Annotated in this window: 117 protein-coding genes, 1 tRNA gene and 11 pseudogenes (2 of these 129 only partly in view); 29 read left to right on the top strand and 100 right to left on the bottom strand. The window is 46.6% G+C overall.

Annotation, left to right across the window (positions count from 1 at the left end; all coding sequences use genetic code 11):
• The 5 genes in view from DXC57_RS05565 to DXC57_RS05545 are tightly spaced (at most 11 nt apart) and all read right to left on the bottom strand, a layout consistent with a single transcriptional unit that may run on beyond the window.
• Positions 1–925: the 5' portion of an ATP-binding cassette domain-containing protein gene (locus tag DXC57_RS05565; RefSeq protein WP_022359121.1), read on the bottom strand. The gene continues 14 nt to the left of window position 1, outside the view; the window shows 925 of its 939 coding nt (coding positions 1–925); the start codon lies at positions 923–925; its stop codon lies beyond the left edge, outside the window.
• Positions 922–2,001 (bottom strand): ABC transporter ATP-binding protein, encoded by a 1,080-nt coding sequence (locus tag DXC57_RS05560; protein WP_022359122.1) that lies wholly within the window; start codon positions 1,999–2,001, stop codon positions 922–924. Before DXC57_RS05560 ends, DXC57_RS05565 begins: the two co-directional genes overlap by 4 nt.
• Before the next feature lie 11 nt (positions 2,002–2,012).
• On the bottom strand, positions 2,013–3,137 hold the full coding sequence (opp3C, locus tag DXC57_RS05555) for an oligopeptide ABC transporter permease (RefSeq protein ID WP_242995811.1): 1,125 nt from the start codon (positions 3,135–3,137) through the stop codon (positions 2,013–2,015).
• A gap of 11 nt (positions 3,138–3,148) precedes the next feature.
• Positions 3,149–4,186 (bottom strand): ABC transporter permease, encoded by a 1,038-nt coding sequence (locus DXC57_RS05550; RefSeq protein WP_118651503.1) that lies wholly within the window; start codon positions 4,184–4,186, stop codon positions 3,149–3,151.
• Between the two features lie 4 nt (positions 4,187–4,190).
• Positions 4,191–6,134, bottom strand: a complete 1,944-nt coding sequence (locus DXC57_RS05545; RefSeq protein ID WP_118651501.1) for a beta-L-arabinofuranosidase domain-containing protein — start codon at positions 6,132–6,134, stop codon at positions 4,191–4,193.
• A 448-nt stretch (positions 6,135–6,582) separates the two neighbouring features.
• Here DXC57_RS05545 and DXC57_RS05540 point away from each other — a divergent pair, with 448 nt between their 5' ends.
• Positions 6,583–7,500, top strand: a complete 918-nt coding sequence (locus DXC57_RS05540; protein WP_118637604.1) for an AraC family transcriptional regulator — start codon at positions 6,583–6,585, stop codon at positions 7,498–7,500.
• 215 nt (positions 7,501–7,715) lie between these two features.
• Positions 7,716–7,955 carry a helix-turn-helix transcriptional regulator gene (locus DXC57_RS05535; RefSeq protein WP_022359127.1) on the top strand — a complete coding sequence of 80 codons (240 nt, stop codon included), beginning with the start codon at positions 7,716–7,718 and terminating at the stop codon, positions 7,953–7,955.
• 196 nt (positions 7,956–8,151) lie between these two features.
• Here DXC57_RS05535 and DXC57_RS05525 read toward each other — a convergent pair whose 3' ends face one another.
• From DXC57_RS05525 to nrdD, 3 genes are all read right to left on the bottom strand, one after another.
• Complete coding sequence (locus tag DXC57_RS05525; protein ID WP_118651497.1) at positions 8,152–9,126, bottom strand: hypothetical protein; 975 nt, start codon at positions 9,124–9,126, stop codon at positions 8,152–8,154.
• 209 nt (positions 9,127–9,335) lie between these two features.
• Positions 9,336–9,833 carry an anaerobic ribonucleoside-triphosphate reductase activating protein gene (gene nrdG / locus DXC57_RS05520; RefSeq protein WP_118468976.1) on the bottom strand — a complete coding sequence of 166 codons (498 nt, stop codon included), beginning with the start codon at positions 9,831–9,833 and terminating at the stop codon, positions 9,336–9,338.
• Between the two features lie 47 nt (positions 9,834–9,880).
• Positions 9,881–12,070 carry an anaerobic ribonucleoside-triphosphate reductase gene (nrdD, locus tag DXC57_RS05515; RefSeq protein ID WP_118651495.1) on the bottom strand — a complete coding sequence of 730 codons (2,190 nt, stop codon included), beginning with the start codon at positions 12,068–12,070 and terminating at the stop codon, positions 9,881–9,883.
• A 735-nt stretch (positions 12,071–12,805) separates the two neighbouring features.
• Between nrdD and DXC57_RS05510 the strand changes: the two genes are divergently transcribed.
• Positions 12,806–12,878: transfer RNA gene (locus tag DXC57_RS05510), tRNA-Lys, on the top strand.
• A 261-nt stretch (positions 12,879–13,139) separates the two neighbouring features.
• Here DXC57_RS05510 and trxA read toward each other — a convergent pair.
• From trxA to trmB, 3 genes are all read right to left on the bottom strand, one after another.
• Positions 13,140–13,457, bottom strand: a complete 318-nt coding sequence (trxA, locus tag DXC57_RS05505; protein WP_118468980.1) for a thioredoxin — start codon at positions 13,455–13,457, stop codon at positions 13,140–13,142.
• Between the two features lie 61 nt (positions 13,458–13,518).
• The gene (locus tag DXC57_RS15440; protein WP_181357206.1) at positions 13,519–13,662 is read right to left on the bottom strand and encodes a hypothetical protein; all 144 of its coding nucleotides are present in this window, start codon (positions 13,660–13,662) and stop codon (positions 13,519–13,521) included.
• 217 nt (positions 13,663–13,879) lie between these two features.
• A complete protein-coding gene (gene trmB / locus DXC57_RS05500) occupies positions 13,880–14,515 on the bottom strand; it encodes a tRNA (guanosine(46)-N7)-methyltransferase TrmB (protein WP_118651493.1) in 636 nt (211 codons plus the stop codon).
• Positions 14,516–15,091: 576 nt separating this feature from the next.
• On the opposite strand from trmB, the gene DXC57_RS05490 reads away from it, so the two are divergent.
• The gene (locus DXC57_RS05490) at positions 15,092–15,994 is read left to right on the top strand and encodes an SH3 domain-containing protein (protein ID WP_107000921.1); all 903 of its coding nucleotides are present in this window, start codon (positions 15,092–15,094) and stop codon (positions 15,992–15,994) included.
• Between the two features lie 140 nt (positions 15,995–16,134).
• Here DXC57_RS05490 and DXC57_RS05485 read toward each other — a convergent pair whose 3' ends face one another.
• Positions 16,135–16,797 (bottom strand): HAD family phosphatase, encoded by a 663-nt coding sequence (locus DXC57_RS05485; RefSeq protein WP_107000922.1) that lies wholly within the window; start codon positions 16,795–16,797, stop codon positions 16,135–16,137.
• Between the two features lie 440 nt (positions 16,798–17,237).
• Between DXC57_RS05485 and DXC57_RS15680 the strand changes: the two genes are divergently transcribed.
• On the top strand, positions 17,238–19,607 hold the full coding sequence (locus DXC57_RS15680; protein WP_243101294.1) for a TIGR01906 family membrane protein: 2,370 nt from the start codon (positions 17,238–17,240) through the stop codon (positions 19,605–19,607).
• 158 nt (positions 19,608–19,765) lie between these two features.
• Here DXC57_RS15680 and DXC57_RS05470 read toward each other — a convergent pair whose 3' ends face one another.
• Positions 19,766–20,749, bottom strand: coding sequence for a 3'-5' exonuclease (locus DXC57_RS05470; RefSeq protein ID WP_118651489.1), 984 nt, complete (start codon positions 20,747–20,749; stop codon positions 19,766–19,768).
• Between the two features lie 413 nt (positions 20,750–21,162).
• Between DXC57_RS05470 and DXC57_RS05465 the strand changes: the two genes are divergently transcribed.
• Positions 21,163–22,452 (top strand): RelA/SpoT domain-containing protein, encoded by a 1,290-nt coding sequence (locus DXC57_RS05465; RefSeq protein ID WP_118651487.1) that lies wholly within the window; start codon positions 21,163–21,165, stop codon positions 22,450–22,452.
• A gap of 190 nt (positions 22,453–22,642) precedes the next feature.
• Here DXC57_RS05465 and DXC57_RS05460 read toward each other — a convergent pair whose 3' ends face one another.
• Entirely contained in the window at positions 22,643–23,833 is a 1,191-nt protein-coding gene (locus DXC57_RS05460; RefSeq protein WP_022359140.1) for an iron-containing alcohol dehydrogenase, read from the bottom strand.
• Between the two features lie 488 nt (positions 23,834–24,321).
• Here DXC57_RS05460 and DXC57_RS05455 point away from each other — a divergent pair, with 488 nt between their 5' ends.
• Together DXC57_RS05455 and DXC57_RS05450 are read left to right on the top strand one after the other, a co-directional pair.
• Positions 24,322–26,130 carry a phosphatidylglycerol lysyltransferase domain-containing protein gene (locus tag DXC57_RS05455; RefSeq protein WP_118651485.1) on the top strand — a complete coding sequence of 603 codons (1,809 nt, stop codon included), beginning with the start codon at positions 24,322–24,324 and terminating at the stop codon, positions 26,128–26,130.
• A 71-nt stretch (positions 26,131–26,201) separates the two neighbouring features.
• Positions 26,202–27,155, top strand: a complete 954-nt coding sequence (locus DXC57_RS05450; RefSeq protein WP_118651483.1) for an alpha/beta hydrolase — start codon at positions 26,202–26,204, stop codon at positions 27,153–27,155.
• Between the two features lie 130 nt (positions 27,156–27,285).
• Here DXC57_RS05450 and DXC57_RS05445 read toward each other — a convergent pair whose 3' ends face one another.
• From DXC57_RS05445 to hcp, 3 genes are all read right to left on the bottom strand, one after another.
• Positions 27,286–28,122, bottom strand: a complete 837-nt coding sequence (locus DXC57_RS05445) for a Tim44-like domain-containing protein (protein WP_118651481.1) — start codon at positions 28,120–28,122, stop codon at positions 27,286–27,288.
• A gap of 26 nt (positions 28,123–28,148) precedes the next feature.
• Positions 28,149–28,634 (bottom strand): YbaK/EbsC family protein, encoded by a 486-nt coding sequence (locus DXC57_RS05440; protein ID WP_118651479.1) that lies wholly within the window; start codon positions 28,632–28,634, stop codon positions 28,149–28,151.
• A gap of 308 nt (positions 28,635–28,942) precedes the next feature.
• A complete protein-coding gene (gene hcp, locus DXC57_RS05435) occupies positions 28,943–30,583 on the bottom strand; it encodes a hydroxylamine reductase (protein WP_118651477.1) in 1,641 nt (546 codons plus the stop codon).
• A gap of 656 nt (positions 30,584–31,239) precedes the next feature.
• Between hcp and DXC57_RS05430 the strand changes: the two genes are divergently transcribed.
• Positions 31,240–31,602: a hypothetical protein gene (locus tag DXC57_RS05430; protein ID WP_118651475.1), complete on the top strand. Its 363-nt coding sequence runs from the start codon at positions 31,240–31,242 to the stop codon at positions 31,600–31,602.
• 71 nt (positions 31,603–31,673) lie between these two features.
• Here DXC57_RS05430 and DXC57_RS05425 read toward each other — a convergent pair whose 3' ends face one another.
• The 26 genes and pseudogenes from DXC57_RS05425 to DXC57_RS05300 form a co-directional block, all read right to left on the bottom strand.
• Positions 31,674–32,618, bottom strand: coding sequence for a nucleotidyl transferase AbiEii/AbiGii toxin family protein (locus DXC57_RS05425; RefSeq protein ID WP_182457218.1), 945 nt, complete (start codon positions 32,616–32,618; stop codon positions 31,674–31,676).
• Positions 32,599–33,300 carry a DUF6088 family protein gene (locus DXC57_RS05420; protein ID WP_118651471.1) on the bottom strand — a complete coding sequence of 234 codons (702 nt, stop codon included), beginning with the start codon at positions 33,298–33,300 and terminating at the stop codon, positions 32,599–32,601. Before DXC57_RS05420 ends, DXC57_RS05425 begins: the two co-directional genes overlap by 20 nt.
• A 121-nt stretch (positions 33,301–33,421) precedes the next feature.
• Positions 33,422–33,589 (bottom strand): hypothetical protein, encoded by a 168-nt coding sequence (locus tag DXC57_RS15435; RefSeq protein WP_182457216.1) that lies wholly within the window; start codon positions 33,587–33,589, stop codon positions 33,422–33,424.
• 594 nt (positions 33,590–34,183) lie between these two features.
• Positions 34,184–35,272, bottom strand: a complete 1,089-nt coding sequence (locus tag DXC57_RS05415; protein WP_118651469.1) for an FUSC family protein — start codon at positions 35,270–35,272, stop codon at positions 34,184–34,186.
• A gap of 31 nt (positions 35,273–35,303) precedes the next feature.
• Positions 35,304–36,347 carry a HAMP domain-containing sensor histidine kinase gene (locus DXC57_RS05410; RefSeq protein ID WP_118651467.1) on the bottom strand — a complete coding sequence of 348 codons (1,044 nt, stop codon included), beginning with the start codon at positions 36,345–36,347 and terminating at the stop codon, positions 35,304–35,306.
• Positions 36,347–37,018, bottom strand: a complete 672-nt coding sequence (locus DXC57_RS05405) for a response regulator transcription factor (protein ID WP_107000933.1) — start codon at positions 37,016–37,018, stop codon at positions 36,347–36,349. Before DXC57_RS05405 ends, DXC57_RS05410 begins: the two co-directional genes overlap by 1 nt.
• Before the next feature lie 18 nt (positions 37,019–37,036).
• Complete coding sequence (locus tag DXC57_RS05400) at positions 37,037–38,470, bottom strand: phospholipase D family protein (RefSeq protein WP_118651465.1); 1,434 nt, start codon at positions 38,468–38,470, stop codon at positions 37,037–37,039.
• Between the two features lie 116 nt (positions 38,471–38,586).
• Positions 38,587–38,859, bottom strand: a pseudogene (locus DXC57_RS05395) (antirestriction protein ArdA); the annotation flags it as partial.
• Positions 38,860–39,432: 573 nt separating this feature from the next.
• Complete coding sequence (locus DXC57_RS05385) at positions 39,433–39,591, bottom strand: rubredoxin (protein WP_107000935.1); 159 nt, start codon at positions 39,589–39,591, stop codon at positions 39,433–39,435.
• A gap of 90 nt (positions 39,592–39,681) precedes the next feature.
• A complete protein-coding gene (locus DXC57_RS05380; RefSeq protein ID WP_107000936.1) occupies positions 39,682–40,056 on the bottom strand; it encodes a desulfoferrodoxin family protein in 375 nt (124 codons plus the stop codon).
• Between the two features lie 27 nt (positions 40,057–40,083).
• Positions 40,084–40,383 (bottom strand): annotated as a pseudogene (locus DXC57_RS05375) (L-lactate dehydrogenase); the annotation flags it as partial.
• A gap of 16 nt (positions 40,384–40,399) precedes the next feature.
• The gene (gene rbr / locus DXC57_RS15830; RefSeq protein ID WP_107000937.1) at positions 40,400–41,581 is read right to left on the bottom strand and encodes a rubrerythrin; all 1,182 of its coding nucleotides are present in this window, start codon (positions 41,579–41,581) and stop codon (positions 40,400–40,402) included.
• The gene (locus DXC57_RS05365) at positions 41,574–41,981 is read right to left on the bottom strand and encodes a transcriptional repressor (RefSeq protein ID WP_118651463.1); all 408 of its coding nucleotides are present in this window, start codon (positions 41,979–41,981) and stop codon (positions 41,574–41,576) included. The genes rbr and DXC57_RS05365 overlap by 8 nt, the downstream gene beginning before the upstream one ends.
• A 127-nt stretch (positions 41,982–42,108) precedes the next feature.
• Positions 42,109–42,858: a peroxide stress protein YaaA gene (gene yaaA, locus DXC57_RS05360; protein ID WP_118651461.1), complete on the bottom strand. Its 750-nt coding sequence runs from the start codon at positions 42,856–42,858 to the stop codon at positions 42,109–42,111.
• On the bottom strand, positions 42,858–43,313 hold the full coding sequence (bcp, locus tag DXC57_RS05355) for a thioredoxin-dependent thiol peroxidase (RefSeq protein ID WP_118651459.1): 456 nt from the start codon (positions 43,311–43,313) through the stop codon (positions 42,858–42,860). Before bcp ends, yaaA begins: the two co-directional genes overlap by 1 nt.
• 3 nt (positions 43,314–43,316) lie before the next feature.
• Positions 43,317–43,526 carry a DUF6219 family protein gene (locus DXC57_RS05350; RefSeq protein ID WP_015516636.1) on the bottom strand — a complete coding sequence of 70 codons (210 nt, stop codon included), beginning with the start codon at positions 43,524–43,526 and terminating at the stop codon, positions 43,317–43,319.
• 264 nt (positions 43,527–43,790) lie between these two features.
• A pseudogene (locus DXC57_RS05345) lies at positions 43,791–44,093 on the bottom strand (NifB/NifX family molybdenum-iron cluster-binding protein); the annotation flags it as partial.
• A pseudogene (locus DXC57_RS05340) lies at positions 44,087–44,482 on the bottom strand (AAA family ATPase); the annotation flags it as partial. The pseudogenes DXC57_RS05345 and DXC57_RS05340, both read right to left, overlap by 7 nt.
• A gap of 18 nt (positions 44,483–44,500) precedes the next feature.
• Positions 44,501–45,364: a ParB/RepB/Spo0J family partition protein gene (locus tag DXC57_RS05335; protein ID WP_118651457.1), complete on the bottom strand. Its 864-nt coding sequence runs from the start codon at positions 45,362–45,364 to the stop codon at positions 44,501–44,503.
• Between the two features lie 751 nt (positions 45,365–46,115).
• Positions 46,116–46,421 carry a hypothetical protein gene (locus DXC57_RS05330; RefSeq protein WP_002304425.1) on the bottom strand — a complete coding sequence of 102 codons (306 nt, stop codon included), beginning with the start codon at positions 46,419–46,421 and terminating at the stop codon, positions 46,116–46,118.
• An 85-nt stretch (positions 46,422–46,506) separates the two neighbouring features.
• Entirely contained in the window at positions 46,507–47,880 is a 1,374-nt protein-coding gene (locus DXC57_RS05325; RefSeq protein WP_002304423.1) for a site-specific integrase, read from the bottom strand.
• Positions 47,881–47,884: 4 nt separating this feature from the next.
• Positions 47,885–48,508, bottom strand: coding sequence for a helix-turn-helix domain-containing protein (locus DXC57_RS05320; RefSeq protein WP_110437433.1), 624 nt, complete (start codon positions 48,506–48,508; stop codon positions 47,885–47,887).
• Between the two features lie 117 nt (positions 48,509–48,625).
• Positions 48,626–48,862, bottom strand: coding sequence for a helix-turn-helix domain-containing protein (locus DXC57_RS05315; protein ID WP_110437432.1), 237 nt, complete (start codon positions 48,860–48,862; stop codon positions 48,626–48,628).
• 6 nt (positions 48,863–48,868) lie between these two features.
• Positions 48,869–49,276, bottom strand: coding sequence for a type II toxin-antitoxin system PemK/MazF family toxin (locus DXC57_RS05310; RefSeq protein ID WP_110437431.1), 408 nt, complete (start codon positions 49,274–49,276; stop codon positions 48,869–48,871).
• Positions 49,277–49,790: 514 nt separating this feature from the next.
• Complete coding sequence (locus DXC57_RS05305; RefSeq protein ID WP_181966891.1) at positions 49,791–50,096, bottom strand: helix-turn-helix transcriptional regulator; 306 nt, start codon at positions 50,094–50,096, stop codon at positions 49,791–49,793.
• Between the two features lie 261 nt (positions 50,097–50,357).
• Entirely contained in the window at positions 50,358–50,921 is a 564-nt protein-coding gene (locus DXC57_RS05300) for a hypothetical protein (protein WP_110437430.1), read from the bottom strand.
• Between the two features lie 286 nt (positions 50,922–51,207).
• On the opposite strand from DXC57_RS05300, the gene DXC57_RS05295 reads away from it, so the two are divergent.
• Both DXC57_RS05295 and DXC57_RS05290 read left to right on the top strand, forming a co-directional pair.
• Positions 51,208–51,657, top strand: coding sequence for a helix-turn-helix transcriptional regulator (locus DXC57_RS05295; protein ID WP_002304411.1), 450 nt, complete (start codon positions 51,208–51,210; stop codon positions 51,655–51,657).
• A gap of 51 nt (positions 51,658–51,708) precedes the next feature.
• Positions 51,709–52,263, top strand: coding sequence for an ImmA/IrrE family metallo-endopeptidase (locus tag DXC57_RS05290; RefSeq protein ID WP_110437429.1), 555 nt, complete (start codon positions 51,709–51,711; stop codon positions 52,261–52,263).
• A 163-nt stretch (positions 52,264–52,426) separates the two neighbouring features.
• On the opposite strand, the gene DXC57_RS05285 is transcribed toward DXC57_RS05290, so the two are convergent.
• Entirely contained in the window at positions 52,427–52,804 is a 378-nt protein-coding gene (locus tag DXC57_RS05285; RefSeq protein WP_110437428.1) for a helix-turn-helix transcriptional regulator, read from the bottom strand.
• Positions 52,805–53,186: 382 nt separating this feature from the next.
• On the opposite strand from DXC57_RS05285, the gene DXC57_RS05280 reads away from it, so the two are divergent.
• The 12 genes and pseudogenes from DXC57_RS05280 (at position 53,187) to DXC57_RS05215 (ending at position 60,980) form a co-directional block, all read left to right on the top strand.
• Positions 53,187–54,323: a site-specific integrase gene (locus DXC57_RS05280; RefSeq protein WP_110437427.1), complete on the top strand. Its 1,137-nt coding sequence runs from the start codon at positions 53,187–53,189 to the stop codon at positions 54,321–54,323.
• Positions 54,324–54,423: 100 nt separating this feature from the next.
• Positions 54,424–54,768, top strand: a complete 345-nt coding sequence (locus tag DXC57_RS05275) for a helix-turn-helix transcriptional regulator (protein ID WP_198957774.1) — start codon at positions 54,424–54,426, stop codon at positions 54,766–54,768.
• A 4-nt stretch (positions 54,769–54,772) separates the two neighbouring features.
• Positions 54,773–55,540, top strand: coding sequence for a 23S rRNA (adenine(2058)-N(6))-methyltransferase Erm(B) (gene erm(B) / locus DXC57_RS05270; RefSeq protein WP_255420040.1), 768 nt, complete (start codon positions 54,773–54,775; stop codon positions 55,538–55,540).
• Positions 55,541–55,738, top strand: a pseudogene (locus tag DXC57_RS05265) (antitoxin); the annotation flags it as partial.
• Between the two features lies 1 nt (position 55,739).
• Positions 55,740–55,888 (top strand): annotated as a pseudogene (locus DXC57_RS15875) (zeta toxin family protein); the annotation flags it as partial.
• Positions 55,889–55,948: 60 nt separating this feature from the next.
• Complete coding sequence (locus DXC57_RS05255; protein WP_002304402.1) at positions 55,949–56,494, top strand: AAA family ATPase; 546 nt, start codon at positions 55,949–55,951, stop codon at positions 56,492–56,494.
• A gap of 286 nt (positions 56,495–56,780) precedes the next feature.
• Positions 56,781–57,084: pseudogene (locus DXC57_RS15870) on the top strand (toxin zeta); the annotation flags it as partial.
• A gap of 503 nt (positions 57,085–57,587) precedes the next feature.
• Positions 57,588–58,457 carry a hypothetical protein gene (locus DXC57_RS05235; RefSeq protein WP_002578944.1) on the top strand — a complete coding sequence of 290 codons (870 nt, stop codon included), beginning with the start codon at positions 57,588–57,590 and terminating at the stop codon, positions 58,455–58,457.
• 19 nt (positions 58,458–58,476) lie between these two features.
• On the top strand, positions 58,477–59,517 hold the full coding sequence (locus DXC57_RS05230) for a hypothetical protein (protein ID WP_002304399.1): 1,041 nt from the start codon (positions 58,477–58,479) through the stop codon (positions 59,515–59,517).
• Between the two features lie 9 nt (positions 59,518–59,526).
• The gene (locus DXC57_RS05225) at positions 59,527–59,781 is read left to right on the top strand and encodes a hypothetical protein (protein WP_002588965.1); all 255 of its coding nucleotides are present in this window, start codon (positions 59,527–59,529) and stop codon (positions 59,779–59,781) included.
• Positions 59,782–59,797: 16 nt separating this feature from the next.
• Positions 59,798–60,061, top strand: coding sequence for a DUF1292 domain-containing protein (locus DXC57_RS05220; protein ID WP_002304397.1), 264 nt, complete (start codon positions 59,798–59,800; stop codon positions 60,059–60,061).
• 49 nt (positions 60,062–60,110) lie between these two features.
• Positions 60,111–60,980: a zinc metalloprotease HtpX gene (locus tag DXC57_RS05215; protein WP_002588966.1), complete on the top strand. Its 870-nt coding sequence runs from the start codon at positions 60,111–60,113 to the stop codon at positions 60,978–60,980.
• A gap of 278 nt (positions 60,981–61,258) precedes the next feature.
• Here the strand turns inward: DXC57_RS05215 and DXC57_RS05210 are convergent, their stop codons facing one another.
• From DXC57_RS05210 to DXC57_RS15660, 5 genes are all read right to left on the bottom strand, one after another.
• Positions 61,259–62,671: a relaxase/mobilization nuclease domain-containing protein gene (locus DXC57_RS05210; RefSeq protein WP_002578945.1), complete on the bottom strand. Its 1,413-nt coding sequence runs from the start codon at positions 62,669–62,671 to the stop codon at positions 61,259–61,261.
• A gap of 62 nt (positions 62,672–62,733) precedes the next feature.
• Complete coding sequence (locus tag DXC57_RS05205; RefSeq protein ID WP_002578946.1) at positions 62,734–63,018, bottom strand: hypothetical protein; 285 nt, start codon at positions 63,016–63,018, stop codon at positions 62,734–62,736.
• A gap of 116 nt (positions 63,019–63,134) precedes the next feature.
• Complete coding sequence (mobC, locus tag DXC57_RS05200) at positions 63,135–63,467, bottom strand: plasmid mobilization relaxosome protein MobC (protein WP_002578947.1); 333 nt, start codon at positions 63,465–63,467, stop codon at positions 63,135–63,137.
• Positions 63,467–69,169, bottom strand: a complete 5,703-nt coding sequence (locus DXC57_RS05195; protein WP_279221088.1) for an LPD11 domain-containing protein — start codon at positions 69,167–69,169, stop codon at positions 63,467–63,469. The genes mobC and DXC57_RS05195 overlap by 1 nt, the downstream gene beginning before the upstream one ends.
• Positions 69,170–70,671: 1,502 nt before the next feature.
• Positions 70,672–71,010 carry a TnpV protein gene (locus DXC57_RS15660; protein ID WP_118199520.1) on the bottom strand — a complete coding sequence of 113 codons (339 nt, stop codon included), beginning with the start codon at positions 71,008–71,010 and terminating at the stop codon, positions 70,672–70,674.
• A 163-nt stretch (positions 71,011–71,173) separates the two neighbouring features.
• Between DXC57_RS15660 and DXC57_RS15655 the strand changes: the two genes are divergently transcribed.
• Positions 71,174–71,767 (top strand): hypothetical protein, encoded by a 594-nt coding sequence (locus tag DXC57_RS15655; protein WP_021386789.1) that lies wholly within the window; start codon positions 71,174–71,176, stop codon positions 71,765–71,767.
• 48 nt (positions 71,768–71,815) lie between these two features.
• On the opposite strand, the gene DXC57_RS05190 is transcribed toward DXC57_RS15655, so the two are convergent.
• The 13 genes and pseudogenes from DXC57_RS05190 to DXC57_RS05130 all read right to left on the bottom strand — a co-directional run bounded on the left by DXC57_RS05190 (position 71,816) and on the right by DXC57_RS05130 (position 85,277).
• Entirely contained in the window at positions 71,816–72,022 is a 207-nt protein-coding gene (locus DXC57_RS05190; RefSeq protein ID WP_002578948.1) for a transposon-transfer assisting family protein, read from the bottom strand.
• Positions 72,019–72,615 carry a YodL domain-containing protein gene (locus DXC57_RS05185; RefSeq protein WP_002304389.1) on the bottom strand — a complete coding sequence of 199 codons (597 nt, stop codon included), beginning with the start codon at positions 72,613–72,615 and terminating at the stop codon, positions 72,019–72,021. Before DXC57_RS05185 ends, DXC57_RS05190 begins: the two co-directional genes overlap by 4 nt.
• Before the next feature lie 13 nt (positions 72,616–72,628).
• Entirely contained in the window at positions 72,629–73,474 is an 846-nt protein-coding gene (locus tag DXC57_RS05180; protein ID WP_002304387.1) for an LPD16 domain-containing protein, read from the bottom strand.
• On the bottom strand, positions 73,471–75,546 hold the full coding sequence (locus DXC57_RS05175) for a DNA topoisomerase 3 (RefSeq protein ID WP_002578949.1): 2,076 nt from the start codon (positions 75,544–75,546) through the stop codon (positions 73,471–73,473). The genes DXC57_RS05180 and DXC57_RS05175 overlap by 4 nt, the downstream gene beginning before the upstream one ends.
• 177 nt (positions 75,547–75,723) lie before the next feature.
• Positions 75,724–76,956, bottom strand: a complete 1,233-nt coding sequence (locus DXC57_RS05170) for an ATP-binding protein (protein WP_117458726.1) — start codon at positions 76,954–76,956, stop codon at positions 75,724–75,726.
• A gap of 151 nt (positions 76,957–77,107) precedes the next feature.
• Complete coding sequence (locus DXC57_RS05165; protein ID WP_002578950.1) at positions 77,108–77,791, bottom strand: DUF4366 domain-containing protein; 684 nt, start codon at positions 77,789–77,791, stop codon at positions 77,108–77,110.
• Positions 77,781–78,038 (bottom strand): DUF4315 family protein, encoded by a 258-nt coding sequence (locus DXC57_RS05160; RefSeq protein ID WP_002304378.1) that lies wholly within the window; start codon positions 78,036–78,038, stop codon positions 77,781–77,783. The genes DXC57_RS05165 and DXC57_RS05160 overlap by 11 nt, the downstream gene beginning before the upstream one ends.
• A gap of 14 nt (positions 78,039–78,052) precedes the next feature.
• A complete protein-coding gene (locus tag DXC57_RS05155; RefSeq protein ID WP_002304377.1) occupies positions 78,053–79,789 on the bottom strand; it encodes a C40 family peptidase in 1,737 nt (578 codons plus the stop codon).
• Between the two features lie 3 nt (positions 79,790–79,792).
• Positions 79,793–82,180, bottom strand: a complete 2,388-nt coding sequence (locus tag DXC57_RS05150; RefSeq protein ID WP_002588967.1) for a VirB4-like conjugal transfer ATPase, CD1110 family — start codon at positions 82,178–82,180, stop codon at positions 79,793–79,795.
• Positions 82,140–82,574, bottom strand: a complete 435-nt coding sequence (locus tag DXC57_RS05145; protein ID WP_002304375.1) for a PrgI family protein — start codon at positions 82,572–82,574, stop codon at positions 82,140–82,142. The genes DXC57_RS05150 and DXC57_RS05145 overlap by 41 nt, the downstream gene beginning before the upstream one ends.
• A gap of 17 nt (positions 82,575–82,591) precedes the next feature.
• The gene (locus DXC57_RS05140; protein WP_002304374.1) at positions 82,592–83,458 is read right to left on the bottom strand and encodes a VirB6/TrbL-like conjugal transfer protein, CD1112 family; all 867 of its coding nucleotides are present in this window, start codon (positions 83,456–83,458) and stop codon (positions 82,592–82,594) included.
• A 25-nt stretch (positions 83,459–83,483) separates the two neighbouring features.
• A pseudogene (locus DXC57_RS15865) lies at positions 83,484–83,579 on the bottom strand (Maff2 family protein); the annotation flags it as partial.
• A gap of 87 nt (positions 83,580–83,666) precedes the next feature.
• A complete protein-coding gene (locus DXC57_RS05130; protein ID WP_118651451.1) occupies positions 83,667–85,277 on the bottom strand; it encodes a recombinase family protein in 1,611 nt (536 codons plus the stop codon).
• Between the two features lie 237 nt (positions 85,278–85,514).
• Here DXC57_RS05130 and DXC57_RS05125 point away from each other — a divergent pair, with 237 nt between their 5' ends.
• Positions 85,515–85,865 (top strand): helix-turn-helix transcriptional regulator, encoded by a 351-nt coding sequence (locus DXC57_RS05125; RefSeq protein WP_118651449.1) that lies wholly within the window; start codon positions 85,515–85,517, stop codon positions 85,863–85,865.
• A gap of 59 nt (positions 85,866–85,924) precedes the next feature.
• Here the strand turns inward: DXC57_RS05125 and DXC57_RS05120 are convergent, their stop codons facing one another.
• The 6 genes from DXC57_RS05120 to DXC57_RS05090 all read right to left on the bottom strand — a co-directional run bounded on the left by DXC57_RS05120 (position 85,925) and on the right by DXC57_RS05090 (position 90,092).
• Entirely contained in the window at positions 85,925–86,122 is a 198-nt protein-coding gene (locus DXC57_RS05120) for a transposon-encoded TnpW family protein (protein WP_118651447.1), read from the bottom strand.
• Entirely contained in the window at positions 86,119–86,973 is an 855-nt protein-coding gene (locus DXC57_RS05115; RefSeq protein ID WP_118651445.1) for an ATP-binding protein, read from the bottom strand. The genes DXC57_RS05120 and DXC57_RS05115 overlap by 4 nt, the downstream gene beginning before the upstream one ends.
• Entirely contained in the window at positions 86,970–87,713 is a 744-nt protein-coding gene (locus DXC57_RS05110) for a phage replisome organizer N-terminal domain-containing protein (RefSeq protein WP_118651443.1), read from the bottom strand. The genes DXC57_RS05115 and DXC57_RS05110 overlap by 4 nt, the downstream gene beginning before the upstream one ends.
• The gene (locus DXC57_RS05105; RefSeq protein WP_118651441.1) at positions 87,703–87,915 is read right to left on the bottom strand and encodes a hypothetical protein; all 213 of its coding nucleotides are present in this window, start codon (positions 87,913–87,915) and stop codon (positions 87,703–87,705) included. The genes DXC57_RS05110 and DXC57_RS05105 overlap by 11 nt, the downstream gene beginning before the upstream one ends.
• A 184-nt stretch (positions 87,916–88,099) precedes the next feature.
• Positions 88,100–89,722: a relaxase/mobilization nuclease domain-containing protein gene (locus tag DXC57_RS05095; RefSeq protein ID WP_118651439.1), complete on the bottom strand. Its 1,623-nt coding sequence runs from the start codon at positions 89,720–89,722 to the stop codon at positions 88,100–88,102.
• Positions 89,694–90,092, bottom strand: a complete 399-nt coding sequence (locus DXC57_RS05090) for a plasmid mobilization relaxosome protein MobC (RefSeq protein ID WP_118651437.1) — start codon at positions 90,090–90,092, stop codon at positions 89,694–89,696. Before DXC57_RS05090 ends, DXC57_RS05095 begins: the two co-directional genes overlap by 29 nt.
• A 73-nt stretch (positions 90,093–90,165) precedes the next feature.
• On the opposite strand from DXC57_RS05090, the gene DXC57_RS15430 reads away from it, so the two are divergent.
• Positions 90,166–90,519: a hypothetical protein gene (locus DXC57_RS15430; protein WP_182457214.1), complete on the top strand. Its 354-nt coding sequence runs from the start codon at positions 90,166–90,168 to the stop codon at positions 90,517–90,519.
• Positions 90,520–90,621: 102 nt separating this feature from the next.
• Here the strand turns inward: DXC57_RS15430 and DXC57_RS05080 are convergent, their stop codons facing one another.
• From DXC57_RS05080 to DXC57_RS05015, 14 genes and pseudogenes are all read right to left on the bottom strand, one after another.
• A complete protein-coding gene (locus tag DXC57_RS05080; protein ID WP_117823063.1) occupies positions 90,622–91,047 on the bottom strand; it encodes a hypothetical protein in 426 nt (141 codons plus the stop codon).
• Positions 91,048–91,089: 42 nt separating this feature from the next.
• Positions 91,090–91,287, bottom strand: coding sequence for a helix-turn-helix domain-containing protein (locus DXC57_RS05075; protein ID WP_117465429.1), 198 nt, complete (start codon positions 91,285–91,287; stop codon positions 91,090–91,092).
• The gene (locus tag DXC57_RS05070; protein ID WP_003533431.1) at positions 91,265–91,765 is read right to left on the bottom strand and encodes a sigma factor-like helix-turn-helix DNA-binding protein; all 501 of its coding nucleotides are present in this window, start codon (positions 91,763–91,765) and stop codon (positions 91,265–91,267) included. The genes DXC57_RS05075 and DXC57_RS05070 overlap by 23 nt, the downstream gene beginning before the upstream one ends.
• Positions 91,766–91,881: 116 nt before the next feature.
• On the bottom strand, positions 91,882–92,586 hold the full coding sequence (locus tag DXC57_RS05065; protein ID WP_005946129.1) for a zf-HC2 domain-containing protein: 705 nt from the start codon (positions 92,584–92,586) through the stop codon (positions 91,882–91,884).
• Positions 92,579–93,091: an RNA polymerase sigma factor gene (locus tag DXC57_RS05060; protein WP_118564522.1), complete on the bottom strand. Its 513-nt coding sequence runs from the start codon at positions 93,089–93,091 to the stop codon at positions 92,579–92,581. Before DXC57_RS05060 ends, DXC57_RS05065 begins: the two co-directional genes overlap by 8 nt.
• A 257-nt stretch (positions 93,092–93,348) precedes the next feature.
• Positions 93,349–93,477, bottom strand: a pseudogene (locus DXC57_RS05055) (Maff2 family protein); the annotation flags it as partial.
• An 83-nt stretch (positions 93,478–93,560) separates the two neighbouring features.
• Positions 93,561–93,953, bottom strand: a complete 393-nt coding sequence (locus DXC57_RS05050; RefSeq protein ID WP_002304334.1) for a helix-turn-helix transcriptional regulator — start codon at positions 93,951–93,953, stop codon at positions 93,561–93,563.
• A gap of 5 nt (positions 93,954–93,958) precedes the next feature.
• Positions 93,959–94,279: a hypothetical protein gene (locus tag DXC57_RS05045; RefSeq protein ID WP_002304332.1), complete on the bottom strand. Its 321-nt coding sequence runs from the start codon at positions 94,277–94,279 to the stop codon at positions 93,959–93,961.
• A 12-nt stretch (positions 94,280–94,291) separates the two neighbouring features.
• Positions 94,292–95,095 (bottom strand): annotated as a pseudogene (locus DXC57_RS05040) (TraG/TraD/VirD4 family protein); the annotation flags it as partial.
• Positions 95,096–95,179: 84 nt separating this feature from the next.
• Complete coding sequence (locus tag DXC57_RS05035) at positions 95,180–95,545, bottom strand: hypothetical protein (protein WP_097784680.1); 366 nt, start codon at positions 95,543–95,545, stop codon at positions 95,180–95,182.
• A 77-nt stretch (positions 95,546–95,622) separates the two neighbouring features.
• Positions 95,623–95,817: a transposon-encoded TnpW family protein gene (locus tag DXC57_RS05030; RefSeq protein ID WP_097784681.1), complete on the bottom strand. Its 195-nt coding sequence runs from the start codon at positions 95,815–95,817 to the stop codon at positions 95,623–95,625.
• Between the two features lie 43 nt (positions 95,818–95,860).
• On the bottom strand, positions 95,861–96,724 hold the full coding sequence (locus DXC57_RS05025) for an ATP-binding protein (RefSeq protein ID WP_118012924.1): 864 nt from the start codon (positions 96,722–96,724) through the stop codon (positions 95,861–95,863).
• A complete protein-coding gene (locus DXC57_RS05020; protein ID WP_118651435.1) occupies positions 96,721–97,449 on the bottom strand; it encodes a phage replisome organizer N-terminal domain-containing protein in 729 nt (242 codons plus the stop codon). Before DXC57_RS05020 ends, DXC57_RS05025 begins: the two co-directional genes overlap by 4 nt.
• A 113-nt stretch (positions 97,450–97,562) precedes the next feature.
• Positions 97,563–97,961 carry a cysteine-rich VLP domain-containing protein gene (locus DXC57_RS05015; RefSeq protein WP_118651433.1) on the bottom strand — a complete coding sequence of 133 codons (399 nt, stop codon included), beginning with the start codon at positions 97,959–97,961 and terminating at the stop codon, positions 97,563–97,565.
• A 126-nt stretch (positions 97,962–98,087) separates the two neighbouring features.
• On the opposite strand from DXC57_RS05015, the gene DXC57_RS05010 reads away from it, so the two are divergent.
• Positions 98,088–98,366: a type II toxin-antitoxin system RelB/DinJ family antitoxin gene (locus DXC57_RS05010; protein ID WP_005924829.1), complete on the top strand. Its 279-nt coding sequence runs from the start codon at positions 98,088–98,090 to the stop codon at positions 98,364–98,366.
• The gene (locus DXC57_RS05005; RefSeq protein WP_066085058.1) at positions 98,363–98,653 is read left to right on the top strand and encodes a type II toxin-antitoxin system YafQ family toxin; all 291 of its coding nucleotides are present in this window, start codon (positions 98,363–98,365) and stop codon (positions 98,651–98,653) included. The genes DXC57_RS05010 and DXC57_RS05005 overlap by 4 nt, the downstream gene beginning before the upstream one ends.
• Positions 98,654–98,760: 107 nt before the next feature.
• Here DXC57_RS05005 and mobQ read toward each other — a convergent pair whose 3' ends face one another.
• The 10 genes from mobQ to DXC57_RS04955 form a co-directional block, all read right to left on the bottom strand.
• Positions 98,761–100,206: a MobQ family relaxase gene (mobQ, locus tag DXC57_RS05000; protein ID WP_118651431.1), complete on the bottom strand. Its 1,446-nt coding sequence runs from the start codon at positions 100,204–100,206 to the stop codon at positions 98,761–98,763.
• A gap of 187 nt (positions 100,207–100,393) precedes the next feature.
• Positions 100,394–100,684, bottom strand: a complete 291-nt coding sequence (locus tag DXC57_RS04995) for a DUF3847 domain-containing protein (RefSeq protein WP_110102431.1) — start codon at positions 100,682–100,684, stop codon at positions 100,394–100,396.
• 28 nt (positions 100,685–100,712) lie between these two features.
• Complete coding sequence (locus DXC57_RS04990) at positions 100,713–101,174, bottom strand: sigma factor-like helix-turn-helix DNA-binding protein (protein ID WP_118651429.1); 462 nt, start codon at positions 101,172–101,174, stop codon at positions 100,713–100,715.
• 10 nt (positions 101,175–101,184) lie between these two features.
• A complete protein-coding gene (locus DXC57_RS04985) occupies positions 101,185–101,637 on the bottom strand; it encodes an RNA polymerase subunit sigma-24 (protein WP_117949870.1) in 453 nt (150 codons plus the stop codon).
• A gap of 103 nt (positions 101,638–101,740) precedes the next feature.
• The gene (locus tag DXC57_RS04980) at positions 101,741–102,154 is read right to left on the bottom strand and encodes a sigma factor-like helix-turn-helix DNA-binding protein (RefSeq protein ID WP_118651427.1); all 414 of its coding nucleotides are present in this window, start codon (positions 102,152–102,154) and stop codon (positions 101,741–101,743) included.
• A gap of 591 nt (positions 102,155–102,745) precedes the next feature.
• Positions 102,746–105,085 carry an FtsX-like permease family protein gene (locus DXC57_RS04975; protein ID WP_118651425.1) on the bottom strand — a complete coding sequence of 780 codons (2,340 nt, stop codon included), beginning with the start codon at positions 105,083–105,085 and terminating at the stop codon, positions 102,746–102,748.
• Positions 105,082–105,765, bottom strand: a complete 684-nt coding sequence (locus DXC57_RS04970) for an ABC transporter ATP-binding protein (protein WP_118651423.1) — start codon at positions 105,763–105,765, stop codon at positions 105,082–105,084. Before DXC57_RS04970 ends, DXC57_RS04975 begins: the two co-directional genes overlap by 4 nt.
• A gap of 62 nt (positions 105,766–105,827) precedes the next feature.
• The gene (locus DXC57_RS04965) at positions 105,828–107,063 is read right to left on the bottom strand and encodes a HAMP domain-containing sensor histidine kinase (RefSeq protein ID WP_118651421.1); all 1,236 of its coding nucleotides are present in this window, start codon (positions 107,061–107,063) and stop codon (positions 105,828–105,830) included.
• A 9-nt stretch (positions 107,064–107,072) separates the two neighbouring features.
• Positions 107,073–107,756: a response regulator transcription factor gene (locus DXC57_RS04960; protein ID WP_118651419.1), complete on the bottom strand. Its 684-nt coding sequence runs from the start codon at positions 107,754–107,756 to the stop codon at positions 107,073–107,075.
• Positions 107,728–107,937 (bottom strand): helix-turn-helix domain-containing protein, encoded by a 210-nt coding sequence (locus DXC57_RS04955; RefSeq protein WP_118651417.1) that lies wholly within the window; start codon positions 107,935–107,937, stop codon positions 107,728–107,730. The genes DXC57_RS04960 and DXC57_RS04955 overlap by 29 nt, the downstream gene beginning before the upstream one ends.
• A gap of 144 nt (positions 107,938–108,081) precedes the next feature.
• Here DXC57_RS04955 and DXC57_RS04950 point away from each other — a divergent pair, with 144 nt between their 5' ends.
• Positions 108,082–108,450, top strand: coding sequence for a helix-turn-helix transcriptional regulator (locus tag DXC57_RS04950; RefSeq protein WP_055214719.1), 369 nt, complete (start codon positions 108,082–108,084; stop codon positions 108,448–108,450).
• Between the two features lie 27 nt (positions 108,451–108,477).
• Here DXC57_RS04950 and DXC57_RS04945 read toward each other — a convergent pair whose 3' ends face one another.
• From DXC57_RS04945 to DXC57_RS04910, 8 genes and pseudogenes are all read right to left on the bottom strand, one after another.
• Positions 108,478–108,777 carry a hypothetical protein gene (locus DXC57_RS04945; protein WP_118651415.1) on the bottom strand — a complete coding sequence of 100 codons (300 nt, stop codon included), beginning with the start codon at positions 108,775–108,777 and terminating at the stop codon, positions 108,478–108,480.
• A gap of 16 nt (positions 108,778–108,793) precedes the next feature.
• Positions 108,794–109,147, bottom strand: a complete 354-nt coding sequence (locus DXC57_RS04940; RefSeq protein WP_012816186.1) for a TnpV protein — start codon at positions 109,145–109,147, stop codon at positions 108,794–108,796.
• Between the two features lie 26 nt (positions 109,148–109,173).
• The gene (locus DXC57_RS04935) at positions 109,174–111,054 is read right to left on the bottom strand and encodes a recombinase family protein (RefSeq protein ID WP_118651413.1); all 1,881 of its coding nucleotides are present in this window, start codon (positions 111,052–111,054) and stop codon (positions 109,174–109,176) included.
• Positions 111,055–111,144: 90 nt separating this feature from the next.
• Positions 111,145–112,098: pseudogene (locus tag DXC57_RS04930) on the bottom strand (type IV secretory system conjugative DNA transfer family protein); the annotation flags it as partial.
• Positions 112,098–112,580: a PcfB family protein gene (locus tag DXC57_RS04925; protein ID WP_002304320.1), complete on the bottom strand. Its 483-nt coding sequence runs from the start codon at positions 112,578–112,580 to the stop codon at positions 112,098–112,100. The gene DXC57_RS04925 and the pseudogene DXC57_RS04930, both read right to left, overlap by 1 nt.
• A gap of 36 nt (positions 112,581–112,616) precedes the next feature.
• On the bottom strand, positions 112,617–112,928 hold the full coding sequence (locus DXC57_RS04920) for a DUF5720 family protein (RefSeq protein WP_002304317.1): 312 nt from the start codon (positions 112,926–112,928) through the stop codon (positions 112,617–112,619).
• 10 nt (positions 112,929–112,938) lie between these two features.
• Entirely contained in the window at positions 112,939–113,580 is a 642-nt protein-coding gene (locus DXC57_RS04915) for a DUF3846 domain-containing protein (protein WP_002588969.1), read from the bottom strand.
• 54 nt (positions 113,581–113,634) lie between these two features.
• On the bottom strand, positions 113,635–113,898 hold the end of the coding sequence (locus DXC57_RS04910; RefSeq protein ID WP_002304315.1) for a hypothetical protein. Its footprint extends 264 nt past the window's final position; the window shows 264 of its 528 coding nt (coding positions 265–528); the start codon falls outside the window, past its right edge; it ends in the stop codon at positions 113,635–113,637.

The following is a 113,898-nucleotide window of genomic DNA, read 5'->3' as shown; positions in this document are numbered from 1 at the left end:
CCAAATCTGCATCGGTTCCGCGCACAAAATGTGTGCCCTCAATCTGATGCATCGTACCTGCGCCGTAATCCAGGCCGCTCGTCTTATAATCATAGTGCAGTGCAATCCGGCTGCGCTCTACCACCGGGTTCGGGTTCGGGATCGCCGAAATCAGGCTTCGGGTGTACGGATGTACCGGATGGGAGAAGATCTCCTCCGTCGTGCCCGTCTCCAGAAGGTAGCCCAGATGAAGAACGCCGATGCGGTCGGAAATATATTTAACCATCGAGAGGTCGTGGGCGATGAAGAGGTATGCAAGCCCCGTCTCGTCCTGGATGTCCTTCATCAAGTTGACAACCTGCGCCTGAATGGACATATCGAGCGCCGAGATACACTCATCGGCAATGATCAGCTTCGGGTTCATGACAAGCGCCCGGGCGATGCCGACACGCTGCCGCTGACCACCGGAAAACTGATGCGGGTACCGGTTTGCATGTTCCGGCGCCAGACCTACCTTGTGGAGGATGTCTGCCACCATCTCGGTCCGCTCTTTCTGGGAATGGTACCGGTGATGGATATCCAGCCCCTGTGCAATGATATCCGCTACTTTCTGGCGCGGATTTAAACATGCCATCGGATCCTGGAAAATCATCTGCATATCACTTCTGAGTCTCGCCTCTGTCTGGCGGCTCATTTTTCCGGAAATATCCATCCCGTCAAAGGTAATTTGTCCTGCGGTCGGATCGTAGAGGCGGATCAGCGCCCGCCCGATCGTCGTCTTTCCCGATCCAGATTCCCCCACAAGACCATAGGTCTCGCCCGGATTGATATAAAAACTGACATCCTCAACCGCTTTTACGGTAAATTTCCGGCTGACCGGAAAGTATTGCTTGAGTCCTTTTACTTCCAGAAGGGGCTTTTTGTTTGTCTCTGTCACTGTACTCATGCGATTCCCCCCTCTTTCTTCATTCTCTCAATTCGATCCCGAAGCTCCGGCGGCATATCGACCTTCGGCGCCTTCGGATGCAGCAGCCATGTCGCGGCGCTGTGTGTCTCCGATATCTTGAACATCGGCGGCTCCAGACGACTGTCAATGTTTAACGCATATTTATTCCGCGGTGCAAACGCATCGCCCGTTACCTTGTGAAGCAGGTTTGGCGGGCTGCCCGGGATTGTGTAAAGACGTTCGTCGTCCGTTCCCAGATCTGGCATCGCGGAGAGAAGTCCCCATGTGTACGGGTGGCGCGGATCGTAGAATACATCCTCGACCGTGCCGCTCTCGACGATCTTGCCTGCATACATGACGTTGACATAATCGGCAACCTTCGCAACGACGCCCAGATCGTGCGTGATATAGATAACCGACAGCTGCCGTTTTTTCTGAATCTCCTGAATCAGTTCCAGAATCTTCGACTGAATCGTAACGTCCAGCGCCGTCGTCGGCTCGTCGCAGATTAAAAGCTCCGGATCGCACGCCAGTGCGATCGCAATGACAATTCTCTGGCGCATACCACCGGAGAGCTGGTGCGGATAGTTTTTGATTCGCTTCTCCGCGTCGGTGATGCCGACCAGCTTCATCAGCTCCAGCGCCTTCTTATATGCCTCTTCCTTCGGTGTATGGTAATGCCAGATCATGCCTTCCATGATCTGTTTCCCAACCGGCATCAGCGGGTTTAAGGAGGTCATCGGATCCTGGAAGACCATCGCGATCCGTTTTCCGTTGATATGGCGGCGGATTTCCTCTTTTTTCATCTGCAGAATTTCTCTGGTGACCCGTTCCTCCGGGTTACGGTAATATGAAAATGTGATCTGTCCGCGGTCGATTGTTCCGTTCTTTGCCAGGATTCCCATGATCGCCTTCGCAGAAACCGATTTACCGGAACCGGATTCCCCAACGATTGCAACCGTCTCGCCCCGGTTTACCGTCAGGTTGACGCCCCGGACGGCATTGACCACTCCGGCTGTCGTCTCGAAGGAAATGTCCAGATTCCGCACTCGTAAAATTTCTTCTTTTTTCTCCATGCCATTTCCTCCTACATATCCTTCATCTTCGGATCCAATGCATCACGCAGACCATCCGCCAGCATGTTAAAGCACAGCATCAGAAGTCCCATGACAATTAACGGGAACACGATCATGTACGGATGGCTTGTAAAGTTCTGATATCCACTCGAAATCAGGGAACCCAGCGAAGCCATCGGCTCCGGCACACCCAGGCCAATAAAGGCTAAGAATGCCTCGGTAAAGATCGCATGCGGGATCGAGAACATCGTCTGTGTAATCAGAGGACCAAAAATATTTGGTAAAATCTCTTTGAAAATAATGCGGAAACTCTTTGCTCCCAGCGTCCGGGAAGCAAGCACATATTCCTGCTCTTTCAGCTTTAAGACCTCCGCGCGGGCGATTCGGCTCATGCCCAGCCACCCGGAAAACATCAGGGCGAACGTGATGGACATAAGCCCCGGTTTCATGACTAACAAAAGCAGGGTAACCGTGATCAGGTACGGAATACTGTTTAGTATCTCGACGATACGCTGCATGATCATATCGACTTTTCCACCAAAATATCCGGATACAAGTCCATACGTCAGACCAAACGCAAGGTCGATGAATACCGCCAGCACCGCTACATACAGGCTGATCCGCGTTCCGCTCCAGGTTCTGGTCCAGAGGTCGCGTCCCAGCGAATCGGAACCAAACCAGTAGTAGGTATCGGTCAGATCGTTGCTCTCATAATAGTTGATTTCTTTACTTCCGGTGGATGTACGGATCGTCTCAGAACCATCTAAGATACCCATATTTTCCAGTCCCGGCACTCTCGGCGCCATGTTCTGGTTGGTAATAATCTGCTGATCGTAGGTAAACTGGTTCATGTGAGGTCCGACAAGCGCCATCACAATCAGAAACAGAATACAGACAAAGCTGAACATTGCGCCCTTATTTTTCTTAAACCGTGCAATTGCCTCTTTCCAGTAGCTCTGGCTTGCAAAGTTTGTATCGACATGTTCAAAGCCGTCTTTGTGCTGGAATTCAAAATCATCGTCCAGAAATTCGATCTGGCTTAAATATTCTTCGGGTGATAACACATGCTCCCGAACGGAAGCCACATCCCCGCCTGTCATTTTCTCATCTGTCTTTTCGTCACTCCGTTTTTTCATGCCATCACCTCTCAATCCGATTTCTTCGCCAGACGGATTCTCGGGTCGATAATTCCGTACAGGACGTCAACCACCAGCATCAGGACAATGTACATGACACTGTAGATAAATGCCAGCGAAATCGTCACGTTGTAATCGTTGGACTGAATCGCTGCAATCATTAAGCTTCCGATGCCCGGAATCGAGAAGATCTTCTCGATAACCAGGGAACCAATCATCAGATCGACAACCAGCGGCGCCAGTACCGTAATGATCGGGATCAGCGCGTTTCGAAGTGCATGGCGCACCAGAAGCGGGCGTCCCGTGATTCCCTTGCTCTCCGCAAGCAGCATGTAGTCGCTGTCCAGCACCTCCAGAAGGGAGGTTCTCGTAAATCGAGCCACCGTCGCTACCGTAAACATCGACAGCGCCAGCATCGGCATGATCGACGATGCGAAGAACCTCTTGCCGTCAAACAGAAGCGGCAGCCACTGTGCCTTGTAGCCGATGAAATATGCCATAACCAATGCAAAAACATAGGACGGAAGGCTGACGCCCAGAACTGAAATCACAGTACAGATGGTATCAAGCCAGCTATTTTTCTTGAGCGCTGCCAGAATACCTAAAATCAGTCCGACTACCGCACCGAAGGAAACTGCCTCCAGTCCGATTCCAAAGCTGACCGGCACACGGTTCTTTAACAGAACCGAAATGGAGGTATCCTTGGAAATAACATACGATACACCAAAATCGCCCTGCAGCAGGTTCTTCACATACGTGAAAAACTGTACGATCAACGGTTTGTCCAGTCCATATTTCTTCGACATCATCGCAATCTGATCCGCGGTCAGCTTTTCATCGTTGAACGGAGATCCCGGCATCAGCTGCAGCAGCATAAAAAGTACCAGGATGATGATCAGAAGCGTGACAAGAGAAATCATGATACGTTTTCCGATATATTTCTTCATGTCCGTACTCCCTTCTTTCTTAATATAATACGTCTCTCTCCTTCTCTTATAGCCCGGATATTTTTTCAACTCCGAAGTATAAAATAAGACAAACGGTTTTATCTCTCTATTCCTGCATCCACACGCGCATATGCGTCATGCCGCGGTTGCACCATGCATAGTACGGAATTGCCTGCAGGGTTACCACCTCTTCCGGTGCCGCATCTTCTGCATAAAGCGCCGGATTAACCGCCGTTTTCTTCCGGCAGCCCGTCACGCGCAGCGCCACGATACCTTCCAGCAGATCCGCCTGATACGGAAGCACTTCAATCTTCGCCTCCCGCGGAATCCGCAGTGTCTGAAGATCCTCTCCGTTGTCCACGCCCTCAAAGGTGTAGATGATTGGTCCGCGTCTGAGTGCCACGCATCCGGCATCCGCCCGCACCATCGGGTGTGCATAGACCCGCTCCGGCTCCATCTCCATCTCGCAGGAAACAGTATCACCAGGCTGCCAGCTTCTCTGGATCATCCAGTAGCCCTTGTCTGTCTTGACTGCCCCGGAAACCGGTATGCCATTGACCTTCACCTGCATCTGATGGCACCAGCCCGGATAACGGACTGCCAAAGTAAATTCTGCTCCCGCCTGCTCCGGTTCTACCGTGTAGGTAACGGAGCCGTTCCACGGATATTTCGATGTAAGCGCTATCTTCACGCCGCCCGCTGTTTCAAAGGTAGCCGTTCCCCCGACAAACAGGTGGGAATAGATCGTATTTTCACTTGAAGACCATACATAGGAACCAAGTGAGGTCATCAGACGCGCCAGGTTCGGAGGACAGCATGCACAGTCATACCAGCCGATCCGCTCCGGCGTGTACTCTTCCTCGCCGTATGCGTTGGTCGGCATGCCCGGATTGGCTTCAAGCTGATTGATATAAAAGAATTTCGTTCCGTCTAACTGCATGCCGCTGATGGTTCCGTTGTAAATCTCCCGCTCCAGAATATCTGCATACCGCGCGTCCGGATCCGCCTCCAGCATCTGTTTCGCGAAGAAGCAGACCCCCACCGCCGCACACGTTTCCGCGTAAGCGGTATCATTCGGCAAATCATAATCCACGGTAAATGCCTCGCCGTAATAGGTGGAACCGATTCCACCCGTTATGTACATCCGCCGGTCTACCATGTTGTCCCACATCTTCCGGCAGGCTGCCATCAGCGCCTCATCATGATTCTGCGCTGCCAGGTTTGCCGCCGCCGTCAGAAGATACATACAACGGACCGCGTGTCCTTCCACCGTATCCTGCTCACGCACCGGCTTGTGGTTCTGCATGTAGGACGGCGGCTGCTTGTCCATGTAATCGGTGCGGCTCCAGCTTCTAGCCGCCGCTTCTTTATGGAAGAACTCCGGATCCCGTCCGCGCTCATCGATAAAATATGCCGCCAGCTTCCGGTATCTCTCTTCCCCGGTTGCCTGATAAAGCCGCATCAGCGCCAGCTCGATCTCCTCATGTCCCGGAATGCCGGTTACTTTGCCTGCTTCCCGTCCGAACCGCCGATCGATATGATCGCACAGCTTGCAGCAGATATCTAAAAGCTTCGTCTTTCCCGTCGCCTGATAGTACGCGACGCCTGCCTCCGTCATATGTCCGGCACAGTACATCTCATGGCAGTCCGTCAGGTTCTGCCACTTATGTTCCGGCTCCGCCGCAATGAAATAGGTATCCAGGTAGCCGTCCGGCTGCTGCGCCCGCCCGATCAGGTCGATGATCGCATCGGCACGCGCCTCCAGCTCTGGATTTGCCTCGACGGTCAGTGAGTACGCCACCGCCTCCAGCCATTTCGCCAGGTCGCTGTCCTGAAATACACGCCCGTAATACGTTCCTTTCTCATCTCCCGCTGCAATGCGGAAGTTTTTAATCACATGGCTCTTTCGGATTCCGGACACCTCATCGTGAAGCACCCGTTCCTGATACGGAAGCATCGTGTGAATTACCACATTCTGTACCCGCGAAAAGAACGGGTCGTCTATCTTTACCTGTTTCAAATCAATGAAACTTGTCTCCTTTTTTATCATTCACAGAAAACCTCCTGATTTATTATTCACTTATCCGTAAGCGCCTATTAATAATCTGAAAAAGACTTCTTTTTTTGTATGTTTTCTTATAAGTATACCATTCAAATAGTGGAAAAGCGATCTAACACATTTTGCATATTATAGAAAAGAATACGCGTATTTTTATAGAACAAAATCAGCCTGATTTCATTCCTTCTTTTTCTCTGATTTTTCTTTATTTTTCATTCATCCCCTCTTATTTTCCCAAGTATAGTGTTTTTTTCTGCAAATATAAGGGATTTTCCAAACAGATTCTTGCTGTTTTTCTTTCTATTTGATATAATAAAATTGATATTTTAAATTTGTTTAACAACCTGACAAAGTTGTCCTGTTTTTCGTTTGCCTCTCTGCAGTTCAGACAGGATTCCTGTTACGTGGCTGTTTTTATTTAAACGGGAGTACATACATCATGAATTTTATTAATTTAAACTGTCCGCCCCTTCCTTATTTTATCGTTGGAGGCGGATGTGTTTACCGCCCCGGCGATATCCATGAGCGCCGGACGATCCGAAATGTCTTTGATCTTATCTATGTTCACAGCGGAACTTTGTATCTCGAACAGGATCCGTTCCGCATTGAACTGAATGCCGGGCAGTTTTTTATCATTACCCCCGATACCCCGCACCGCGGCAGCCGCGTCTGCCAGGAAAAGACCACGACGAGCTGGGTGCATTTCTATACCAACGGCAAATACAGCCTGTCCGATGAATTTTACCCGGACAACGTAACCCGGCGCGCCGCGCCGAAATTTTACTATTCGCCGCAGAATTTCATTCTCTCTCTGCCGCGCACCGGCACCGTGCCGGAAGCCAACCGGGAGAAGCTGGAAAAGTATCTGCAGCGGATGAACCTGGTTTCTTTCAGCAAATACACACAGAAAAAGAGCTTTCCGTCCTCCGTGCGGACGCCGTTTGAGCTCCAGAATGATTTCATTGAATTTCTCCAGGTTCTCTATGCGCCGTACTGCTACAGCCGCGAGAAGGAAAGCATCGCCCGGACGCTGCGCGACTATCTGGATGCCCACTACACGGAGGAGATCTCCTTAAACGATCTGGCGCGCCAGTATTCCTACAGCCCGTCCCACTTAATCCGCAGTTTCCACCAGGCATACGGCGCCAGCCCGATGCAGTACCTGAAAAAACTACGCATCGAACACGCCTCCCAGCTTCTCCTACACTCCGACGCCACGATCCAGTCGGTCGGTGAGATGGTAGGACTGCGGATCCCATCCTATTTTATCCGCGTATTTAAGCAGGAGATCGGCATCACCCCGGCGCAGTACCGGATGTTTTACGCAGAAGAGAATGGGGGGAGTGAGGCGCCTTAGAGGCGATTCACAGCTGATGTTTTTTACTATCTATTTGTTTTCGTAAGAACTGCCATGAGCGTGGCAGTTCTTTTTTATACACAAACCAGTGAACAGTTTTTTAATGTATCTATCAGTTTCTTTACATCAGCTATTGTTTAAGCCAGTTATCCGCACATTGAAAATCCTTTATATTTAATGTGACACTGTGTGTATACAAAGGAGGAAATTCCGAATTGAAAACTGTCACGATTAAACTTCGCATTCATAAACTTTTGGCTGAAAAGCGTCTGACGAAATACCGTTTTATCGCCATGACCGGGCTTGGCTACAAAAATGCCAGCCGAATTCTGGACAATGAAACTGAATCCATCCGCTTCAGCACCATCGCCCGCATCTGCTCCGCACTGGACTGTACGCCCGGCGATCTATTTGAAGTTCATGAGGAAGAAGATCCTTACGATGGAATGTATTAAACATTCGGAAACAAGTGATTTCATGTGCGGATCGCACGCAAAAAAAAGAGCTGTCAACCGACGGTTTGCACCGGCTTTTGTGACAGCTCTTTTTGGTGATCCTATTTTTAAAAACAGAAGCGGTACCGCCTCTGAAAAGACAGTACCGCTTAACCTATCCGAATATTATATATAAGGTGTCCACCAGCAAGATACCTTACCAGTCATCCCGTCCATACTCTTCCCGCTCATCCAGGGCATCATCTACACCATCGGCATATTCTGAATCCCGGCGGTAGCGATCCCAGTCATAATCATCACCTTCCATAACATCATCATATCCTGCATCATAAGCCGCATAGGGATTCTGGAGATTCTTTTGCACCGGTGGTATTCCCCTCTGCACAGGTGTGTTTTTACGGCTCCGTTGTTTCAGTTCCCACAAGGGATCCTCTTCTATCCGCTTAAGATATTCCTCGTAGCTTCTTGATTCCTCTTCTTCTTTTTTCTTCTGTAATTCTATCAGCTCAGCCCGTTCTCTTTTTTTACGTTCCTCTTCTTCCCGTTTACTTTCTTCTATCTTCTCTGCCCTGTGCTGTTCACAGTATATGCCATCAAAGGCCAGATTGTAACATCCTTCTTCCCAGCACTTATACGGATATAGCAGAACCACGAGAAGTCCACAGCCCATCGCACAGATAAGCAGCGTACAGAGAGTCTGGCGATGCTTTCCAAACCAGTTTTTCATTCCTGCTGCCAGACGGTTTTCTTTTTTCTCTGTTTCCTTCTCAGATTCAGGACTCTCTTCTTTCTTTTTCTTCCGGGACTCCATCCACCAGGTCAGTTCGGCATCCAGCAAAAACAACGGTATCAGACATGTAAAGGTGCCAACAAACAGCATCAAAGCATTGCCCGAATCTCCATGCACGCTTCTCGCATACTGGTAATGGCACTCTTCGTCATACCAACTATACAGACTCCAGGCATATGCCCCCAGAATGCCGATCAGAACTATCCATTTTATCTGCTTTTCTTTCCGCAGGATTCTCATGACGAGAAGTGCTCCTGCCATCGCAAACAGGAAACCTATCTTTAGATACACCGGTGCCGCCACCAGAGAAATCCAGGCTGTATATACCGGATAAAAGACACCAATAACCACTATCACAATCATCAGAATTCCAGACTCCATAGCTATACCCCCTATTAAGTCCATCTTACCACAAATGCGGATGCTTAGGTGGGTTATTTATGCCCCTTGAAGAAAATATCCACTTATGATAGCCTGCCCCGGATTACAAAGGCACGTATATGCTTGCTGTATCTCCCTTGTAATGCAAAAAGCTGCCGCAGATCAGAAAGTTTTTTTCCGATCTGCAGCAGCTTTTTATCTCATTCTTATTATTTTCTTCCTATTCTCTTAAGCTCCAGAATCCTCTGGTTCCGGCTTCCGCGAAACTGCAGGGTCAGATCCTTCTCCGCTTCCACGAACTCTCCGTCCACCAGCACATCCACATAGGACAGCATCTCGTCTGTCACCTCTGTATGGACCACGCCGCCGGCTGCCAGATCCCGATCCCACAGATAGCCGCTGTAGCACCAGATATCCTTCTCCGGATACGTCTCGCGCACCTTCCGGAGTAAATGTACCAGTTCCATCTGGTTTTCTGGCTCAAACGGTTCTCCGCCGAGCAGCGTAAAGCCCTGTATATATCCCGGCTCCAATGCCGCTAAAATCTCTTTCTCCGTCTCTTCTGTATATAACCGTCCATATCGGAAATCCCACGTCTCCGCATTGAAACAGCCCTTGCAGTGATGGCGGCAGCCCGACACAAACAAGCTGACGCGCACGCCAGGACCGTTGGCAATATCATACTTTTTGATGGTTCCGTAATACATATCTTCCTCCCCTAGACCAATGTACTCTCGGAGGCTTTCACCACATCCTACAGATGCAGCACCCGATCCCGGATCTCCTGGGTACGTCCCTGGTTCCAGAACTGGGTTCCGATGTAGCCGCAGGTACGACGTGCGACAAAGAGCTTGTTCTGGTCGCGGTTGCCGCAGTTCGGGCACTCCCACACCAGCTTGCCAGCCTCATCCTCAACAATCTTGATCTCGCCGTCATAGCCACACTTCTCACAGAAATCACTCTTGGTGTTCAGCTCCGCGTACATAATGTTATTGTAGATAAACTGCATTACAGAGAGAACTGCCGGAATATTAGTCTGCATATTCGGCACCTCGATGTAGCTGATCGCACCGCCCGGGGAGAGCTTCTGGAACTCTGCCTCAAATTTCAGCTTACTGAACGCATCAATCTTCTCGGATACGTGTACATGGTAGCTGTTCGTGATATAGTTCTTATCCGTAACGCCCGGAATGATACCGAAGCGCTTCTGCAGGCATTTTGCAAATTTATAAGTCGTAGACTCCATCGGCGTGCCGTATACAGAATAGCTGATGTTCTCCGCCTCTCTCCACTCTTTGCATTTATCATTCAGACGCTGCATAACTTTCAGTGCAAATGGCTTCGCCTCCGGATCGGTGTGGGATTTTCCTAACATCCGCATACACATCTCATACAGACCTGCATATCCCAGAGAAATCGTAGAATAGCCGTTGTACAGGAGTTTGTCGATCGTCTCACCCTTTTTCAGGCGGGCAAGCGCACCATTCTGCCACAGAATCGGCGCCACATCGGAGATCGTGCCGAGCAGCCTCTCATGACGGCAGCGGAGCGCACGATGGCACAGTTCCAGTCTCTCATCAAGAATCTGCCAGAAACGGTCCATATCTCCCTCCGAAGAACAAGCCACATCGACCAGGTTAATCGTGACAACACCCTGGTTGAAACGTCCATAGAATTTATGCCTGCCGTTCGGCAGCATCTGGGAATCCTCTACCGTCAGGAAAGAACGGCAGCCCATGCACGGGTAAACCTCGCCCTTCTTTAATTCTTTCATAATCTTAGCGGAAATGTAGTCCGGAACCATCCGTTTCGCGGTACATTTCGCTGCCAGCTCAGTCAGGTGCCAATATTTCGAACCTTCCGTAATATTGTCCTCATCCAGCACATAGATAAGCTTCGGGAACGCCGGTGTGATCCAGACACCCTTTTCATTCTTGACGCCCTGCATTCTCTGCAGCATCACTTCCTCGATGATCATCGCAAGGTCATCTCTGGTCCGTCCCTCCGGAACTTCGTCCAGATACATAAATACCGTGACAAACGGAGCCTGTCCGTTACAGGTCATCAGGGTGATAAGCTGGTACTGGATCGTCTGGATGCCGCTCTTAACCTCCTCGCGCAGACGTCGTTCGGTCACGCGGTTGATGATATCCTCATCCAGTGCCTCGCCGCACTCGGTGCGCTCTGCAATCACGTTCTTGCGCAGCTTCTGACGGCTGATGTCCACAAACGGTGCCAGATGCGCCAGAGTAAAGGACTGTCCGCCATACTGGTTGCTGGCTACCTGCGCCACGATCTGGGTGGTCACGTTGCAGGCCGTAAAGAAACTGTGCGGCTTCTCGATCATCGTCTCACTGATCACAGTGCCATTCTGCAGCATATCCTCCAGATTGATCAGGTCGCAGTTGTGCTCCTTCTGTGCAAAATAGTCGGTATCATGGAAATGGATGATGCCTTCCTCATGCGCACGGACAATCTCCTCCGGCAGCAGCACACGCTTGGATAAGTCCTTGCTGACCTCGCCCGCCATGTAGTCACGCTGGGTCGAGTTGATGACCGGGTTCTTGTTGGAGTTTTCCTGATTCACTTCTTCATTAATATGGTCCAAAAGTGCCAGGATGCCGTTATCGGTCGTGTTGGACTTGCGTTTTAACTCCCTGCGGTAGCGGTAGCGCACATATTTCTGTGCAACCTCATAACCACGCATCTCCATAATGCTGGTCTCTACCATATCCTGGATGTCTTCCACATTCACCGCGTGCGGCGTCTCCTGTACCTGCTCGGCGATCGTATCTGCAATCGCTTCAATCTGGTACGGGTTCATCTGGTGAATACGCTCCACATTGCCGTTCGCTTTCGTGATCGCATTTACGATCTTCGCCCGGTCAAAATGTACTTCTTCTCCATTTCGTTTGATTACATTGGTTGTTACTGTGTCTTCCATCCCTGTTCCCTCTCCTTACCCTTAAGCCCGTTTTATGACTTGTCTTCTATAATCTATAAATTGACTCGCCGGTTCCTGTTTCTGTGATTTCTCTTTCTACTTTTATGGCATATATCGAACATCCATCTGTATCCATTTCCCGTCCCCCAGCTTACCCTCATTTCCTCATTCATGAGAGAAGCGCCTTCTTCTGACAGGCTATTTTTCATGTCCGGATGCCTTCACTGACAGGATTCTTTTCCGTTCCGACTTGTCTTACGATTGGCTTTATTTTTGATTTGTATTTAGGTAATTTTTAGAATTACACACAAAATATTGAACTCATTTTCTTTCATAACACAATATATAGTGTGTTCGTTGTGACGTATTTAAGCATACACCAATTAGATTAAAAATGGAAGAGGATTCCCCTATATTTTTTCGAATCAGAATTTTGCACAAAAATCATTTTCTCCCTTTACAAACACCCAAATCTGTGATCCCCTTTCCACGACGTTCTTTCCAGACTTATCCACCGTCCCATGTGCAAAACTCACCTCGTCATTTCTCCCATGGCTGCATCCCATATACCCTCTGAGTCTCCTTCGCCCATGCCCTTATCTGTTTTAAAAATACCGAAAATAATGCTTTTTAAAATATTTTTAAAAATATTTAAAAAACTGTTGACATTTTATTCTGGATGGAGTAGAATAATTCATGTCTTACGGATGAGGCATCCGCAAGAAAACAAAATAAGCGCCTTTAGCTCAGTTGGTAGAGCAGTAGACTCTTAATCTATTTGTCCAGGGTTCGAGTCCCTGAAGGCGCACTATCAAGTGCTTGTTTCGCAGACCGAGAGCTGTGGGGCAGGCACTTTGTGTTTATGCAATGAGGCGTGCAAAATAAAAAAGGTATGGCTTCTGAGGCGTTGTGCTCGCACATAAGCATCAGAAGTTATACCTTTTTTGTTTTATAGGGCGAATGCCCTACAGCGAGGAAAAGCGCCAGCTTTTTCGAGCTGCCGCACGCCGGATTTCAAAGATACGACTCTTTTCAAACTGCCCCACGCCGGACTCCAAAGACGCAGCTTTTACAGCGCCCGCCCAATCGCCTTCTCCACTTCCTTCTTTGAACTAGCGCCGACTTCCTTGCTGAACACTTCCCCATTCCGGAAAATAATCATCGTCGGGATCGACATAACCTTATACCGGACTGCAATATCCGGGTTCTCATCGACATTCAGCTTTCCGATCTTCACTCTTCCCTCATACTCGCCCGCCAGCTGCCCGATCACCGGCGCCATCATCTGGCACGGACCGCACCAGTCTGCATAAAAATCAACCAGTACCGGAATCTCCGATTTCAGTACCTCCTCCTCAAAATTCGCGGTCGTAAACTTCATTTCCATCACTCATTTCCTCCTTTCGTTCTATCCATACAGGCAGTCAACAGAAGTGCCCTGTTTCTCTTTACGACGGCTTCTTTTTACCGCCTCCCAGTGCCTTTGCTGCCTCTTCCATCGATTTTTTCCATTTTAACGCCTGTTTATTCAGTTCCACCTTATCGCTGGTCGCCTGAATAAGTTTTCGTGTAAGCTGCTTTTTAATATCCATTCCTGACTTCTGGCAAACGCTCTGCGCGCCTCGTTACCATTCATGTGAGTCCAGGTTTCTCACAAAAAACACCGCCGCGCATCCAGCCATCCTTCTTTATATTATAGTAAATATATGCAGCTTTTATTTTCTTTATTCCGGCTCTGCCAGCTCAGATAACCGTCAAATCCTGCCCGATTTGTTACTGTTCACGCATACGTGCCCAGTAACGATTTTCCTACCGCACTGCCACCAGCTTGCAGATCGGCTTGCCCTGCGCCGAGAACTTTGCCTCGTACTCGGTCATGACGTTGCCCTCTGCCATCTCGCTGTGGTGCAGGTCACGGGTATATTCTGTGATGCGCCAGCCCGCCTCCGGGATGGCTTCCAGGGAATAGGAAAATAAATCCTGGTTGTCCGTCTTGAACTCGACTCTTCCATCCTTCTGGAGAATCCGATCGTACACTGCCATAAATGGCGGCGAGGTCAGTCTCCGTCTCGCATGGCGGTCTTTCGGCCACGGATCCGAAAAATTCAAATAAATCCGCTCTACTTCCCCCGGTCCAAAAATCTCTGCCAGTTCTCTGGCATCCTCACATAAGAAATAGATATTGGACAGTTCCATCTGTTCTCTCTTGCGGATCGCCTTTAAAAGAACCGTCGAATATTTCTCAATACCCACAAAATTCACATCCGGGTTGCGGGACGCCTGCTCCAAAATAAACTGACCTTTACCCATACCCACCTCGATACGGATCGGATGGTCATTTCCAAAAATCTGCTGCCAGGTTCCCTTCTTCTCTTTCGCCCCATGAACCACATGCGGGTTTTCTTCTATCATCTGCTCTGCGCCCGGTATATGGCGTAATCTCATCTTCGTTCCTCCTGCTGTCTACAATCTGCGCCGTCCCGGATGGACTTTCTTCCGTACCGTATCATTCCGTTGAGACGCCCCGGCTTACCCGCCGGATCTATCCTTATCTTACCATTGAAGTCCCCATTTCGCAAGCAAAGGTGCTCTATTTTCACACCATTTTACGATCCCCGTGTTACTGTTCACGCATACGTGCCCAGTAACGGAATTTGCCGTGGCTTCGCATTTAAATACGGCAAATTCCTGCTGCCACCACGTTTTCTTGTGGCACTTTCGGTTCCAAAAATGCCTGCCCATAAACAGCCTCCACTCTCCTCCATGCCGTCCCTTCTAATCCGTCCGACTTTGTGTCCTTTTCTTACAAATTTCATAACTTTTCCAATTTTCATCATTTTATAGATGAATAATTCAACCGATTATATTATAATAATTTTAGAGCAAAACCAAACATACGGTCACGAAATGGCTGCCGTCTTTTCACCCGTTTGCCGGACATTCAAAAGTCAGTATACGTCCGGGAACAGCCGCCGGCGCGCCGGTTTCGGACCTGCATCATATACACAGGAGGATATGCCTATGGGAACAACAGCTAACACAGGTCAGAGCACCTGGGAACAGATCCACGGCGGGGTTCGCGAGACCGAACGCCTGATCGGACAGAAGAATTATAACCTGGCGATGGTGAAAGCCCGCCAGACCCTTGAATACATGGTCAAATGCCTCTGCGAGCGGTATGGCATTCTGGAAACCGGTCTTCTGGAGATGATCGACGCCCTCTACAGCGCCGGAAAAATCAGCAAGACCACCTGCGAACATTACCACAAGATCCGCACGATCGGCAACAAGGCGATCCATGAGGGAGACAACAGCGCCTACAACGCCAATCAGGCGCATCACCTTCTGTCGCAGGAGGTCTACACCTTCGCAAATGACTACAATGACACAAAAAAATCCACCCGGGCTTCCCGAAGTGCAGCTCCAACCCCCGCTTCTTCCCGCCTTCGCGGGAACAGCCGACATTCCTCTGCCAGCTCTGGAAACGGAAAACCTGCCGGCACACGTTCCGGCAGCTCCGAGGGACGCCGTCCGCGCGCCTATGCAGGCGGTCCGTCTTTTGAATTTCGAAGCATTATTAAACCAGTGCTTCTGATTATTATTATCATCCTGCTGCTTTTGATCATCAAGATGATACGCCCTGCGACGGATGCCAAACCGGATTCTACTGCAGCCGTCAGCACCGAATCGCTGGCTCCAGAAACCGAGGCAGAGACCGTTGCCGCAGAATCGACCGTTTACCGGACCACCGACACAGTCAATGTCCGTCCGGAACCATCCACCGACACCGACAGGATTGGTGTTCTAGCACCAGATACCGATGTGGAATATCTCCGTGATTACGACGAAAAATGGGCGGTAATCAGCTACAACGGACAGGAAGCCTACGTTTCCAGAGACTTTATCCGGCAGGTTTCGCAGTAATCAGCCAAAAAAGGAACCATACATGCAGTGATTCTTCTCCCTGACATACATGGTTCCTTTTCATTTTCTTTGTACAATGGTTCATCACTTTCGCAATTATACTTTCCGCAATGAATCCCTGAATTTACTCAACTCAAATTTTACTTCAAATCCCGAATTTTCTCCGCCAGCGGCACAATCTCCTCCAGCGAATTTAACTCATAGTCCGCCAGACTCCGGTCAAAGGAAAAACGGTTATCGATGAGCGCCGCCACTGTCATTCCCGCGCAGTGCCCCGCCGTGATGCCGACCGTCGAATCCTCAATCACAAGGCACTCCTCCGGCTGCAGGCCCATCTGCTCCGCCGTATAGAGGTAAACCGCCGGATCCGGCTTGCTGCGCTTGAACGTACTCGCACTGATCATCCGCTCCAGACGGGACGCCACGCCATTTTCCTTTAAAATGCGCTCCACCTGCTCAATATTCGTCGCGGATGCGACCGCCAGCCGGAAGCCCTCTGCTTTCAGGCGATCCATCACATCCAGAATCTCCGGGCGGAAGATCGAGAGATAATCAATCGAATTAAAAATGTCCGTCCAGCGCCCCAGATACTCGTCATGCAGCTCCTGCCAGGTCTGACCATTGTGGATCGCCTTCTCCACAACCATCCAGCAATCCTGCTTCGTCGTCCCCACCGTCCCGTGCAGACTCTCCAGAGTCACCTCCGGATTTTTCGTTTTTGCATATTCATACAGATAATTCAGATAAATTCCTTCACTGTCAATGATGACCCCATCCATATCAAAGATGACTGCCTTTATCATATTCGTATCCTCTCTCTTTCTGATCCAGATTATAACATCTCCCCCCAGTATACAGGAATCCTCCGCCAGCTGGCAAGCCCCTATTCCACCCTCCCGCCATTCTTTCGAAAAATTTATTACTGTTCACGCATCGTGCCCAGTAACGGAATTTGCCGTGGCTTCGCATTTAAATACGGCAAATTCCTGCTGCCACCATGTTTTCTTACGGCACTTTCGGTTCCAAAAGTGCCTACCCGTAAACAGTAACAAAAATTTCACATATTTTTCCATTTCGCGCCTTTTCATGCTTCCCCGAAACTGTTATACTGGATAACGAAACGGAAACTTTAACATACAGAGCCGTTTCAAGGAAAATAGAACAAACGACCTCTTTACAAATTTATCACATAAAATGAAAGGCTGCAGCTGTACCACAACCTGACAGCCGCGAAAGGTTTTATATGACACAGAAAAAAACATATTTAAGCTGGCTTCTGGGGCTTATCTGTGCTTTCAGTCTGATGATCGTGTTTCTGATCACCTCGGTGGAAGCCGTCGCCTACTGGACGCCGCATTATTATGAAAATGAATATACCCGCTACCAGGTTGCCGATGATGTCCATATGGAGATGAACGACCTGCTTTACGTGACGGACGAGATGATGGCGTATCTGCGCGGCAGCCGCGACGATCTGAACATTGACACCGTCGTAGACGGGACGCCGCGCGAATTTTTCAACGCCAGGGAGAAGGCGCACATGGCGGATGTCCGCAACCTCTTTCTCGGAGGACTGGCGCTGCGCCGCCTCTGCCTGTTTCTGGCAGCGGCATCGGTTGCACTGCTGGCACTTTTCAAGGTTCCGTTAAAACACCTGCTGCCACGGATGCTCTGCGCCGGGACGGTTTTATTTTTGGGCGTGACCGCCCTGCTTGCCGGGATCATTTCCACTGATTTTACGAAATATTTTATTATTTTCCACAAAATCTTCTTTACCAATGATCTCTGGCAGCTCGATCCGCGGACCGATCTTCTGATCAACATCGTGCCGGAACCATTTTTCATGGACACCGCCGCCCGGATCGGCATCACCTTCTGCCTGATGACCGGCGCCCTGTTTCTTCTCTGCCTTGCATGTATCCTGCGGGAACACCGCAGGGGCAAATCAGGGGCAGAAAATTCCGGAAATTCCGGAAGCGGCAGCTCTCCAGGTAGTTCCAGCCACCCGGCTGCTCCGGATTTGAAGACGAAAATAGCTGGCAGCACAGGCAGCAAGTTGTCCTTGTTTTTAATTGGTACACTTTTGCTGTCCCTGCTCGCCGCCCCGATGCAGGCGCTTGCCTCCACTGAATGGCCGTCGGACATTTCGATTGACTCCGATGCCGGGATCGTCATGGACGCCAACACCGGAGTCGTTTTATATGGAAAAAACATCCATGAAACCTACTCTCCCGCCAGTATCACGAAGGTTCTGACCTCCCTCATCGTTCTGGAGCACTGTTCCCTCGATGAGACAGTTACCTTTTCCGAGAGCGCGGTCTACAACGTGGAATCCAACAGCAGCAGCGCCGGATACGATACAGGCGATACTGCCAGCGTCAAGGACTGCCTCTACGCCCTGCTTTTAAAATCAGCCAATGAGGCTGCCAACGCACTCGCCGAGCACGTAGCTGGCTCCGCTGATGCATTTGCTGTTTTGATGAATGAAAAAGCCGCCGAGCTTGGGTGCCAGGATTCGCATTTTGCAAATCCGAGCGGTCTGAATAACGAGGAACACTATGTCAGCGCCTACGACATGGCGCTCATCACGCGGGCGGCATTTGAAAATCCTACGTTTGCCAAGATCGTCGAGACAACCTACTATAAACTGCCGCCGAACCAGAAAAATCCCGAGGGACAGGGCATCTCCCCGGGCAATAAGCTGGTCAAAAAGAACTGGCCGCAGTACTACCGTCCGGACGTCCTCGGCGGCAAAACCGGTTATACCTCCATCGCCCTCAACACACTGGTCAATGGTGCCAGACAGGGCGATACGACACTGATTACCGTCATCCTGCACAGCAACAACACGCAGTATGAGGATACCAGCCGGCTGCTCGACTTTGGATTTAACAATTTCCAGTCAGTCAAAATTGCAGATTATGATCAAACTTTTTCAAATATCGGAAAAGATTTGAAAATTGCAGATGTATCTACCGCCGGGGGCGAATCCCTGTCCATCGACCCAGATAGCCGCGTGGTACTTCCAAAAACAGCGGATTTCTCGGAGACAACGACCTCCTTCGACTATGAGATCCCGGCTGGCGCACCGGACGGCACGATCGCCTGTGTCACTTATTCGCTCGGCGATCACAAGGTTGGCCAGGCATATCTGACCCTCACCGACAGCAGCCAGACAGCGGCAGATATTCCCGAAAAGCTTGTATCCCAGGCGGCAACAGCTGCCGCGCAGGACAGCTCCGACACTGCCCTCTCAAACGGCTCCTCGGAGGTCTTGCCGCTCTCCAATCCGCCCGAATCGGCTGCTAATCAGGAAAATAGTTCCACCGGTAAATCCTTTGGACAGCTGTTTCATATTTCCGTCCGCGTTCCACCGGCATTCATCGCTGCACTGACCGCCATTCTTGTCGTGATCGGCGCGGTCACCGCCGGCATCCGTTTTCTCCAGATGCAGCGCCGCCAGGAGGAGGACGCCCTCGCAGAACGCCGCAGACGGCGCGCAGAACGTCTGCGCGACAGCGGAATGTCCGAAGCAGATTTCGACCTGATGATGCAGGACCGCCGAACGGCGCTGGCGAAAAAAAGGAAGAAACGTTCGCATAAAATCCCATAACTGACACAAAAAGAGTTACCAGATGTGGAAATTCTCTTCTTTTACCTTACTCTAAACAGGCAGGAGAAACATTTCCATATCCAGTAACTCTTTTCTATGAATTTTTTCTTTTCTCTAATTCCTATTTCATACGCTCCATCCGCCCGGCTGCCTTTACCCTACTCGGCTGCTTCTGCCGCCTTTCCAGACTTCTTCGCCTTGTTGCGTTCCGCGCGCTTCTTCTTCGTTTCCTCCTTCTTCTGCTCCACGTAGGCCGCTCCCTCTTCACCAACCAGCTTCGTCGTCTTAACAGCAAAAAACGATCCGTCCTCCGACTTCTTCATCCGGATCTTTCCCTTCATATAACCGTGCTCCGGGCAGACCGCCAGACAGAAGTAAAATTTCTGGTTTGAGGAAAACCAGCGGATCTTTTTCCGCAAGGTCCGGCGGCATTTGTAACAAACCATCTCCGCCACACGCCGTTCCTCCAAAATCTCTTCCTTCGTCTCATGCTCACGCGACACAAATTTCGCATATTCTGGAAATTCCAGGTAGATCTCTTCCTCCTCCGTCAGCGGCGGCTGGTAATAATCCACTGAAACATACTCCATCATGCTGTAAAAGTCCATCTCACTCATGACACGCCCCGTGTAGTACGCATCATCCAGCGCCCGGTGGAACGGGCGGTCTTCCGTGAGGTGCAATTCCTCTACCACGGTATCTAACGACTCCTTTTGCTTGGTGCCGTGGATCAGGGCATAGATTTTCTGCAAATCATAGTAGAGAAGCGGCGACGGAAACTGCAGATCCATCCCGTGATACACCATATTCCGCTGCAATTCGGTCAGATCCATCGAGCCCCACGTACAGAACCGATAATCATCCCCGCACCATTCTAAAAATTCGGTCATCGCACGTACAAAATCCTCGCCTTCTGTGTCAAGCTGCTCGATCGACATATGCGTCACTTCTGATATCTTATAATGCATCTGCCGGTACACCCGCGGGCGGATCAGACGGCGAAATTCCGAAATAATTTGAAGATTTTTATTTAATTTTACCGCGCCTATCTCAATAATCTCAAATGGAAGCCGGTTCATCGAGCCTTCCTTGCCCGCCGGACTCTGGTTCCATTCCAGATCCAATACTATAAACTGTCCCATAATTCTCGTCTCTTTGTAACGGTTCCGTTTTCTCCGCGTTACCTCTTACTTTTCTTTCTTCACGTTGTCACTGTCCATAACTTTACCACAAATCTGTGTATAAGTCCATATTAGGTTACCGGGCACACATGTGGGGACAGTAATATTTTTGTTACTATACACGGGTAGGCACTTTGGGAACCGAAAGTGCCGTAAGAAAACGTGGTGGTAGCAGGAATTTGCCGTATTTAAATGCGAAGCCACGGCAAATTCCGTTACTGGACACGTATGCGTGTACAGTAACATATTTTTTACATAGAACCACTGGCAGAGTGCTTCCATCTTTGCTATACTTCATGATAGAAAGAAGAAGCATTTCTTTTATCAGAATGCTTTCTTCTAAGCTTTATTATGCACCTTGGGAGGGGCTGCTTATGGATTTAATACAACAATTTATCGATACATACAAGATGAAATGGACATTCTACGACGCAGCCGGGCGGCTCGCGGCAGAGAAACTCCAGCTCGCCCTGCAAAATGCCGGTATCCGGGCGATCGTGACCTCTCGCGCCAAGAATCCCGCCAGACTCCGCACAAAAGTGCAGCGGCGCAATTCCAGACGTGAAGAACCATACCAGACACTCGAGGAAATATACGACGACATTGCCGATCTGTCCGGTGTGCGCGTCTCCCTGTATTTCCCCGGTGACCGTGGCAAGGTAGATGCGATCATCTCGGAGCTTTTCAACATTCTGGAATTTAAACAGTTCCCGGAACAGTCGAAACCCCCGACTTACCACAAACGGTTTTCCGGCTATTGGGCGAACCATTACCGCGCGCGGATGCGCGATGAAATTTTGAATGAATCACAGAAAAAATACGGATCGGCGCGCATCGAGATCCAGGTGGCGTCCCTGATCATGCACGCCTGGTCCGAGGTTGAACACGATCTGATTTACAAGCCAATGCAGGGAACTTTATCCGAGGAAGAGCTGTCGATCTTAGATGAGTTAAATGGTCTGGTCCTTGCCGGTGAGATCGCGCTGGAACGCCTACAGGCAGCCGGAAATGAGCGGCTTCGCAGCCGCAATGCCGCGTTTGGAAGCCAGTACGAGCTGGCGTCCTATCTCTATAATTTCCTGAGCAGCCATCTCAAAACCGAGGACATCGAACTTCGAATGGGAAATATTGCCCTGCTCTACCGGCTTTTGCAGCGTTTACAGCTCACCGGTCTCAAAGATATTACCCCGATTCTGCGGTCTGTCAAATTTGAAAAGGATCGGCGCACCATTTCCCAGCAGATCATCGATCAGATTATCTCCGGCAATGAAAAGCGCTACCAGTGCTACCAGGAGCTGCGGACGGAACCGGAGACCGCCTCACCGGAAACCCTGCAGGCAGTCAACCAGTTCCTCGAGGAGTGGGTACCATTAGAGCGCCTGCTCAACAAGACTGCGCGGCGCACCTCGACGCGTTCCCGCGGTGCCTTCAATATCAATACACTCAAGCGGATGGATCTCTTTGACAAAGAAATGATCAACCAGATTGTCCAGCTCCGCAAGCTGCGGAATGTCCTGATCCACGACATCGAGCTGCCGGACCAGGCACAGATTCTCCGCTGTACGGAGGAAGCGAAAGCACTTCTGGCACAGCTGACCGGACAGCATGACGCAATGGCAGACGGAGAAAACTTTGAGAAAAACAGCCACGCAGAAAACGCATAGGACACAAACGCGCCAATCACCAAAAATGCAAAACACCAGATAACAAAAAAACACAACGATAAAAGCCATCCAGTTTTTAGCCGGATGGCTTTTTATTTTACATATTTGATTCTTTTCAGAACCGCTTCCAACATCGAAACACGATGTTTTACATTCTAATTTTGCATTCCAAATTCAGAAGCTTCTTAAATTAGAAATCAACCTCTGTATCATAGAAGCAGCAGGTCAGAAGTTTCGCCATCTGCTCCGGATTGATCGAACGCGGGTTGGAACCGGTACATGCATCGCCAACTGCCAGCTCTGCTACGGTTGCCAGTTTATCATTGAATTCTTTCTCGTCAATGATTCCGCCCTCATAGAGCTTAATGCTCGGAGCGATATTTAACTGCTTGTTCATCTCTTTGATCTCGGCGATCAGAGCGTCAACCAGAGCCTCGTCGCTGTCTCCCTGTAAACCGATGAACTTCGCGATATCTGCATAACGGGAAGCTGCCTCTGGTTCCTTGGAGTTAAATTTAATAACCTTCGGAAGATACATCGCATTCGCTGCACCGTGAACGATATGTCCGCCGGAGTAAGCTGCACCTGTCTTGTGTGCCATGGAATGGACGATACCAAGCAGTGCATTGGAGAATGCCATACCTGCCAGGCATTGTGCGTTGTGCATACGTGCTCTCGCTTCTTTGTCGCCATTGTAAGATTTAACCAGATAGGTATGAATCATCTTGATTGCGTGAAGTGCCAGCGGGTCGGTGTAATCACAATGAAGTGTGGATACATACGCCTCGATCGCATGGGTCATCGCATCCATACCGGTGTTTGCGGTCAGCTTCTGCGGCATGGTCTCAGCCAGCTCCGGATCCACGATCGCTACATCTGGTGTGATATTGAAATCTGCTAACGGATATTTGATACCCTTATGATAATCGGTAATAACGCTGAATGCCGTAACCTCAGTAGCTGTACCAGAAGTAGACGGAATCGCGCAGAATTTTGCTTTTGTACGCAGTGTCGGGAAATTGAACGGAGTGATCAGATCCTCAAACTTGGTATCTGGATACTCGTAGAATGCCCACATCGCTTTCGCTGCATCAATTGGAGAACCACCGCCGATCGCTACGATCCAGTCCGGACCAAATTCCTGCATAAGCTTTGCGCCCTTCATAACGGTCTCAACGCTCGGATCTGGCTCTACTCCCTCAAACAGAGCCACTTCCATGCCAGCTTCTTTCAGATAATCTTCTACTTTCTGAAGGAAACCGAAGCGTTTCATGGAACCACCGCCAACGACAACGACTGCCTTTTTGCCTTTCAGATTTTTCAGTTCCGCTAAAGATCCTTCTCCATGATAGAGATCCCTCGGTAATGTAAATCTAGCCATATTGATACTACCTCCTGTTAATTTTTTAACCACCCTGTACTTAGATTATAGCACGCGTTCTGGTGGATTTCAACCGTTTTGGCTATTCATTTTTGATATATTTGTGTATTTTTCGAAAATTTTACATTTTATTACTTTAATTTCCACAACCCCACCCTATTCGCTTGTCAATCATCCAACAAACTGCTTCTTTTCTCCATTTTGAACCGTTCCTTTTCTGTCTGCATAATCCCCCTGTGCCTTTGCCTCTATCATAAAGAATTCCTGCTTCCACCATGTTTTCTTACGGCACTTTCGGTTCCAAAAGTGCCTACCCGTAAACAGTAACGGAATTTCTCCACTCCTATTTCCATGCAAAATCTTATCTTGACATCCCTGTTTTTCCGTACTATAACAAGGGCAAGCATAAGCCGCCTGTGCGCTTATGCCCGTTTCATAGCACCTTACAGATTATATCTGTACAAGACTGACACGGAGGACATTATAATATGAAACAGAACTCACGAATCCAACTGGAAAACGCCTTGATAGGCGCACTTGGCCTTCTTTCCCTTGTACTTTTTATTCTCAGCTTCCTGCCGGGGCTGGGACTGGCAAACCGCGTCGGTATCCTTCTGGAAATGGGGCACATGGTACAGCGTGCCTTTTCTGTCGTGCTCTTCATCCTTGCCTTCCAGCTTTGGAAACGCAAGCGCGCCGCCTGGAACATTGCTGTTATCCTGCTGTTTTTAAGCTTTTTACGCGGGCTGACGGCACTTTCTTCGCCCTTGTATCTTCCGTTCCACCTGGCAGAAGCCGTACTATTTCTGCTTCTCCTGTGTTTTCGAAAGGACTTCTGCTGCCCGTCTGACCGGCGCAGCCTTGGACATTCTCTCCTGTTTCTGCTGCTGGCACTGGCAGGTATCATCGTCAATGCCGGTATCAGCTACCATTTTTCGGTAAAACCTCTGGGAGAAACCTCACTTGACTCGCTGATGGATAGTCTCATTCAGGGAACTGCCATGATTTTCGGCATGGGAAATCCAATCAATGTTTCACGTGAAACACATGTAGTCGAGCTGGTTACATTCTGGTTCAGCTGGGGCTGCATCCTCGCCTCCATTCTGTATGCGGTCCGCCCATGGCTGCTGCGTCCAGTCAGCCATGCTTCGGATTTGATGCATGCCCGCACCCTCGTCAACCTGTACAGCCAGAATCCCAGCGCCTACCTGACGCTGGAGGATGACAAGCTCCTATATTTCGGTCAGAAGGTGGACGGCGTCATCCCCTACGGAGTCGTTGGCAGCACCATCGTTATCAACGGCGATCCCATCTGCGCGGACAGCGATTTTCCGGTTCTCCTGGCAGAATTTAAAGAATTTTGCCAGCGCAGCGCTCACAACCTGTTTTTTATCAGCGTCACTGACCATTTTCTGGAAGAATATAAGAAGCAGGGCTTTGGATGGGTCAAAAACGGGGAGGAAGCCCGTTTCCACCTTGCGGACTATGAAATCTCTGGCAAAAAAGGCGCCAAGATGCGGATGAACATCAACCACGCCCGGAAAGCCGGGGTCGTCGTCCATGAATACTGCCCGCTGAAGCAGCGGGATGCACAGATTGAGACAGATCTGAACCGCATCACGAACGAATGGCTGCAACAGAAAAAGAGTTCGATGCTGACTTTCGTTATGGGAACTGTCGGGCTGGAAAATCCGATGGACAAGCGATATTTCTACGCCACCGACGCCGACGGAAAAATCGTGGCATTCATCGTGTTTGTCCCATTTCTCGGCAAAAGAGGCTACATGGCGGACGTCACCCGCCACGGAACCGGCGCACCGAGCGGCGTGATGGAGACGATTCTTTACGACGCATTTCAGGTTTTCAAAGACGAGGGCATTGAGTATGGCAGCCTCGGTGTTGCCCCGCTCGCTGGCTTGGAAAATGACAGCTCTAATCCGGTCGAAAAGCTGCTCTGCTTCGCTTACAACCACCTGAACGACTGTTATGGATTCCGCGACCTCTACCGTGCCAAGGAAAAATACAGCCCGACCGAATGGGTTCCTTCTTATTATATTTACCTGCCGAAGATTCCAACACCAGACATGTTTTATGCCCTTGTGACGATTCAGAATCCGCATCAGATCCGCGAGGCAGCGGAGGATCTGGTAAAAGGATGGGCGCAGCGGCTGAGAAACAAGAGGACTTCCCCGACACATCAGAGTAAACCATCTCGCCAGGTAAGTTGGGCTGCTTCTTCCAGCACGAAGCAGCCCGACACAAGAAAGCAGACAGATGCAGATAAAAAGGCAGACTAAACTCAGCTTTTATCATGCTGGATGCAGCCTGATAAATTTCATTTTTTTACCAGAAAAGAGGCGCTCTTACGATGAAACATTCCGGCTATCTCACCACCTCCGGCGCAGAAATCTACTATGAACAGTACGGCAGCGGCACACCGCTCCTTATCCTGCATGGAAACAGCCAGTCCCTTGCCGTCTTTTACCCATTTCTGCGCACGTTTCTGCCCGATTTTCAGGTGATTCTGATGGACAGCCGGGGACATGGGCGTTCCCGGCTGTCTGTCCACACAGCGCTCCACGGGTTCTCTACAGAGGATATGGCAGACGACGTTATCGCCCTGCTTAACCACTTACATTTTTCCTCCGTCCACCTGCTGGGATTCAGCGATGGTGCCAATATCGGGCTGGAGATCGCATGCAAATACCCGGAGCGGCTGAAAAAGCTCATCTGTATCAGCGCCAACGCCTCACCGGACGGGCTGCTCACGCCGCTGCACCTTGCCGCCCAAATGCTGCACAGCATTTTAAATCTCCTGGGGAATCTCCTGCTGCCTGTTTTAAAATGCAGCTTCTCTTCTGCCTCTGCATCCTCCGGGTCCTCTGTGGTCTCTGCACTGTCCACCCCGAAAGTTTCCCTGCCATTTCAGAAGAATTTCTCTGTTTCCGCCACATCCGCAGTTTGTGCCGACAAAGAAAGGCAATGCCATTTCGGGTCAATTTTCCCCCGGATTCCGGCAGAACAAAAAAAGAAGCCTGACTTTCTTACCCGGCTGACGCACCGCGTCCTCCGCCGCCGAAATCTGACTTCTCTTTTACTTCACTCGCCCCGTTTAAGTGCCCGGAAATTGCAAACCATCTCCGTTCCTGTGCTGCTGATCGCCGGAACCCGGGATCTCATTAAGCCCTCACACTCCCGCTGGTTAGCAAGGCAGATTCCAACCAGTCGGCTTCTTTTAATGACCGGGGGACGGCATACTTCCATATTCCGTACACCGGCACCTTATCTGCGCGCAATTCTGGCATTTCTGCGCCGCAGTTAAAGTCTCCTCACTCTTCCTGCTGCTCCGCTTTCCTTGCTCCATTCACTTTTAGGTTCTATACTTTTCCTCTTCAAACATCTCTACCGGACAGCATCCGCAGCTGCCGTGTTTCGAGCACTCAAAGCACCTCTCAGCACAACTTCCGCCCATTATCCACTTCTTCCTTCTGGCAGATCTCATCCAGCACCCAGTTTCCATCTTCCAGAACAAACCTCCAATATTCAAAGAAATCTTCCATTTTCCGGGATCCCTTCAAAAGTTCTCCGGTTTCTTCGTGATACACATAGTCGATCATCTTTCCATGGATCAAATACCAGATATAGTCGCGGTCGTCGCCGTCCTCATTCTCCGCTTCCACCAAAATCGCATCCAGAAGCTGGATCCCTTCCATGACAAACACCTCATGGCGCATCCTGCTCCACTCAAATTTCGTCTGAAACTCCTGCTGCATCTTCTGGCTCAGGTAAGGATGCCCTTTTTCCAGATCTCGATCCCGCCAGCATTCCTGAATCCGGTAATATGATTCCCGCACCCGCTCCTGTATCTCACTCCGATCCCAATGATCTTCTCCAATGGAAAATTCTTTCAATTTTTCACGGGCTGCCGCCTGTTTCTTTTTTGCCCGGTGCAGGTATGTAATAGTTCCGGCACTTCCCAGAATCACAAAGGTTCCCGTAAGCAAAAGCGCCTGAAACGCACCCGCCCGTCCGCCTTGTCCCCGGCTGCTGCTTGTATGATGATGGGAAGAACCACCTCCGCCACCTCCGCCGCCTCCGCCGCCGGAAGCACCTCCCGCTCTGGCAAAGGCGGTAAAAGATCCAAGAACCATCATGGCTGCTGTCAGGCAAAGCAGGCGGACGAACGTTTTCCGGCACAGGCGACCTTTCTTTCCCAATCTGGAACCCACCCTGATTCCGCCGTTTTCATTTTCTCCCCTGCTTCTCCCCGTTGCTTTCACATCTCTCATATGAATTCTCCTAAAATCTCCCACACCTACTCGTGCTGCTGATCCTCCGGCTCCCTGCAGACATCCACCCAGCCTTTCGCTCCGGACACTTCTTCCAACTCTGGGATCGTGAGACGTACCGCACTGTGGTCGTCTCCCGCTGCCGGATAAACCGTCTCAAAACGCTTCAGGCTCTCATCCAGATACACTTCAATTCCACCCTTGATACCAAACGGGCAGACCCCACCCGGCGCATGACCGGTAACCTCCTCCACCTGCTCAAACGGGATCATCTTTGCTTTCACGTGAAACGTATCTTTATATTTCCGGTTATCCACTTTCGCAGTACCTTCTGTCAAAATCAATACCGGCTGTTCTCCCTGTAAAAAGGACATCGTTTTCGCAATCATCCCCGGCTCCACGCCTAATGCCTCCGCTGCCAGCGCAACCGTCGCTGTGGACTCTTTTAACTCAATAACATGATCCAAAAATCCGGCTTCCTTTAAGTAACTTTCTGCTTTTTCCAGTGACATGGCTGTTTTCCTCCCGCATCCTCTATCGATTGATCTGCCGTATCAATTTCTTTTATATTTCAAAACTCATTCATCTTTCCCATCATATCACACTTTCATTTTCCATATCAATATTTCTATAGACGAAAAAAGACGGTTCCCTGCATTTGCCAGAGAACCGCCCCCTATTTCATTAATTCCTATTTTCAAGATCGTTCCGACCGCTTTTTGTAAAACCAACACAGATTTTTTGCAAATCTATCTCCAGATTTCAGATCCAAATTCCGACTTTGTTCGATTCCCTCTTATCCAGTTCCGTCCTGTATTTATCACTTCTCCCCGAAAAATAATTCCACATCGCTCTCCACGCTGTCAATTCCCGCGATTCCAAACTTTTCCACCAATACATTTACCACGTTCGGACTTAAAAATGCCGGAAGCGTCGGTCCAAGATGGATATTCTTGATACCGAGTGAGAGAAGCGCCAGAAGAACAATGACCGCCTTCTGCTCATACCAGGCAATGTTGTAAATAATCGGCAGGTCGTTGATGTCATCCAGCCCAAAAATCTCCTGCAGCTTCATCGCAATGACCGCCAGGGAATATGAATCATTGCACTGCCCCGCATCCAGGACACGCGGAATTCCTTCAATATCGCCCAGATTCAGCTTATTGTAGCGGTATTTCGCACAGCCAGCCGTCAGAATTACCGTGTCCTCCGGCAGCGCCTTTGCAAAATCGGTGTAGTAAATGCGGCTCTTAGCACGCCCATCACACCCCGCCATGACGACAAACTTTCGGATTTTTCCCGATTTGACCGCATCCACTACCTTATCTGCCAGTGCCAGCACCTGTGCATGGGCGAAGCCTCCGACAATCTGCCCCTGCTCAATCCCGGTCGGCGGCTCACAGCGCTTCGCATGCTGGATGATCACTGAAAAATCCTTCTTTCCTCCGATTCCACCGTTGATATACGTGCAGCCCGGATATCCCGCCGCACCGGTTGTGTAGAGACGATCCTTGTAGCTATCCTTCGGCGGCACGATGCAGTTCGTCGTCATCAGGATCGGTCCATTGAACATCTCAAATTCCTCTTTCTGACGCCACCATGCATTGCCGTAATTACCCTTAAAATTCGGATATTTCTTAAATGCCGGATAATACTGCGCCGGAAGCATCTCTGAGTGCGTATATACATCGACGCCGGTTCCCTGCGTCTGCTCCAGAAGCATTTCCATATCGCGCAGATCATGTCCCGAAACAAGAATGCCCGGATTACTTCCGACACCGATATCAACCGTAGTAATCTCCGGATTTCCATAAGTCTCGGTGTTTGCCCGATCCAAAAGCGCCATTCCCCGGACACCATATTTGCCAGTTTCCAGCGTCAGGTGAATCAAATCATCCACACTCAGACCGTCATCCAGCGTCGCCGCAAGCGCCCGCTGTAAAAATGCATCCGCCTCCCGGTCCTCCTGCAGCAGGACGTTCGCATGCCGGGTATAGGCAGACAAACCTTTCAAGCCATACGTAATCAAGCTGCGAAGGGAAATAATATCCTCGTTCTGCCCGATCAGAACGCCCGCTTCCGACGCTTTTTTTATAAATTCAGACGGCTCACCTGTCCAGCCAGCCGCCTCCGGCAGATTGTCCCGACGTTCCAGCTGCTCCCACAGTGCCGTCTTCATTTCCAGCGTCTTTTCAATTCTTTTTTCAATCGCCGCCTTATCAAAATTGGCATTCGTGATCGTCGTAAACAGATTTTCGGTAACCAGATGGTTGACCTCATCTGCCACCGCACGTCCCTCCTCGCGAAGCCGTGTCGTCACCGCGCTGATACCCTTCGTCACCCACACAAGCAAATCCTGCATTGCCGCCACATCCGGCTGCTTACCGCAGACACCGACCACCGTACAGCCCTTGCATCCGGCCGTTTCCTGACATTGATAACAAAACATTTTCTGGTCCATTGTTCACTCCTCCTATCGCATCTATCATGTCTTATATAATCTGCATTTCTCGTGATTTATATTCTTGATAGAGATAGATAACGAAGCTGCCTTCCATGGTGGTTTTTAACTGTATAAAGGTGGTTTTTTTGCTGTCAAAAAGCCATTATTGGCAAGTGTTTTTGCAGCCGTAAGTATTAAAACCTGCTAAAATCACGTAACGACCCACATTAATATTCACGTTGGAACAAAGCTGTCCATCTATTTGTAACTCTTTACTTTTCATATGTAACTTTTTTATTCCCGATCTCCTTGCACGGTAAACTGACATTTTGCAAGATGGTAATTTTTTAGTGTATAAAGGTGGTTTTTAACTGTACAAAGGTGGTTTTTCTGGATTCCTTTATCTTTTATCTAAGAAACTGTACAAAGGTGGTTTTTAAGAAGTTATCCACATTTTAAAAAAGTGTACAAAGGTGGTCTTTAAGCTGTATAAAGGTGGTTTTTGGCTGTCAAAAAGCCATTACTGGCAAGCGTTTCGGAAACCGTAAGTATTAAGTAATATAATAGAGGATGAAACTTATTATTTTGATGATGCTTCATTTATAGTCAATGGCATACAGCTGACCGTGAATAATATAATACTTCACAGAGAATATAAGCCAGAAGGATATAGCTTGGAAGTAGAATATTCCTTACTGAATCAAAATGACACAGATGCTACATTTGAATTTTCATCTCAATCCGGAAATAATTTCGTTCTGAACGGTCAAAAGGCAAAGATGACAAAACAAGCATCTCATTCCCAAAACCATTGTACTGAGTATCACCTGAATTCTAAAGAAGAAACAGAAGCATTTATCGGTGATTTTTATGCACTTTCAAGTTCTGCCGGGAAAATGATCGACGGTGAAAATTTTGAAGCAGTTGATATATCAAATCTTTATTCCGGTCAGCAGCTAACAATCAATTTTCAGATCAATGGTATATGCAACGATCAAACCGAAACTATGACAATCTCATTTGACATTGATCTATGATAATCTCAAAAAGCTGAGGTGGAAATTTAAAAATTTCAGTATCTGGCTTTTTATTGTAGATTTTTAATAACCTATTCACCTATGGAAGCAAACAGATGATTGATAAATTCAAATGTCTGAATTGCTTTTTCAAAGCACTGCGGATTGGATGTGTAGAGCAGATCTTCATGAAGAGTTTCATATCTTCCACGAATTTCATCGTTGAAATACTGTTTCCAGTTTTCAAAGGCATATGCCCCCAACGGATCATAATCTTCAGAAATATTACGTTTCTGAAGATAGAAGCTGTCCGTTTCTTTTGTGAGCTTTAGAAGCTGCTTCAGCCGTTCGGTATCATTCAAGAAATCCTGAATGTCACTGCGATCCAAAAGTACCGTAACATCATATATGTGACGCACTTTTCTTGGAAGAGTTCCGCAAATTGCATGCCTCTTGACTGACATTACCTTATCCAGGAACGTTCGTGTGATATCAAGTGTATTTACCTTGACTTCCTGCAGATCAAATTCGGTCACAACATCCTGCATGCCTTTCTCTTCGAGATATTCCTGAATATAAGTTTTCATGCTTCTCTTTGAAAAAGGATCCGGTCTTACACTGGAACCAATCTCCAGTTTTACCCGGCAGGTTTCCTTGCTTTCATTTTCAGGCCAAACAAATGCACTTTTGTTTCGGTCATTACGCTCAGCTTCAATTTTCTCCATCAAAAAACCGGCTGAGATAGTATCTTCAACTCGTTTCAAGGTCTTGCTGTATTTCTTATTAGTCATATCTTCTACAGGTATGAATGTCAGATCAATATCTTCAGAAAAACGATTGATAGATCCCGGATAACATTTGCTGAGAGAAGTTCCTCCCTTAAACACACAGACTTCGGTGTATTCACTGTTTTGAAGGTTTTGCATCATTTGAACAATATAGTAATCCCTGCGAACCGCATCAGCAGGAACTCCTATATAATCTGCTACAATGGCAACCAGTTCTTCAAATTCTTCTTTATGCTCGTGCAGGTTCATAGAATTCCTCCATTTCTGGAATTGCATACGATGAGAGGGCTGATAAAAACTGGTGCAATGTGTTTTCAACACCAAGATAATTCAGAAAGCGTTCCAGAAATGCAATCGTAGATTTCTTATACTTCCGATTTTTCAGGACAAACACCGCCGCAGTATCAGAGTATTCCGTCGCAAATTCTCTCATATATGCTGCTAATGCAGATTTTCTGATATCTTCAATGGACTTATAGTTCTGAAGAATCTCCATAGTTTCAATTACCGGAATCGTCTCCTGCGTCAAATCAATCCCACTGTTTGTCACACAAACATTTTGGATATTTTTCTTTTGTTCTGTAACAGCAGAAGAAAGAACCTCAACCCGTTTGCTTATTTGTGTTGTTAAGCCCTTTTGATTGTAAAGTCTGTAGCCAATTACAATTCCCCGGCCATTGTTCGTATAGTGACCAATAATCTCTTTTTCACTGATTGGAATTGTTCCAAAGCGAGATTTCTTTGGTCTGTAATACAGACCCTTGGTAAGATGTACAAGGGAACCTTGTTTGCTCATTCTTTCCAATGTTTTATAGTAGGTCATTTCAGGAACAGTGCCGAACGATTTTTGATATAAAATGCTTGCTTCCAAAAGCTTGTTCTCAGGCTCCTGTTCGATCACAGTTTCAATATATTTTGCATAGCTATTCATACGACACCTCCTCAATCTCATTATATGTCAACTTCCCGATATGTCAAGTAGAATTCAATTTTACTTGAATGTTAGCAACTGTAATAATATCTTACCCAGTTGATAGCTAATTTATACAGCATCATGATCCCGCCACTAATGCAGAATCGAATCTCTGACCTGTCTTTAATTCAAGCTCTTCGCCAGACTCGTCAGCAAAGCCGCCATCTCCGGATTTCTCAGAACCTTCATCAAAAGTTCCGCATCCCCCCTTCCGGAACAGCCACCGTGTTTGCTGTCTGATCAACATCTGCACCCTTCTCCGTTCGGTGCCAGGATTGAATTATTGCATTGGTACCCGTTAAGAAATTTCGGTGCTCGATATCTGCGTTTAAGTATTCTTCAGGTGCTCATGAGCACCTGAAAAAAGAAAAAGCAGCAATGAGCTTTTACGATCATTGCTGCAAAAAATGCACGTTCCCAGGGGGAATCGAACCCTCAACTAGTGCTTAGGAGTTCATCCTGGTACAGAAAACAGCTTGCATTCTATGTCAATCAAAGTCATTCAAAGCCTTGATTTTACTGCTTTTTCTGTCAATTTCAGAAAAGATAAGAAAACCTGTTTTCATCTGAGGAATTACAGTTTGGGTGGAAAAATTTAAAAATCCACCTTGGCTTTTTCCTTGCCTCTATTTCAGAGACTTATTTTTTGTTTCGGTTTATCGCTCATCCAAGCAAATTATAAAAATGGCCGCACACATCTCCAATACCATACTCAATTACATTCCATTGTCTGTGGGTGAATTATCTCTTATCGTAATATACTTCTGACCGGTTCAATGTAGTTCTGTTTTACAGTTATCATCTTTATGCAAATACATCATCCAAAGCTGCCATCTCCGGATTAACCTTTTTTCTTTCTAACCCACGTTATTTTGCAGCCACGGTTACCACTGTTTCCTTTTTTCGACATAAGCCAATAAAACATAGAACAAAATATTAATGCAAATACAACGCCAAAAACATTCTGAATCACTCTAAGACCAACTGCTCCTTTTAGTCCATAACTCTCTGTAGCAATGGTCAAAGCACCAAATGTGTTAAATACTGCCTGCCAGCCATATTTTGCAGAAAGTCCTACACCAATTCCGCCAAGGATTCCTATGTATGTATAGATGGATGACGGAAGCAGAAAATATAGTACTGTAAAGCATATTACACCTGCAATATTTCCGACAATCCTTTTGCGGACTCTGTATTGCATGTCCTCCATAAATGGTAAGATTGCTGACATTGCCGCAATTCCAGCCCACATTGCCCGTGGCATATTGCAGAGTTCCGCAATGCAGAGTACTGCCGGTACGCATATGATCTGACATAACTGCCACTTTGTTCTGGAAGAAGATATATCAAATTCCTGTACCAAATCATTCAAATTTCTTTTATACGTTCTGTTTTTATGATTTCGATAAAATACGAAACAGGTAAGTGCTGCACCTAATGCCATTCCGGTTAATCGCATCTGATAACTTTTTCCTGTTACATCATATCCATACAATAACAGATAACCAAGAACTAATGTGGATTGGTTAAACATGAATGGGTTATGACATCCGAACAGAATCAGCACTGCCAGTGCAGCAATGTTTAACAGCATTCCAAGTACCGGTGAAAGCTGGTTTGCTAAATGCGGACATACAGTCATAATTACAAAGAACAAAGCCAAAAGCATCGTAGATTGTCCGATGTGGATCCCCAGATCCGCATTCCGAAATACCATAAGGCATAATAAAACTACTACACCCACAATACTATTCTCATTTCCAAATAAGATACTGAAAATAGTAACAAATAAAAAACAAAATGCCATTGTAACAGCTATCTTCACCAGATATACCCACATATGATATAATTTTTCTTTCACTGTTTCACTCTTTTTCAACAGATTTTTAGAACCTGCCTGATTTAACTGCAATTCCTGATAAAATGTCATGTAATTCCTCCTCTATCTGTTTTTCTTAAACTTATATGGCCTCATCTTTCTGTATTGGAAGCTCTACAACAAATCTGCATCCACCATATTCCCGGGTTTCTGCCTTGATTGTCCCGCCAGCACTATCTACGATCCGTTTCACAAGTGCAAGGCCGAGACCATTTCCTTCTGCTTTGTGAGAACCGTCTGCCTGATAAAATTTATCAAATATTCTGGTTTTCACATCATCCTCTATTCCCGGTCCTTCATCTTCCAGAATAAACATTACAGAATCCTTTTCCTGCTTCAGAAACATCATAATTGTCCCCTTTGCAGGACTGAACTTAATCGCATTATCTAAAAGATTCATCCATATATGCATAAAAAGTCCTTCATTCCCAGTATATTTAACTTCCTCCAGCTCTACCTGGAAACCAATTTCTTTTTCTGTCCATTTTGTCTCCAGGGAAAGAAATGCCTGACGGATCTGTTCATCCAAACGATATTCTGTTTTTTTCATTGGTATGTTCTGATTCTCTAACTTGGATAACAGCAAAATATTTCCAACCAATTCGGAAAGCCTTTGGGTATTAAACAGGATTTTTTCTACATATTCCTCTTGCTCCTGAGACAATTCTTCTCCCTGAAGAAGCATTGTATACCCTTCAATGGCATTGATCGGGGTCTTAAACTCATGAGAAACATTGGAGACAAAATCCATCTGCAGTACTTCTGTTGCACGAAGCTCTTTTGTCATCACATTAAAACTCTGGTAAGATTCTCCAACTTCTGCGATACGGCTGTTCGTTTCCAAGTGCTGTTCAAAATCTCCCTGCGAAACTTCCTTCATTGCTTTACTAAGTCTGGTAATTGGTTCCAGTAACTTGGCATTGATAAAGGAAGTGATCAGCCCTGCAATCAATGTATTGAAAATCAAAAGCCAGCCAAGCACAGGTATGCTACCAGGCAGATTAAAAAAATGATTCAAAAAAGCAAATAATAACGCAGATATGACTGTTGAAAATACAAGTGCCAGCCAGATTGCACCAGTCAGACAAGATCGGATCCGCAATCCTTTTTCTTTCTTTTGTTCCATTATTTTTTCACCACCTTGTATCCAATTCCACGCATTGTTACGATTTCAAAATCAGGGTTATCTTTCAAACGCTCCCTGATTCTTCCTATATGTACCTCTATCGTATGTGGGTCTGCCTCCGTCTCGTATCCCCATACTTCATCCATCAACTGTTGTTTTGTAAATGTTCTGCCTGGCGAAGCTGCAAGCTTATATAAAAGCAGGAATTCTTTTTTAGGCAAAACAAGACTTTCCTTATCAGTTGTAACCGTCATTGCATCATAATCAAACTCTGTTGAACCGATCACAATTTTGTGTTCATTCAGTATCTGTGCACGGCGAAGCAGTGCCCCGACTCTTAAAACCATTTCATTCACATTTACCGGTTTTACCATATAATCGTCACTTCCCGAAAGAAATCCCTGGCGCATATCATCAAAGGAACCTTTCGCAGTGATCATAAGTACCGGTATCTGATATCCTGCTGAACGGAGTTTCGACACCAGTTCATAACCATCCATAACCGGCATCATAATATCGGAAATGATCAGATCAATATACTCTTTATCCAATATTTCTAATGCCAGTGCTCCATCCGATGCACTTTTGACCTGATATCCATTCTTCTCAAGCACTTTTTGGAATAGCTGGCTTAATTCTTTATCATCTTCTACAATTAATATTTGAAACACGATCTTCTTCCTCCTTTATCAGAACAGATATCTTGCCCATCCAAGCAGATGCTGTACCAAAAGTACGTTTCTCTGACGCTTCTTTGTCAATTCAATTGGCTCTACATGATACGGATCACGATAGGTTCCATCTTCCAATACTTGTCGGGACACTCTTTCATATTCCATCATGCCCTCTTCCAACTGTTTATTAATCTCTTTGCTACGTATTACAAGCATCAGTTCCGTATCCAGATACGTGCTTCTCATATCCATGTTAAAGGAACCGATTACGGATAGATCATCATCGATCAGGATACTTTTTCCGTGGTAAGAATAGCCGCCTTCATACTCCCAGATATCAATTCCTGTATTTAAAATTCTGTTTCTGTTTCTCGCATAATCAGCAGAACCAAACGGATTTCCATTGTTGGCAACCGAATTGGTCATGATAGAAAAATCCGGAACTCTCTCCGCAATCTCTTTCCATGTATTATACATCATATCATTGCAGATAATATATGGTGTATGAATTTTCACGCGCTCTTTTGCATTTTTCATTAGTTCTCCCAGTTGATACCAGACTACTGGTTCCTTGGGACCTGTGTGGATAGGATTTGACACTAATGCAATCTTTTCTGTCTCAAAAATTTCGTCCGTGTAATCGGTATCGCAGATTCTTTCCTTATTCTCTTCAAAATATTTCTGATAGCCGTTCTGCAGCTCTAAAACTGCGTTCTTTACAGATTTTCTATTTGCCAGTTTTTTATTGTCATGAAAATAACCACTGTCTTCTTGTTCCCATATCGTTTCAAAATACTCTAACAACTGGTTAACTGAATTTTCTTTCTCAGGTTCATCGCAAACCACTAACACATCTCTGTCATAGTTCTTATTTCCCAGAAAATCACCCAGGAAATAATTGTATGTATTTCTTCCACCAAGAATATATGTCTTACCATCTGCAATCAAATATTTATCATGCATTCTACCCATCATCTTCCATGGTTTCAACGGATTGGCCTTATTATACAGTTTAATTTCAACATTCTCATGGGAAGATAATCCATAGAAATACGGATTGCCTTCCATATCAACCCAGCTCTCCATTCCATCTACTAACAGACGAACATGCACACCTCTGTCTGCCGCATCATGCAGTGCTCCTAAAATCAATTTTCCACTTTCATCGGATTGAAATGCAAAAGTAGAAAGAATAATGTCTTCTTTTGCATTTCGGATCAAACGCACTCTTTGTAAAAGTGCTTCTGGATTTTTTTCTATGATCACTGCTCGTTCCATATTCTCGCTGCGTTCGTTCCACGAATCATTTTGTGTTTCTTTTTTGATGGTATTAGACACTTCCGGCTGCTTTTTATATGCAACGCAGATTCCGAGCAATTCATAAAAAGCCACACATAAAAAAATTGCCAGTATAACAAGAAGGATTTTACATATCTTATGCTTTTTCATTGTACAGCACCTGATTCCTTTTTATTTCATACTTATACAATACAAAGTCAATCTCAATTTAACCTCAACAAAATTTATTTTTCATAAAAAAATATGACCGGCTTCTTTTTAAAGAAAGCCAGATAATTGAGTTCATCCAGACTTTCGTATTCTCCCAGCATTTCATACAGCCCATCGACATAACAGTCATAATCACTTATGAACCATTCTTCATAAGGATTACCAAAGTCATCTTTTGAACCGATTCCAATTCGTTCAAATACTTTTTTCAGATCTTCTGATGTGGTAGGAAACTTTACCCATTCGCCTACCAACTCCCCTTCGTTATATTTTCCGAGATTCGTGATGTAAGCTTCAAATGGGCAATCGTGGCCATATTCATATGCCATGCTATTTCCTCCTGTTTCATTTTTCAGGTCATCACCCGGTTTTCGGCATCAAAAAAAGCGCCATACTCATCACCATTCCGGCAATGAGCAGACGCTTTATATTTTGTCCGTATTCTTTTGCAAAAGAGAAACAAATGAAATGTAAGTTTGTAGCTCATGTCTCATTTGTCTATGATAATATTAGCACAGGTCAATTCTGAAAAAAAGAGGTAGAATGGTAGCAAAAGGATAGCAATTGGTAACAACATGGGAGTAATACGGAAACATGCTGCACATTCCCCTATCCTCTATCCGCAGACTCTACACATATAACCATAATCTGTTCATCTTGATCTTCTATCTCATCATTATGATGTTCTATAAATTCATCAAGTTTGTGTATAAATTTCAGATGTTGAACTTTCTGTGTAAATAACTTCTTATAATTAATAGATTCCATATACTGCTCTTCATCAGTAAAGTGTTTTACTGTATAATCACGAAGATTTTCCAATATTATGTCAATTCTATCATATTTATTCCATTATAATATTCTGGTTTCATTTCATACATCCATTAGTCCTGCTTTCATTTTTATTCAGCCTTTGAAAACTGGTCTTTGCCTACAAAACATAACGGACATTCAAAATCTTCCGGAATATCCTCCCACTTTGTACCAGGTGCAATACCACCTTCTGGATATCCCTTCTCCTCATCGTATTCCCATCCGCAAACATCACATACATATTTCATTTGTTGTTCCTCCTTGTAAATACATTAATACACAGCCTATATTACGGTTATATTTGTGTTGTTCTTAAATCTTAATATGTATAAATGCTTTTAGCATTTCCATAATCCATGCAGGTTACAATATGCATATACTTCTTCTACCTGTTCACCATCGCAAAGACAAAAATCTGCTATCGGCTCCTGCCCTGGATTTAACTGTTTTCTGTATATTCCCTGATTGGTATTTAATGTAATCCACTCAATGAAATGTTCTTCAAGCATTGGATGTTTTGTCTCTCCGACCACGACATGAACATAATTGCCTTCCACTGTATATACAGGCACGTGCTTCTCAACAGCCGCATCTGTCACTCCGGCTTTTAATTCCTGCATAGGTTCTCCGCAACAAATTACAGGAACACCTTTATCCTTTACCTTTTCAACAATGTTTCCACAATGCTTACATATATAATACTTTACTTCCATGCTTTTATCTCCTTCCATGTGTATAATTTATAGTTCAATTGTCTCTATAATCTTTTTCAAAGAATCTGCAGATTTCTTAAGCTTTAATGCTTCCTCACCACTTAAATTAATAGGTATATTAGACTCAATACCATCAACACCTACAATAACTGGCATACTTAACGATACTCCGTCAATATCATATACGCCATGAATTATGTGCGATACCGGAAGTATTGATTTTTCATTTCTCATAATTACTTCACAGATTCTTTTTACAGACATTGCCATTCCATAATATGTAGCGTGCTTTTTATTTATTATTTCATAAGCACTGTTCTTGACTGCTAATAATCTTATCTCCTTAATAATTCTCTTCATGTACTTCAAAATAGCTTTGTGGATGGTTACATACCGGACATACCTCAGGAGCCTTTGTTCCTACCACAATATGTCCGCAGTTACGGCATTCCCATACCTTAACTTCACTCTTTTCAAATACCTGTGCAGTTTCAATATTCTTAAGAAGTGCACGATATCTTTCCTCATGGTGCTTCTCAATCTCACCTACTGCCCTGAATTTTGCTGCAAGCTCAGGGAATCCTTCTTCCTCAGCTGTTTTAGCAAAGCCGTCATACATATCTGTCCACTCATAATTTTCGCCTTCTGCCGCTGCCGCCAGGTTTTCCTTTGTATCACCAATTCCTGCTAATTCCTTGAACCACATCTTTGCATGTTCTTTCTCATTATCTGCAGTCTTTAAAAACAATGCTGACATCTGCTCGTAACCTTCCTTTTTCGCTACAGAAGCAAAATAGGTATACTTATTTCTTGCCTGTGATTCCCCCGCAAATGCCTCCTGTAAATTCTTCTCTGTCTGTGTTCCTACATATTTGTTTTCTGCCATCTCTTTTACCTCCGTTTTCTTTACTACTTTTTCAAAATCTGATGCCGGGTGCTTGCACAAAGGACATATAAAGTCATCCGGTAATTCCTCGCCTACATATTCATATCCGCAAATTCTGCAACGCCATATTGTCTGACTGTCCTCTGTTTTTCCAACCTCCTGTGGCTTAGGCTTAATGTTATTCTGATAATAATCATATGTTACTGAAGGAACATTGCTTAAAACTTCCATATCGGTTATCTCACCGATAAACATCGTATGTGAACCTAAGTCCTCTGTTTTAGTAACTGTCACAGAAATGTATGCATTTGTACCTTCTGTAATATAATAAATACCATTCGTGCCCCTGGCACACTGCTCAAATGCTTCAAACTTATTGGTATCTCTTCCTGATTGAAAGCCAAAATGTTTGAACAATTCAAATTGTGCCTTCTGACTTAAGACTGATACAGTAAATTTTCCGGTTCTTTGAATCATATCATGCGTATAATTTGCCTTATTTACACAGATACTTAACTGGTTTGGTTCCGAAGCTGCCTGAATGGCTGTATTAATGATGCATCCGTTATCTTTTTCTGCTTCTTTAGCGGTCAATATAAACAGTCCATAACTCAACTTATACATTGCTTTCCTATCCATGCTGTTCCTCCTTTACCTTCTCCCTGCATTTCGGGCAAATGCCTTTAAATGAAATATCGTAATCCACAAATTCAATTCCATGAGTGTTATGAATTCTTTCCAGCAAATCCGGTATTTGATCCATATCCACATCAAAAATTTCACCGCACTTTATACATCTTACATGGTAATGATTTTTCAATGTAAAATCAAATCGGTTCGGTCCATTCGGAACTTCAACCTTTCTTAATGCACCTTCCTCTACCAATATATCAAGATTTCTATATACAGTTCCCTTTCCAATTGCTGGATATGCTTCTTTTATAAATTCATACACTTCATTTGCCGTAACGTGTCTTCTCATTTCGTATACGGTATTTCTTACGAGATCTTTTTGAATGGTATTTCTCCTACTTGTCATTCGTTCTCCTTATTAGGATTAATTCTTAATAAGGATTATATACCACTATCATCCTGTTGTCAATAAAAATAGTAATAATTCTCATTATTGTAAAAGGTGCCAAACTGAGCATCTTTTACCTGAATAACTATTTTATTTTGCGTTCAAATACATATTCTGAATCTGAAGATAAATCAGACCTAAACGAATATCCGAGTCTGTCAAATTTCTGAATCTCCACCGGATTTTCAATATTATTTTCCGCTATGAATCTGACCATTTCACCACGAGCCATCTTGGCATAGGTACCTTTTGTTACCAATTTATCTCCGGATAACTCACAAAATACAATCGTAATATATCTGTCCTGTGGTGTCAGATACTTTTCTATACATTTCGAGTATTCTTTTGATGCAAGATTAATGATAATCCTGCTGTCATCAATTACTGAATGATATAACCGGTCCCCCCAGTAATCATATAGATTTGTTGTTTCTTCAATCTCAGCTTTTGCCTGCATTTCAAGGCGATAAGGAGTCACACCATCCAGTGGTTTTAAAATGCCATAAAACGCAGACAGGATTCTTAAATGATTTTGCAGATACTCAAACTGCTGGATTTCAAACACAGATGGTGCCATATATTGAAATGCAATCCCTTCATATGCTAAAACAGCCGGAGTAAGTCTGTTATAAAGATCCATATTTTCCAATCTGTTAACGTTCTGCTCTGCAATCTTGTCATTACATTTCCAGATAGCTTTCAGTTCCTCTTTTGATTTGCTTTTCATCCAGCTCAATATCTCTGCTGTCTTATCAATAAAGGCAGGCAGTTCAACCGGTGCTATGTTATCTGTATCTACAATCATCTTTTTTGCAGGTGACAATATAATCTTCATCAATTTAATTCCTTAAGCATATTTTCAGGATCATCTGCCGCCTTGACTTTATCATTTGCCTTTCTAATGATTCCCTGCTCGTCAATAAGATATGTGGTTCTTACCACACCCATAGAAACCTTGCCATAGTTTTTCTTTTCTTTCCAGACATCATATGCTTCGATCACCTTACGCTCCGGATCTGCCAAAAGTGTAAATGCCAATCCATATTTTTCCTCAAATTTCTTGTGAGAGGCTACAGAATCCTTACTGACTCCAAGGATCACCGCACCTTTCTCGGTGAATTGTGGATAACGCTCAGAAAAGCCACATGCCTGCTTCGTACATCCTGGTGTATTATCCTTTGGATAAAAATATAAAATTATTTTTTTACCTAAATAATCACTTAATTTATGCACTTCTCCGTTCTGATCCGGCAATTCAAAATCCGGTGCTTTTGTTCCTATCTCTAACATTTACTATTCCTCCGCTTTTGTATTTTCCACCTGTTTTCTTGTTCTTTTATTACCTGAAATCATTTTATGACCAGAATAGACTGCCATAATCATGCATATCAGAGAGCCAAATGCAAAGTATTTGTGTGCTGCTTTTAATCCTTTATATCCTGTATAAAAAGTTCCAACCATTGTAACTATTGCTCCGATTGACCAATATTTATGTGCTTTCATTTTATACCTCCAAATTGATTAAGCTGTTTCCAAAATAAATATCTCTGGATCATTAACAATATTATACCTTCCATTCATCACTTTCTACAAGTAAGAAAAGAAAAATACTCAATCCATGTAGAGATCGATGTAGCATTCACAGTTTTTAACCGCCTTATTGAAAATGTAATCTGCCATCTTATCAAATAATACAAAAGGATGTATCACGATAATTCTCCCATTACCTTGACGCATCCTTTCGTATTGTATTTTTTGCTATTCTTCTTAATGACAGCTATGGTTTCCACATCCATGTTCACCACATGTATGTCCCTCTCCGTGGCTGTGCTCATGGTGAGAACACTTAACATCTGGATTATAATCAAGTGTATCATTGATAAAAGCTTCTACTGCTTTATCTGCATCTCCTGAAACTCCGCCAAAAAGTTTAATGCCTGCTGCCGCTAACGCAGTCTGGGCACCTCCTCCGATTCCGCCGCAGATCAAAACATCGGCATTTAATGCATTAAGAACTCCTGCCAATGCACCATGTCCGCTTCCATTCGTATCTACTACTTCTGAATACAATCTATAATGATAAAATCATAAAATTCCCTTAATCTCTCAATAAGTGACCTCATAATCAGTTCCCTGCTCATTGCGTTTACCAAAGATACCTCAATCGCTGATAATTCTATATTGGCCGGTATCAGATCCACACCTTCCTTATGATGAAGGATTGTTTTTTTCATGTTCAGTTTTTCATCATTCACAATATTTAGCATCAGCGTTGCAAGAGAATACTCCATTTCATCCGGTTCCTCATACCCTAAACTAATTGTGAGACTGCCCTGCGGATCTGCATCTATCAGAAGAACCTTTTTCCCTTCCTGTGCCAGTCCGATTCCTAAATTCACGCACGATACCGTCTTTCCAACTCCACCTTTTTGATTTGATACTGCTATGACCTTACACATATTCTGTTCCTCCTTTCCTTAAATCCAGTTACTGTTTCTCCATGATTTCAATATTTCTAATATCTCTCTTCGCATCTGTTCTGATGTATAAGTTGATGGGAAGAAACGGTATAACTGCTCATTTTTAAATATCACCCTATCAGTTTCTTTCTGCTTAACCTCTCCAAGAATCCCTTCTATTTCTGCTTCTGTCAGCCATCCGGATTCACTCAGTTTTTTCATCCGGATGGCTTGTGAAAGTGATGGTGTGCATTGGGTAGAATCAATTGCATTCATTATTTCCTGCTGTTCTTTCTTTTTTAAGTAGGACAACTGTACTGCTGGGGTAAATCCCATTGTTCCATCATCCACTTTATCCAACAATGCCGGTATCAATTCTGTTATTTTGATATAACGCTGCACCTGCTTCGCACTGTCACCACAAAGTTCTCCGATTACGTCAATACTCCTCTTTCCTGTATTGTGGTCAACTTGACTACAATTCTTTCTGCCTGCCTTTTTTTTGATGGCATCATATTTCATCTTATAGGCATAGGCCTTTTCACTTGGTGTAATTTGCTCTCTCTGCAAATTGGAATCGACCATGATCACTACTGCTTCATCATCCTGCAACATACGAATGATTACCGGAATTTTCTTATATCCCAGCTTCTCAGCCGCATATTTTCTTCTGTGGCCAGAAATAATTTCGTAGTAGCCTTCAATCTTTGGACGAACAATCAATGGATTCAGTACACCATACTTTTTTATGCTGTCCTGCAGCTCAATCATCTGACTGTCTCCGATCACTTTAAATGGATGATTTGGAAATGCTCTTAACCGTTCCATTTCAATCTCAACAACTTTTTCATCCGGATCTCTTACATCCTTTTTTTTATCCATAAGCTATCCTCCTCTAAAATATCTGTAACGAAAAAATCCGCCCAGAATAGATTCTTAATCTAATCTGAGCGGATAGATCCGTCAGGCCTGTTTTGTTCAGGCAAGAAAACCATATTTACATTCATTGATACCCCAATCCTTATCCTACGCTGTAGTTATCTCCGTTCGGTGCCAGGATTGAATTATTGCATTGGTGCCCGTTAAGAAATTTCGGTGCTCAATATCTGCGTTTAAGCGTTCTCTCGGTGCTCACGAGCACCGGAAAAAAGAAAAAGCAGCAATGAACTTTTACGATCATTGCTGCAAAAAAAGCACGTTCCCAGGGGGAATCGAACCCTCAACTAGTGCTTAGGAGTAGACCCGATACGATGAAACCAAGTGCAACACAGTGCAAGAAAATCCTTGGAAATACAAGGCTTTTCACAGTTTCAAATCCTATCTGGTATTACGCTTCATAAGCATTTTCATAGGGATTTTACACCGTCCAATTGGCTCGAAATTAGCAAGGCTTTCGATTTTCGGTGGACGTTGCAAGTGCAAGCAAATTCCTCTATGTAACTTCTCGTGATACGAAATGATAGGAAATCCTATTCATTCTCGTGCGGAGGCGCTGATGTCTTTAGACACCATCTTAGTCTGTTTAATATATCATTTCAAAATAGATTTTTCAACCAGCATTATTAAGAATTTCAAAGGTTTTTTCAGACTCAATGATTCTATGTAATTTAGACCCGCCGAAGCAGGTCTTTTTTTATTTCAGCATAATCTCTCTATCCTCAGCGCCGAGCATATAAGCACCCTTGGCAAAAGCATCCCTTGCCAGAAGCTCTGCTACATCAACCCTATCGAACAGCATCCATATTTCTTTCTCTTTCGGAGTCAGTTCATGGCTATGGTCAAACAAATGCTCAAGTCCCAATCCTTCAAGCAATGCCGACTTTGCTGCTTTGTATTCCTCAGCTCTGCCAACATATTCGTCGTTCCTTTCCTTGGAAAATGCCTCGATATTGTCAGCTCTCAGATGCTCGTAATACTCGTCCATAAAGATTCTATCCATACTCGTTGACCTCCATAACAAAAAAATAAGGGCAGACCCTTTTACAGCTATTGTAGCTATGTAAAAGGATCTGCCCTTGCAGTTACTATAATGTTTTTGCCAGCGACTTCAGGAGTGCTGCCATTTCCGGATTTTGCAGAAGCTTCAGAAGAAGTTCTTTATCATCAGCGGAGCTTTCCGTTGCGGCTGGTTGAACCGGCTCAGGCGTTGCCTGTCTGCCTGAGTAGAACGCAGCTTCCATTCTTTCAGCGTTCAGTCTGCGGTCATCGTCGATGATATGAGAGTAAACATCCGCTACCATCTTGACCTGTGCATGACCGGAATCGCCTTGAACGGATTTCATATCGCCGCCGTTCAGCTTCAGCTTGTAAGTGATACTGGAATGTCGGAGACTATGGAAAACCACTTTCGGCAGTCCCTTCTCCTCAATCAGCTTATTGAAAGCACGGTTGATAACCTGCCCCTCAATCGGCTTGCCATTGGAAGAACAGAAAACCAGATTGAAGTCTACGAACTCGTCACCGAAAAGGTCTTTCAGTTCTTCGATGTCAGCCTTTCGCTGTACCAACATTTCCGCTACGGTTTTCGGTAAGAACACCTTGCGGACACTTGTTTTGGTCTTAGGAGTTTTGAGAACCAATGCGGTATGCGTACTGGCGAAGGTCGGCGGGAACTTGAACATGATGTCCTTACCGTCCAGATCTGCCATCGCTTCACGATTTACTCTCTGCAACTCCTTTTCAACGAAGATGCTTGCCTGACCAAGTTCAATACTGGTGGGGGAAATGTCAATACAGTCCCAAGTAAGCCCCAGAAGCTCGCCCATTCGCAAGGAACAGGAGAAGGCAAGGTTAATGGCCAGACGAAGAATATCATCGTCACAGGCTTCCAGAGCCTTCTGGAGCACTTCTGCTGTCCAGATGTCCCTGGTCTTGTGTTCTTCCTTCGGCAGTGTAGCGTGCTCCACAGGGTTTCTGGTCATCAATTCCCACTTGACCGCCTGATTGAAAGCATTTCGCAATGTCTTGTGAACCTCTCGGACAGTATGCGGAGTCAGATATTCTGTACGGGCTTTTACATACTTAGAAGAAACCGCTTTGACAGAAAGCAAATCTCGGTAATACTTGTCCATGATTCTCGGCGTGACATCCTCCAGCTTCATATCACCGATGAGGGGACGAATATAGTTTGCAATCAGGCTCTTTCTGCTTTCATAGGTAGACATCGCCCAGGTGTTCACACCATAGATTGACATATACTCATCCAAAAGATCGTTGACGGTTTTAGCAGAAGGGGGAATAAAGGTTCCGGACTCCTGCTCATATTCAACCTGCAACTTCCTTTTCTTTGCTTCAGCATTCGTTTCAAAGGTTTCCCACTTCTGACGCTTGTTGCCGTTCTCATCGGTGTATGTATAAACCACAGAATACTTCTTTTTTCTCTTAACGATAGATGCCATGTAATCATCTCCTTTCCTGTCTATCTTCCGCTAACTGGTAGCGGGTCTGATTCTGATACCACTTCATAAAGCTCTCTTTTGTAGCTCGGTTATGCCTGCCCACTCGAATCAGCTCGAAGCTTCCCTTGGCGGCAATGCTGTAGATATTCTGGCGATTGGTGTCAAGCATTCTTGCAATCTCTGGCAGACCGTAGGTGGATGCCATAATATCTGCATCAAGTTCCTGATCCTCTACCGTGCGGTAATCGGTTTGAGAAGCATACCATCTTTCAAAGCTCTCCTTGGTCACTCTGCGCTTGCCCAGGACATCGACCACATCAAAATGCCCTTTGGCAACCAGTTCGTAAGCAGTCGCTTCTTTCAGCCCAAGGCGCTGTCCAAGCTCCTCCATTGAATATGTAGTTTTCTTCAGTTCCTCACCGGGAGGGGTTCCATCGACCTTCTGGTATTTGAACTGATTGGCATACCATTCTTCAAAGCTGTCGATCATCACCCTCATGGTGTTGCCGACAAGAATGGTTTTGAAGTAATTCTTCTTAATGAGCCAGTATGACTCCGTTTTTCCAAGACCAAGCATCCTGCCCATTTCCGGAACAGACATACTCGTGCGTTTTCTCATTTCCGCCATCGTACAACCTCCTATGTAAAAAATGTAGCCATGTGTTTCTTGTCATGGCTACATTTTATCGAACTCTCAATATGTTTTGAAGTTTGTCGCCGGGTTGTACGACACCCTTGACAAATCTTACATTTGATGATCCAACCACTCATCAAAACTCTTTTTGGAGATTCTGATGCTGCCGCCAATGCGGACACTATGAAAAACCTTCTTTTTCACAAGGTTGTATGCACTGGTTCTGCTGATGCCCAGAATATCCTGAATCTCATCAACCGTATAGGTTCTCTTATCAAACTGAACTGTGTTAGCAGCTATCGCTTCTTCGGTGCGCTGATTCATGGCAGCGATTCTTTCTTCAAACATTTATGTTCACTCCTTCGTTTTCTTTGCTTTATGTTTTGTGGAACGCTTTTTCAGCTGCTCCATTGCCAGGCTGACGGATAAGGCTTTCTCAATCGCTACCATTTCACGGGGCGTTACCTTACCTAAGTAATTATCAATCCTGCTCTTATCAATGGTGCGAATCTGTTCCAGCTGAACAACGGACGCTTCTTTGAATGCAGGATTGTCGTAAATAACAAAGTGCGTCGGCATATTCGCTTTCTTATGGATTCTGGTGGTGACCGTTGCCACAATCAATGTGGGAGCGTGTTTATTACCGGTATCGTTCTGAATGACGATAACCGGACGGATGCCGCCTTGTTCCGACCCAACTACCGGGTCCAGATTGGCGCAATAAATATCACCACGGCAATATACCCAATTTTCTTTCATCATTTGCCATGACCTCCTTTCGTTGGGTATGTAATAACTGACTGCCTGAAATGAATCAGGCAGTCAGTCCAAAAGTCTATGTGTCCCATATTTGCCACGCACCCCTGAGAAAGAGGGCTTACGCCCTCAGGGAATCACCGAACGACTGATTGCGAATCAGTTCCATAGGAATCTAACCTCTGCCGGGTTCTCCGCCAGCTCCGTAGAGAAGTATCTTTAATCCTGTTGCTTTCATGGCCGTATTGGGAGCAACCCAATATTTACAAGCCAGTATTGATCGCTGGCATCGGGAGAGAGACAACTGCTTAATTTATAGAAGAAAGTCGTTCTGTTTCTCTGTCCGATACGTCACGGCGTACCGCTGATGTGGCTGATGCTCTCGCACCGGCAACAGGAACGTATTCGATGACTGTGTATTCAGTTTTCAAGGATCAAGCAGCCGATTTTCTTTGGCTGTATCTAAATTGTACCTGTTCCTCATGCAAGTTTTTATTGCCTCGTAGGTATAGTTTTGAGGTTATTCACGACCTAAAAATATGTAATCAAGGGTTGTATCAAAGCGCACGACCAATTCGATTGCCAAATCAATAGAGATGCCTCTGTTGCCGGTTTCAATTCGTGCAATGGTGTTTGCGGCAACGCCCAACTGCTCCGCAAGCTGTTCCTGTGTAAGCCCATGTTTCTTTCTCAATGCTTTAATTCTTTTTCCGCTTTCAACCAAGTCGTAATACATTTTCGTTCCTCCGTGTTTTTGAATTTGTGAAGTTGCAAAATCAAAAACGGAGGGAGGAGATCGTGACTGGTTCTCAATGCCCTTTGCCATCTGCCTGTCCTCCTTGCAGGCATAAAAAAAGAGCCGGAGTACATTACTCCAAGCTCTCGTTCATGCCTTTGTGTTAAAATGAAGGAAGATAGGCTGGTATAAAAAAAGCCCCGTACCCATTACAGGCACGAGGCGTAACTCTCTCTATTCAATTTTATGCCGCTATCTCCCAGCATAGCCATTCTAACACTGGACAAGTCGGACTTTCAGTATGGAAACCGTCGTATTTTCATCGGATTTTAGTCGGACTAAAATCCTGTCTTAGCACTCACAATAACACAATGCTTCTTCCTCCCTGGCACTTTCCAGGAAATCTTTCAATTTAGGAATGGCTGTTCCCCAAAGTGACAGACCAAATAACAGTATCGCTTCTTTCTTTCGGTCATAATAGCTGCTGCGTTCCATATTCAGAACCTCCAGCATTTCTGATTCTTTGTACTTGAAGCGATTGAGATATGCCTTTGAGATAATCTCACAGTACAGAGCGCCTTTATCCGGATATTCTCTGATTTTCAGCATCGCCATATCTACCAGTTCAATGATCCACTTTGTCTCGAATAAGCTTCGAATACGTTCTTCAAATCGTTCTCTCGCTTCATCCGGAGCAAAGTTCTCCAGATAAATCAATGCTCCATCTAAGCTGTCACCGTAAGTACAAATAAGGGTATCACATACATCATTCGCACGATCAATAGTAGACCAGCACACCTCTCGATATATGGATAAAATCAGCTTTGCTCTTTCATACAGAACCTTTTCGTCAATGTTCTGCATCCGGCAAAGCATTCGAATATTGCTTAATACCTGTGTATTATATCTGCTCATTCAGAATCTCCTTTCAGCCTAATCCATAAAATAAGAATTCCTTTCTAACTCCTGTCACTTGGCTAAAGGGAAACAAATACCATGGGACAAGAATGACTATAACTTCCGATATTTGATTAAAATAACAGAAGCAAAATCGGAAGTTCTTGACTTTATAAAAGTTCCGATATATAATTAAGTGGAACTAATACTTCTGTTCTGATTCTCATTATAGCATTTTCCAGAAGTTTGTCAACAAATAATCGGAAGTTACGAATAAATATTTTTTGAAAGGAAGGACAGTACCATGACATTTGGAGAAAAAATTAAAGAAGCTCGTTTGGCTATGAACCTATCTCAAACGGAGCTTGCCCAGATGACCGGCATTTCCGAAAGATCCCTTTACACCTATGAGCAGCTCGGAACACTCCCCAGAAAAAGCAACATCAGAAAACTTGCTGAAGCGCTGCATATCTCTGTGTCCTATCTTTTGGATGAATCTGAAACGGACAGCCAGAGCCATATAGATCAGGATATGTTTATTTTAGAGGCAAAGGAAAACTTCGGTTCAAAGGGAGCAAAAGAAGCTCAGGAAGTGCTGGGTCGTGTAAATTCTCTGTTTGCCGGTGGAGAATTGGACGAGGACGCAAAAGATGTATTCTTCCAGGCGATTATGTCAGTTTATATGGACTCTAAGAAAACAGCACGGGAAAAGTACACTCCGAAGAAATACAGAAAGCATAAAGATAAAGAGTAAAATCCTCAAGCACAGAATATGTTTTCTGTGTGCGATTCGGAGGTGAAGCAAATGAAAACGGCAGAGCATATCATTGAAACTGTCGATAAGCTTGTGCGAAAATATCACACCAGAGACCCTTACGAACTATGTCAGCTGTTAGGTATCAAAATCCACTATTACGATTTACAGAAGAAATTGAAGGGCTTCTTCTATTACCAGTCCAGACAGAAGAATATCGTGATAGATCACAATGTGAACGGCATCCTGGAACGTATCTTAGTCGCACATGAATTAGGACACGCTGTCCTGCATACAAAAATCGCCATGATGCACGGCTTTCAAGAAATGGAAGTTTTTGATGATAGATCAATCGAAGAAAATGAAGCAAACTTTTTTGCGGCGGAGCTTCTGTTAGAAGATGGGGAAGTTCTGGAATGCCTTTCGGAACACACATTTTTTGAAACGGCTAAAATGCTCTATGTACCGGCAGCATTATTAGACTACAAATTCAGCCTGCTCCACGAAAAAGGAGAGCTGGTAAATTCGATGTATATTCGTAAAGCAGATTTCCTGAAAGAAGATCTTCATGCCTACGATAACGACATTAGTTATGGCGATATATGAATATCTATTTTTATATCTTTACAGAAAAAGTCCACCAGTACGATGCGCAGTGCATCATGACTGGTGGACTTTTTGTTTCTTAAAGGATCAGTATATTGTATTGCAACAAAAGAAACCCACAGCAGTTCACTCAGAACCGTCAATGGGCTTCTTTTTCATTATATCAATCAAGCTCCGCTTTTTTTATCATCTCTTGCTGGTCAATCAAGACATCAATCATCTTTCCTACGGTTATCAATGTTGTTACATTACACTTTTTCAGTTTTGCAGCAATCTCATCATCGATGATGCTGTCGCATTTTGCATATGGGGTATCCAGCAAAAAATAGTCAAAGTTCTTTTCCAAGACGAATGCCAGTTTTAGAAGCATTGCCAAAGAAACTTTCGTCTGTCCAACTTCAACATGGCTCATATGATTGTTCGAGCAACCAACCAACGCACCCAAGTCTGCTTGGCTGTATCCCTTCTCCTGGCGAGCAGCTTTAATGCGCTGACCGATTTTTATATAGTCAACTTCCGGTTGCATTTCAATCACCTCCATGCTGTGTATGATTCTGCTATACATTATAAAATGTACCAAAAATCTCAACAACCAACATTGGGTGCAAGTTGCATTTATAAATGCAATATGATAAAATTTTATAGGCAGATTGCATTAAATGATAGAATGAAAAGAACCCCAAGACGACAATATGAGCTATCTTGAGGTTCTTTAAAATAAAAAATTCGTAGAGTACATTACTCCACGAATCGCATTCTTCTCTGTTTTTTTTAATTTACATCTCTATTTTACAAGTTGTCGCACTGTTTGTCAATATGTTAGGGACATAAAACACGAGGTTTTGCGCAAAAATCCGTCTTAGGAAGTTCCAAAGTCACAATTTGCCGTCAGAATTATAGTCATATTGAAGGAGGTGTACCTTATGGCACGAAAAGGAGAAAATATTTACAAAAGGAAAGACGGCAGATGGGAAGGAAGATACATTAAGTCCCGATCTTCTACAGGCAAAGCCAATTACGGTTATGTTTATGCAAAATCATATCGAGAAGTCAAAGCAAAACTTATCAGTCAAAGTTCGTGCACGAGTAATTCTGTCACTGTCGATCCAGAAATTAGCTCAGATCAATTTGAACAGGTTGCTATGGAATGGTTTCAAGCTATATGTCCTAAAGTGAAAGAATCTACAAGCAACAAATATAGGAATCTTCTCAACTCGTATATACTTCCTGTGTTCGGAAGCAAACAATTGCGTGATATAACACACGAGTTTATTGAAACGCAGTGTAATTTTTTCCTTGTTTCTGGTGGATTAAAGGAGAATGGACTTTCCTCTAAAACTGTTTCAGATATTTTATCTCTAATTCGAAATATCTTACAATTTGCCACCCGAAACGGGAAAGCCATTTCTTGTGACGCACGATCTATACAGATAAAACGTCAAACGAAGGAAATGAGAGTTTTGAGTCGTGCTGAACAGGAAAAATTATGCCAATACTTGTATTCTAATCTTGATTCCTGCAATATTGGTATATTAGTATGTTTATTCACTGGTCTCAGAGTAGGTGAAATTTGTGCGTTGCGATGGGAAGATGTTTCATTCTCAGATTACACAATCCATGTGCATCAAACGCTCCAGAGAATCCAAGATAGAACCAACAGTGAATGCAAGACAAGGATTGTTGTTACCACACCCAAAAGTGCTTGCTCCATCCGTACTATTCCAGTACCCCATGGCTTAATGACTATTCTTACAGCACACAAAGCTTCTTCTACTGGCTACATTCTAACCAATAGCGATCAGAATCCATTAGAACCAAGAACCATGCAAAATCATTTCAAGAAGGTATTGAAAAACAGCGGAATCAACTCCGCAAATTATCACTCGTTACGTCATACATTTGCTACAAGGTGCATAGAGCTTGGATTCGATGTAAAAAGTCTCAGCGAGATATTGGGTCATGCCAGCGTGAATATTACAATGAATCGCTATGTACACCCATCCATGGATTTAAAAAAAGAAAATATGCAACGGCTTTCTGATTTATTAGCCGTCAAATAAATTGTCAACACCGTCAAATAATGCTGAGTTTTCAGTGTTTGGCGGTGTTTTTTCGTGGAGTAATGTACTCTACGAAAGAGTATACCCAGAAGGAGATTTATTGATTCAATTTGTAGGGCGAGATGCTTATAAGCAGTTTTGGAATTTTAGTAAAGATGAGAAAGAGAACTTGGCCACTCAATTGGCGATTGAGTTACCCGCACTCAGAGGAAAAGTTGGTGCATCACAAGAAGAAATTGCTTCGGCTGTTGGTATTTCACGACAAACTTATAGTGCCTACGAAAATCGGACACGCCCAATTCCATGGAGTTTATATCTAGCACTATTGTTTTATTTTGATTACATTCCAAGTACACATTATATGATTCGCCAGCTTGAATTATTCCCAAATGAATTAGACGAATGTTGGTTAGCTGGTAGAGTTTTTATTGAGGAAGAAAAATGAGCGAATATTCACAGCAAATAAAAAGGGATATTACATGAACAAAAATATAAAATATTCTCAAAACTTTTTAACGAGTGAAAAAGTACTCAACCAAATAATAAAACAATTGAATTTAAAAGAAACCGATACCGTTTACGAAATTGGAACAGGTAAAGGGCATTTAACGACGAAACTGGCTAAAATAAGTAAACAGGTAACGTCTATTGAATTAGACAGTCATCTATTCAACTTATCGTCAGAAAAATTAAAACTGAATACTCGTGTCACTTTAATTCACCAAGATATTCTACAGTTTCAATTCCCTAACAAACAGAGGTATAAAATTGTTGGGAGTATTCCTTACCATTTAAGCACACAAATTATTAAAAAAGTGGTTTTTGAAAGCCATGCGTCTGACATCTATCTGATTGTTGAAGAAGGATTCTACAAGCGTACCTTGGATATTCACCGAACACTAGGGTTGCTCTTGCACACTCAAGTCTCGATTCAGCAATTGCTTAAGCTGCCAGCGGAATGCTTTCATCCTAAACCAAAAGTAAACAGTGTCTTAATAAAACTTACCCGCCATACCACAGATGTTCCAGATAAATATTGGAAGCTATATACGTACTTTGTTTCAAAATGGGTCAATCGAGAATATCGTCAACTGTTTACTAAAAATCAGTTTCATCAAGCAATGAAACACGCCAAAGTAAACAATTTAAGTACCGTTACTTATGAGCAAGTATTGTCTATTTTTAATAGTTATCTATTATTTAACGGGAGGAAATAATTAAACTATGTTTTGAACCATGAATTAAATAAAAATGACTCTCAATTATTGGAAGTCAATTTATTAAACCAATTAAAGCTTGCAAAACGTGTAAATCTTTTTGATTATTCTTTAGAAGAATTACAAGCCGTTCATGAGTATTGGCGGTCAATGAATCGTTACTCAAAACAAGTTTTGAATAAAGAGAAAGTGGCTTAATATGGCAAATATAGTCAATTTTACTGACAAACAGTTTGAGAATCGCTTAAATGATAATTTAGAAGAATTGGTTCAAGTAAAAAAGCGGTTGAATCGCCAACCGCTTTTTTACTTGGTGGGCAATCAGGGTCAGGGAAAACCAGTTTGCGAAGAAGATGATTGAGCAGGCAGGAACAAAGTGATAAATTCAAATTGTGAGGGAAAATACAGATGAATCAAGGAAGAATTATTGTGATTACAGGCTCACCGGGGACAGGAAAAACAACAACTGCGTCAATTGTCGCAAAGGAATCAGATATGGATAAATCAGTGCATATGCACACCGATGACTTTTTTCATTACTTAAGCAAAGGCGCAATACCACCACATTTGCCAGAATCCAACAAGCAAAATCTGGTTGTCATTGAAGCCTTTTTAGAAGCTGCAAAGCGATATGCTCGTGGCGGATATGATGTAATTGTAGATGGGATTGTCGGGCCATGGTTTTTGGAGCCATGGAAAGCTCTTGCCCAAGAAGATTACGAGGTACACTATATTGTATTAAGAGCGAGTAAAAAAGAAACTATGAAGCGAGCTGTGGAACGCTCAAAATTAGATAGAAAAACAAATATTGAATTAGTGGAAACAATGTGGGAGCAATTTTCCGGTTTGGGGATATATGAATCAAATGTCATAGACACAACTACATTCACAATTAAAGATACGGTTTCCGCAATAAAAGAAAGAGTTGCATGTGGGACGTCTTTACTATCTTAGACATTCCCATTTGTCAGGAAGATAGCAAAGCCAGCCGAGCCAGTCAACGGTCAAGATGAACGGCGCATTTCATGCGCCGCCGTTGACAGTCACGCCCGTCTTTGCTAAAAAGTAATCAAGGCGGGAAAGCCCTAAAATGGCTTCCCGCCCATTTCAATTTTTAGAAAAGAAACGCTCCAAAATCAGAAAGAGAGCGTCCAAGCACTTTGAGGGATTGGCCGCCTTGTCCACCCATTCAGCGGGACAGCGGGCGGAGGTCAAGGCCGGGTGTAAACCCGTTCATTTCAGCTTAGAAACCCTTCATAAAACGGGCTTATTTAGCGATATAAGGCTTTATAATAGAGAAGGAGTGAAACTTCTATTCAAGTTTAGAAACGCCTTCCATTAGTCCGAAAGAGACCTTAGAAAGAGAATTAAATCGTAAAGTATCAGGGAAAGAAATTCAACCGACTTTGGAGAGAATAGAGCAAAAAATGGTTCAAAATCAACACCAAGAAACCCCTGAATTTAAAGCAATTCAACAAAAATTGGAAAGCTTGCAGCTACCTACACCACCAATACCCAAAACACCTAAACTTCCAGGACTTTAAACCTTAAAAAAGGAAAAGAGTAGTTACCAAAAAACGGTAACTACTCTTTTTTTATAAAAACCTTTCCTCATGTTTGAAAAGCTGATCGAGAAATAAAGCACACAACGGTATTCTTTCTTTTTTCAGTTGGTACATTTTGCAGTCTGTAACGTGTCATTTACTGTTTGTTACCTTAACATATCCAGTCGAAAACACAAGGGTATATAAACGAGCAAGCTCGCCCTTGTGTTTTCTTTGTGTCTATGTTGCGTTCTCGTCACAGCAAACGACACGAACACACTGGCGAAAATGAACCAACAAAACGAAAAAAGAAAGGAGCGTATACTTCACAGACGGTGTTAAGGATACTTACCAGATGAAACCGTACATTGCACCGACCGCTGCTGAGTTGGAACAATTTCTTTCCTCTCTAAATTAAATCTTGCCGAAGCAGTGATGTGTCAGACTTTCCTGACACATCGCCGCTTTGCACTTCACAAAATCCGCTGCCAGGAGGTGATGAAATGAGTATGGTAAATGCTGACTCCGTTCAGCTATTCGCAATGCTGAAAAAAATGCAGGATTCCATTTCCTCCATCGAAACTACCAAAAAATCTGTAAAGATGAAATATGAACAGTTAGGTGCTGGATGGCAAGATAAAAAATACAACGAGTTGGGCGTGGTTGTAAGAGACTGCAACAAGGCTCTCAATGACATATTGGTAATTATGCTTCAAGCAGAAAAATATGTGGCTTTACTCGCCAAGAGCCTTAGTGAATACGAAAGTGTTCAACTAGGATCTACAAATGGAATATCTGCAAGCACACCTCAGACCAGTAGTTTTGCTGTTACACCATCAAGTGCAGATACAACCACCTTTGAGTCAAATACCTTTGGTTCTAATCTTGCATTTGTTCAAGACAGACTATCAGCTGAACGATATTTTTCCCGTGGAAATCACTATGAAGAATATCGAGATTATTGGGAGAACGGGAACTATACCTTTTCTCGAAATGAAAATCCAGAACTCGTATACGTTAGAGCAAGGGATATTGAAGGAGTTTATCTCAGTGACCGAGAACTTGGGAACCCGGAAGGATTTTGGACACGGAATGGTCGAGAGGGATGGTCGAGAGAAAACATTCTAAGGCGAGCTTCGCACATCCAAGATGTTCGTCAAAATACTGAGTCAGGAATGTCTTTGGATGAGCTTTCACAAAACCCAGTGTTAGATGATACCATTCGTAGCTATTACAATAATCCTGTCCAGGTTGCGCAGGTAGGTTCTTATTATGTATTTCAGAGTGATGGGCGACATCGAACACTTGCAGCTCAATCGCTTGATACATATATCCCGGTTTTAGTAACAGGTAGCTACACTCGAAATGATTAACAAATGAGGAGGTGAGTGTTTGAGCAACGTAAATGCTGATGCAACTCAATTACTGACAATACTGAAAAATATGCGGACCTCCATTTCTTCTATCGAAACTACAAGAAGTTCTGTGAAGATGAAATATCAGCAATTGGGAATTGGATGGAATGACAAGAAGTACGATGAGCTGGGAACTATCGTAAAAGATTGCAACAAAGCCCTGAATGATATTTTACAGATTATGCTTCAGGCCGAAAAATACGTTGCTTCACTTGCCAAAAGTGTACAAGAATATGATAATGTTAATTTGGACACTCCTTCTGCACGAAATTCTTTCCTCCAGGGTCTGCAAACACCTAATGTTGGTAATTCGTCTTATCAGTATTGCCTTGGCGTGCTAACCCAAGGTAGCACACCAGACGGATATATCGCTGTTATATCACAACGCCATGAAAATGCAGAGCAGAATGTCAGAGAAGTGTTTGACCATTTCGCTGGTAAACTGATGATACAAGATTCTGAATATCCACCGGATCAGACAGCACATTACTCACCGGGAAATTATATAGGGCATTCACGAGGAGTCTACTACAATGCAGCTTCTGATATGACAAATCCAAGAGGTGCAGGAACAACTTATTTCCACGAGCTTGCTCACATGATCGACCATGCTTCGTGCAACTATCGGAGCAATCTATCCAATACTCCAGAATTTGCTGAGGCACTGGTTGAGGACGGACAAAGAATCCTGAGCTTATATAACAATCTTCCAGTGGAAAAGCAAACTGCTTTTCTGACCCGTATTAGGCAGGATTCAGCTCACTCCTTCTCGGACTTAATTGATGCGACAACAAATGGTCAATTGCACGGAAATTATGGTCACTCAAGGAACTATTGGACGAGACCGGGCAATCTACAAGCAGAAGCCTTTGCCCACTTTTTTGAAGCGTCTATGGGAGACCAAGGCAAATTAGAGCTATTAGCAAATTTCTTTCCTACAGCGTTTGGTATTTTTTCTTCAATGATTGATTCTATTAGACCAGATAATCATGTTAGGGTCTTGAGCAGAGAAAGGTAGGTGCATACAATGGACAAAAACAAGAGCGTTGCAGATTTTATGAATAGCTTCCTTAATACACCTGAACCGAAAATTGATAATGAGTATTATGAAATCGAAGAACAGTATTTTCGGCAATTCGGTCATGGTGTCCCAAGGGAAATGTTGCCTGATAGCATTTCAACGGAACAAATTAAACAAGCCATGAAAAAATGCATTCTTTCCAAAAAGGATAATCTCTTTGAACTATTAGGCATCATTATCAACGATAATTATTTATATTAAGAAAAGGAACGACGACATGGATGAAGACAACATTATAACTTTGAATGATGAGAATGGGAACGAAGTTGAATTTGAATTTCTTGACTTAATACCGTATCGCCAGAACGAATATGTTGTCCTGCTTCCTATTGGAGATTCGGATGGGCAAGTTGTTATTTTGCAGCTGAAAGAAATTGACGATGAAACAGAAGAATATGTTGGTGTTGAAAACGAATTTGTGTTAGAGACTGTCTTTGCTCTGTTCAAAGAGCGAAACAAAGATTTCTTTACATTTGAGTAATTAAACAATGCAAGCTCAAACCAACAACACGATAAAAGGGGGGTGCATTATGGATATTTGGCATCGTGTAGGCAGAATTGTTCGCTTCTCAAACTTAGGAACTCTTCTGTTCTTTACTCTTAATATTCTGCTGATTGTTGCTGTGTTCGGTTCGTCAGGAAGCATTGTTGAACTGATTTGTATTTACTTTTTCACAGTAGCTATCAGCTTATCCCCATTAGGCGAAATGTGCCTGGCTGCCTTCGCAGGAGCAAGCGATATAAAAAGAGTAGATATAAAACTTCGAGTTGTCCCGCTGGTTCAATATGTTTTAGATAAAGCAAAAGAGAACACATCATACTGTCCTAAAAAAGTGAAAGTGAAGATTATCCATGATCCTGCTCCAAATGCATTTGCTCTAGGTAGGCAAACACTATGCATAACTGACGGATTGCTTTTACTCTCCGATGATATGATACTTGGAATTCTCGCCCATGAGATCGGACATCTCTCATACGGACATACTGTTATCCAATTATTGATTGGCGGGGGCAATATATTTATATCCGGGTGCCTCCTGTTAATCAAAATATCCTACTGGATTTTTTCTGCAATCATGGGGCTGTTCGCAATATGCTCTCGTAGTGGTGTAATGGGTATAATTACCGCAGTTTTCGCAGGAATATCAACAGCACTTTCTTGGTTATGGGTAAAGTTCTGTATGCTTTTTCTGATGTGGTCTATGAGACAAAATGAGTATCTGGCTGATGAATTTGCTTATAAAATTGGTTTTGGTCTTGAATTAGCGACGGTATTAGACCAACATATCTCAGATGTTCCGCATGATGGTTTTCTCAGTGCAATATACTCAACTCATCCATGCAACGATGATAGGGTTGCAGCATTGCAAAATTTAGGTGTACCCTATTCTCGATACTAAATTCATAATCTCACAAATTGGCAAGCAGTGTAAACCTGTACAGGTTCACTCATTTTCTCGATTTTCCCTTCGGTGCAATCTTCGCAAATTTGCTTGTTGGGGAAGCATCCCCAATCCCCTTTGAACATCATCTGCCGATGATGGCTACACGATTTTCAATCGTTTCTCAAAGAACAGTAGAATAAAAATTTGCCCATGGTTGAAAGCACCGAAATCGAAAAGCAAAAAAGCAGCCACGATCCGCACCCTTTGGGGAGTGCAGACCGTGGCTTTTTGCTTTAACGGAAGTTCTTCTTTTCCTCTTTCTCTTTCTCTTTTTCCTGCTCTTTCTGCCTGTCGATATTCAAAATCGTTTCAACCGTCCGTTTGGCAATCAGCAGTTCTTCTTTCTCTTTTCTGATCTGACGGTACTCAGCGTAGTCCTGCTTTTTCTGGACTGCCAGCTGATGAAACTCCTCATACAATGATTGCATGGACGGGAGCTTTGTAATCTGCAATTCATCAAAGGCTTGCTTCGCCGCTTTATGAATTGTGATTTCCTGACGGTGTTCTTCAAAGAATTTTTTGCTATATCCAGACTTGCGGTACTCGATATAAATTTGCCTTGTGTTGCGATAATTTTTGATGTGCTGCTGCAACGCCTGAACCTCAACCATACGTTTCTCTGCGACCTTGATAGAATCAGAAAGCGCATCGAACCGGGCAGACAGATTTTCAATATGAGCAGTCAGATCGTCGTAGTTGCCCAAGCCTTTTTCTTTCAGTAGGATTACCGTTCGGGCAGCTTCTTTTCGGTTGAACTTCTTCGCCCACTTTTCATAACCGACCGTCTTGCCCTCGGCCATCTTTGCCTGAATATCAATCAGCATCTGGAACTGCTTCGGGGCAGGAGCCTTGGCAGAGCCGCCTTTTGATTTGTGCAGGTTCTTGCCGGAGATAACCGCTTGAATTTCCTCTTTGCTATATCCTTCGCCCAGGGAACGCAGCCGAATGAAACGCTTCTGATTCTCGCCCTTGAACGCAGGCTGCTTTCCATCCTTGAACTCAAATCCCATGTCAGCCAGAGCCTGAACAAAGCCATCAAAGCTCTTTGGTTTCTGCTTCAGCACCGCATCAATCGCATCACATAATTCGTCACGCTGGGTACGCTTCTTGGGATAAACAGTTCTTTTCTGGCGCTCCCGATACGGCTTCGGTGTAATAATGGACAGCCCGTGTTCCAGGCAAACCATATCACTGAGTCTTTGCACCGCCAGACCGGAAAGAAAGAAGTTTTTGAATTTCCGTGTGGCATCCAGCGAGGTCGAATTATAAATGATATGATTGTGAATGTGGGATTTGTCGATGTGGGTCGCAACGATGAAAGCGTGTTTTCCCTTTGTCCATCGCATCGCTGTTTCATAGCCGACTTGGTTCGCTTCTTCCGGGGTGATTTCTCCCGGCTTAAAGGACTGGCGTATCTGGTATGCGATGATATTGTTCTTCTGCTGTCTGCCGGTAATATGCTGATACTGCCGTTTGGAAAGCAGAAATTCCTCATCTGCTGTCTTTGGATCACACTCATAGGAACTGATAAATTCGCCATCATTGGTTTTTGCGGCATTTTGTGAGTAGTCGGTTCTGTCTGCCAAACATTGAGCGACCGTCTTTCCCTTATTCACATGGAGTGCAATCAATCTTGTCGCTGCCATTCCCATCACTTCCTTCCCAAAAAGAAAAAGCCACCGGTCGGTGACTTTTCTCTGATATTATCTTATGACCTGATAAATGCTCCCAGACTTTCTCCAATATTCTCGACTTTCATAACAGCCCAGACGAGCAAGAACACCGCTGCTATTGTCGCAATTCCAAGAACCACAAGAATAAGCAGGGACTGCCACAAAGCCTTTACAATGCAGTAAATCGCAGATCCGCCAATGACCAAGAGCAATAAACCAATTACATAGGACACAACATTTGTAAGCAGATTTCCAAGAATGCAAATCACTTTTACAACGAACAGCACCGGCAGTGCCAATATCTTCAATACCAGCTTCATAGGCTCAACCCCTTTCTTTTAATTATATTGTACAAGGGTATCTGCCATAACGCAATGATGTCAACCCTTATGTAAAAGCCGCAGCCGAAACTGCGACTTCCCAACAAGTTGTCGGATTACTGGATTGAGGACAGGCGAACAAGAACTTCTCTCATGTCCGTCCAGATCTCCTCCAGCCGTTTTTGCAAATCCTCAATGTCAGCACGATAGATGCTGCCTGTTTCGTTCGCTCGCTTTGCGTACTGGTTCAGGTTGTTGGAGCAGATTCGCAGGAGCGAAACCAGGGCTTTCACATCCTGCAAATCCAGTCTGATACAGTAACCATCCAGAGCCATTTTCCGCAGATAGGCTCCCATGCTGCGGATGCCAAGCTCGTCCATCTTCTCATGGATTCGCTCGACCTCCTCCTTGGATGCAAGGAAATGAACATCCTGATCTCGCTTTGCCATTACAACACCTCCTCACGGGTTTCAGAGTATTTTGCAGGCGGGATATGCTCCGCTTTGGATTTCAGATCATCCAACACAGAAGGACGCTCTGACTCGCTTCTTTCGTCACGATTTTCCACAGAGTCCTCCATATTCAGGGCTGCATCCAGTTCTGCCAGTCGCTGACTTTTGGCTGTCAGCTCTGCTTCCTGCGGGAACGGTTTTCCAACCTCCGCCTTGGCTGCTTCCTGCTGATTGTAGAGATTATTCAACTGCTCATTGGCTCGTTCTAAGCGCTCAAGGATGCCTGCAAGGGCATTGTCCAGTCGGGTGATATTTCCTCGTGCGTCCGTTCCAAGGGCTACTCTGTGGCTCACAGCGCCCTTCAGGGTCACATCGAACTCGTTCCGGAAACTGTCAAACGAAAGCTCCATCTGAAAGCCACGGTAACTGCCAAGAGGAACCGGATCGGCACTTTTCGTGTCCTTACAAGCCGCAAGGAGGATTTCACCGGCATCTGCCTTTTCGGTGTAGGCTTTGCCCATGATTTCCATGCCGCAAAAGCCATCGGCAATCTGCGGGTGTGCTTCCACGGTTTTAATATCAGCTTCAAAGCCATGAATATAGCCTGTCTGCTTTTCAATCTCAGCCGGGAAGTATTTCAGAAGCTTATCTTCCATACGGTACTGCTGGCTCTGGTGGTCAGCTTTCAGCACCTTCAGCCTTGCCACATCAATGTCCAAGTCCATCTTTTCCTTGATAAGCGGATTGCCGGCACACAGCGCCTTGATCTCCGCATAGGACAGCGCCTGCTCATCCACATCGTCACAGGAGCGAACCGGTGATTTGGAGGTCATAATCTGAGAAATAAACTTCTGCTTGTTTTCCAAGGTCTGATACAGGTAGGCATCGAAGGTTCCCTCGGTCACATACTGATACACCTGAACCTCTTTGTTCCGGTTGCCCTGACGGATGATACGACCGTTTCTCTGGGTCATATCAGACGGACGCCAACCCACATCCAAGTGGTGAACTGCCACCAATTTGTCCTGGACGTTGGTTCCTGCACCCATCTTTTGCGTACTGCCAAGAAGCACTCGCACCTGCCCGGTACGAACCTTGGCAAAGAGGTCTTTTTTCTTTGCCTCGGTATCTGCATCATGGATAAAGGCAACTTCTTCCGCAGGCACACCGTTTGCAATCAGCTTGGTTTTGACATCATCATAGACATTGAAGGTTCCATCATTTTTCGGTGTGCTAAGGTCGCAGAACACCAACTGGGTCAATTTGTCAGCCTGACCGTCCTGCCAGATACGCAGGATATTTCCCACGCAGGCATTGAGCTTGCTGTCAGGGTCATCGGGTAACAGGGTGTTCATTAGCCGCTGATCCAGTCCCAATTTTCGTCCGTCGCTGGTAATCTTGAGCATATTATCGACGGACGGGTCTACAATACCGGCATGAACATCTGCTGCTCTCTCTGAAAGGGAAGCCACCATATCCTTCTGGTACTCAGAGGGCTGAACCACAACCGTTTCAAACTTTGCTTCGGGAACAGGGAGATGCAACTGGTCAGAGGTCTTGATGTCGGCAACCTCCTTGAACATATTCATCAGTTCAGGCAGGTTGAAGAACTTCGCAAATCGGGTTCTGGCACGATAGCCGGTTCCCTCCGGTGCAAGCTCAATCGCAGTTGTTGTTTCTCCGAAGGTCGATGCCCAGGAATCAAAATGGGTCAGGTTCTTTTGCTGGAGCGTACTGTACTGGAGATAGCGCATGACCGTATAAAGCTCGGTCATCGAGTTACTTACTGGAGTACCGGTTGCAAAGATCACACCACGCCCGCCGGTCAGCTCATCCATATAGCGGCACTTCATAAACATATCCGAAGATTTCTGGGCTTCGGAGGTGGACAGACCTGCCACATTTCGCATTTTTGTGTAGAGGAACAAATTCTTGAACGCATGGCTTTCGTCCACAAACAGCCGGTCTACACCCAACTGCTCAAAGGTAATGACATCATCTTTCTTGTCAGCGGCAAGGAGCTTGTCCAGTCTGGCTTCCAATGATTTTCGTGTTTTCTCCATCTGCTTGATCGTGAAGTTTTCGCCACGCTGCCATTTCAGCTCCGCAATCGCACCCTCGATCTCATCAATCTGCTCCCGCAGCTGCCGTTCCTGTCGTTCGGCAGAAAGCGGGATTTTTTCAAACTGGCTGTGACCGATGATGACTGCATCATAGTCACCCGTTGCGATACGAGCGCAGAACTTCTTACGGTTTGCTGTTTCAAAATCCTTCTTGGTGGCAACAAGGAGCTTGGCACTCGGATAGAGGTGCAGGAACTCGTTTGCCCACTGTAAGGTCAAGTGATTCGGCACAACGAACAGGGATTTCTGGCTCAATCCAAGCCGTTTACTCTCCATAGCCGATGCAGCCATCTCGAAGGTCTTGCCCGCACCAACTTCGTGTGCAAGCAGCGTATTTCCACCATATAGCACATGAGCGATAGCATTTCTCTGGTGTTCACGGAGGGTAATATCCGGGTTCATGCCGCCGAAACGGATATGAGAGCCATCATACTCACGAGGTCTGGTGGAGTTAAAAAGTTCGTTGTACTTGGTGGAAAGGGTTTCTCGTCTGTGCGGATCTCTCCAAATCCAATCTCGGAACGCATCCTTGATTGCCTGCTGTTTCTGCTGTGCCAGGGTAGTTTCTTTTTTATTGAGGACACGCTTCTGCTTACCATCTGCATCTTCAATCGTATCATAGATACGAATATCCTTCAGATTCAGCGTTTCCTCCAGAATCCGATATGCGTTGGCTCGCTCTGTACCGTAGGTGACATACGCCGCCACATCGTTGTAGTTGGGAGAACTCTTACCGTTGATGCGCCACTCTGCGGTCAGCTCGGAGAACTTGACCTCAATGGAACGGCGCAAGTAATACGGCGTTTCAAAGGTTTCCTCCATGAACTGCTGAATATAATCGGCATCAATCCATGTTGCACCCAAACGCACATCAATCTCGGACGCATCCAAGTCCTTCGGCTGTGCTTTCTGCAAGGCTTCCACATTGATGTGGAAGGAAGAATCCCTGTCTGCCGCCATCTGTGCGACACGCAGCTTGCTTCTTACATCACCGGAAAGGTAATCATCGGCAGTCTGCCATCCAACTTCCACAGCATCGGGAGCCATCGGGTCTTTGAAGATCACCCCTCGAAGCTCTGCCTGAATCGCATCGTATTCTCCAGGTGTTCCAAGCAGCTGTGCCATAAACGGCAAATCCACCTTGCCACGCTCACCGATAGAGATTGCCAGAGCTTCGGACGGCGTATCCACGCTCGTCACTCTGCGTTCCGGCTTGATGGTTCGCTTGGTGAACATATCCGCCTTGCTTTTCAGATTGCCGTCCTCATCCACATTTTCCAGAGAACACAGGAGATAGTAGGAGGAATCGTCAGCAAATGCCTGACCATTGGCTCGATTATTGATAAGCCCGTTCTTTGCGGCAAACGCATCGTAGGCATCATTCAGTTCTGCCTGTTTCTGAGTAATCATTTCATCCGGGTAATCCTCAAGCTGATATTCGATCAGCTCGTTGACGATACCACGAAGTTCCACCATGCCCATCACACGGTCTTTTGCTTTCTCATTCAGGTCTACACGGCGCATCAGGGAGTTTTCACGGAAGTACACATTGCCATCCACCACGGTATAAGAGAAATTCTTTACATCCGGGGTTGCAGGAATGGTTTCGATTTCCTTACCCTTGTCAGCTTCGGGAAGCTCCACAGCCTGATAGGTTCCTTGGATGTGGGAAACTGCTTCTTTCAGAAGTTCGGACAGTTCCATGCCCTCAATGGGACGCACTGTAATGTCCATGCCGTAGGCGGTACTTTCTTCCACCGTATCGCCCAGAACCATTTCAGGATGAGCGACAAAGTAGCTGTTCATGGTGTGTCCTTCTTCGGTGCGGTCAAGGTTTACCCATTCCGGTACAATGTCAATCGGATGGTCACGCTTTTGCAGGAACAGGATGTCGGACACGACTTCCGTGCCTGCGTTTTTCTTAAAGGCATCGTTTGGCAGACGGATTGCACCAAGCAGTTCCGCCCTCTGCGCCATATATCGCCTTGCGTCAGAGTTCTTGGAATCCATGGTGTAACGGCTTGTCACAAAAGCGACCACACCACCGGGACGAACCTGATCCAAAGCCTTGGCAAAGAAATAGTTGTGAATGGAGAATCCCAGCTTGTCATACGGCTTGTCGGACACTTTGTAGTTGCCGAAAGGGACATTACCCACAGCCAGATCGTAAAAGTCTCGGCGGTCTGTCGTTTCAAAACCGGCTACTTTGATTTCTGCGTTGGGATAGAGCTTCTGAGCAATTCTGCCGGTGATGGAATCCAGTTCCACACCATACAAACGGCTGCTCTGCATTTCAGGAGGGAGCATACCAAAGAAGTTGCCGATACCCATAGCAGGCTCCAGAATATTTCCTGTTTCAAAGCCCATCTGTCCGACCGCATCGTAGATGGAGCGAATGACCGTAGGGCTGGTGTAATGTGCGTTCAGGGTGGAAGCTCTTGCCGCAGCATATTCATCTTCGGAAAGCAGGTTTTTCAGTGTCTGATACTCCTTCGCCCAATTTCCCTTGTCCGGGTCAAAGGCATCTGCCAGACCGCCCCAACCGACATAATTCGACAAAATCTCCTGTTCTTCGGTAGTGGCGTTCCTGTTCTCGCTTTCCAGTTTGAACAGAGTTTCAATGGCTGCGATGTTTCTTGCGAATTTCTGCTTCGGTCCACCTTCACCGATGTTGTCATCCGTGATGTGGAAGTTCACCGCAGGAACAGGTGGGATTTCTCTGGTGGTGATGGACTGCTCAAGCTGAGCGATAATGTCCATGACTTCGGCATTCTGCCATCCGTCCACCTGGGCATAATCCTGAATGATGGTGTCCTTTCCATCTACGCACTGTACGAAGTCCAGACTACCCGGCAGATCTCTGGTATTCATTGCACCCAGGGCTTTTCTCTGCGTGTCAGGAAGTGCATAGTAGGCTCGCAGGGCATCATCAAAGGAACTGTATTCCTTGATGTCCAGCGCACCCCGCTTCTGAATGTCCTCGGCAACATAAAAATGATCGATGAAGTGTTCCGGTTCCTGCTGTTCGGGTTCCGCACTGGCTCTGACCTGTGCGTGTGCCTTTTCGTCAGGGTAGTCCCCATAGATACGGATGCACTTATGCTCCTGCTGATCGTAAACGGCAGCACCATCGTACTTGAATCCGTCATCCTCCATGGTTCCGTCCACATAGCCCTGGGCAGCTTTTTCCGCTTCTTCCAGAGTGTAGTAGTCCAGTTTATCATCGAAGCCGTTTTCAAAGTGATGGTAGGCGGCAACCAGATAGCGGGGAGCCATGCGCTCCTCGTAGCTGTTAATCATCTCAGGTGTCAGCCATTCTGGTTTGTCGGGAATCATTTCATACAGCTCACGCATCTTGGCAATCTGTGCATGGCGGTTGCCTGCCCACAGATGCTTTTCGCTGTGCTGTCCTGCACCAAGGAAGTATTCGCAGTCCATACGCAGACGGTCTAACAGCTGATACTCAGGGGTGTAGTCCCTCGGTTCGGTTTTGCCCAGAAAATCCTCTGTAACGGGCTTTTCTTCGGTTTGGGCATCAACCCTTACCGCATGGTTTCTTTCGTCCTGAGAGAGCATACGCTCGAAATTCTCACGATTCTCGGCACGGAAGATGGGATAAGCAAGCGTAGGGTCACGCAGCTGAACTTCTCTGTCCGTGATCTGCTCCACACGGAAAGCTGTATCGTCCAGATATACCGTGTCACCGACCTGATAATTCCATTTCGGTTCCTCGGAAGCAGATGCTTCCACAACTTCGGCAGGCTCTGCCACAGGCGCTTCTGGCTGAACCGACTCCATCGCAGCTACGGACTGACGAACTTCCTCCAAATAGTCATTGGCAAGCCATTCGTCCGTGAAGTATTCCGTAACGCCTTCCGGGTCTACATAGTAGTCATCGGTCTGATTATCCCAGATCGCATACTCGCCATCCTCGGTATCAATCACTGCGAAACGGTCATAAACATCTTCCAACGGATCAGTTTTAGCTTCTTCGATAGCCTGTCGTTCCGCTTCTTCCTCCGGGCTGAGGTAGCGTCCCTTTCGTATCAGACCGTCGATTCTCTGCACCACCTGCGCCCAGGACATCTGCAATTTATCGCAACCGCTCTTGGTGTAAGCAACACCCTTGGCATCGTGATCCTGACCGCTGTGCGTTGCACCAGAGCAGGCATGGGAATGACCACCGGTTCCGTATTCATGCTTCAGGAAGTCCATCTTTTCCTTGGCAGAATGATTCTCCTGCCAGTAGTTATAAATACGGGCTTTACCACCGGAAAAGCCGCTTCCACGGGTCAAGTCTGCATTGACTTCATCATCCGTAATGAACTGGCGGACAAGGGGCATCTGCATCATATCGGTCTGATACTCACGCAAAGGCATATTCAACTCATACAGCTGTTTCTGAATGAGATTCAGCTTGTGATAGTGAAAACGAAGCAGATCGGGATTTTCCGCAAGGGTTTTTCTAAATTCCGAATACTGCTGTACCAAGGTTGCGTGGAAACGAGGGTCATCCAACTTTTCAGCCAAGTCTGCGGTTTCGTCAGGGAAACCACGAAACGGTTCCTGATGAAGAATTGCCAGATAGTTGCTGGAACGGGCTTCTTCACTCAAATCGTGATAAAGATGCCACAGGGATTCTGCCAACTTCTGACGCTCATATCCGGATGCTTCTACCAGTTCCACATTAGTTGCGAACCGACCATTTTCAAGCAGTTCTCCAATGCGCTCGGCAACCGTTTCCCAAGAAACGATCTGCGCTCTGGGGCTGTCAATGGCAGAGGAACCTTTGGCAAGGTGGATACCGTCCTCGGCATACCACGCACAGATATTCCCGCTATCTTCTTTCAGACCATAGCCGCCGTGATAGACCTGCTTTAAGGTCTGAACGATTTCTTCCAACGGCTTCTGCTTCATATATTCCAGCGCTACGACTTTTCGGGCTTCATCGGTATTGCTACCAAGCAGAAGGAAGTGGTCGATTTCTTCCTGGGCAAAAGAAAAAGCAGAGGGCGTAAAGCTCTCTGCTCGGTCGATAAAACTGATTTGTTCATTTTCGGAGAGGAAAAGGTTCAGACTCAGCTGTTGATAAGCTCCGTCATCACGACTTCCTCCGCCTGTGCTTTCAGGCTGTTCATGTGCTGCACCCACGCCATCTGCTGCGTTTCCTTGTCCGGTGCGGGGCTGTCCTTCAGGTACTGCTCCATCAGAAACTCCACTCTGGCTTTCGCTGTTTCCTCGATCTCCCACAGGTGCGGGAACAGGCTCTCCGTCAGAATCATGTCGTTCAGGAGCATCGGATTGTTCTGTTCCAAAAATGCTCGACGCATCCTGCCGTACTTGCCCAGAGGTTTCTCTCCCTCGTTCTCCAACTGAAGGTTCGGAATCTGATAATCTCCGGCCTGTCTGTAAGTCATCTCGCTCATAATCTGTACTCCTTTCGGTAGCTTTAATCTGCTCATGTTCTCCAATCGCTTTTTCGATTTCCTGAAACATCCTTGTGCTGATGGCATTCACCGCAGTACCAAGGGCATTTACCGTCTGTCTGGTGTTAAAATCAAACACCTTCTGGAAATCCTCATGCTCGAAGTAGTTGTCGGGACTTTCCACGAACCGGCAATACATCGTATAGGATACGCTGTTTGCCACCGCATTTTTGAAAGCTACTTCGATGTTGAGTTCATCATACTCCTCAAGGAAGCTGTTGGCAACGATGTCGAGGAACTGCTTTTTGTAATCGTCCCAATACTCAGCCGCCAGTGCGGATGCAATATCTTCAAGCTGTGCTTCCAGTACCCCGTCAGCGGCAACACCGAAGGTACGCTCCATCGCTTCCATGACATAGGAGCGGTTTTCAGGCGTCACCTCCCACGGTTTCAGTTCCGGGGAAGAACGGCGAACGCCGGTATCCGCCACATCAAACACATAGCGCAGATACGGTTTATCCCTGTTCATCACAAACAGAGCAATGCCGGTAGAGCCACGCTTTACATATCTGCGGTAATTTTCAGCGTTCCAGTCCTCATAGGGCTTGCAAAAGGTCGCATTGGGGCGCTGAGCATAAATCATCACCTGTTCCGGATAGGTGAACTCATAGTTGCGGGACATCGTTCTCAAAAACGAAGTCCAGTTATCTGTGTTCGAGGTGATTTTCCCAATCGTTTCTTTTGCTAATCCGGAATAAAATCGCTCTTTTGCGTTCATTGTATCCCTCCAATCCTATCAATCCGGATAAAGGTTCAGCTTCTCAAAGGCGGCATCGTCCATGGCTGAAACTTTACGGAGAACCGAGTCTGCCAAAGCAAAAAGCTCTGACTCGTCCTCCGAAAGCTGTTCCTTCATCAGTGTCAGTGCTTCACACAGCCCTGACCTTGTGCCAGGGCTGTAAAGCATCATCATGTTCCGCTCATCCTGTGTGAAATCCATCATTCAATCTCCCTTTCCGGGTGGCTCTTGGGCGGCTTATGGGAAACATCCGGCACGGGCTTTTCCTTTAACTGCTCCAACACCGAAGGACGTTCCTCTAATCCGGACGCTTTTCCGTTATTGATGATACCGTCAATCATCCCATAATCATCTTCCATTGCCATCTCTGCGTTTTTCAGGTAGTTTTCGGACTTCATAAAGTTTTCCAGCTTCTGAAACCCAACAGAATCTACATAGTGAAAGGATACCTCACCGACTACCTTTAAGGCTACGATGTCGCTGACCGACATACTGTGACCACGGAAATCATCCGGGTGGTCAATATTGAACTTTACATACAAATCTTCCAGCTGCCGATTCACATCCTCGGACATAGAAATGGAGCCATGATAGACCACCTCGTAACGGTCAATCTCAGGCTCCATTTCTTTCTTCTGAAGGTAGCTGTAATTTGCAAACATGAGCGGGATATTATCGTCTACATCTTCCCGCAGCTGAAGAATCGCATAGGAATCCGTGGGGCTTTCCAGAAAAGCAACCATTCTGTCATCCGGGGTGGTATTTCCGTGAACATCATCCCATTTTTCGTTTTTCATATCCGTGTCCTCCTTATCGTTCAGGCTCTTTGCGTTTGGGAGAGGGACTGGCAGGCGCAGCTTTTTCTGCGGCCTGTGCCAGTTTTTCCATGACCGACTCACGCTTCGGAGAGTCGAGCTTATCCAGCTGACTTTTCAGCACTTTGGCAACCTCAACCGCAGTTTCCTCACGGGCTTCTTCAATGGCTGTATTCAGGAACTCACGATACGGAGCCGTATTACCAGCGGCAAGATCTGCCTTGATTTCTTGGATATGCGCCTGCACATCATCGACCTGATCCATATATTCATAGGGGTCGAAGTTCTCTGCAAAACGGTCGAGCTTAAAAGCAAGCTCAGCGATAGGGTCATTGACCACCACCGCCTGTCTGCCGACTTCAAAAGCCTGCTCCATGACATCCTCATAGAACATTGCCCGCAGTTCCCGGCGCTCCAGCCCGAAGGATTCCAGAATATCCCGGCGGACTTCGAGCATGGACAGTTCAGGGTTATCAACCTGACCGCCATCAATCTCGTTGTAGTTTTCATCCAACAGGGTGTAGTCGTAACCATCTTCGCAGGTCTGCACCGCAAGGATTCTATCCTTTCCGACCTTCCATGCGGCTTCATCGCCCATAATCTCAGGCTCCGGCATATAGCTTGCGCCGTTGCGCTCCATAATTTCTGCAAACTGGCAGATATGAAACACATTGTATCCGATCTGCGTATGATACTCGTCAATGAAGGTGCAGGGCTTCACAACCATTTCATCCGGGTAGTGAATCTGCACACAGCTGCCATCGGGGATATGAAACAAATCCTTATAATGGCTGTCGATAAATCGGATTTCCTTACCATCCGGGTTGTACTCATTTGTCATTTGCGCTTTCCTCCATTTTCAAATTCCATACTGAACTTCGTTTTGCCATCATCTGATACCTCCATAAAGACGGTGGCATCAAAGGTGTTGCCCGTTCTTTCGGACTTGCAATTCTTGAGCTTTACCTTGCCGGAACCAAGCAATTTCTGCGCCGTGGCAGAAGTCATGCTCTTGCCGATGCTCGCAAAGTAGCGATTGTTTTTCCAGAGGGCAAATTTGCAAGCTCTGTTGGAACAGAAAAATGCCTTGGCTTTGTCCTCTACAGCACTGCCGCAGAGCGGGCATTTGCCGATAGAATTGGCTTCTTTCGACATCATAACCTCGGAATCACGGATTACTTCATAGTTCTGAATCAGACCGGCAATCACATCTTTGATCTCGTCCATAAAGTCCTCGCTGGCATATTCGCCTTTCTCAATGAGCAACAATTTTTCTTCCCAATCCGCCGTCATGGATGGGGACTGAATCTGTTCCGGCATGACTGTTACCAGAGCCGTACCCTTGTGGGTCGGAATCAGGTGTTTGGTTTTCTTATCACCCTTACGCTCCAGAAAACCGATGCGAACCAGCTTCTCAATGATACCGGCACGGGTCGCAGGCGTTCCCAAACCTTTGCGCTCCACCTCATCAGGCATTTCGTCCGCACCGGCAGTTTCCATAGCAGAAAGCAGAGTATCCTCGGTAAAGTGTTTAGGGGGAGATGTTTTCCCTTCCTTGATTTCCGTGCCGCTGACGGTCATTTCGTCACCAACGGAAACAGAAGGGAGTGTCTGCACGTTTTCGTCGGATTTTGTCGAATCATTTTTCTGAACCAGAGCTTTCCATCCATCCTGCACAACAGTTTTGCCTTTGGTGGAAAACACGGTACCGCCACAGTCCAGCTCAATAACTGTCTCTGCGTATCGGTGCGGATCGCCAACAGCTACGCACAACCGATTCGAGATCAGTTGCAAAATTGCAAGTTCACCCTTGGGAAGTTCGCTCAGATTGCATTTCTGCAATTCTCTGGTCGGAATGATGGCATGGTGATCTGTGACCTTTTTGTTATTCACAACCTGCTCTGCATGAACTGGTATGTTATCCACATCCTCCACGGGGAATGTGTGGAAAGCCAGCTTTACGAGGTCGGTCAGGCTATGTGCCATATCTTCCGTCAGAAACCTGCTGTCGGTACGGGGATAAGTGACCAGTTTCTTTTCATAGAGGTTCTGCGTGTAGTCCAAGGTCTGCTGTGCCGTGTAGCCAAGCACACGGTTGGCTTCTCTCTGTAAACTGGTCAGGTCATAGAGCGCAGGCGGCTTTTCTGTTTTCTCCTTACATTCAGCTTTCTGAACGATTGCCACCGAACAGCTTTGTTTGACAGCTTCGGCTGCTGCCTTGGTTTTGAAGCGTTCGCTTGCAGCCGTAAAACCATCCAATCCAATCTGAACTGTGTAGAACAGTTCAGGCTTGAATGCGGAAATGGCAGCTTCTCGCATAACAGCCATAGCAAGGGTAGGGGTCATAACACGACCAACATTCAGGGTCTGCCCGTAAAGGGTCGAAAAAAGTCGAGTAGCGTTAATACCAACAATCCAGTCGGCTCGTTCTCGACACAGTGCTGCTTCATACAAAGCATCATATTCCGTTCCAGACCTGAGATTTTCAAAGCCCTCCTTGATTGCTACATCTTCCATCGAGGAAATCCAAAGCCGCTCAAACGGCTTTCTGCACCCGGCTTTGTGGTACACCAACCGAAAGATCAGCTCGCCCTCACGACCGGCATCTGTTGCACACACAAGACTCGCAACATCTTCTCTGGCCATGAGCTTTTTCAGAATCCCAAACTGTTTTTTCGTACCGGCAGAAACCTCATACTGCCAGTCCATCGGGAAGATAGGAAGGTCTGCATAAGCCCATTTGCTGTACTTCGCATCATAGACTTCCGGCTGTGCCAGCTCCACCAAATGCCCTACACACCAGCTGACCACATATCCGTTTCCCTCTAAGTAGCCATCCTCACGCTTGGCAGCACCTAACACTTTGGCAATACTCTGTGCAACCGAAGGCTTTTCAGCCAAAACTAATTTCATTTGCATCTGCTCCTTTCACAAAAAAATAAGCAGCCACACACCGTAGTGCATGACTGCTATGTAAAAAGTTCGGAAAGGATTTTTGCAACCTGATACAATTTTCTGTTCTACAATCTCCGTCATAATAAAAATATCTCCATCATTTCAAAAGAGAATGACGGAGATATTTCACCTTGCTTATTCTTGTAGCAACCAATCGGCTATATCGTGAATTTCGATTCCTTCATAGCTATATTGGGGATGTTTGGTTCTGGCAATAATCATTTTCGGATAAGCGTCTCGAATCTGAAGCAGAGGAGAGCATTCTCTCTCAAATGTTTCCTGCCCGGAAATGTTGTCGCTGACCTGAATATAAATCTTTTCGCTACCTCTCTGAGCAACAAAGTCGATTTCCTTTTGATAGAGCTTGCCGACATAGACATCATATCCACGGCGAAGAAGCTCGATACAAACAACGTTTTCATATACTCTGCCATAGTCTATATTTCTGCTTCCCAGTATTGCATATCGAATACCGCTGTCACACAAATAGAACTTTTCAGAGCTTTCAAGGTATTTCTTACCTCGGATGTCATATCTCTTAATATCATAAAATACAAAAGCATTGCACAAATACTTAATGTACTTGCCGACGGTTACATGATTGGTTGGAGTCTCATTTGCTGTCAGTAGCTGACTGACCTTATTCGGAGAAGTCAGGTTGCTGATATTATCCATAAGGAACTCGCTCAGACGTTGTAAAACCAAAGTGTCCGGGAGAGTATATTTCTGTACCAAATCCCTTGTAACAATCGTTTCGTAGACCTCTTTGATATAGTTTGTTCTGTCTTTTTCGGTTCTATAAGCATAGGAACCTGCTAAACCGCCCTTGATAGCGTACTCATCAAAGAGCTTATCTTTGTCACTAATATCATCATAATACTGGCAATATTCCTGGAAGCTGAAAGGAAACACATGAATTTCAATATAGCGTCCGGTAAACAGAGTTGCCAGATCTGCACTCAACAGGAAAGCATTAGAGCCTGTTACATAGATGTCGTATTTTCCCTTAGAGTACAGGCTATTGATTGCCAACTCAAACTTGGGACACATCTGAACCTCGTCTACAAACAGGTAGTTCGTTTTTCCTTCCTGATAATGTTCTTCCACATAGGCGTGTAAGGCATGGTATTCCTTGATTTCTTCATACGCCAAATCCATGAAGTCGATGAAGATAATATTGATGTTTTCAAAATTGCTTTTCAGATACGCAATATACGCCTGCATCAATTTGGACTTACCAGATCGACGAATGCCCGTGATGATCTTGATGTCAGGAGTACCATTCAGTTCAATGATTCTATCGAGATATTTTGCTCTCGTGATTGTTTTCATATAGTCACCCGCTTTCAAAAATTGAAATTTTTTCATTTCTCGAAACCGCTTCGCTGTACTTATTATACTGTCTGCTAATAGTATATGCAAGATGTCACTTTCAAAAACGCAAATTTTTTTATTTTTTGAAAGCGGAAACTATGTAAAGGCAACCCGAAGGCTGCCCCAGGCATCAAGCCTATCCTGTTTACACAGGTTCATTATCATCTTCATCGACGGAGCTATCTTCATCGTCGTCCTCAAACTCCGGATCGTACCCATAGTCCTCGTCATCGTCCACATAATCAGCATCTGGGTCAGGCTTTGCCGCTTCCTGTGCCTTCTTCTTTTCCTGGACTTTCTTAAATACGAAGAATCCACCACCACAGGCAAGCACAATCAGAGTAAGAATCGCCGGGAGCATATTTGTGGATTTCGGCTTTTCCTCCGGTGTCGGTTCTGTAATTTCAGGAACTGTTTCAACTACTTCCGGCTTTGTTTCCTCAACCGGCTTGGTGAACTCTGCAACTTCTTCCTCGTCCATCAGCTTGAGCAGGTCGGCTTCATCCACCTGATTCAGAAAATGCACGGTTTCCTCGCCCTTATCATCACGGTCAATGATGATATAGAAGTAGTTTCCGTTTTTGGTTACAGCGGTAATGAACTGCTTTCCGCTTTTCGTAGGCGAGCCAGCGTCATCAACCAAAGTCAGATTGCCGTCGGGAGTAAGCGGTAGCATCGGCTCCTCCGGCTCTGTTTCGGGAACTTTTTCTTCGACCGCAGGTTCTTCAGTCGCTACGCTTTCATCTACATAGGCAAATGCCGTTGTAGAAAACACGCCAAAACACATTGCACACGCCAGCAATGCGGCTCCAATTTTCTTAAATCTCATTCTGCGTTTCCTCCTCATTCATAGTATTGATCGTATCAGGCTTCGGAGCCATATCCGCAGCAAACATACGGAGCAGCTCGGAAAGCTGTTCGGGATTCAGGTTCGCAGCATGAACCATCTCATGGATTTCGGAATTTTCCTCCTCACGGTATCTGCGTTCCAGGTCTTTCACCTTAGCATCCCATTCTGCCCGTTTCTTACGGGCTTTTTCAAGGTCTGCACCTATTCTGTCTAACTTGGCACTCAATCGCCATCCCTCCTTTAGTTTCTGATTCTGCCGAAGCAGTAAAAATGCTGTTGCCAGTAATTCGATTCGATAGAAGCGTAGGAAATGGGGTTTCCGCAGTGGATCATCATACCATTGCCAACATAGATACCAACGTGTGATGCACCGGAGGTATCATAAGTGCCTTGGAAGAAAATCAAATCTCCCGGTTTGGCAGAGCTTTTCGGGATAATGTCGCATACGCCCATCAAACCGTTTGCGGTCAAACGACCAACACTCCAACCGTTTCCGCAGTGATTGATTACATAGGAAACAAATCCGGAGCAGTCAAAGGAGGTAGACGGGCTGCTGCCGCCCCACACATACGGGTATCCCAGATATTTTTCAGCTTCCCGAATCATATTGGCAAATCTTGTGTCTGTCAGCGCTTCGCCCGGAATATCATAATCGGTGTACTCGCCGCCAGGGGTGGCGTAAATGTCATTTCCGAAAATATCCGGTCTGTTGCCCCTTGTCTGAAGCAAAATTCTATATCGCTCCATATCATCTTCCGACAAGCCGGAATTTGAAATCACACTGTTCAAGCCCTTATTTCTGAGCTTCACATTCAGAATATAATATTCGTAATCTTCTTCCTCTGTTGTTGTCTCTCCCGTTTCGGGATCAGTAGAAGATGTTGTTCGTGTACGAATCTCTACTACTTCCGTCAGGGTCAGCTCATATTGTTGCTCAAATAGCCATTGCAGGGTAGCCTGCACCTCATCTCTGGTGTAATCCTCAAACTTCACCGTCAAATACGCCGCCAGCTCATAAGGATTGTGGTTGATTTCATCAAGGTCATACCGGTACTCGTCATATCCGCTATGAGTACGCTCGATATTATTGATTTTATTGCGGAGCGCAGCTTCCAAAGCCTTGTAATCATTGTCCGCACCAATAATATCTTCCTCTTTTGCAGTAAAAGAAGTTCCCAGAATGATCTGTGTGCCGCCTTGGAACATAGCCGAACAAGACGAGAACATCCCTGAGAGTATCATAAAAAGCAGTCCGGCAATCAAAACAAACAGAATCGTTTTAGAGTGTGTGGTGCAGAACTCCGTTACTCTTTCTGTGATGTTCTTGGCTCCCTGAGCTGCTTTGCCCGTTGCCTTGCCTGCACCCTTAGATGCAGAAGCCGTTGTCGAAGCGGTATTCTTACCGGCTTTGGCGGCAGCATATTCTTTCTTGATTGCCCTTTTCTGTTGCCAACGGGAAAAGGGATTGGAACCGGCATCGGGGTTGTCCTTTTTGAACTTCTCATACAGGGCATTTACATTTGCTTTATCTGACTTCTCAACCAGCTTTTCCGCCTTGTCGTAGGCTTTCAGCTTGTGACTGTAAACGGCATGATCGACGGTATAGACAGTGGATTCAACAGCCTTGGTCGTTTCCTGCACAGCCTGAACGCCGATATTATCATCCTCATATTCTGACACCGCCCGATGTGCTTTGGATGTGAGCGTGACTGCGGCACCACGGCTTGCCATGTGCTTTGCCACAGATGGGCGCTCGATTTCCGTAAACTCCGCTTTTTCAAAACGGAGCTTTGCTTTACGGGAACCGGCTGCATCTGTTTCCAGCTTTAGCTTCGGCTTTGCCTTTTTAGAAGCCAATTTGTCTGCCGCTTTTTCAGCCCTATCAACCGCCTTATCTGCACGGTCGGCAGCTTTCTTCACATGAGAATCTGCAAGGTCATCTTCGGTAAAACGGAGTCGTGTAGGTCTTTTCGCCATACATTACGCCTCCTTTTCCTGTGCCACCTCGTTTAACTTCGTGGTCATAATGCGATACAGTTCCAGATCTGTCGGGAATCGGTCAATGAACGGCAGAATCACATTGCCATAGAACAGAAGTCCTTCGCCCTCACCGGAGTTGGTTACATAGGACAGCTGATGCGGCGAAATGTTCAACCGCTGTGCCAGAATACTTCGGTCATCGCTTGCCTGATTCAGCATATAGATGAAATCAGAGTTTTCGAGGATGTTGGCAATCTCCGGGGAACGAAGCAGGTCTTTGACATTCTGAGTAATACCGGTCGGCAAGCCGCCCCATTTACGGAATCGCTTCCAGATTTCTACGGAATAGGTTGCCGTCTGTTCTTCCTTCAGAAGCAGATGGAACTCGTCAATATAATATCTGGTCGATTTACCGGCAGAACGGTTGGCAGTTACACGCCCCCAGACCTGATCCTGAACGATCAGCATACCGATTTTTTTCAGCTGATTGCCCAGCTCCTTAATGTCGAAGCACACCAGACGATTCTGAATATCCACATTGGTTCTGTTGTTAAACAGTTTCAGAGAACCCTTAACATAGATTTCCAAGGCGGTCGCTACATGGTGGGCTTCCTTTTCGTCCTGTTTCAGAAGGGCATCATACAAATCCTCAAGGATCGGCATATTCTCAGGGGCAGGATTGTCGAAATATCTCTGGTAAATCTGATGCACACAACGGTCGATAACCGTCTTTTCGATAGGCTGCAAGCCATCCTTACTGCCCATAATCAACTCACAGAGGGACAGGATAAAATCAGCTTTCAGTGCTACCGGGTTGTCATCCTCAGAGTAGTTCAGGTTGATGTCCATAGGGTTGATATAGTTGGTACTGGAGGAGCTGATTTTTACCACCTGACCATTGAACTTGTGAACCAGAGCCGCATATTCCGCTTCGGGGTCGCAGATGATAATATCGTCATCCGTAACCAGGAACGCATTGGTGATTTCACGCTTTGCGGAAAAGGATTTACCGGAACCGGGAGTACCCAGAATCAGTCCGTTGGGGTTCTTGAGCTTCTTTCTGTCCACCATGATAAGGTTGTTCGACAGAGCATTCAGCCCGTAATAGAGCGTTTCTCCACCATTCTGGAACAGCTCCTGCGTGGTGAAAGGCACAAAAATAGCCGTGGAACTGGTAGTCAGGCCACGACGAATCTCAATCAGGTTTTGTGCCAAAGGCAGGCTGCTCATCAGTCCGGATTCCTGCTGAAAATCCAAACGACGCAGATTGCAGTTATGCTTCTGGGCGATGCTCTGTGCCTGGAACACATTGTTCTCCAGTTCCTGCTCGGTGCGCCCGGTGTTCAGCACCAGAAATGTCACCATGAACATTCGCTCATTCTGGCTCTGCAATTCTTTCAGAAGTGACTTCGCATCTTTACCATAGGTAGCAAGGTCAGATGGGATAATGTCCATGTCATAGCCAGAACGCACAGCCTTTTTCTGTTCCTCGATTTTGGAACGGTCAAGCTCGGTGATGATTCTCTTGATGGTCTTAATCGCCGCAGTCTGGTCAACCGACTGGATGTGCATGGTCACGATCTGCGTGGATTCCATATCCAGAAAATCCGCCAGCATACGATCAGACAGGTCTGATGCCGTAATTGCCAGATAAGACATCGAACCGAAGATACTGCCCATCTGGAAGGTGCGGTTGGTCTTAAAGGCAAACGCCGTCGGAGCAATGAAGTCCTTTACGGACAGCCCGGATTCCACAAGATACTTCCAATCGAAGAAGAACTTATCATTATCACCCATGTGGAACATAGAGTGCATCAGATGCAGCCGCTCTTTGCCGTTCATGGTAGTGGCAATGACACCCAAACGCCGAAAGTTATTGAGCAGATCGTTTTCGATATGGTTGAGTCTCGGCTTTGCCTGCCGCATGGATTCGGCTTCAATGCCGAATGTCAGGTACTTGGTTTTGGTCAAGCCGTTGTTGCCCTGCGCCAACTGCTTTTTCAGCATCTGGCTATACTCGGCACGGACGGGATTGAAGCTGTCCTTCTTGAACGGGATACGGATACTCTTTTCAAAGCTTTCAGCATCGGTACTCAGGTTCATAAAGGAAAGCTCAAAGTGAATGGAGCTGTCAAAGAAATTCAGGAAACTGCACCACTCATCGAAGATGGCAGTCTTATCTTCCTGCTGTGCCAGCTGATAGTTGATGTCCTGAAACTGAATGGTCTTGGTGTAATAACTGTCAGTGACACGGCAGATGCCATCCGGGAACATTCTCTGAAAGGGAATGGACTGCTGTGCAGTCTGCGGAATACCGTTGTCCTTCTTTGCCCGTTCCACAACAGCTTTAATTTCTCGCTGCTGCTTCCGATTCAGATTTGCAGGCATTTTGATGTTTCTTGCCTGTGGCTTCTTTTTGAAAAACAATTCGTTCAACCTCCTTTTCCAGTTTGTACTGACGCATCAAAGCGTCATAATAGTTGTCCGTCTGATAAGGGCGAACCTTGGGACGAACGAATTTGGTCTGAATGAAGTGTTCTACAACCACTTCCAACGGCTGACTATCCTTTTCATACATTGCCAGAAAGAACAACGGTAACATGACGATCATCATGGACAGTGCTGCAAGGCTCACATTTCCGGTTGCTTTGACCAGAAAGAAAATCGGCACTCCGATGAGCGCCGCCGCACCAAAGCAAAGTAACTGCCGTTTCGTCAGATTGAAGAACACTTTTGTTTTTACCCTCGTCAGGTCACGAGGTACGGGAATATACGCTGCCAAACAATTTCCTCCTTCCCTTAGTGAGCGCTGAATACACCCTTCGCAAGCGAACCAGTCTTAAACAGGGTGAAGCACAAAAGGACGGTGTAGCCCATAACACCCCAGATAGAACCGATGATGTCATCACTGAATGCGATAGACTGAATCAGCACCGCATAAATGCCCACGCAGATCATAATCAGGAATCCCTGGAATCCGATTGCAAACAGCGAACGCAGATAATTCTGTCCGATATTGCTCTGTTCTCTGTTTCCAAAAGTGGAAAGCGGAATCGGGGCAAGGCTGACCATCAGATAAATTTCAATCATTCGACCGTAGACGATCACAAAGATGATGATTGCCAAAGCGGACATCGTGACCTGCACGATAAAGGATTGCAGGAACAAGCCGAGCAAAGGACCCAAATCCATTGCCATCAGCGTTTCTTCCATTGTTTCCAATGCCGAAGCATCTATGGCAGTATTTCCGGATATGATACCGGCGCTTGCGTTTATAACGTGCTGTGTCACATCAAACACAGCCATCGTGATATTGAATGTGTTTGTGATTAACATGACCGCAACAAAAGTCTTGAACACCCATTTGAAGAAGATCCAGGTTTCAAAATTTGCCAGATTGTTGTGGTCAATAATCATCTGAATTAGCTCATAACAGGCAATGAAGGTCAGAATCAAGCCTGCGATTGGGATAATCACTGACTCGGAGATGTTTCGTACCATGGCAAAGACACCCGGCGAAAAATTCGCCGGGGTCATGCCAACGGAGGTTGCTATCTCGCCAACCTGGTTGTTGACGGACTCAAACATCCCCGACAGATTTCCCATAATAGCTGAAACGAGCATTTCTTTCAGCCAGTCTGTGATCTGTTGGAGTATGCTGTCCAAAGGCGATTACCTCCTTGTTTTGTGATTAACCGAACAGTCCGGAGAGCAGAGGTACAAGGGTGGTGCCGATGAGGGCAACACCGCCGCCAGCCATGAGCTGCTTCATGCCCTGGGACTTTGCAGATGTGTGATAAAGAAGTAATAGAAGTGTAAAAAATTTTGCCGTTCCTATCCGGCACTTGCGCATTGTGTCGGATAGGTCGGGCGGTTATTCGGGCAAGTCCACCTTGCCAACAAAAGAATAATAAATCTCAATGTCCTGTCTGCGGGTCTTGTTTTCGTCATAGCTGCACTCATGCACAACGATTTTCTCTACAAACTCCCGCAGCAGAGTAGGGGTAAGTTCTTCAAAGCTGGTATGCCGCCGGACAACATTCATAAACTTTTCAGCGTTCACGGTGGCTTCCTGCGCTTTGGAAAGCTCCGCTTGGAGAGCGGCAACTCTTTCTTTCAGTTCTTTCTGCTCGGCTTCATAGTCTGCCGACAGTTCTGTGAAACGCTCGTCCGATATGCGCCCGGTCACGCTGTCCTCATACAGCCGCTTGAAGATAGCGGATAACTCGGCTATGCGTTTCTCGGCGGCTTCCAGCTCCTTTTTCTTGGCGGCGTTCCTGCGCTTGCCCCCGTCCTCGTTCTGCTCAATCAAGAGCTTCATAAACCGGGCTTCATGCTTTGCCGCATAGCTGGTCACTTTCCGCAGATTGGAGAGTACCCCGGCAGTCAAAAGGTCTGTACGGATAAAGTGCGCCGTACAGTCATGGGTACGCTTCTTGTAGCTGCCGCAGATATAACAGTCCTGCTTGCGCTTGTCCGTCTGGTATCGCTGCTGATACATCACGCTGCCGCAGTCGGCACAGAACAGCATGCCAGAGAACAAGCCCACTTCATCATAGCGGTTTGGGCGTTTACGCTGTTTGCGTAATTCCTGCACCCGTTCCCATGTCTGGGTGTCTATGATAGGCTCATGGTGGTTCTCAAAGACCGCCTGCTTATCCTCGTCATTGTAAATGATTTTGCTGCACTTGTAGGATTGCGTGGTAGTCTTGAAGTTTACCAGACAGCCCGTGTATTCCCGGTTTTCAAGGATATGCACAACGGTATTGGTCGCCCACTTGCACTCATAGCCGGGGTGGTAACGGTGGGTGTGTCCCGTCCTGCGGTATTCCAGCGTCCCCGGCGTGGGGATTTGCTGCTCCGTGAGCATACGGGCTATCTTGGTCGGACCGTTCCCGGCAAGGCAGAGATTGTATATCTGCCTGACTACGGGTGCGGCTTCCTCGTCAATGATGAAATTTTCGTCCTCGTCCATGAGGTAGCCATACACGGGCTTGCTCGTGATCGGCTTGCCGCTCATGCCTTTTGAGCGTTTTACCGCCCGTATTTTCTTACTCGTATCTCTCACCAGCCATTCGTTAAAAATATTCCGCAGAGGGGCAAAATCATTGTCGCCCTGTGCACTGTCCACTCCGTCGTTGATAGCGATGAAGCGGACGCCTTTCTGTGGGAAAATCATTTCCGTGTACATTCCCACTTGCAGGTAGTTTCGCCCTAACCTCGACATATCCTTTACGATAACTGTCCCGACTTTCCCGGCTTCAATGTCCGCAAGCATGGCTTGAAAACCGGGTCTTTGAAAGTTCGCACCAGAATAACCGTCGTCCGTGTACCAGCGCAGATTGGAAAAGCCGTTCTGCTTTGCATAGGTTTCAAGGATACGCTTCTGATTGGAAATGGAATTGCTCTCGCCTTGCAGCTCGTCCTCATGGGAAAGTCTTGGGTAAAGGGCGGTAATTGGTTGTTGGTTGGTCTGTCTTAACATAAAATCCTCCGTTTCCGACAGCCAGCCCCACTATTCCGTACCTTGATTGTACCACATGGGGCGGCTGTCTGTATAGCGGCAAAAGCGTCAAATCTGCTTCTTTATGGTCGGTAAAAAGACGATTTTCTGTGTGTGGCTTGTCGTGCAACCTGTTTGCAACTTATTTTTGCGCAATAGTTGGTAGAAGCAACCTATTCTTTTTGCTAAAATATAGCCATAAGAAAGGAGATGGTGTATATGAAGATTTCAGCAATTACAAGCACTATCGCAATATTTTTTTCACTTCTCATTCTCGTAGCCTTTGTAACGCTGATTGTTCTTATTATCCGGGCACTTTTGAAATACTTAAAATCAAAAGAAGTCCGAGATGAGAAAAAGGTTATTAAAAGGTCATTAGGTGAAGCTCTAAAATTTCATCGTACCCGGTGCAAAATGACGCAAGAGTTTGTCGCTGAAACGATTGGTGTTAGTCGTCAAGCTGTGTCAAAGTGGGAGAAAGGAGATTCTGACCCCAGCACATCTAATCTATTTGCACTCGCAAAATTATACGGGATTTCTGTTGAAGAACTTTTAAAGGAAGTAGAGTAATCACTACTTTTGGAAAAGCGGTCATGCTTCCCGGCGTGACCGCTTTTCCATGTCATCACTTATGCGCTGAATGGTGGCGTATGTCCGGCAGCAGCTTCCGCTTCCAGCACTTTCATCATCTTGTCGGCTGCGGTGTCGGTTGCGCCCTGCTTGAAGAAGCCGGAAACGGTAAGGACGGAGTTGCCCATGCGGATTTCCGTCACACAGTCCGGGCGGCGGTCTGTTTTGATAGTGCTTGTCTGTTTGGTTTCTGTCATAGGCTCTCCTTTCGCTGCTTCATCAGTTGCTTTAATCGTTCCAGCTTTTCCTGTGCGGTTTCCTTTCGGAAGTTGCTGCCCGTGAAGCGGACAGGGGCACACATGGAAGTCAGCCTGTCATAGATGCGGGCGTGGGGCGTGTCCTGCGGGTGCTGCAATTCCTCCAGCGTGAGGTTGGTCGTGGCGATCAGCGGCTTGCCGCTTCGGTAACGGCTGTCAATCACGCTGTAAACCTGTTCCAGCCCGTATTCTGTCCCTCGCTCCATACCGAAATCATCAAGTATCAGCAGGGGGTAGCTGCAAAGGCGGGAAATATATTCGTTCCTGCCCTCAAAGCTGGCGGCAAGGTCATTGAGTATCGTTGCAAAGTTTGTCATGCGAACGGCAACCTCTTTTTCCATAAGGGCGTTGGCGATACAGGCGGCAAGGTAGCTTTTTCCTGTCCCCACACCGCCCCAGAACAGGTAGCCGATATTTTCAGCCTGCATGGTTTCCCAGCTATCCACATAAAAGCGGGCGGTTTCGGTCTGTGGGTTTCTGCCGTTGTCATGCTCAAATGTCCAGTTCCGCATAGCGGGGTCGGTAAAGCCCCGGCGTTTCAAGTCCTCCACTGTTTCAAGGTGCTGCTGTCGGCTTTCGGCGGCTTGCTGCTTTTCACGGGCTGCCCGCTGGCAGTCGCAGTCTGTTGGGTGGCGGTCACGCCCGAAACAAATCTTTCCCTCTGCAAAGTAGGCTTCTTTGGGCGTATGGCACTTGCCGCAGTATAAAAGCCCGTCCTCGCCTGTGTAGTCCTCCGCTTCGGCGGTAGTGGTTGTAATGTCCGTAATCATAGCTTCAATCTCGTTTTTCATAAGCTCTCGCCCTCCTTGCATGAATAATCGGGTATGCCCTGTTTCGGGGCAGCCTTGCCTTTGGCAGCGTCCTCCTGCGCCCACTTGTAAATGGTGGCTGCATGGCTGTGGTACTGCTTCCCGGTAGAAGCGATATGGCAGGAAAGCCTGTCAATATAATACTCCCACTTGTCGGGCAGCTCTGTTTTCAGCCCGGAAAGCTCTGTATCGGTCAGTGTCACATTGTTGTATCTGCCATAAGCAGCGGGGGCGGGGTGTCCCGTTTCTCCCTCTCTCTCTTTTTCTATCTCTTTCTCTAACTCTATCTCTATCTCTGGTGGACGAATGTCGGACAAATGTCCGCCTTTTGTCCGGGGCGGTAAAAGTGCCTTGTTTTCCAGCCTTGCAGCCCGTTTCCTCTCGGCTTCGGTAGAGGACTGTCCTATCATCAGCTCAATGTCGGTCATATAGAAAGCCCCGCTGTCAAGCTGCTCCACAAGCCCCAACTGCCGGAAAATCTCTAAAGCCCTCTCAACCGTCCCTATCTGGTGGCGGGTCAGTGTCGCTATCATCTGTGCTGTGTAGGGGATATGCTCGTCAAGCTGCAACTTCCCGCCGTTTTTCAGCGATTTTAAGTACAGCTTCAAGAGGATATTGGAATATAAAATCCCGTCTTTCATATCTTCCAGCAGCACAATGGAGTCGCTGTCAAAAAAGTTCTCTTTCAGCTTGAGGTAGTAATACTTGCGGTTATCTGCCATTGTCCCTGTCCTCCTTTTTCCGGCGTTTGGAGTAGTAGCGGGGGCAGAGTATGATAACCGCCCGGAAGCTCTGCTTGCAGCTATGTGTACAGCCCCGGCAGAGGTCGTTGTATGTGATACGGTTGCAGGTGGTATTCCCGACTTTCACTTGCCGCAGGAAAAAAGACCATTCCAGCCGCCGTTTCTTGCTCATTCTTGGCATGGGTGCGCTCCTTTCTGCCGTTTCCGCTGGTGTGGCGGTATCGGCGGTAATTCTGTATCATCTCGGTATCATTTTCGGGGTTTTTCTGCCCTGTAAGCCCGTTAAAAAATCCTTTGGTATTGCGGATAGGGTACGGGGTAGCCCCCTTGTTCTGTATGGGTTCGGGTACATTTTGGGGTGGTTTTTATCGCTCCTGTTCCTGCCTTTTCACAGGCTTGCGCTCCCGGCGTAAAATCTGGTCGATATTGCCCTTGACAGTCTGTAAGCGGCGGTATTCCTCCCGTTTTGCCCGGTAATCGTTGTAGCCGCTGTTTTTCTCTTTGATAAGGGCTTCAATCTCTGCTTGCAGGGCTTTATAGCTTGGCAGCTTGGAAATACCGTTCTCTTTGAAATAATGGGCGGCTGCGTCTGCTATGATAAAGTCGCTTTCATGCTTCTGTCGGTAGGCTGCTTTTGCTTTGGCGTTTTTCTGCTGTTTCAGCCCGTCCCGGACAGGGCGGGTCTTGGAATAGACAAGCACCTGCCGTTGCAGCTCCTTTTTCCCGTTCAGCGTCTTTTCCACCTGCTTCAGCTCCGTGAGGCTTTCCTGCATGGAGGTATAGGCGGCAGAACAGGCTTCGTCCAGTTCCTCCGGGGAAGAAAAGCCGTACTGCTGATAGGCGGTAACGGTAGCCGCCATTTGCTTTAGGTTGTGCTTTGCCGCCCAGCGGTCATAGCCCACGCCCTTGCCCTCGGCTCGCTTGGCTTCCCGGTCAACCATGCGCTGCAAGGTGTTGTCTGCCGGGGTGGTTTTTGCGGCTTTTTCCTCCCGCAAGCGTCCCTTTTGGGTGTGGGGGTATTCGGGTATGGCTTTGGTCTGCTCGGCGGCTTTGTGGGCGTTCTGCGTGAGCAGGGCAAGGACAGCAGCCTTGTCAAAATCGTCCCCCAGCTTTCGGGCTGTGATAGGCTTTGTCCTGTCCGGCGTGAGGTAGGAAAGCCGCCCCCGGCTCTCCTTGACGGTCACACCCTCCCGCAGCAAAAGGGAAGAAAACTCGTCAAAGCTGCCAGCTTGGGAAAGTGCCTGCCGTATCGTCCGGCGCAGCTTCGCCTTGTCCGTTTCAAACTTGGTGGGCTTAGTCGGCTGTCCTGCGGCTTCTCTGACAGCGTTCTCTTTATCAAGGGCAAGCTGCCCTTTCTTTGCCGCCCAGTATTCCCGTTCGGTTATCCGTTCCTTGCTGCCGTTCAAGAGGTCAATTTGGTAAAGTCCCTCCCGGTGGCACATCTCCATGACTTCACTCTTGAAATATTCCATAGCGGCGTTGGTGCAACGGTGCTTGCAGCCCTCCCGTGTGTCGGCTGGTCTGTCCATGTAGGGCAGAAGCGGGACTTCATAAATCCGCAGGGAGTTGATGACGATATGCACATGGATATTGCCGCTGTGGTTATGCCCGTCCGGGTGGGTGCAGACTAAGGCTTGGTGTCCGGGGAAATGCTCTTTGCAGAACTGCTCGCCCAGCTCCTGCGCCCGGTCTACGGTCAAGCCGTTGTCTGTCCCGTCCCGTGGGTCAAAGCTGATGATATAGTGGTGGCTTTTCACATCTTCCCGTTTTTGGTTTTTCTCATAGCGGAGATTGGCTCGCATACAGGCAACAGCGAAATCCTCGCCCCCGCAGTTGAGGGAAGAAATGCGGTAATCCTCCCTCGGTATCAGCCGCCCGTTTTCATCAAGGGTGGGCTTCATGGTAAACTCGTCATGCTCAAATGTGAGGTAGGCTTCTGCTGCGCCATAGTCGGCATTTTTAGAGCTGATATGTTTGAATGTTGCCAACAGCGTCACCCACTTTCTGCAAGACTTCAAACTTTAGGGCAGCAAGGTCGGAAACCGCCGCCCGTACCTCCCCGGCAAGCTGCGGGTAGGGGCTGTGCCACTCGTTCAGCGTCCGGGCTATCTGGTTTAAGTTGCCGCCGATCCTGCCGTATTCGGCGGTCAGCTTCCCGACAGCGGCAAGCAGCTCGTCGTTGACGGGGGAAACGGTTATGATAGGGCGTATGGCTGCCCCGGTTATGGCTTGCCGGATAAACTCGGCTTGGCTCATGTTGCAGGCAGAAAGCCTTTCCGCAAACTCGGCGTATTCTTCCTCGGTCATGCGTGTCTTGACTACCCGGTTGCGGTGCGGCGTGTTGTATCGTTTTCGCATGGTAAAACCTCCTTTCTGTGCGTGGTGTCCTCTCACTAATAGGAGAAAAACGGGGTGTGAAGCGGAACTGTTTTTGAAAAATCCGAAAAAATATTTTGATGGATTTTTAAGCGGCGCAAGCCGCATAAGCAGGGTTTGGGGAAGGCACTCCCCAACAAGATTCCCGCAGGGGCAAAATGAGCGAAAAGCGAATTTTGGTACTGCGGTAGAATCTTGCTCTAAAAAACTACCGCTTTCCTCGGCGGCTCTGGTTTGCGGATATACTGGCTTGCTCCACCAATATAGCGATTGCGGCGGCGTGTTCTGCCCGCTGTTCACCACTACAACGGTGAAAAGGGGGCGTTTTGGCAAACGCACGGAAATTTTTTTGTTTTCCCTATCTGCTCCCTACAACAATCCGGTGGTGTGGTTTGCCAAAGATTTTTGAAAATGGGCGCAAAAAAAGCAGTAAACCTTTTCAAGATTTACTGCTTATCTGCCGCTGTGATGGGCGGCGGTATTAAATTGTCAGCCGTTTTTCAAATGGAATTTATCTGCAATCGCTTTCTTTCCGCTTTCCAATTCCTTTTCTGTAATCTTCCATAATCCTAACGCAATGATCTGCTATCTTTTGCATTCCGAGATCTTCAAAAAAGGCAATTTGTATTTTCATCAGTTCTTCACAAACAGTCAACTTCTGCTCATCCATATTGCTAATAGCAAGCCATGGGAACGCTTTATATTTCTTAGTGTCCCCAATGAGAAAATTGTACCCTATCAACTCATTTTCACGGAAAACGAAATAGAATTGTGGGCCTGAACCTGGAACTGACTTTTCCATAATTTGCTGCATTGTTCTCACGCCGCCGTATGCCGGAAAAAAACCTATTCGCTCAAGAGCATTTAATATGTCAATCCTTTTATCTGTGGGTATGTCTCTATAATTGATAATCTGTTCCATTTGCTCTACCCTCATTGAAGTTTAATTTGTCAGGCTCTAATTATACAACTTTTCTGTTTAGCGGTCAAAGCGGAACTTCAACAGGCTTTCTATCAGTTGCCTGACGATATGCTCCTGCACATCCGTGTTAATCTGTCCGTCCATTTTCGCACAAGAGCGGACATATCCCGCATAATGGGATAGGACGGCGGCAACAGCTTCCGGGTCGCCCTCGCTTGCCTTAACGATTGTCTCATAGGGAAGTATCTGGCTCATAGGACAAACCCTCCAACTCTGCCCGTAGCCGCCGTAAAATCATCTGAATACGCCGCCCGGTTGTGTTGCCAGCCCGTCCATATCTCCGTCCAATCTCCCTATGCGTCAATCGTTGGAAGTAGTACAAGAAAATGATTTCCTGTTCCATCTGTGATAGTGCGGACAGGGCTGCGGCAAGCTCTGGACTTTCCAAAAGCACCATCTGACCACAGACGAAAAGCGGATAGCTGGTCATGCCGGATTGCTCCGCAAAGTATTTATCTGTGGTACTGAATGGATAGTGTTTTTCTTCTATCAGATATTCAAGCGAGATTTCCCGCTTGCGGCGGCTCCGTATGCTCCGGGCTGCGTCTATGGCAGCGTGGCGAATAACAGTCTTGCAAAAGGCATCGTGTGTATGCCGGATATGTTCTTGATACTTTTCGTGTTCGGTCATGGAAAATCCCCCTTTCTGAATAATGGCAGAGGGCGGCAGCATCTTGTGCTGTCGCCCTCTTGATTACCGAACAGCAAAGACGGGCGGGGCTGTCAACGGCGGCGCATTTGCGCCGTTCATCTTGACCGTTGACAGGCTCGGCTGGGTTTGCTATCTGCTCACGGCAATTCACTCTCATTGATAGGAATTGCCTCAAGTTCCGTATTCAAATTGTTCCAATAAGAGCCGATATCCGCACTTGTGAAATACTTAAAACCGCCTGCTGCTGACTTCAATTCGCCGTTTTTAACCCCATAGCAGGCGTAAATCAAATCGTAGCTTGTTCCATCTGAGAGGTTAAATCTAAAGCTGGTCACATCTGCTCCGGCAGTTTCCTCAGTCGTTTTGTCTTTTAGGGATAAGCCCTTGAACTTATCATACAGGGTCTTTATATCATTTTCAGCAACAACTACTTTCTTTTCTGCTGATGCAGGCACTCCGTCATAGTGGTACATTTCAACGTTTTCGACATCTTCAACCTCAAATGGGAAGTCGATTTTGACAGGCTCATAAGCAATGTTTATAGGTAACAGAAAGAGAGCTGTAAAAATTGCAATGATACAAAGAGCGATGGAAACGAGAACAGCAATCGTTATCTTTTTTCTGCCTCTCTGCTTTTCTTTTGCCTCATGGCGCATAATAACGCTTTCGCTTTCTTCGTGAAGAACATCTTCGCTCGTGTGAGAAAGCAATTTCTGATAAATTGCGTTACAGTCAGCACAGGCGTTCAAATGCTCTTTTACCATCTCTGCGCTTGCTTCGCTGCAAGCACCGTCAACATACAGCGGAAGAATATCTCGAACAATATCGCATTGTTTACTCATGCTTTTCATCCATCCTTTCTTGAATTTTTAGCTTTGCACGATGATAAGTAACTCTCGCCCATGATTCTGTTTTTCCAAAAATTGCAGCGATTTGTGAAAAAGATAGTTCCCCGAATACGCGAAGCTGAAAGACTTCTTTGTATGGTTCTTCGAAACGGTGAAGAACGAGGTGTATGCGGAACGCCATGTCAGAATCTGCAACTGAGTTCTCAACATTTTCATTTGATGGCAAGTCATTGATTTCACTCACATCAGCTACTCGCTGACGGCTTCGCATTTCATCATGGTAAAGGTTTTTTGCTATGGAGCAGAGCCATGTCAATTCATCTGACTTACCTTTGAATTGTGATGTTGTAGAAACAGCCTTATAGAATGTGTTCTGCGTGATTTCCTCTGCTATCTCACGATTTTTGGCAAGAGAAATAGTATACGAGTATACCTGTAAATAGTAGGCTTTATAGAGCTTTTCATAGTCCATACTTGTCATCACCTCCTTCAGCTTCATAGGTTAGACGGAGAAATCGGAATTTCGTTACAAAGAAGTTTGAAATTTTTATACCTTTACGCTACTCTTGCTTTGTGCGGACTATTGGTAGACGCGCATTAACGGCAAGTAAAGAGATTGCTGTGTCAGCTTGATATGTTCAAATGCTAATTAAGTATAGCATACAGCTATAAATTTTTCTATTGCGTTCCCCTGACTTCGGAATAGTGGCAGGGCTGGCTATCCTTGTTTTGCTTTGTGCTTCTCTACCGTACATGAGCATTTGCGCCGGGGTTATCGTTGCCGTAGCCCTCAAGCAGATTGATTGCACCCCAGATGCCAAGACCTGCGCCCAGAGCGATAACGAGAGTCTGAAGAACGGTTACTGCGCTATTGAAAAATGCCATAATATTTTCCTCCTAAAATTTGAAATTGTTTTGAGAATAGAAAAAGCCCTCCGTACTACCGGCATCAAAACCGGACGGAAGGCTTAGTTTACGAGAATCTTTTCAAGGAACTCCTCGACGGTTATCACGCCAAGTTTCTGTTCCATTCTGCTTCTTGCATATTCAGTTTCACAATCATATATATCACCACCACCTTTCATAAGAAACAGCCAATACATTGACTGCAACAAATCTTCACGAGAAGCACAGATTGTCGGTGAAAAAACGACAGGTGAAACCTTCAGAACCTCTGCGAGTTTCGCTGTGGTTTCTGCATTAGGGGTTCGAGCGTTTTTCTCATACTGAGCAATACGGACATCCGCTGTTTTCTCGGAATACCCCATCAGGAGTCCAAGCTCTTTCTGGGTAAGGCGGCGAAATCGTCTAACGAACTTCAATCGCTGCCCAATAGAGGTATCCGTGATCCACCAAGTCATTTTTTTTACACCTCGCTTTCTGCAAATTCTCGATATACAACCTCATTTTTTGCTCTGCGCTTGCCTACGGCTTCACTGGGAGCAAGGTCAGGGTAGGTTGCCTGCACTTTCTGTCTGCTTCTGCGGACAGTTTCAAACCCCGGAAAGCTGCGTCTATCCAGTTCCTTCAAAAACACAGGAACCGTCATGGCATGAATGTCGATGCCACGCAGACCGGAATAGTGTTCCAGTACCATCAGGTACAAATGATTGTCGGTATTTCTTGCCTTGTGGTCGTGTTCCAAGATGTTCTTAACCAGGGCAGATACCGTTTTCAGATTTTCCAAACAGAAACCTCCTTAATCCGCATCGACTACCACAAACTCATCACCTGCCTTGAGCTTCAACCTTCGACTCAGAAACTGCTCAATGTTGAACTCATTTCTCTTATCAAAGTCTGATGTGTACTTATAATTGGGGTGCTGCGTCAGATCGTACTTGTCAGAAAGAAACGGTCTGACACCACGCAACTGCAAAATACACTTGCTGCCATCCAGAACCGCAAGCTCATCTACGCTCGCAAGGTCTTTGCCTAACTTCTGATAATTCAAGCCGTAAGACGGGCTGTTACCTCTGGTGTTGGAGGTGTTGTAGGTGTCGATAGTTTCTTTTCCCAATGCCTGATTCAGTTCTTTGAGCGTGGTTGGCTCAGAACCACCCAGGAAAATTCGGGAATCCATGTTGCCGATGATGGTATCGGCATTGTCTTTATAAATGGCTTTCAGCTGTGATTGTGCCTGGAGAACAAGGCAAGCCGATATTTCACGGCTTCGGATTGTCGCTACCAGTTTTTCCAGATTGGGAATCTGACCGATGTTTGCCATCTCATCAATCAAGCAGCGCACATGAACCGGCAGTCTGCCGCCGTACACATCATCTGCTTTCTCGCACAACAAGTTGAACAGCTGTGTGTAAATCATGGAGATCAAAAAATTAAACGTCGCATCCGTATCTGACATAATCAGAAAGAGCGCCGTTTTCTTATCTCCGAGAGTATCCAACTGCAACTCGTCATAGGCAGTCACATCTCTGACCTCCTGAATATCAAAAGGAGCCAGACGAGCGCCGCAGGAAATCAAAATCGACTTAGCGGTCTTGCCAGAGACAAATTGTCAAGGACTTTTTAATCAAATTCACAAAAAAGGTGCCAGAAGCACCGTATGGCTCCTGACACCTCGTTTGATAGATTACATTTTTCTGTTCAGCAGGTCTTTGCAGAGATACGCATAGTCTGGCAGCTGGTTGATATATGGCTCCCAGCGCCGCTTGATTTCGGCCAATTCCAGCGGATCGGCTGCTTCCAGTGCATGATCGTTGCCCGTCATATACAAAACATCCGTAGCAACATCATCCAAACACCTGCTGCAAAGATCGGCGGCTGATTCGATTCTGATACCGGTATCCACATAGACTGGATTGACGCCAATCGTCAGCCAGACATAGCCTACCTTGTCCGACCAGAGCAGTTCAAAATCAGGGCTTTGCCGCAGATGTTCCGCAAAGACCTCCTTTACTCGTTCAATTTCATGCTTCTCTTTTTCTGTGTAAAGCATTTTCGTGTCCTCCTTGACAAAAATTTTGGTGCGTACCATCATCAGTTTAGCACAAGGCGGCTTCGTTTATCAGTCTGTCACATTTGCTGAATTTCATTTTTGAGCATACGCTTGATTTTATCGCTCATGGTTTCTGTGCTGGTATTGCTGAAATGGACATGAACCTTGTAGGTTGTCTTTCCGATTTTCTTTACCATCGCCGGCGTGTTTTCCGGCGCTCTGGACGCAGTAGCGGCGTCTGACACCTGCATAGTACAGGGTTCTTTGTTCATGGCGCTCCTTTCTCCGAACGGGTCTGTGCCGCCCGGTAAAAAATCAATCGTGCTTACTGTTTACAATGTCTTTTGCTGCCTGTCGGGTAGCACCGGCATTTTCTTCCCGGAAATTCTTCCCGTCAAAGAGAATCGGCGCACACCGTTCCAGAATACGGTCATAGATACGGGCGTGAGCCAGATCAGGCGGGTTTTTCAACTCGGACAGTTTCAAGTTTGTTGTGATAATCATGGGTCTGCGGCTGCGATAGCGGCTGTCGATGACGAAAAACATCTGCTCCATAGCATATTCTGTACTGCGCTCTACACCCAGATCGTCAATGATAAGCAGGTCATATTCGTCAAAGCTGGCGATAAAGTCGGCCCTGTCCTCGGAAAACATGCCCGTCAGACGGTTCAGGATGGTGGGAAAGTTCGTCATCAGCACCGGCACATCCCGGTCAAGCAGGGCGTTGGCGATACAACCGGCGAAAAAGGACTTGCCGGTTCCCACATCCCCAAACAGAAGCAGGCCGGTGTTGTTCCTGTATGCCTCCTTCCAGTTCTCCACGTAGGCGCGGGCCTTGTCCATCAGAGGATTTTGGCCGTTGTCGTTGGCAAAGGTGTAGTCGTACAGATAACGGTCTTGCAAACCCTGTGCCTTTCGGCGTTTGATACGCTCCATGCGGCGCTGCCGTTCTTCAGCAGCCTTGCGCTGCTCCTCAGCCTCCCGCTGGCACTGGCAGATGCAGCGCGGCATAAAGTAGCCGGATTTCCCGAAGCATGGCACAACAGTCTGCCTCTGGCCGCCGCATTTCTTACAGTGGATGAGACCGTCTGCCGGGTCTATGTACTCGTCCCCGGCCAGTTCCACACCGGCGGCTGCCTTGTCGATCAGCGCCCGGATTTCTGCGGTAATCTCAATCATACGGTTTCATCCTCCTTTACGCTGTAATCCCGGTTGCGAGAGGGCGGGGCTGCTTTCTTCGCGTCCTCACCGGCCCAGCGCCGGATGGTCGCTGCATGGCTCTGATAACGCTTGCCGGTAGAAGCCATGTACTCGGACAGTTTTTCGATGTACTGGCCCCATACAGTGGGAAGGCTGGCCTGCAAGTCTGCCATTTCCTCGTCCGTCAGGAAAACATTCTGGTAACGGCCATAGGCGCGGGCGGAGCGTCCCTTCTCTATCTCTCTCTTTATCTCTATCTCTTTCTCTAACTCTATCTCTGGTGGACGAATGTCGGACAAATGTCCGCCGTTTGTCCGGGGCGCAGAAAGAGCCTTATTTTGAAGCCTTGCAGCCCGCTTTCGCTCGGCCTCGGTAGAGGACTGGCCTATTAAAAGTTCGATGTTGCTCATGTAGAATGTGCCGCTCTCCAGCACTTCCACAAGACCCAGCTTCAAAAAGATCTGCAAGGCTCTCTCCACAGTGCCGATCTGCTGGCGGGTAATGGTGGCGATCATCTGCGCCGTGTAAGGAATGTCCTCGTCAAGCTGGAGCCGCCCGCCATGTTTCAGCGATTTCAGATACAGCTTGAGCAGAATGTTGGAATACAGCACACCATCCTGCATACTTTCCAGCAGCACGATGGAATCATCGTCAAAATAGTTTTCTTTGAGTTTCAGGTAATAATATTTTCGATTGTCTGACATAGGGTTCCTCCTTGGGGTTTCTCTTGGGATTCTGTACGCATTTTAAGGCCGTTTTATGGGTCTGAGGATAAATCTATCAGCCTGCCTTTGACACCCGCGAAAAAAGCCTTGATTTACAAGGGTTTTTCAGCCCCTAAAGCGTGACATTTCTCCCGTTGTTTTCGCTTGCGCTTTGCGGCGTTGATTCGCTTCATGCGTGCGGCACATTCCGGGCAGTATTTGGCCCGGTTAGAACCGGGGGTAAACAGCGCCCCACATACGGCGCATTTCTTAGCATTCAGCCGGTGGAACAGCGCCGTTTCCAGTTCCTTATCCTGCGGCAATACCGCCGCCCGAAACCACCTGCACAACAGGGAGTAGGAAATAGACTGGACACAGACACATTCCTCCCCATCGTCCAGGGCGATACAGTTGCCGCCGATGTAGTTACAGCACTCATGCACCAGCCTCCGCACTCTGCGGTACTGGCGGTAATCCATGACGGGGATAGGTTCAGTCTTGTTGTTCTTCATAAATGATTTCTTTCATAAAGCAGGTATCCTCCTTGAATGAATTTATTATTAAATATTCGTGCAAAGTATTGTTTTCTTCGTGCAAATGGCATATACTATAATTGCCAGCAGAAAGGGGTTGATCGTATGGCTGGAAATACCACAAACATCAGTATCCGCATGGACGCAGATTTGAAAGCGCAAGCGGACGCACTGTTTACTGAACTTGGCATGAACCTGACTACGGCGTTTAACATCTTTGTGCGCCAGTCGCTTCGTGAAGGCGGCATTCCCTTTGAAGTAAGGCTGGAACAGCCGAACAAAGAAACGGTTGCTGCCATGCTGGAAGCGGAAAGGATTGCAAAAGACCCGTCTGTAAAGGGCTACAATGACCTTGACGAGTTGTTTGCTGACCTGAAAAGATGAAAGAAACCAAATATACCGTCAAGTACACGACCAGTTTCAAAAAGGACTACAAACGAGCCATCAAGCGTGGCTTGAAAATCGAGGTGCTGGAGCAGGTCGTAGCGTTGCTGGCGATGGGCGAGCCGCTGCCGGATAAGAACCGTGACCATGACCTGTCCGGCGATTGGGCAGGCCATCGGGAATGTCACATTCTCCCGGACTGGCTACTTGTCTACCGCATAGAAGATGATGTTCTGGTGCTGACGCTGGCCCGCACCGGCACACACAGCGACTTGTTCGGCAAATAAACAGTCTGCCGCCGTATGGGGAAACCTGTACGGCGGTTTTTCTGTATGCAAAGGTATGTCGTGAAACGCGACGCACTTGACAAGGGTACGCCAAAACGCGATAGCCTTTACCGCTCCGGCCCACGGTCGTGAGACTTGTCCCTTTCCTGTCGGGACAGATGCTCGGCGGTTTTGCGGAGCCGTTCCACTGCTTTCAAATCCTCCCGCATGGATTTCATGGCAAGCGTGTCCGTCTGCTTTCCAGCGGCCAGCTGGTCAATTTCCCGCTGCCATGCCTTCGGGGTGATTGCCTCGCCGCTGTCTTTCAGTTCTTTCAGATACCGGGCCGCTGCGTCATACAGAATCAGTTCCCGACTGTGGCGCTGTTCAAACTGTTCCCGTTTTTCCGGCTTTACTTTGGCAAGCTGCTTGTGGATGGACTTGTACTGGTTGTACTGTTCCCACATCTCCCCGCGCTCGGTAAGGGTGGCGATCCGGCGCTCGGCCTTGACGATTTTTCCCCGCAGGTCATAGTAGCGGGTGTTCATATCTGCTATTTTTTCATGGAGCTGCTGCATGGACTGGATGCCGTTTGCCTGCAAAAAGCTGAACAGGGCGGCGCTCTCCTGCAAAGCTCGGATTTTGCCGGTGCGGGTGTCAGGCTGCTTGAGCTGCTGTTGGGCCTCCCACAAGTCAATCATGCTGGGCTGCTGGCCCTCCGGCTTTTCGGCTTCGGCCTTAGACCAGTTGTAAAGGCGGGTAATGCGGGCCTTGATTTCCTTGAGCAGCTTGTTGTCGGCGGCGATCTGCCGGTTTACTTCGCTCTTGTCGGTGCGGATGCCGCGCTTTTCCATTTGGCTGGCGGCTGGCCCCAGATGGACAGAGGGAATCTTATCAATGCCCTGCCGCTTGTAGCTGCGATGGTCAATGCGTTCCGGTCTGTCGGCAGATTCCAGCGCCCGATTGGTGTAGGCCGCCCACGCTGCCCGCCAAATCTCCACATTTCCTTTATCGTTCCAATCGGTTGTATCCTCACGATGATTTTTCCAGCCGCCTTTCCCATCCGGGATACGCTGTCCATTCTCGTCCAGATCGTATGCCTTGCGGCACTTTGCGCCCCACTGCCCATTTTCTTTCAGAGGCCGGAGCGTCAGCATGATATGGACATGAGGGTTGCCGGTTCCCTTGTCATGGATAGCAAAGTCGGCGCACATTCCTTTGTCTACAAAGTTGTCCTTCACATAGGCGCGCACAAGGGCAAGCTGCTGTTCACCGGACAGTTCACGGGGCAGGGCTGCTTCGATCTCGCGGGCAAGCTGGCTGTCCCTGGCTTTCTCGATCTGCTCCACACTGTTCCAAATGGTGGAGCGGTCTGCAAATTCCGGCGGGGCGTGGGCGGGCAGCATGATCTCCGCATGGACAACGCCGCCCTTGCGGGTGTAATCGTGGGTAAGGCCGTCCCATTCATTCGTCAGCTTTGTTCCGCTGCGGTAGGCGGCTGCGGCAACAGCGGAACGGCCTGCGCTGCGCTTGATAATACTGACGGGGATATGACAGAAATCTATGGGTGGCACCTCCTTTCGGTAAGGGGTATTCAGGCTCCGTGGAGCCGGACAGACGCGAAGCGGGTGTCTGGCTGCGCGGGGCGCACAAGGGGTTTGGGGAGTGTAGCGCCCCATCGCGCTCGGAGAGCGCAACAGCCCCCGGCAGGGCGCACGACACCGGCAACGGTGTATAAGTGCGCCCTTGTAAACAAGGGACTTACGGCTTGTCCCCGGATTTCGGCAGTTTTGCGGCCAGTTCTTCCGCCCCCGGAAGATGGGACAGGGCAATCAGGAACGCTTTGACCTCTACGCCGGGAAGGTCGGGGGCCAGAGGGAAAATGCCCTCCAAAACGGCCCCACGCTCAATCAGGCGGCGGGTGCGAACCCTGCGTTCTTCGTTCCGCTGCTTGTTCTCCAAAATCTTCTTTCGGTTTTCAAGCTGCCGAATCTCCTTCAGGACTTTCTCCCGTTCTTCTTTTTGGGGGTGGGCTGTAATTTTTTCGTTCATGTCAGGCACCTCTTTTCTTTGAAAATACTCATAGATTGACCGTCCATTTCTGTCGAGCAAAGTACCGGCGCAGCCTCCGCAGTGCGGCATGGATGGATTTTCCCGCCTGTGATGGCGTGATACCCTCCATTGCGGCAATATCTTTCACTTTCATACCCAGCATATAGCGGGCGTGGACACGGCGAGCCTGCATAGGCGGTAGGGAAGAAATGGCTTCATACAATCGCCGTATCAGTTCTTCGTATTCGGCTAATTCTTCTTTTTCTATCAGGTAGTCCTCCGGCGATGGCTGCGCCCAGCCGATGGCGGCATTTTCGATTCCATCGTTACAATCGAGGGAATAAAACGCCTTATACCGGAACATCCTGCGATCTCTGGTGGCCTCGGCTCTCTTGTCCAGAAGAAACGTTTCGACGATCTCATCGGACACCTCCACAAAAATGTCCTCTTTGCAAAATGGATAATATTGTTTGAGATTGATGGTCTGCATAGGCACGCCCTCACTCTGTTTGAAAAAGGTCATCATAGCAGCGGCGCATATTCCGCAGCCCCCGGTGGATGGCAACGCTGACCTTGCTGCTGTGGACGCCCTCTATCCGAGAGATTTCCGGCTGCTTGATACCAGCAATGTAGTAGGCGTGAACACGGCGGGCCTGTGTCGGAGTGGCATGAGCCAGAGCCACCGGCAGAGCTGCAATCAGGTATAGGCGGGTGGTCATTTCTTCTCGTTCCAGCAAAATATCTTCCGGCGATCTGCTGTGTTCCAGTGCGTAATTTTCCAGCCAGCTGTATGCGTCCAGAGAGTAGTAGGCGCGGTGGTAGACTTTCCGACGCTCATAGTTCTCCATCTCCCGCTTGGCCTGATACATCGCTGCCCATACCTCGTCCGTAACATCCACAAACTCGTCATGCCGGTAGTGGGGATACATCCACCGCAGATTGATTGTTTTCATAGGCTTACCTCCTGAAAATCGGAGAGGCGGACAGCTCGTCCGCTGTCCGCCCCTCGCTGAGATAAGGGAAATAATCCCTTTCACTTGGTAGCCAGAAAACAGGTCATTCGTTAAGCCTGTTCTCAAAGAAATTTATAAATTTTTTTCTGACCGCCTCCACACTTTGATAAACAGCCACTTTGGAGCAGCCGCACAGCACACCGATCTCTGCAAGGCTCAGCCCGTCAAGCGCATAGAGCAGGAACCGGCGGCGCTGGGCCTCAGTACAGGTGTCCAGAACAGCCATCAGCTCATGCAGCGTTTCCATGTGGCAAAGATATTCTTCCGGCGTTTCTCCGTAGGCTCCTACGCCTTCGGTGGTAATGATGTACTCGTCAAACTCCCGGCCATCCCAATGCCGCCGCTGCTCATGGAACAGGTTCTCCGTTTTGTGATCGGCCCGGTCAAGAAATTCATAGACTTCCAGCGTGACCTCCACGGTCACAGCTTGTCCGTTATAATTGATGGTAACTTCCATCTGCCTTTCCTCCATTCAGATTTTTTGGTAAATCTGAATGAGGCGGCGGGGAGTGGCACCGGGGATAAAGTTCGGGCCATGCTGACCCGATGTTCCGGCTCCATAGGGACAAAAAAGCGCCCGGACGGCATAAAGCCATACGAGCGTCGCGGAATATATTTTGCTGTTTAGTTACATGGTATAGTACATACTTCTGACCGCATTGCTCCGCTGCTGGGAACAGGCTTTTTTTAGCTGGTGCAGATCATGGATACTGCGAAAAAGAGAAAAGGACACGGCAAAATAACCTCCAATCGGCTACCGTGTCCCTGCAAGTCGTCATTGGTTTGTGTAGACGCAAAGAAACGGCGGCTCTGAAAATCAAAGCCGCCGTTTCATAGGCGCGTGGAAATGTGTCTGCTGTACGACGGCTTTTTTTCTTTTGCCGTCGTCCGGCAGAAACACTTTTATTTGTTCTCAGTTTAGAAAATCAACCTTACTTCTAAATGACTTCCAGCTTACTCATGTGTAAGGCAAATCAAAAAGGCTGTCCTACCAGTTTTGGCGGGACAGCCTTTCAGATTTATGATGGTGTTAAGTTTTCCGTTTGTTTTACTGTGAACTGATATTTTCCACAATCGACATAGCGTGTAATCTTCTTGCTGGGCCTCGTACAGCCAGCGCCGTGGTTGCGAGAATCACGCCTACGATCAAGCACAATTCCAGCCACGGAACACTCCAGGGATTTCCGAATGTGCGAGTGATAAGGCTGGAGTACAGGAACCAATGAAACAACAATCCGAAAATACATCCCAATATGACACCACTTATGGCATACGAGGCAGCTTCCGCAGAAATCATGCGTGTAAGCTGTTGATTACTCATGCCAATGGCACGCATTACTCCATATTGACGAGTTCGGGCGGAAACTCCCATGCTGATGGTATTCATAATATGGAAAATCGTAATGGCTACAATGATTGACAGAAAACCATATACCAATGTTGCAAAAGCATAATAAAGGCCACGTTGTTGCTGTGCTTGGATTAAGACATCAGTGAAAGTGACTCCATCACCGAACAATGCTTCAACCTCGGCAACATCTTCTTCATCAGAACCAAAGCGGAACTGGACATCCAGGATAGTATATCCAGTCTCACCCGTCAGCTGCGAAAAAGTTTCCTCGGAGCAGATCAGTGTTTCCGTTCCCTCTGCACGAGCCAATAGGCTGTCAGACAAAACACCCCCTACCGTAACTGTTTGATCCTTCCCGTTTATTGTCAGTGTAATGGTATCTCCCACCTGCACTTCTGTTCCTGTGTTTGCCACAAACAAGACCTGTCCCGGCGTGTTCGTTACAGTATCTATAGAACCTGCAATTAGTTGATCTTGCGCCCAGCGGAACTGATTTTCTTCATAAGAGATTAGATTGCTGTTATGGATTGCGCCGCTAATTTGGGCAGGAACATCATAAGCAAACATTCTGCCAAACACTCGACTGACAGCGGAATTTTGCACTACGGCATCCCTTCGATCCGCCGGAATGGAACAAGTATTTGTGTCACTGACAATGGAAAGCTCGGGCGACCATTCTTTCGGCATAAATGCGTTTTCCATAAAGGGAACCAGCGTACAGAACCCTAAAAACAAGGTGATGCAGATTGCAAATGCACCTGTCATCAGAATATAGCTGCGCCGTTTGGCCTTGGCATGATGAATACCAAGTGCTACCTCTACATGCCACCGCCGAGTGTTTGCCGCATGGCGGAACGAGGATTCCTGCTGTGTATTGCCTGTGACAGCCTCCAATGGAGAAAACTTTGCTGCCATTTTTGCGGGGGTCCGAGCCGCCAATAGAACGGTAATAAGTCCCAATACAATGCTCACACCAATGCTTAGCCAGCTAATGCCAAAGATAGGCATATAACCAAACCATACAGTGCTGAGCTGCCGCATGACTGCACACAGTCCCCAAACCACCACGATACTTAACCCGATACCAATGGGTATGGCGGTAATGCACCACTGTAAAGCCTCACGGCGCACAAAGCGCAATACTTGGCGACGAGTGGCTCCCAAACAGCGCAGTAAACCGAAAAACTCCATGCGCTGGCTGACATTACTATTCAAACTACTGGAAATCATCATAACACAAGTTCCCATTACCACCAAAGAAAGCAGAAATGCCATTGTGTATATCTGCGACATATTGGAACCCGGCAGCTGCCCGAGCATACTGAGCAGTTCTTCATTTTGGGTGATTTGTGCATCAGATATGCCGTTTTGCTGCTGAATATCAGCAATACTGGAACCAACATTAGTGAGCAGCGAGAACCGAACGACATACTGCCAGTTGCCGCTTAGATCCGCAGTTTGAATGCTTGACAGCCCTTCAGGTGTCAAAAGGATTGCACTGGCACTTCCCGAGATCATATTGGCGGCATCATCCTCCATAATTCCCGTAATCGCCAGTTGCATTGTACTCCCATCAGGAGAGTTCAAAGTAAGAGTATCTCCCAACGAAATTCCTGCTGTTTGTGCTAATGTAGATGAAACAGCTACCTGTCCAGCTATCTCAGGGAACTCACCTGAAAGGACAGAACCTAAATAAATTTCAGAAAATATTGTCTCGTCCATCCCTGCAACAGAAACGGGCTGATCTGACACTGTGCAGCCGATTTCTGTGGGAATGTTGCCTTGCCAGCCAGACAAGTCTATTTCAGGGCGGGCAGCAATATATTCGGATGTTTTTTCGTCAATAGCTGTGATTTTACAATGCCAATCTCCAGTTTGATGCCGGGTTTCATCCGTCATGCTTTTCAAATACATATCGGCCAGTCCAAACATGACTGCAACCAGGAAAACCGCCAGCACAATGCAAATGCGTGTCATGCGGCTTTGCCTGCGGTGAACCTTGTTGGAGATAGAAACCAAGTCGAGGTAGTGTTTCATTTCCGGCTCGCCCCCAACTCCTTCAGCACACCATCAGACATATTGAAAATTCGGTCTGCCGCACTTGCATGATTTTTGTTGTGGGTAATCATCAAAATGGTTTGCTGGTACTTGGCCGACATGGTTTGCAGGAGAGCCAAGACTTCCTGACTATTTTTACTGTCCAGATTTCCGGTCGGCTCGTCCGCCAAAACCAGTGCAGGTCGTGTAACCAAAGCCCTGCCGATAGCGACACGCTGTTGCTGGCCACCGGAGAGCTGACTGGGAAGATGATGACGGCGTTCGGTCAGTCCCAAAACATTCAGCAGCTCGTTGACAAACCTCTGGTCTGGCCGCTTGTAGTCAAGCAGCAACGGAAAAGTGATGTTCTGTTCTACATTCAGTTCCGGGATCAGATTAAATGACTGAAAGATAAAACCGATGTGTTGCCGCCGGAACACGGTCAGTTTTTTCTCCGGCATTGAGAAAATATCCTGACCGTCGATCCACACCTTGCCGGAAGTGGCTTTGTCCAGAGCACCCACAACATTCAGCAACGTACTTTTGCCGGAGCCGGATTCACCAATAATGGCAATAAATTCACCTTTGCGAACCGAAAATGTTGCATGAAGCAACGCTTGAACCGCTGCTTCACCTCTTCCATAGGTTTTGCACAAGTCCTGTACTTCAAGAATATTCATACGCAGTACCTCCTTATGGTCACATCATACCCCCTTCGGCTTACTTCCAAGTGACCTGCATCTTACTCATTTGTAAGGCTGAAAAAGTTCAATGTGAAGGTAGTTCCAACATCGAGTGTGCTAGTTACAGAAATAGTTCCCCCATGTGCCTCCACAATAGATTTAGCCAGCGGTAAGCCCAATCCTATCCCATGCACATCTGACGAAAAGCGGCTGCGGTAAAAGCGTTTGAAAATGTTGTATAAGTCCTCTTGGTGGATACCTTTGCCATCGTCTGTAATGACGATCTGAGTCAACAGGGGTGATTGTGTCCATTGCACCGAAATGTGACCGCCCGGTTGTGTGTGTTCCAAAGCATTTTTGACGATATTTCCAATCGCCTCCGACATCCATAGTGCATCGCAATTAAGAAAAATATCATCCTTACCCGAAAGGGTGAACTCTTCGTGATCCTGTTCTGCCCATGTTTCAAATCGTTCCAAAACATCTTGCATGAGAGCGGAAACATTTTCTTCTGCTTTTTCCATCTGTATAATTCCCGCATCCAGGCGCGCCAGTTTGAGCAGTGTATAAATGACGTTCTCCATTCGCTTAATCTCTCGTTGAGATTTTTCCGAAAAGTTCGCCACCGTTTCGGCTTCTCCTTTATGACTGCTTATGATTTCATGGTACATTTTCAAAGCAGATAGCGGCGTTTTAATCTGATGTGATACATCCGAAATGATGTCCTGTAAGAACTCCTTTGTCTGCTTCTGGCTCTCTGCATGGGCGGAGAGAATAGTCGCCATTTCATTGACATCATGGAAAAGGCTATACCAATCACCGGTTTGAGAACATTCAATTCTGGACATGGAATTGCCATCCAAAAATTCTCGAATCTTACTTCCTGCATCATCAATAGCTCTATGCTGGCGTCGCAGATAAAACAGCAGAACCAGATATACCATACCGAACAGAAACAACAGCAGCAAGAATAGATACAGCATCGTCTGATTGCGATATTCCCGAACAGTGGGCAATAGCTGCATAGATGTTGCTTCACTGTATCCAATAGAGGCCAGCGCTTCTTTGCCTCGTTCTATATCGCTTTCGTTGGGGTGAGCAGTAAAAGCTGAAATCTGCAATTTATCCTCATGGTTCAACTGGTAGCCGGAAACACCATAGTCATGGAGCAACATCTCATGTTGGAAGTCCTTTGCAAGTAAAAACGAAAGTCCTGCGGCAAGTAGAAATGAAATAAGGCAGATGACGGTGATTGCCAACAGTAGATTCTTTGTTTCTTTCCCTAATTTGCCCATACCTTGTCCTCACTCAACGACCCATTTATAGCCGATACCTCGTTCCGTCAGCAAGTATTTAGGCTGATTGGGTGTGTCCTCAATTTTGTTTCTCAGCCGCCGGATATACACAGACAAGGTATTGTCATCCACAAAGTTTCCGTTGCCATCCCACATCCTATCCAGGATCATTTCTCGCGGCATAAGGTGATTAGGATTTTGCATGAACAAACATAGTAATTTGTATTCCACCAGCGGGAGGTCAAGCGGTTCATCATTTTTCCAAACGAGCCGTTCCGCCGTATCTACACGAATACCATTGGCTTCCAGAATAGTGTCCGCTTTAGAAAATTGCAAGGAGCGGCGCAGGATTGCCTTAATTCGGGATAACAATTCATTCAGTTTGAATGGCTTTGTAATATAATCGTCGGCACCCATATCAAGTCCTCGGACAATGCTGATTTCCTGATCCGAAGCTGTCAAAAATATAATGGGAACGGTTGAGCTGTTCCGTACCGCTTTGCAAACATCGAAGCCTGTGCCATCTGGGAGCGTAACATCCAGCAAAAGTAAATCATAGGTGTTCTTTCGGAATAGGGCCAAAGCCTCCTTTACAGTTTTGGCATTGTCCACCATATATCCACTTGCTTCCAAAGTATATTGTAGACCGTCAATTAGGCTTAAATCATCTTCTACATAAAGTATCCTTTGCATTTTTTAGTTCCTTTCCTTGTTTTGTCCGGCCATCAAGCGGCTTCTCCGCAGTTTTAGGGAGCAGCCAAACACTCGCCATTTTCACAGCGCCGGGGATACGCCCTCCGGCACAATAATAATTTACCCTACGAGGTGTCACGCCCCACTTTTCGGCGGCCTCTTTCAATGTCATATAGTCCATTTCGCACCTCCACAGGATATATTATAGTTCTCTACCTCGAATAATACAAGAAACGAAATATGAATTATAAACTTCAACCAACCTTCATATAGAAACATTCCACGGGCAAAGTATGAATTATACAATGTAACCGGGTGATGTTATATGGCGAAAGTTGAAGATTGTCCCGGTTTTGAAACCTTCGGTGCGGATGTCAAAGCCGCACGAGAGGCAAAGCGTCTGGCACGAAAAACATTGGCAGAAATGGTTGGGATTGAATGGCGGTATCTTGCCAACATTGAGAATCAAGGTGCGATTCCGAGCCTGCCTGTGATGATCCAGTTGATTAAGGTCTGCGGACTTCCCGTAGAGCGATATTTTAACCCGGAGATCATGCGGGAAGAAAGCGCACAGCGGCAGCGGGTCAGCCATAAGCTGAAGCTTTGCCCTGAAGAATACCTGCCGATTATCGAAGGTGCCATAGACGGGGCGCTCAAAATGGAACAGACTGCGAAGCAGAAGGAGGACGCATAATCGCGGCCTCCTTCTGGCATTTCTATATCAAGGTTCCCGGCACTTTTCCACAAGTTCCCGACACCTCTGCTGGATTTCTCCGGTTTCTGTCACAGTCAGGTCACGGTCATTTCCAGTAATCTTATCTTCCAGAAAGTTGGCGTATGTACCCAACAAAGCGTTCCGTAAATCCTCCGGGGTTTTCTGTATTTCAGCGCTGTACCAGTCATTCCGGTGGGGTTCCCATGCCATCAATGTATAACCGTGGCTGGTCTGAACCACCTCATACAGTGGATCATCATCCAGATATGCTTGAAACACTTTCAAAATCTTTTCAAAGGTCAGCATTTTCCGCACCTCCCATTCAGCTGCAAATCAGTTCCCTGATTAAAATTTCCTCAATCTGTGCCGTTAATGTGTTCATCAGCCCCACCCAGCGCATAGGGTCGCAGGCTTTCAGTTCCTCCGTGACACCCGCAACTTCCATCATGTGAGGCAACATGGTTTCCACACGCCCCTGTGCTGTCCGCTCAATCTCTAACAGGTGTGGATACAGCTTCTCGCTCATCAGCAGATGGTTGTAGAGAATGGGGCGATGTTCCTTTAGGTAGGATTTTCGCATTCTGCCGTACTTGCCGATAGAAGTTTCCGGCTGTTCAGAAAGTTTTAGGTTGGGTATATCATAATCTCCACAACGAATGTAAGTCAACTTACTCATATTCATTCTCCTTTGCTTCGTGATGATTAGACTGCTGCGCTGGCTGCTATGCTGCCTTTGCGCGGTTCTTCTTTTGGTAGCTGACCGATAGTAGAAAAAACACCTTTTTTCATATCCTCAGCCCGGATCAGGGCTTTCTTAGCGTCCATTTCCGCTTTTTTCTTCGCCTTGATTTTGTTCTCATACCGTTTCTGTGCGCCGCTGGCTTTCCGCTTCAAATAATTCTGATGAAGCCTGTCCTTGCGTTCTTCTTTTTTCCGCAGTTCTTCCTGTTCCTCCGGGGTTAAAGGAACCGGCTGTAAGGATGGTGGGATATAGCGTCCTAAAAAATTGAAGTAGATTTCAATTTCCTGCGTGGTGTCCTGACTGCCTTTTCGGGCGCGTTCATGGACAAGGATTTTCTCTACAAACTCGTTGAGCATGGTGTTTGTCAGCGTGTCAAAATTCTCGTACTTATCAATCAGGGCTATAAATTTCTCCGCTGATTTCTGGCTCTGCTCATAGCCGGTAACAGCCTTTTCCAACTCCGCAATTTCAATCTCAAGTGTGTCCTGCTCTTTGGCATACTGTGCATCAAGCGCCTTATATCGTGTATCCGGCAGCTTGCCGAGGGCGTTATCCTCATAGATTTTGCAAATCAGTTTTTCCAGTTCTCCGGCTCTCTTTTGGGCAGCAGCCAAACACCTGCGCTTTTTCGATATATCGGCACTCTGTTGAGCAACCTGCGCCTCCTGAACAGTGTGAATAAATTCCGTCCGGTCATTTCTGGAATATTCAGCGATAGCCCGGAGCGTGTCGGAAACCAATGTCAGAACAGCGCTCTCATTGATACGGTGTTGAGTGGGGCATAGTGTCCCACACGGAATTTTGGTATAATTGGAACAGGTATATTGAGAAATCCGCCTGCCATTGTTGGTGCGGTGGACATACATCTTGCCGCCACAATCTGCACAATAGAGCAAGCCTGTGAGGGGAGCCGCTTCGCCCCAGCCGTTTGGATAACGCCGTACATTGCTGCGGATTTTCTGCACCAAATCAAAGGTCTGCTGGTCGATAATGGCTTCATGGGTATTCTCAAAGATCGTCCATTCGTCCTCAGAAACATAGTGGCTTTTCTTGTCCTTAAAGTGCTTGCGGGTCTTGAAATTGATGGTGTGCCCTAAATACTCTCGCTTTTTCAAAATGTTCACGATGGTAGATGATCCCCATCCATAGGGGTCTTTGACCGGCTTTGAACGGTTCACACCCTCGTTGAAGCGGGCAAGGTGTACGACAGGAATTTCAATCCGGTCTGTGGATAATTTGCAGGCGATCTGGTAAGGCCCATATCCCTCCAGCGTGAGGGAGAATATACGGCGTACCACTTCGGCAGCTTCCTCATCTACCAGCCAATGCTCCCGTTTTTCGTCCCATAAGTAGCCGTAAATCACAGTGCCGGTCAGGTGCTTGCCACTCATGCCTTTTGACTTAAACACAGAGCGGATTTTCCGGCTGGTATCACGGGCGTAAAATTCATTCATGATGTTGCGGAACGGTGTAAAATCGTCATCGCCTTTCAGACTGTCTACACCGTCATTGATGGCGATCAGCCGAACACCACGCTGCCGCAAAATCTCCATGACCTGGCCGACTTTTAGATAGTCACGCCCTAACCGGCTCATGTCCTTGATGACGATTGCCTCTACACGCCCTGCCTCCACTTCCTCCATCATCGCCAAAAATCCGGGGCGGTCAAACCGGGTGCCTGAGATACCATCATCGGTAAAGTGCGTAGGGTTGGGCAGCCCATTCCGGCGGGCAAAATCCTCTAACATCTGCTTTTGGTTGGATATGGAATTGCTCTCACCCTGTAACTCATCGTCCCGGCTCAGGCGCTCGTACAGTGGGGTAATTTTTTCATTTCTCATGGCTGTACCTCCTGAAACAAAAATGCTCTAAGTGATTGCTTCACTAACCATGACAAAATCATGATTAAGAAGTCACTTAGAGCATATATCACCGGCAGCCAGCTTGTATTTTTTATACTGACGGACTGCAAAGTGATTCGGCTTTTTCTTTTCCAGGGCTTCAAACATCAGATCCACCGGGTTCTGGAACTCCTCATCATCTTCCCGCACCTCCATTGCGTTCAGGAACTCAATCAGGGTGGAGAAATTCTGTTCCTCAACCGGAGCTTCATAGTGGATATATCCGATCAAGGCACAGTAGAGCAGCGTTTCCGCCTTCGTCCAGAACTCATCACCGGCTTTTCCATCACCCTTTGTGTTGGCAATCAGCGTTGTCACCAGTTTCAGAATGTCTTTTTCTGAATGGATATAGGCAAATGGGTTATAGTGCATCGACTTCTGAAAGTTGATGGTGTTGAAAATCTTGATGGTGTAGCCATGCTTCAAAAGGGCGTTGCCGCACTCAATCACGATGCTGCCTTTCGGGTCAGTGACCACATAGGAACTGTGCATCTGGAGAAGGTTTGGCTTCAACCAAAAGCGAGTTTTACCGGAACCCGAACCGCCGATAATCAGAACATTCTTATTTCGGGCATTGGCAGGATTCTTCGGGCGATTGCTCATCATCAGCCGCTCCGTTTTCGTCAGGATCACATTGTCCTCGAACTTTGGTGCAATAAACGGCTCAATATCTTTTGCCGTTCCCCAACGAGCAGAACCGTACTCAACATTGTGTCGGTACTTCTTTGCGTTTTTGCCTTTTAGATAGACAGCCAGCCGAAGTCCTGCGCCGCAGAGAATACCAATCAGCAAATCCAACGGGTGAAAGCTGGGAAACGGATTGTTCAGGGCTATCGGAAGGGCATGAAAAAAGCTGAGGATTTTCGCAGATGAATCTGCCCCCTCAGCCAATCTCCATGCTTCTCCTAAATTCGTAGCGAACAACCCTACCAGAAAATACGGTAAATTCAGAATCAGGAGCTTTTTCATTTTTCTCTTATCCATCACAGATCACGCTCCTGTTTCTTCTCTCGAACCTTCTTCGGAATCGCTGCGACAATTTCCTTGAACTTCTTCAGCTGCGCCAGAACGCTCGGCTTTTCATTCTTGGTTAATGCCCTTGCCTGATGTTCCTTGCAGATTGCATCCAAAGCATCTGCATCTTTAGAACGGACAAAAACAAGAAACCGGGGAGGATCAACGGACTTATCTTTTCTTACGGCAAAGTCCACGCCATACTTCTTGGCGAGCTTTTCAAAATCACGGATACTCTCTTTGTCGATCTCAACATTCGTAGCACCCTGATTCTGTCCCAAAAGCTGTTTCACGGATTGCTTTCCATGAACGGCAGGGTCTCGTGCCTTTTTCATCTTCACTTTTTCCCGGTGCTGCAAATACTTGCGGATACCGGCAATGATAGTGCGCCCCGTCAGCTTGGTTGTGCTGATCGCCAGGTTTACTGTTCTGTTTTCAACTTCTTCCTGCATGATTCATCACCTCCTGCAAGCAGTAGAGTGAACAGATTATCGTGCCATATCTCTGTGGTCGTAATACAGATTGCCCTTGGCAACTGCGGCATGGCTGATAATCTTGATATTGCCAGCTTTCTGGTTATCCAGAGCCTTCTGATAACCCACATCGCTCAAATACAGGCGATTTCTTTCGCCTTTCCAACCGACAGGCGATTCATCGGTCAGCACATCGAAAATAATCATGTGCTTGGTGGCGTCATCAAATCGTGCCAAGTCCATATAGGTATGTCCCTGGTACTCCTTGGCACCATCCTGAATCCGCTTTCGCTCCATCAGCTCTCCAATCGTCGAATTTCTTTGCATAAGAACCTCCTTACAGAACATCTCGGTCAGGGTTACTTTTGTGGGGAACCGAATCAGCTTTGACAGGTGCATCTTCTTTCTTCACCATGTCATCCGGCAGGGGAAGCGCCATAATGCTGCGCCCCATGCGTACAAAAGTCTCAGGCTGATGAAAGTGTTCCTCAAACTGCTTCATCAGTTCCGGGGACAGAGAACAAAAATCATCCTCGCCCAATCCCACAACCAGAAAATCACCGGCGATAATGTCATAAATATCGCCGTCATCATCACGCAGCGCACGGTTCAGTTCTTTGCCTACGAGTTTACCTTCGTCGTGCATCACCAGTGCAACCGGCTCATTGAACGGATAAGTTGCCTCAATATCGCCACCTACGGCTTTCTGCAAATCCTCCAGCTCACAGCCGATCTGCACAGCCTGCGGATACATGAACGGCTTTACCAGCAACACATTCATGGTATCTGCCTGTTCTTTCTGAACCTCCCGTTCCTCGGTCGTGCCGAACGCAACACCGGTAAAGTTTTCGGAGTCCAGAATGTACTCCGAATTGTAATAAGCGGCTCTAACCTGTTCCTCTGCCGCATCGTGAGATTCTGCTTGCACCGTAACCGTTTTCTCCAAGGTTTCGGTGATCTTCACATCGTATTCTTTCAAGTTTCGATACCTCCGTTTCTTTGGAAATAAGAAAAGCGACCATCCATGAACCTGTTACAGTTCATAAATAGTCGCATCCACATCGGCTAAAAGCTCGAACAAGCAAATATCGTCCAGTTCGCAAATCAGGGAACCCATGTCGAAGAAAATATCGTCCTCGCATTCCACCGTAGTAACCACGCTGCGGTGTTCGTTAAGACAAATGGCTTCTTCCTTGTCCATCGTGATCGTAGACATACAGGACACCACATAGAATGTCATATCTTCTGCTAACCACAGCTCCTTGCTCTGAATCGTGCGAACTTTTTCATCGCCGCT

The organism is Clostridium sp. TF06-15AC (genome assembly GCF_003481165.1).
Classification (GTDB): Bacteria; Bacillota; Clostridia; order Lachnospirales; family Lachnospiraceae; genus Otoolea; species Otoolea fessa.
The sequence above is the reverse complement of the archived record's forward strand: the minus strand, read 5'-3'. Positions and strand labels throughout refer to the sequence as shown.

Excerpts from the sequence above, each read along its gene's own strand:
- DXC57_RS05560 (WP_022359122.1), bottom strand. The coding sequence starts at position 2,001 with ATGGAGAAAAAAGAAGAAATTTTACGAGTGCGGAATCTGGACATTTCC.
- opp3C (WP_242995811.1), bottom strand. The coding sequence starts at position 3,137 with ATGAAAAAACGGAGTGACGAAAAGACAGATGAGAAAATGACAGGCGGG.
- DXC57_RS05545 (WP_118651501.1), bottom strand. The coding sequence starts at position 6,134 with ATGATAAAAAAGGAGACAAGTTTCATTGATTTGAAACAGGTAAAGATA.
- DXC57_RS05540 (WP_118637604.1), top strand. The coding sequence starts at position 6,583 with ATGAATTTTATTAATTTAAACTGTCCGCCCCTTCCTTATTTTATCGTT.
- DXC57_RS05525 (WP_118651497.1), bottom strand. The coding sequence starts at position 9,126 with ATGGAGTCTGGAATTCTGATGATTGTGATAGTGGTTATTGGTGTCTTT.
- nrdG (WP_118468976.1), bottom strand. The coding sequence starts at position 9,833 with ATGTATTACGGAACCATCAAAAAGTATGATATTGCCAACGGTCCTGGC.
- nrdD (WP_118651495.1), bottom strand. The coding sequence starts at position 12,070 with ATGGAAGACACAGTAACAACCAATGTAATCAAACGAAATGGAGAAGAA.
- trxA (WP_118468980.1), bottom strand. The coding sequence starts at position 13,457 with ATGGAAATGAAGTTTACGACCGCGAATTTTGAGGAGGAGGTACTGAAA.
- DXC57_RS15440 (WP_181357206.1), bottom strand. The coding sequence starts at position 13,662 with ATGGATATTAAAAAGCAGCTTACACGAAAACTTATTCAGGCGACCAGC.
- trmB (WP_118651493.1), bottom strand. The coding sequence starts at position 14,515 with ATGAGATTACGCCATATACCGGGCGCAGAGCAGATGATAGAAGAAAAC.
- DXC57_RS05490 (WP_107000921.1), top strand. The coding sequence starts at position 15,092 with ATGGGAACAACAGCTAACACAGGTCAGAGCACCTGGGAACAGATCCAC.
- DXC57_RS05485 (WP_107000922.1), bottom strand. The coding sequence starts at position 16,797 with ATGATAAAGGCAGTCATCTTTGATATGGATGGGGTCATCATTGACAGT.
- DXC57_RS15680 (WP_243101294.1), top strand. The coding sequence starts at position 17,238 with ATGACACAGAAAAAAACATATTTAAGCTGGCTTCTGGGGCTTATCTGT.
- DXC57_RS05470 (WP_118651489.1), bottom strand. The coding sequence starts at position 20,749 with ATGGGACAGTTTATAGTATTGGATCTGGAATGGAACCAGAGTCCGGCG.
- DXC57_RS05465 (WP_118651487.1), top strand. The coding sequence starts at position 21,163 with ATGGATTTAATACAACAATTTATCGATACATACAAGATGAAATGGACA.
- DXC57_RS05460 (WP_022359140.1), bottom strand. The coding sequence starts at position 23,833 with ATGGCTAGATTTACATTACCGAGGGATCTCTATCATGGAGAAGGATCT.
- DXC57_RS05455 (WP_118651485.1), top strand. The coding sequence starts at position 24,322 with ATGAAACAGAACTCACGAATCCAACTGGAAAACGCCTTGATAGGCGCA.
- DXC57_RS05450 (WP_118651483.1), top strand. The coding sequence starts at position 26,202 with ATGAAACATTCCGGCTATCTCACCACCTCCGGCGCAGAAATCTACTAT.
- DXC57_RS05445 (WP_118651481.1), bottom strand. The coding sequence starts at position 28,122 with ATGAGAGATGTGAAAGCAACGGGGAGAAGCAGGGGAGAAAATGAAAAC.
- DXC57_RS05440 (WP_118651479.1), bottom strand. The coding sequence starts at position 28,634 with ATGTCACTGGAAAAAGCAGAAAGTTACTTAAAGGAAGCCGGATTTTTG.
- hcp (WP_118651477.1), bottom strand. The coding sequence starts at position 30,583 with ATGGACCAGAAAATGTTTTGTTATCAATGTCAGGAAACGGCCGGATGC.
- DXC57_RS05425 (WP_182457218.1), bottom strand. The coding sequence starts at position 32,618 with ATGAACCTGCACGAGCATAAAGAAGAATTTGAAGAACTGGTTGCCATT.
- DXC57_RS05420 (WP_118651471.1), bottom strand. The coding sequence starts at position 33,300 with ATGAATAGCTATGCAAAATATATTGAAACTGTGATCGAACAGGAGCCT.
- DXC57_RS15435 (WP_182457216.1), bottom strand. The coding sequence starts at position 33,589 with ATGTTGATCAGACAGCAAACACGGTGGCTGTTCCGGAAGGGGGGATGC.
- DXC57_RS05415 (WP_118651469.1), bottom strand. The coding sequence starts at position 35,272 with ATGACATTTTATCAGGAATTGCAGTTAAATCAGGCAGGTTCTAAAAAT.
- DXC57_RS05410 (WP_118651467.1), bottom strand. The coding sequence starts at position 36,347 with ATGGAACAAAAGAAAGAAAAAGGATTGCGGATCCGATCTTGTCTGACT.
- DXC57_RS05400 (WP_118651465.1), bottom strand. The coding sequence starts at position 38,470 with ATGAAAAAGCATAAGATATGTAAAATCCTTCTTGTTATACTGGCAATT.
- DXC57_RS05385 (WP_107000935.1), bottom strand. The coding sequence starts at position 39,591 with ATGAAATATGTATGTGATGTTTGCGGATGGGAATACGATGAGGAGAAG.
- DXC57_RS05380 (WP_107000936.1), bottom strand. The coding sequence starts at position 40,056 with ATGGAAGTAAAGTATTATATATGTAAGCATTGTGGAAACATTGTTGAA.
- rbr (WP_107000937.1), bottom strand. The coding sequence starts at position 41,581 with ATGGATAGGAAAGCAATGTATAAGTTGAGTTATGGACTGTTTATATTG.
- DXC57_RS05365 (WP_118651463.1), bottom strand. The coding sequence starts at position 41,981 with ATGACAAGTAGGAGAAATACCATTCAAAAAGATCTCGTAAGAAATACC.
- yaaA (WP_118651461.1), bottom strand. The coding sequence starts at position 42,858 with ATGAAGATTATATTGTCACCTGCAAAAAAGATGATTGTAGATACAGAT.
- bcp (WP_118651459.1), bottom strand. The coding sequence starts at position 43,313 with ATGTTAGAGATAGGAACAAAAGCACCGGATTTTGAATTGCCGGATCAG.
- DXC57_RS05350 (WP_015516636.1), bottom strand. The coding sequence starts at position 43,526 with ATGAAAGCACATAAATATTGGTCAATCGGAGCAATAGTTACAATGGTT.
- DXC57_RS05335 (WP_118651457.1), bottom strand. The coding sequence starts at position 45,364 with ATGGATAAAAAAAAGGATGTAAGAGATCCGGATGAAAAAGTTGTTGAG.
- DXC57_RS05330 (WP_002304425.1), bottom strand. The coding sequence starts at position 46,421 with ATGGATAGAATCTTTATGGACGAGTATTACGAGCATCTGAGAGCTGAC.
- DXC57_RS05325 (WP_002304423.1), bottom strand. The coding sequence starts at position 47,880 with ATGGCATCTATCGTTAAGAGAAAAAAGAAGTATTCTGTGGTTTATACA.
- DXC57_RS05320 (WP_110437433.1), bottom strand. The coding sequence starts at position 48,508 with ATGGCGGAAATGAGAAAACGCACGAGTATGTCTGTTCCGGAAATGGGC.
- DXC57_RS05315 (WP_110437432.1), bottom strand. The coding sequence starts at position 48,862 with ATGTTTGAAGAAAGAATCGCTGCCATGAATCAGCGCACCGAAGAAGCG.
- DXC57_RS05310 (WP_110437431.1), bottom strand. The coding sequence starts at position 49,276 with ATGATGAAAGAAAATTGGGTATATTGCCGTGGTGATATTTATTGCGCC.
- DXC57_RS05305 (WP_181966891.1), bottom strand. The coding sequence starts at position 50,096 with ATGGCAAAGGGCATTGAGAACCAGTCACGATCTCCTCCCTCCGTTTTT.
- DXC57_RS05300 (WP_110437430.1), bottom strand. The coding sequence starts at position 50,921 with ATGAGCAGATATAATACACAGGTATTAAGCAATATTCGAATGCTTTGC.
- DXC57_RS05295 (WP_002304411.1), top strand. The coding sequence starts at position 51,208 with ATGACATTTGGAGAAAAAATTAAAGAAGCTCGTTTGGCTATGAACCTA.
- DXC57_RS05290 (WP_110437429.1), top strand. The coding sequence starts at position 51,709 with ATGAAAACGGCAGAGCATATCATTGAAACTGTCGATAAGCTTGTGCGA.
- DXC57_RS05285 (WP_110437428.1), bottom strand. The coding sequence starts at position 52,804 with ATGGAGGTGATTGAAATGCAACCGGAAGTTGACTATATAAAAATCGGT.
- DXC57_RS05280 (WP_110437427.1), top strand. The coding sequence starts at position 53,187 with ATGGCACGAAAAGGAGAAAATATTTACAAAAGGAAAGACGGCAGATGG.
- DXC57_RS05255 (WP_002304402.1), top strand. The coding sequence starts at position 55,949 with ATGAATCAAGGAAGAATTATTGTGATTACAGGCTCACCGGGGACAGGA.
- DXC57_RS05235 (WP_002578944.1), top strand. The coding sequence starts at position 57,588 with ATGAGTATGGTAAATGCTGACTCCGTTCAGCTATTCGCAATGCTGAAA.
- DXC57_RS05225 (WP_002588965.1), top strand. The coding sequence starts at position 59,527 with ATGGACAAAAACAAGAGCGTTGCAGATTTTATGAATAGCTTCCTTAAT.
- DXC57_RS05220 (WP_002304397.1), top strand. The coding sequence starts at position 59,798 with ATGGATGAAGACAACATTATAACTTTGAATGATGAGAATGGGAACGAA.
- DXC57_RS05215 (WP_002588966.1), top strand. The coding sequence starts at position 60,111 with ATGGATATTTGGCATCGTGTAGGCAGAATTGTTCGCTTCTCAAACTTA.
- DXC57_RS05210 (WP_002578945.1), bottom strand. The coding sequence starts at position 62,671 with ATGGCAGCGACAAGATTGATTGCACTCCATGTGAATAAGGGAAAGACG.
- DXC57_RS05205 (WP_002578946.1), bottom strand. The coding sequence starts at position 63,018 with ATGAAGCTGGTATTGAAGATATTGGCACTGCCGGTGCTGTTCGTTGTA.
- mobC (WP_002578947.1), bottom strand. The coding sequence starts at position 63,467 with ATGGCAAAGCGAGATCAGGATGTTCATTTCCTTGCATCCAAGGAGGAG.
- DXC57_RS05195 (WP_279221088.1), bottom strand. The coding sequence starts at position 69,169 with ATGCTCTCTCAGGACGAAAGAAACCATGCGGTAAGGGTTGATGCCCAA.
- DXC57_RS15660 (WP_118199520.1), bottom strand. The coding sequence starts at position 71,010 with ATGACTTACAGACAGGCCGGAGATTATCAGATTCCGAACCTTCAGTTG.
- DXC57_RS15655 (WP_021386789.1), top strand. The coding sequence starts at position 71,174 with ATGCTCGAAGTAGTTGTCGGGACTTTCCACGAACCGGCAATACATCGT.
- DXC57_RS05190 (WP_002578948.1), bottom strand. The coding sequence starts at position 72,022 with ATGATGGATTTCACACAGGATGAGCGGAACATGATGATGCTTTACAGC.
- DXC57_RS05185 (WP_002304389.1), bottom strand. The coding sequence starts at position 72,615 with ATGAAAAACGAAAAATGGGATGATGTTCACGGAAATACCACCCCGGAT.
- DXC57_RS05180 (WP_002304387.1), bottom strand. The coding sequence starts at position 73,474 with ATGACAAATGAGTACAACCCGGATGGTAAGGAAATCCGATTTATCGAC.
- DXC57_RS05175 (WP_002578949.1), bottom strand. The coding sequence starts at position 75,546 with ATGAAATTAGTTTTGGCTGAAAAGCCTTCGGTTGCACAGAGTATTGCC.
- DXC57_RS05170 (WP_117458726.1), bottom strand. The coding sequence starts at position 76,956 with ATGAAAAAATTTCAATTTTTGAAAGCGGGTGACTATATGAAAACAATC.
- DXC57_RS05165 (WP_002578950.1), bottom strand. The coding sequence starts at position 77,791 with ATGAGATTTAAGAAAATTGGAGCCGCATTGCTGGCGTGTGCAATGTGT.
- DXC57_RS05155 (WP_002304377.1), bottom strand. The coding sequence starts at position 79,789 with ATGGCGAAAAGACCTACACGACTCCGTTTTACCGAAGATGACCTTGCA.
- DXC57_RS05150 (WP_002588967.1), bottom strand. The coding sequence starts at position 82,180 with ATGCCTGCAAATCTGAATCGGAAGCAGCAGCGAGAAATTAAAGCTGTT.
- DXC57_RS05130 (WP_118651451.1), bottom strand. The coding sequence starts at position 85,277 with ATGTTAAGACAGACCAACCAACAACCAATTACCGCCCTTTACCCAAGA.
- DXC57_RS05125 (WP_118651449.1), top strand. The coding sequence starts at position 85,515 with ATGAAGATTTCAGCAATTACAAGCACTATCGCAATATTTTTTTCACTT.
- DXC57_RS05120 (WP_118651447.1), bottom strand. The coding sequence starts at position 86,122 with ATGACAGAAACCAAACAGACAAGCACTATCAAAACAGACCGCCGCCCG.
- DXC57_RS05115 (WP_118651445.1), bottom strand. The coding sequence starts at position 86,973 with ATGAAAAACGAGATTGAAGCTATGATTACGGACATTACAACCACTACC.
- DXC57_RS05110 (WP_118651443.1), bottom strand. The coding sequence starts at position 87,713 with ATGGCAGATAACCGCAAGTATTACTACCTCAAGCTGAAAGAGAACTTT.
- DXC57_RS05105 (WP_118651441.1), bottom strand. The coding sequence starts at position 87,915 with ATGCCAAGAATGAGCAAGAAACGGCGGCTGGAATGGTCTTTTTTCCTG.
- DXC57_RS05090 (WP_118651437.1), bottom strand. The coding sequence starts at position 90,092 with ATGCGAAAACGATACAACACGCCGCACCGCAACCGGGTAGTCAAGACA.
- DXC57_RS05080 (WP_117823063.1), bottom strand. The coding sequence starts at position 91,047 with ATGAGGGTAGAGCAAATGGAACAGATTATCAATTATAGAGACATACCC.
- DXC57_RS05075 (WP_117465429.1), bottom strand. The coding sequence starts at position 91,287 with ATGAGCCAGATACTTCCCTATGAGACAATCGTTAAGGCAAGCGAGGGC.
- DXC57_RS05070 (WP_003533431.1), bottom strand. The coding sequence starts at position 91,765 with ATGCTGCCGCCCTCTGCCATTATTCAGAAAGGGGGATTTTCCATGACC.
- DXC57_RS05065 (WP_005946129.1), bottom strand. The coding sequence starts at position 92,586 with ATGAGTAAACAATGCGATATTGTTCGAGATATTCTTCCGCTGTATGTT.
- DXC57_RS05060 (WP_118564522.1), bottom strand. The coding sequence starts at position 93,091 with ATGAAGCTGAAGGAGGTGATGACAAGTATGGACTATGAAAAGCTCTAT.
- DXC57_RS05050 (WP_002304334.1), bottom strand. The coding sequence starts at position 93,953 with ATGACTTGGTGGATCACGGATACCTCTATTGGGCAGCGATTGAAGTTC.
- DXC57_RS05035 (WP_097784680.1), bottom strand. The coding sequence starts at position 95,545 with ATGCTTTACACAGAAAAAGAGAAGCATGAAATTGAACGAGTAAAGGAG.
- DXC57_RS05030 (WP_097784681.1), bottom strand. The coding sequence starts at position 95,817 with ATGAACAAAGAACCCTGTACTATGCAGGTGTCAGACGCCGCTACTGCG.
- DXC57_RS05025 (WP_118012924.1), bottom strand. The coding sequence starts at position 96,724 with ATGATTGAGATTACCGCAGAAATCCGGGCGCTGATCGACAAGGCAGCC.
- DXC57_RS05020 (WP_118651435.1), bottom strand. The coding sequence starts at position 97,449 with ATGTCAGACAATCGAAAATATTATTACCTGAAACTCAAAGAAAACTAT.
- DXC57_RS05015 (WP_118651433.1), bottom strand. The coding sequence starts at position 97,961 with ATGAAGAACAACAAGACTGAACCTATCCCCGTCATGGATTACCGCCAG.
- DXC57_RS05010 (WP_005924829.1), top strand. The coding sequence starts at position 98,088 with ATGGCTGGAAATACCACAAACATCAGTATCCGCATGGACGCAGATTTG.
- DXC57_RS05005 (WP_066085058.1), top strand. The coding sequence starts at position 98,363 with ATGAAAGAAACCAAATATACCGTCAAGTACACGACCAGTTTCAAAAAG.
- DXC57_RS04995 (WP_110102431.1), bottom strand. The coding sequence starts at position 100,684 with ATGAACGAAAAAATTACAGCCCACCCCCAAAAAGAAGAACGGGAGAAA.
- DXC57_RS04990 (WP_118651429.1), bottom strand. The coding sequence starts at position 101,174 with ATGCAGACCATCAATCTCAAACAATATTATCCATTTTGCAAAGAGGAC.
- DXC57_RS04985 (WP_117949870.1), bottom strand. The coding sequence starts at position 101,637 with ATGAAAACAATCAATCTGCGGTGGATGTATCCCCACTACCGGCATGAC.
- DXC57_RS04980 (WP_118651427.1), bottom strand. The coding sequence starts at position 102,154 with ATGGAAGTTACCATCAATTATAACGGACAAGCTGTGACCGTGGAGGTC.
- DXC57_RS04975 (WP_118651425.1), bottom strand. The coding sequence starts at position 105,085 with ATGAAACACTACCTCGACTTGGTTTCTATCTCCAACAAGGTTCACCGC.
- DXC57_RS04970 (WP_118651423.1), bottom strand. The coding sequence starts at position 105,765 with ATGAATATTCTTGAAGTACAGGACTTGTGCAAAACCTATGGAAGAGGT.
- DXC57_RS04965 (WP_118651421.1), bottom strand. The coding sequence starts at position 107,063 with ATGGGCAAATTAGGGAAAGAAACAAAGAATCTACTGTTGGCAATCACC.
- DXC57_RS04960 (WP_118651419.1), bottom strand. The coding sequence starts at position 107,756 with ATGCAAAGGATACTTTATGTAGAAGATGATTTAAGCCTAATTGACGGT.
- DXC57_RS04955 (WP_118651417.1), bottom strand. The coding sequence starts at position 107,937 with ATGGACTATATGACATTGAAAGAGGCCGCCGAAAAGTGGGGCGTGACA.
- DXC57_RS04950 (WP_055214719.1), top strand. The coding sequence starts at position 108,082 with ATGGCGAAAGTTGAAGATTGTCCCGGTTTTGAAACCTTCGGTGCGGAT.
- DXC57_RS04945 (WP_118651415.1), bottom strand. The coding sequence starts at position 108,777 with ATGCTGACCTTTGAAAAGATTTTGAAAGTGTTTCAAGCATATCTGGAT.
- DXC57_RS04940 (WP_012816186.1), bottom strand. The coding sequence starts at position 109,147 with ATGAGTAAGTTGACTTACATTCGTTGTGGAGATTATGATATACCCAAC.
- DXC57_RS04935 (WP_118651413.1), bottom strand. The coding sequence starts at position 111,054 with ATGAGAAATGAAAAAATTACCCCACTGTACGAGCGCCTGAGCCGGGAC.
- DXC57_RS04925 (WP_002304320.1), bottom strand. The coding sequence starts at position 112,580 with ATGCAGGAAGAAGTTGAAAACAGAACAGTAAACCTGGCGATCAGCACA.
- DXC57_RS04920 (WP_002304317.1), bottom strand. The coding sequence starts at position 112,928 with ATGCAAAGAAATTCGACGATTGGAGAGCTGATGGAGCGAAAGCGGATT.